Source organism: Streptomyces sp. NPDC001941, assembly GCF_040296945.1.
Taxonomy (GTDB): Bacteria; Actinomycetota; Actinomycetes; order Streptomycetales; family Streptomycetaceae; genus Streptomyces.
Genome location: NZ_JBEOYE010000012.1, coordinates 1 through 112317, shown reverse-complemented (window position 1 = coordinate 112317; position 112317 = coordinate 1). Strand labels below are relative to the sequence as shown.

Genomic DNA, 112317 nt, shown 5'->3' with positions numbered 1-112317 from the left:
TCGACCCCGCCGGACTGCCCCGGATCGACGTCTACCGGCAGGTGGCGGTGGCCTCGGGGACGAAACTCGTCTTCGTCGCCGGCCAGGTCGCCTGGGACGCCGAGGGCGTCACCGTCGGTCCGGACGACCTCGCCGCCCAGGTCGAACAGTGCTACCTCAACGTCGCCACGGCCCTTGCCGCCGCGGGCGCCGACTTCAGCGCCGTGGCGAAGCTGAACGTCCACGTCGTCGACTGGTCCCCCGACCGGATGCCCCAGCTCCTGGACGGCATCGCCCGGGCGCAGTCCCGGCTGGGCATCGCGGCCACCCCGCCCGCCACGCTCCTCGGCGTCGCCGCGCTCGACGTGCCCGAGCACCTGGTGGAGGTGGAAGCGGTCGCGATGCTCGACTGACCCCGTCCAGGCGTCGGGATCAAGCCTCGTCCGGCTCCTCCACGAGCCGGAGGTCGATCCACGGAACCGTCTCCCCGGGCAGCACATAGCGCTCAAGCTCCGTGAACCCGTGCTTCAGCGCGAACCGCAGCCCGTCCTCGTTCGAGGACAGCACCACCGTCTCGACCACCTCCGCCCCCAGCTCCCGCGCCCGCTCCAGGCCGTGCGCGTACATCAGCGCCCCGTATCCGCGCCCCCGGTGCTCCGGGAGCGTACGGGCGATGACGGTCGCCGTCCGCGACCCGTCCTGAGGCGGTCGCACGGTGGTGCACCCGACGAGCTCGCCGCCCGCGTGGACGACCTCCAAGTGGTTGCGCCCCGCCCGCTCGCGCACCTCGTCCAGGGACAGGACGTGCGTCGGGATGACCGTGTTGTGGACGTGCCGCCATTCCGCCAGCGTGGCGTCGCTGTCGGGCTGCTGAAAACGAAGATCGTGCATCGCACCAGCTGACCCCCGACCGCCCCGCCCGTCAACCCCGTTTCCCCCTGCTTTCCGACCTTTCCCGGCCTCCTCCGGTCGACAGTTCCCGGCACCCGCCTCCCGTCATCGACACCTCACCGCACGTACTGCGCGTAACGCTCCATCAGCCGGGCCGAGTTGACGAAGGCCACCGTCTCCGCCGCCAGTGCCACCACGAAGAACACCGCCTCACCCCCGTACGGAAGCCGCGCGCCTCCGCTCAGCACCGCCGACATACCGGTCACCGCGAAGGCCAGCACCACCAGGTAGAGGGCCGACACCGTGGTGATCCGTGTGCTCACGTAGCGAAGGTAGTCGGCGGTCGGGTAGCCGGGGCGTATGCCCGGTATGAAGGCGCCCTCCCGCTTCAGCCGGTCTGCGAGGGACGCGACGTCGAAGTCGACGGCCCGTGTGAAGAACGTGAACAGGACGATCAGCAGGGCCAGCGCCGTCAGCCGCCAGACATCGGTCTGCGCGACCAGGTGCTCACGCACCCCTCTCAGCCAGCCGGCGTCCGGTGCCAGGCTCGTCAGGAGGGCCAGCAGGAAGAGGACGTTCGCGGCCTGTCCTGCCACCGAGCGTTCCGGGCCGACCCGCAGCGGGATCACCGCGGAGGTGGCCCCGCTGGTCCGCCGCCCGATCATGCGCCGGGCGAACTGCACCGGCACCTCGCGCCGGCCGCCCTCCACGAAGGCGGTGACCACCACGACCGCGACCACCAGGAGGCAGAGGAGCACGAAGGCGACGACGCCCTTGCCCTCCCGTACCGCCCAGAACTCACCCGGCAGGACGGCCAGGATCTGCGTGCCGATCAGCAGCGCGAAGCCGTTGCCCGTGCCGTGGTCGGATATCAGCTCGGCGAGCCGCATCGCGACGATGCTTCCGGCGGTCATCGCGGCCACCATGGCGGCCATCGACAGCGCCCCCTGGTCCCGGAGGACCTGGAGCCCGTCCCCGCTGGGGCCTGGCAACCGTGCGGCCGTCAGCAGCGCGATGGTGCTCAGGGCGGCGGCCGTGACGACCGTGAGGACACGGGTGTACTGACGTATCCGCCGCGCTCCGCCAGGCCCCGCCGCTGCCAGCGACGACAACCGCGGGACCACCGTGACCAGCAGGCCCATGACCGCGCCCGCGCTCAAGAAGGGGTACACGCCCAGGCCCAGCACGGCGAGCCGGGGCAGCGCACCGCCGGTCAGCAGGTCGACCGGCCCGGGGAACAGGTCGTACTCCCGGACCGCCCGTATGTCCACGCCGGGCAGCGGCAGTTGCTGCCCGAGGCGGAAGACCACCACGCACAGCAGGGTCAGCAGCAGCCGTTTCGTGAGGCCGCGGGGCAGGCCACGGGGCAGATGAGAGGAGTCGTTCATGGCCTTTCCACGGGTCGGGGCGGGGGCCGGGCTCTGATGGCCGCGGTTGCGGCGGATGGCCAGTATGGGCGGCGGCGCCGATGCCTGATCTCCGTTTTCCACAATCGCGATCAGCTTGTCGTACCGGCGTTGAGTCGACGTCGCCCCAACGTCGGCCTGGCTTCGTTCTGTCCTCGTACCTGCCTCATTCCAGCCTCGGGATTTCAGCCTCGGGATTTCAGCCTCGGGCCGGCCTCGCTCCCGGTGCCGGGAGTCGGCGTGACGACCCAGGTCGCGCATCCGGGCCGTACTTCCCGGCGCGAATGCTCCCGTGCGCTCTGGCGATCGCGGCATCGAGGCTGGACGCTGGAGGGGGCGTCGTGCGGTGCGAGCCGGCGCCGGGCAGCGAGGGGGCTCGCCATGAAGGTCCACAGCGCGGAGCAGCCGGTCACGGCTGACCAGGTCACCGCGGCGCTCGCGGCACTCGGACGTGCCGCCGTACCCCATCCGCGACGGCGTCCCGACAGCCGGGCCGACGGCGAGGTCCTGGACCTCCTCGGCGCGCTGCTCGCCGTCACCGAACTCGAAGCGGCCTGCCGCACGGAACCCGCGGCCCTGCCGCCCGTCGGTCTTCCCGCCCTTCAGCACGGCTGGCACGCCCAGACCGGTACGACCGACCTGCGCCGGGTCGTTCTCGTCAACCGGCTCCGTCGATCCGGCGCGGACCTCAGCCTGCTGCCCACCGCGCCCCTGCCCCATGGCGATCCCATGGACCCGGAGCCCAGCGTGGACGACCCGCCCGGTGTGTACGGTGCCCAGATGTGCGCCTTGGCCGCGGCGAACCTCGCCGTGGCCCAGCACCAGGCCGACCAGCACCACCGCAACGCCGCACACGCCACCCTGGACGCGACCCAGGGGATGCTCGCCCAGGCGCTGCTCGCGGTCAATGAGCTGCGCTGCCGACTCGACGGACGGGACGGAGGCGCCGCCTACTGAACCGGGCCGCTGCTCGGCCCGGCAATCAGCAATCCCCTCGGTCCCTCGATCCGTCAGCTCGGCAATGCCTCAGTCCGTCAGCTCGGCAATGCCTCAGTCCGTCAGCCGGCGTGCCTCCGCGGTCGTCACGGGCGCCCCCGCGTCCACGGAGTGCAGTACGTGGGCCAGTACCTCCGCGCCCCGCACCACGCGAGGACCGGGGCGGTTGAAGTAGGCCGGTCCGTCGAGCACCCACACCTCACCCCGTCGCACCGCGGGCAGATCGCCCCAGCCCGGCAGCCCGGTCAGCAACTCCGTCTCCCGCAGGGTGCGTTCCGGACTGAACCCGCAGGGCAGGACGAGGAGCGTGTCGGGCCGCGCCGCGACGACCTCGCCCCAGGTCATGGGCCGGGTGTGCTCGCCCGGGGCGGCGAGCAGCGGTTCTCCGCCCGCGTACGTGATCTGCTCGGGAACCCAGTGGCCCGCGGGCCACAGTGGATCCAGCCACTCCACGGCCACCACGCGCGGGCGCGGTCGCCCTTCGGTGCGCTGTCTCACCGTCGCGAGCCGCGCGGTGAGTTCGGCGTGCCGCTGTCTCGCCACGTCCTCCACGCCCAGCAGGGCGCCCACGCGGACCATGCAGGCCAGGACGTCGTCCAGCGTCTTCGGCTCCAGGCTGAGCACCCGGGTTCCGGCGTCCAGTACCCGTACGGCCGAGACAACCCCTTCGTACGACACCGCGCAGACGTCGCACAGGTCCTGCGTCAGGACCACGTCAGGCCGGAGCGCGGCGAGGGCCTCGGTGTCGAGGGTGTACAGCGAGGACCCGGAGTGCCGGGAGCCGCCCACGGCGTCGGAGATCTCACGGCTGCTCAGCGCTTCCTGTGAGAGCCCCGCCGCAGTGACCACGGGAATGTCTGCCACGACCGAAGGCGGCCAGTCGCACTCGTGGGTGCGGCCCACCAGGTCCTGCGCCAGACCGAGTTCGGCGACGATGTCGGTGGCGGCAGGGAGCAGGGAAGCGATACGCATGGGGCTGAGCCTAAGCCCCGCGTTCGAACGCCCTCGTGACTAGAGAATGGCCGGAGCGGGGTGGACTTACTAGGACGTCCAACTATATGGTCGTGAGGAAACCCGCGGTGCAGGGAAGCCGGTGAGAATCCGGCACGGTCCCGCCACTGTGACCGGGGAGCGAGCCCTCCAGAAAGACCGGGCCACTGACGGAGAGATCCGTCGGGAAGGCCGGAGGCGCGCGTTGATCCGGGAGTCAGGATACCGGCCGTGGGGTGTTCCGTGTTGTCCACGAGGATGGAGCAGACACGCATGGCACTGGTGCGTTCCCACGGCCCAGTTGAGAAGATCGCCGCCCTGTCGGTGGGCACAACCGGCAGGTTCGCCGGTGCGCACGCGCACGGCTCGTACACGTGCGGCACTTACGGGACCAGCGCGTACGAGAGCGACGCGTCACCACCCCACTGTCCGTTCTGAAGACTGCGACTGTCTGCTCTGACGCGTCCTGAACACACGGTTGGTGCCATCTCCTTCCCGTGCCGTGCGGTGACGCGAAGGCGATTTCCCCAATAGCACGGCGCGTGCCGTGAACGGACGTGCCGTAATGACGCACGCCCTCAAGGCCATTCCCGCCATCCATTCCCGCCATGCGGTGTACCGGGCATTCCTCACGCCAGTTTCCTTCACTTCCACTCGTGATCGGTGAATCCATGAACCGTGAGCCTCTGATCCGTGAACTCACCCATTTCATCGGGGGAAAGCACACCGTCGGCACCTCCGGCCTCCACTCCGACGTGTACGACCCCAACAGCGGCGCCGTGCAGGCCCGTGTCCCGCTCGCCGGACGCGACGACACGACGGCCGCCGTCGACGACGCTGCCGCCGCGCAGCCCGCGTGGGCCGACTGGAACCCCCAGCGGCGCGCCCGGGTCCTGCTGCGGTTCCTCCAACTGGTCGACGGACAGCGGGACGAGCTCGCGCGCCTGCTGTCCTCCGAACACGGCAAGACCGTCGCCGACGCGCACGGTGACCTCCAGCGCGGCCTGGAAGTAGTCGAGTTCGCCGCGGGGATCCCGCACCTCCTGAAGGGAGAGTTCACCGACAACGCCGGAAGCGGCATCGACGTGCACTCGCTGCGCGTCCCGCTCGGAGTCGTCGCCGGCATCACCCCGTTCAACTTCCCCGCGATGATCCCGCTGTGGAAGGCCGCGCCCGCGATCGCCTGCGGCAACGCCTTCGTCCTCAAGCCCTCCGAACGAGCCCCCTCCGTGCCGCTGAGGCTGGCGGAGCTCTTCCTGGAGGCGGGGCTGCCGCCGGGTGTGCTCAACGTCGTGAACGGCGGCAAGGAGGCTGTGGACGCGCTGCTGGACGACCCGCGCGTCCAGGCCGTCGGCTTCGTCGGCTCCACGCCGATCGCCGCGCGGATCTACGCGACCGCCGCCGCCAACGGCAAGCGCGCCCAGTGCTTCGGCGGTGCCAAGAACCACATGATCGTGATGCCGGACGCGGACCTCGACCAGGCCGTGGACGCATTGATCGGCGCCGGCTACGGGTCCGCGGGCGAGCGCTGCATGGCGATCTCCGTCGCCGTTCCCGTCGGCGAGGACACCGCGGACGCGCTGGTCGCCAGGCTCAAGGAGCGCATCGCCGAGCTGCGGATCGGCCGCTCCGACGACCCGGAGACCGACTTCGGGCCCCTGGTCAGCCGCGACGCGCTGGACCGCGTACAGCGGTACGTCGACATCGGCGTCAACGAGGGCGCCGAACTCGTCGTCGACGGAAGGGGCTTCGCCCTCCCCGGACACGAGAACGGCTTCTTCGCCGGAGCCACCCTCTTCGACCGCGTGTCGCCGTCCATGCGCGTCTACCGCGAGGAGATCTTCGGCCCCGTCCTGTGCGTCGTGCGCGCCGCCGACTACGAGGAGGCGCTGCGCCTGCCCAGCGAACACCCCTACGGCAACGGCGTCTCGCTCTTCACCCGGGACGGCGACACCGCCCGGGACTTCACCCGGCGTGTCGGCGCCGGGATGGTCGGCGTCAACGTGCCCATCCCCGTCCCCGTCGCGTACCACACCTTCGGCGGCTGGAAGCGATCCGGCTTCGGCGACCTCAATCAGCACGGGCCGGACGCTGTCCGCTTCTACACCCGCACCAAGACCGTGACGACGCGCTGGCCCTCCGGGGTCAAGGAAGGCGCGAACTTCACCATCCCGACGATGGGCTGAGCGCCATGACGACGACCACGCTCACCAAGGACCAGCTCGCACTCGCCGAGGTCACCCTCGACTTCGCCCAGCGGCACCTCGCCCCGCACGCCGTGGCCTGGGACCGGGACAAGCACTTCCCCGTCGACGTGCTCCGCAAGGCGGCCGGGCTCGGCCTCGCGGGCGTCTACGTGCGCGAAGACCACGGCGGCTCCGCCCTCGGCCGTGCCGACGGCGTACTCGTCTTCGAAGTCCTGGCCACCGGCTGTCCCTCCATCGCCGGGTACCTCTCCATCCACAACATGGTCGGCTGGATGATCGACCGGTACGGCGACGACGGCCAGCGGGCCCGCTGGCTCCCCGGGATCACCTCCGCCGACACACTGGCGAGCTACTGCCTCACCGAACCGGGAGCCGGCTCCGACGCGGCGGCCCTGCGGACCACGGCACGGAGGGAGGGTGACGCCTACGTCCTCACCGGAGTGAAGCAGTTCATCTCCGGAGCGGGAGCCTCCGACGTGTACGTCGTCATGGCACGCACCGGCGGAGACGGCCCCTCCGGCATCTCCGCCTTCGTGGTGCGCTCCGACGACCCCGGCGTCTCCTTCGGCCCGGACGAACACAAGATGGGCTGGAACGCGCAACCCACGCGCCAGGTCGTCCTCGACGGTGTGCGCGTCCCCGCCGACCGCAGGATCGGCGCCGAGGGCGACGGGTTCCGCATCGCCATGAACGGCCTCAACGGCGGACGCCTCGGCATCGCCGCGTGCTCCCTGGGCGGCGCCCAGAGCGCCCTGGACCGCAGCCTCGCCCACCTGGCCGACCGCGAGGCCTTCGGGGCGCCCCTGCTCCAGGCCCAGGCCCTGCAGTTCCGGCTCGCCGACATGGCCACCGAACTCGCCGCCGCACGGGCCCTCGTACGACAGGCCGCCGAGGCGCTGGACCGGGGCGACCGCACGGCTCCCCAGCTGTGCGCCATGGCCAAGCGCTTCGCCACCGACACCGGCTACACGGTCGCCGACCGCGCCCTGCAACTGCACGGCGGCTACGGCTACCTGAGCGAGTACGGCATCGAGAAGATCGTCCGGGACCTCCGGGTCCACCAGATCCTGGAAGGAACCAACGAGATCATGCGCGTCATCGTCGCCCGGGGGCTCACGGAGGCCGCCCGATGACCCCGGAACCCGTCCCGCCGAACACGCCCGACGACCCGGTCCTCCTGCGCACCGAAGGGCGCGCCGCCTACCTCACGCTCAACCGCCCCCGGGCCCTCAACGCACTGACCCACACCATGGTGCGCACCATCGCGGACGCCCTGGACGCGTGGGAGGACGATCCGTCGGTCGATACGGTGGTCATCAGCGGTGCGGGCGAACGCGGACTGTGCGCGGGCGGCGACATCCGCGCCATCCACGCGGACGCGCGCGCGGGGACGATGGGATCGGCGGACTTCTGGCGGGACGAGTACCGGCTCAACGCCCGTATCGCGCGCTACCGCACACCGTACGTGGCCGTGATGGACGGCATCGTCATGGGCGGAGGGGTCGGTGTTTCGGCCCATGGCACCGTACGGGTCGTGACCGAGCGCTCGCGCGTCGCGATGCCGGAGACGGGGATCGGCTTCGTCCCGGACGTCGGAGGCACCTATCTGCTCGGCCTCGCCCCCGGAGAGCTGGGCACCCACCTCGCCCTCACCGGCGCCGCCGTCGGCGCGGCCGACGCACAGCTGTGCGGCCTCGCCGACCACTTCGTGCCCTCGTCCGCCCTGCCCGCGTTCCTCGCGGACCTGGCCCTGATGCCCGTACGGGAAGCACTCTCCCGGTCCGTGGGAGAGGCACCGTCCGGCGAACTCGCCGCACACCGGCAGTGGATCGACGAGTGCTACGGCGCGGACACGGTCGAGGAGATCGTCGAACGGCTGGCGGCCCGCGACGAACCCGCCGCCCGCGCGAGCGTGACGTCGCTGATGGAGAAGTCACCGACCGCACTGAAGGTCACCCTGGCGGCCCTGCGCCGCGCCCGGGGACTCGGGCCGCTGGAGAACGTCCTGGAACAGGAGTACCGGGTCTCCTGCGCCGCACTGGGCCACCCCGACCTGGCCGAGGGCATCCGCGCCCAGGTCGTCGACAAGGACCGTGCGCCGCGCTGGACGCCCGCCACCTTCGTCGAGGTGACCGCCACGGACGTCGAGCGCTTCTTCGCGCCGCTCGGCGACCGTGAACTGCGCCTGGCCACCGCGCCCCTGACCCAGGAGGTCCCCTGGTGAGCACCGCGTCGACCATCGCCTTCATCGGACTCGGCCACATGGGCGGGCCCATGGCCGCCAGCCTCGTCAGGGCGGGCCACCGCGTCCTCGGGTACGACCTCGTGCCGCGCGCGTGTGCGGCGGCCGCGGCCGACGGGGTGGAGGTGGCGCCCTCCGCCTCCAGCGCGGCGGCCGGCGCCGAGGTCGTGATCACCATGCTGCCCGAAGGCCGTCACGTGCTCGCCCTCTACCGGGACGAGGGACTGCTGTCCGCGGCGTCGCCCGGCACCCTGTTCATCGACTGCTCCACGATCGACGTCGCCACCGCGCGCGTGGCCCACGCTGCCGCGGTGGAGGCTGGACACCGCGCCCTGGACGCCCCGGTGTCCGGCGGAGTGGTGGGGGCACAGGGCGCCACCCTGACCTTCATGGCGGGCGGCAGTGCGCCCGACTTCGCACGCGCGCGGCCGTTCCTCGCCGCGATGGGCAGGAAGGCCGTGCACTGCGGTGACGCGGGCGCGGGCCAGGCGGCCAAGATCTGCAACAACATGATCCTCGGCATCTCGATGATCGCCGTGAGCGAGGCGTTCGTCCTCGCCGAGAGCCTCGGGCTCGCCCACCAGGCGCTGTACGACGTGGCGTCCACGGCCTCCGGCCAGTGCTGGGCGCTGACCGTCAACTGCCCCGTACCCGGACCCGTGCCGGACAGCCCGGCCAACCGCGACTACCGCCCGGGGTTCGCCGCCCCGCTCATGGCCAAGGACCTCGGGCTGGCCGCGGACGCCATCCGCGAGGGCGAGGTGGCCGCGGAGCTCGGCCTGCGCGCGGCGGAGCTGTACGCGCGGTACGCCGAGGGAGCGGGCGCGGGGCAGGACTTCTCGGGGATCGTAGGGACGATCAGAGCGGGCACGCCCCGCGGAACGGACGGAGTGCCGCGATGACCGGCGACAACAGAGTGACCGGCGACAACAGCGTGACCGACGGGGACAACGGGCACGACAGCGGATGGGAGACCACGCACGCGCACGCGTACGAGACCATCCTGGTCGAGCGCAGGGGCCGCACCGCCCTGATCACCCTCAACCGGCCCAGGGCCCTGAACGCGCTGAACCTGCAGCTGATGACGGAGGTCGTCGCGGCGGCCGAAGCGCTCGACCGCGACCCCGGCATCGGCTGTCTGGTCCTCACCGGCTCCGCGAAGGCCTTCGCGGCCGGGGCCGACATCAAGGAGATGCGCCCGCAGGTGTACCCGGACACGTACCTGAGCGACTGGTTCGCCGTCTGGGACCGCTTCGCACAGGTGCGCAAGCCCACGGTCGCCGCCGTCGCCGGACACGCGCTCGGCGGGGGCTGCGAGCTGGCGATGATGTGCGACGTCCTGATCGCCGCCGACACGGCCTCCTTCGGCCAGCCGGAGATCAAGCTCGGTGTGATCCCCGGCATCGGGGGCTCGCAGCGGCTGACCCGCGCCATCGGCAAGGCCAAGGCCATGGACCTCTGTCTGACCGGCCGCACCATGGGGGCGCAGGAGGCCGAGCGCGCCGGCCTGGTCTCACGGACGGTCGCCGCCGGGGCACTGCTCGACGAGGCACTCACCGTCGCCGACACCATCGCGGGAATGTCCGCGCCGGTCACGATGATGGCCAAGGAGGCGGTGAACCGGGCCTTCGAGACCACGCTCGCGGAGGGTGTCCGTTTCGAGCGGCGGCTCTTCCACGCACTGTTCGCGACGGCCGACCAGAAGGAGGGCATGACGGCCTTCATGGAGAAGCGCCCGCCCGAGTTCACCCACCGCTGACCGGAGGGGGAGGGGCCGTCAGCGCGCCAGCGCCTTCTGGAACCACGCCACGTCCCAGAACCGCCCGAACTTGCGGCCCACCTCGCGGTGCACACCCGCGGGCTCGAAACCGAGCCGCAGGTGGAGCCGCTCCGAGGCGGCGTTCGGCACGGTGACGGCCGCCAGGGCCTGGCGTACGTCCTCCCCGGCCAGCGCATCGAAGAGCGCCTCGTACAGCAGCCCGCCGACGCCTCGCCCGACCTGCTCGGGCGCCAGGTAGACACTGGTCTCCACCGAGGTCTCGTACGCCTTCTTGGGGCGGAACGGACTGCTGGTCGCGTAGCCGATCACCGTGCCGTTCCGCTCGGCCACGATCAGCCGGTACGGGCCGTGGTCCGGGTGGCTCTCCAGCCACGGGCGGCGCTGCTCGACGGTGAACCGGTCGATGTCGAAGGTGATCGGCGTCTCGGCGACGTAGTGGTTGTAGATGCGGGTCAGTTCGGAGAGATCGCCCTCGTGGCCCGGACGGAGGCGGGGGCCCGCGTCCGCCGTCCCGTCCGCGCTGTTGTCCGTACTCGTTCGGCTGACCTCGGTGTTCATGCGGCCGACAGTAGCCCACGCGCGTTTCACACCTGTTTCGCGCTTCCGGGCCGACCGGCCGGGAAGCGCGCCTACGGCAGGATCGAGTCGACGTACCCGCCGTCCACGCGCAGCGCGCCCCCCGTGGTCGCGGAAGCCTGGTCCGAGGCCAGGTAGACGACCATGTTGGCGATCTCCTCGGGCTCGATCAGACGCTGCAGGAGCGACTGCGGACGGTGCAGCCGCATGAACTCGCGCTGCGCCTCGTCCCAGGGCAGCTCCCGGTCGACCAGTTCGTACACGAAGTCCTCCACACCGCCCGTGTGCGTCGGCCCCGCGATCACCGAGTTCACGGTCACACCCGTCCCCGCTGCCTGCTTCGCGAACCCGCGCGTGACCGACAGCAGGGCCGTCTTGGACACCCCGTAGTGGATCATCTCGGCGGGGATCGCCACCGCCGAGTCACTGGCGATGTTCTGCACGCGCCCCCAGCCCCGCTCGGCCATCCCGGGCAGGAACTGGCGGATGAGCCGGACCGCCGCCAGGACGTTCACCTCGAAGTACCGGCGCCACTCGGCGTCCGTGATCTCCAGTGGATCGGCCGAACCGAAGATCCCCAGGTTGTTCACCAGGACGTCCACGCGCGGGAGCGCGTCGGCCGCCGCGCGGGCGCCCTCCTCGGTGGTGACGTCGGCGGCCACGGCGACCAGGTCGCAGCCCGGCACCCGTGCGCCGATCTTGGCGATCGCCGCGTCGACGCGTTCCTTCGTGCGGCCGTTGATGCCGACACGCGCCCCGGCGCGCGCCAGGCCGGTGGCGATGGCGGCGCCGATGCCCTGGGTGGAACCGGTGACCAGGGCGGTGCGTCCCGTCAGATCGATGTGCATGAGCGCGCGGACTCCTTCGTTGCTGGGGGCAGGGGTGTGCCCGTCACCGTTCCCCGGCACGCGGCCGCCCTAACGGGGTGCGTGTCCTCGGGCGGATCCGCGCCGTTGGGTACGGCACCGGGGAGATCACGCAGATCGAAGCCGTCCCACGACGACGGACGACGGGGGATCCAGATGACGCACACCGAGCACACGCACGCGGGCGAGTACGCCGGGCACGGGGGACGGCCCCCGTTCACGGACGCCATGGCGCCCTCCGCGCCGTTCCCGTCCGGGCTACGGGACAGGCTCGTCGAACTGATCTGCGCCGGACACAGCGCCGGCACGGCGGCGCTGGAGACCGGAATCCCGTACGAGGACGTGCTGCGGGCCGCCGCCCAGGACCTGCGGCTCGCCGCCGCCATCGCCGGACGCGACCCCGACGGCCGCCAGGAGGAGCGCATCCGGCAGCGGGCCACCCTCCTGGTGTGCATGGCCATGGGGATGAACCGCGTCGACGCGGCACGGGCGGCCGGTCTCTCCGACCACCTGGTGTCCACCTGGTCGGCCACGGACAGCGTGTTCCGCGGCGCCTACCGGGAAGTGGGCCGCATGGCGGCCGAGTACGGGGTGCAGATGAGCACGCGCGTGACCGCCAAGCGCGCGGAACTCGTCATCGGACACGTACGCACGGGAGCGACGACCGCGGAGGCCTGCGCGGCGGCAGGCGTCGCCCAGGAGGCCGTACGGGCCCGGCTCGAACGCGACGGAGAGTTCGCACGACGGATGCGCGAGGCGGAGGAGTCGGGACGGCAACTGGCGCGCGGAGCGTAGCGGGCCCCGCCCGCGCTGCCCGTCCGCTCAGTGCGGGATGCTGTCGATCAGGTCCCGCGCGCCCTGGCGCAGCAGCGCCACCCCCACGGACATGCCGAGCGTCGCGGGATCGAGCGGCCCCGCCCACTCGTGGGCGTCCAGGACCTGCTTGCCGTCCGGGCTGAACACCCGCCCCCACAGCGACAGCCGGCCGTCCGCCGCGCACTGCGCGTACCCGGCGATCGGACTGTTGCAGTGGCCCTGCAGCACGTGCAGGAGCATGCGCTCGGCGGTCGTCTCCCGCCACGCCGCCGGGTCCCCCAGGCCCCGCACGGTCTCCTCGGTCGACTCGTCGTCCTCACGGCACTGCAGCGCCAGCACCCCGGCACCGATGGGCGGGCACATGCGGTCCACCCCGAGCACCTCGCTGATCACGTCCGCGCGCCCGATGCGCTCCAGGCCCGACACGGCGAGCAGCAGGGCGTCGGCCTGCCCCTCGGCCAGCTTGGCCAGCCGCCGGTTGGCGTTGCCGCGCATGGGCACGCACTCCAGGTGCGGGTACGCGGCGGCCAGCTGCGCCTTCCGGCGGACCGACGACGTCCCGATGCGCGTGCCCGGCGGCAGCTCGTCCAGCGTCAGGCCCGCGGGGTGCACGAGCGCGTCACGGATGTCGTCGCGCTTGAGGAAGGCCGCGAACCGGGTGCCCGCAGGCAGCGGACGGTCGGCGGGAATGTCCTTCACGCAGTGCACCGCGAGGTCGGCCTCGCCCGCGAGCAGCGCCGCGTCGACCTCCTTGGTGAACGCGCCTTTCCCGTCGACCTGCGAGAGGTCGCCCATCCACTTGTCACCCGTGGTCTTCACGGGAACGACCTCCGTACGGATCCCCGGGTGCAGTGCCCCGAGCTCGGCGCGCACGCGGGCCACCTGGGCGAGCGCCATGGGGGAGTCACGGGAGACGATGCGGATCAGTTCTGCGGGCATGGAGCCACGATAGGGGTAACCCACTCGTGCGACAGGGCGGGATCCACTCCTGAACTACTGGAGACCACACGGAAGTTGGGCCACTCGCGCGCGTGAGCGGATTTCTCGCGGCGCGCCGCCGGGCAGGCCGCCGTGGCTGGGGGAGGGCTCGGGCACGGACCGCGCCGCTCGTCCGGAGCGCAGCCGTCCGGGTCCCGATTGGGCAGAACCGATCGGACAGCGATATCCATGGAGGGCTCCCACCGGGCGGGAACGACCGGCCCTCCGGGAGGGCCGCCCGCCGCCGACCCCGAGGACCCCGCATGCGCACCCCGTCGCCCCGAGACCTGGCCGCACTCCCGTACGCGCCGTACCTGACCCCGTTCGAGGGCGGCCCGCTCGAACGGGAGAGCCTGTACGAGTGCGTCCACTTCGACGGATGCTCCTTCGAGGACTCCGACTGCGGCAACACCCGGTTCACCGAGGCCGCGTTCTCCTCGGTCACCTTCGCCCAGGGGCGCTACCGGCGGTCGCGCTTCGGCGAGGTGTGGTTCCACAACGCGCGCGTGATCGGCGCCGACTTCGCCGAGACCAGCTGGCAGGAGGGGGAGTGGCGGGACAGCCTCTTCGCCGGTACGGAGATCCACGCCGCCGACCTGCAGCGCACCGTCTTCCACCACTGCAAGTTCGACTCGGTGAACTTCCGCATGGCCAAGCTGACGAACGTGACCTTCGTCGACTGCCTGCTGCGCGACGTCGGCTTCGACGGGGCGACACTGACCTCCGTGGCCTTCCCCGGCTCCACGCTGGACGGCATCACGCTGGACAAGGCCGTCCTGAAGAAGGTGGACCTGCGCGAAGCCTCCGCGCTGTCCATCGCCTCGGGCGTCGCGGCACTCAGGGGCACCACGATCAGCACCCACCAGATGCTCGACCTGGCCCCCGAGCTCGCCCGCATCGCCGGCATCACCGTGAAGGACCGCTGACACAGCCCCGTGGGTCAGGCCCGTGGGACAGGGCAGTGACACGGGCCCGTGGGACAGGCCCGTACGAATGGCCGGGGCCAGCGGCGCGCAATCAACCGTTCGGCCGGTGCGGACGGCCCGTCCGCCTCCCTACTGTCACACAGTGAGCACGTACCTCCCCGGCCGTCCCCGCCCCCGGCCGGACGCACCGCACGCCGAGCAGCCGTGGATCAGGCAGCCGTGGACCACCCAGCGATGCGCGGCGGTGCTCGCCGCCGCCGTCGGAGCGGTCCTGCTGGTCGCCGTGGATGTACTCAGCGTCCGGCCCGGCCGCCTCTGGCCCGTGCTGGTCTGTGAAGCCCTGGTCACCGCCGTCGCGTTCGCGCCCCTGCCGCGGCTGAGGCTGCCGTGGCGGGCGGCAGCGGCCATCGGCCTGTCCCTGGGCGGCACCGCCCTCCTCACCACCTGGGACGGCGGGGTCACCGGCAGCTGGGGCCTGCTGGAGACCGCCGCGCTGCTGGTGCTGCTGGGCAGGACCGCCCGTCGCGCACCGGCGGGCATCGCGGTCGGCCTCAGCCTGCTGCTCGCCGTCTCCGTCATGGCCCTGCCCCTGCGGATGCGCAGCACCGACGGGGACACGTTCGCCTTCCTGCTCACCCTGGCCGCCGCGGGCGCCGGCGGGCTCGGGGCCTACCTGCGCGTCCTCGACGACCGCCGCGACCGTGCCGTACTGGCCGTGCGCGACGCCGAGCGCCGCGAGCTCGCCCGCGACCTGCACGACTTCGTCGCCCACCACGTCACCGGCATCGTGGTCCAGGCCCAAGCCGCCCAGGCGGTCCGGGAGAGCGCCCCCGACCAGCTGGAACCGATCCTGCGCTCCATCGAACGGGCCGGCACCGAGACCCTCGACTCGATGCGCCGACTGGTCCGTGTCCTGAGGGAGGAGTCCACCCAGGCCGTACGCCAGGGAGAGCTGACCGCCGAACTCGCCGAGCTGGTCGCCGCGCACGGCCGCGACGGGCGCGGCGCGGACGCCCGGCTGCGCGTCTCGTCCGCCGCCCGGGCGGCCCGGCTCGCCCCCGAAGTGGGCACCTCGGTGCAGCGCGTCGTCCAGGAAGGACTGACGAACATCGCCCGCCACGCGGCAGGGGCGGAGCAGGCCGACGTCGTACTGGACACGGACCACGGCGCGCTCGTCGTGGACGTCGTCAACAGCGCGCCGCCCCGGAGGACCACCCCGCCCGGCGGACGCGGCGGCCTCGGCCTGATCGGTCTGCGCGAACGCACCGAGGCCGTGAACGGCAGCTTCGCCGCAGGGCCCGAACCGGGCGGCGGCTGGCGCGTCACCGCCCGCTTCCCCACCCTCGCCGCACCGCCGCCGGCGGCCGACGGCGAGCTGGCAGGATCGGGGCCATGAGCGCCACCACACGGGTCCTGATCGCCGACGACCAGGAGATGGTCCGCACCGGCTTCCGGCTGATCCTGGACACCCAGCCGGACCTGGAAGTCGTCGCCGAGGCCGCCGACGGCGCCCAGTGCGTGGAACTCGCCCGCCGCCTGCGCCCCGACGTGTGCCTCGTCGACATCCGGATGCCCAGGCTCGACGGCCTCGAAGTGACCCGCCTGCTGGCCGGACCCCAGGCCGCCGAACCCCTCCCGGTGGTCGTCGTCACCACCTTCGACCAGGACGACTACCTCTACGGCGCCCTCCGCGCGGGCGCCCTGGGCTTCCTGCTCAAGGACGGCGGCTCGGCCCTGCTCGTCGAAGCGGTGCGCGCCGCGGCCCGCGGCGACGCGCTGGTCTCCCCGGCCGTCACCCTGCGGCTCCTCGAACGGCTCGGCCCGGCCGACCCACCACCCGCACCCGAGGCCGAGGCCCACCTCTCGGAGCGGGAACTGGACGTCGTACGCCTCGTCGCCCGCGGCCGCACCAACCAGGAGATCGCCGACGGTCTCTTCATCTCCATGTCGACGGTCAAGTCGCACCTGGTCTCCATCCAGAACAAGCTGACCGCCCGCAACCGCGTGGAGATCGCGGCCTGGGCCTGGGAGACGGGGCTGATGCGGCGTTGACGCGGCGGGAGTGAGGAGCGGACGGGGCGGCGGTACGGGCGCTCAGCGCTTGAGCGACACGGGCTCCCACCACGTCACGCACCGCCAGGCCCACTCCAGCGGGCCGTACCGGAACCGCCCGAGCCAGGCCCGGCTCACGACCGACTGGACGACGAGGATCGCGACCGCCAGGGCCACCGCGACGCCGAAACGGTTCGAGCCGCGCAGCCCCAGCAGCGGGACCGGCCCCAGGACCAGCAGGGTCGCCATCACGTAGTTGGTGAGGGCCGTACGGCCGAGCGGTGCCAGGGCCGCCGACAGGCCACGGCCGAGCGGACCGCGCAACAGCAGCAGGAAGCCCGAGACGTAGGCGACGGCGCCCACCAGACCGGCGATCGCCGCGGCCCGCGTTGCCACCGCGTCGTACGTGCTCCGGTGCTGCCACACGGCGGCGGCGACCGCGAGCGGGGCGGAGACGCCGAAGGCCACGGCCAGCTGACGGCCGCGCCGCTCCAGGGTGTCGGCTATGCCGTAGCGGGCCGTGGCGGCCCCGAGCAGGAACAGCCCCGGGATCACGGCCACACCGCCGCCCGCGAGGGTCACCCCCGCCACCGTGCCCACCAGACCGCCCGCCAGCACCGCCCAGCGCGGCAGCCAGGTCGCCGGGAGGAGCACGAGCAGTCCGCACATCGCGTAGGGCAGCAGCGCCTCGCCCGGATAGATCCACTGGTGCAGTGCGCCGATGACCGCCAGGGCCAGGAGACGGCGCAGCAACAGCACCCTCGGCCTGGCCGCGCGGGCCGCCGCGCTCTCGAAGAAGAGCACGAAGCTCAGCCCGAACAGGAACGAGAACAGCGGGAAGAACCGGTGCTGCACCGTGAGGTCCAGGGCCTCGCGGGCGGGCAGGAGCCGCCCGGCCGTCTCGAAGCCCGGCATCTCCGCTATCTGCGGGATGTTCACCAGGAGGATCCCGCACAGCGCGAACCCGCGCAGGGCGTCGAGTGCGTCGATGCGGCTGCGCCGCGCACCGCGAGCGGGGGCACTGGAAAGAGTGGTCACGGCTGCTCCAGGTCGGGGACGATTCCCCTCCACCTTCGCGAGCCGGACCGGGTTCCCGCCCCCACCGCAGGGACGAATCGCCCGACTCCGTACCGTCCGAAAGTACGAGTCAGCGGCACTCGGGTGCGAGTCAGCGGTACTCGGGGTTCTCGAAGTCGAAGCGGCAGCCCGCGTCCCACTCGGATCGCTGGTTGCCGTGGGCGGGGATGCCGCCCGCGTCCTTGAGCAGGCGCGCCATGTGCAGGAGGTTCCAGGTCATGAAGGTGGTGTTGCGGTTGGTGAAGTCGTTCTCGGGGCCGCCGGAGCCCGGGTCGAGGTAGTTGGGCCCCGGGCCCGCCTCGCCGATCCAGCCCGCGTCGGCCTGGGGCGGGATGGTGTAGCCGATGTGCTGGAGGCTGTAGAGGACGTTCATCGCGCAGTGCTTGATGCCGTCCTCGTTGCCGGTGATCAGACAGCCGCCGACGCGGCCGTAGTACGCGTACTGGCCCTGCTCGTTGAGGACGCCGGACAGGCCGTACAGGCGCTCGATGACCAGCTTCATCACGGAGCTGTTGTCGCCCAGCCAGATCGGGCCGCCCAGGACCAGGACGTCGGCCGCGGCGACCCGCTCGTAGAGCGCGGGCCACGCGTCGCTCGCGGCGCCGTACTCGGTCATGTCGGGGCGCACGCCGAACGCGATGTCGTGGTCCACGGCCCGGAACTCGTCGACGGTCACCCCCTGCTTCTCCATGATCGCCTTGCTGATGTCGATCAGGCCCTGGGTGTTGCTGACCTCGGGGGAGTGCTTCAGGGTGCAGTTGACGAACAGGGCGCGCAGGTCGTCGTAGCGCGCCGGAGGGGGCGGGGACTGGGGAGCGGGCACGGGGACCTCCGGAAGGGGGCGGGGTACCGAGTACTCGGCACCGGGCGTCGTGCGTCGTGGCGGGCGGGCCCGGTCTCAGGCGTCGCGGAGGGGCTGGGTGAAGCGCAGGAGGTTGCCGGACGGGTCGCGGAAGGCGCAGTCGCGCATCCCGTACGGCTGGTCCATCGGCTCCTGGAGGACGTCGCCGCCCGCCTCGCTGATCCGCTTGAAGGTGGCGTCGCAGTCCGCCGTGGAGAAGATCACGCCGCGCAGCAGGCCCTTGGCCAGCAGCTCGGCCATGGCCCGGCGGTCGTCCGGGGCGGCGGCGGGGTCGGCCAGCGGCGGCTCCAGGACGATGTTCACGTCCGGCTGGGACGGCGAGCCGACGGTCACCCAGCGCATCCCCTCGAAGCCCACGTCGTTGCGGACGTCGAGGCCGAGGACGTCACGGTAGAAGGCGATCGCCTTGTCGTGGTCGTCGACGGCGATGAAGCACGTCGAGAGGGATATGTCCATGACGCCCACGTTAAGGGCGCGCGGGGGCTTGTGCCGCCCCGGGACGGGGCTTCTTCGCCGGACGCGTGTGGATCTTGGCGATGCAGGCCGGGATGGCCGCGCCGGCCTCGTGCCCGCGGGCCCGGTAGGAGCTGGGGGTCTCTCCGACCAACTGGGTGAAGCGGGAGCTGAAGGACCCCAGGGACGTACACCCCACGGCGAAGCACACCTCGGTGACCGTCAGGTCGCCGCGCCGGAGCAGCGCCTTGGCCCGCTCCACGCGGCGGGTCATCAGATAGCTGTACGGCGTCTCGCCGTAGGCCGTGCGGAAGCTGCGGGAGAAGTGGCCCGGGGACATGAGGGCCTCCCGCGCGAGGGCGGGGACGTCGAGAGGTTCTGCGTAGTCGCGGTCCATGCGGTCGCGGGCTCGGCGGAGGCGGACGAGGTCTTCCAGTGGCTGCCTGGGCACGGTCCGAGTGTGGCACGGGGGTGTGACAACCGGGTTCCCGCTCCCTGTCCGGGCTCTCCTGAGCCGGGCTTTCGCCGTTGACCTCGTGCGCACCGGCGCGGGCCGTGCGCGGAAGCGGACGGCGCGCGAAAGCAGGCTGTGCGCGGAAGCGTCGCGGACCGCGCGTGAGACGGGCGTGGGCCGTGCGTCAAAGCGGCGCGGGCCGTGCGTGAAAGCGGTCAGGAATGGAGAAGCCGGATCGGGCGGCGCGTTCCTAGGGTCGAAGGCATGGACCTCACCATTCACTGGACCTTCCTCCCGCACACCGACCCGGAGGCCTCGCTCGGCTTCTACCGCGACACCCTCGGCTTCGAGGTGCGCAACGACGTCGGGTACGAGGACATGCGCTGGATCACCGTCGGGCCCGTGGGCCGCCTCGACACCTCCGTCGTCCTGGAGCCGCCCGCCGCTGACCCCGGGCTCACCGACGAGGAGCGGCGCACCATCGCCGTACTGATGGACAAGGGCACGTACGCGCGCCTCACCCTGGCGACCCCCGACCTCGACGCCGTCTTCGACCGGGTGCAGGCGGCCGGGGCCGAGGTCGTGCAGGAGCCCATCCAGCAGCCGTACGGCGTGAGGGACTGTGCTTTCCGTGATCCGTCGGGCAACCTGATCCGGATCAACGAGCTGCCGCCCGGGACGCCGTCGTGATCCCTCGGGACCGGTTCGCCGAGCGGGCCGGTTCGGGCCCGCGTACGCTGACCAGCCCATAACGAAGAACACGCGCAACCCGTAACCCACAACCCGTAATCCGTAATCCGTAATCCGTAAGAAGATCACGCGTCACCCGTCAGAAGATCAGAAGAGCGCGGGTGACAAGAACAAGACCCCCTCCACAGGAACCACACCGCACGGGAGAGACGAGCCGCATGGCCAAGAGCACGCCGCACGCCGCCGACAGCCACGACATGATCCGGGTGCACGGCGCGCGCGAGAACAACCTCAAGGACGTCAGCATCGAGCTCCCGAAGCGGCGCCTGACGGTGTTCACCGGCGTCTCGGGTTCCGGCAAGAGCTCGCTGGTCTTCGAGACCATCGCCGCCGAGTCGCAGCGGATGATCAACGAGACGTACAGCGCGTTCGTACAGGGCTTCATGCCGACCATCGGGCGCCCCGACGTCGACGTGCTGGACGGCCTGACCACGGCGATCACGGTCGACCAGCAGCGGATGGGCGGCGACCCGCGCTCCACCGTCGGCACCGCGACCGACGTCAACGCGATGCTGCGGATCCTCTTCAGCCGGCTGGGCAAGCCCCACATCGGCTCGCCCAAGGCGTTCTCCTTCAACGTCGCCTCGATCAGCGGGGCCGGCGCGGTCACCGTGCGCAAGGGCGGCATGGAGGTCAAGGAGCGGCGCAGCTTCAGCGTCACCGGCGGCATGTGCCCGCGCTGCGAGGGGCGGGGCAACGTCACCGACTTCGACCTGACCCAGCTGTACGACGACGGCAAGTCGCTCAACGAGGGCGCGCTGACCATCCCCGGTTACACGATGGACGGCTGGTACGGGCGGATCTACCGGGGCTGCGGCTTCTTCGACCCGGACAAGCCGATCCGCAAGTACACCAAGCGGGAGCTGGCGGACCTGCTGTACAAGGAGCCGGTCCGGATCAAGGTCGAGGGGATCAACGTCACCTTCGAGGGCCTGATCCCGAAGATCCAGAAGTCGATGCTCTCCAAGGACGTGGAGTCGCTGCAGCCGCACGTGCGCGCGTTCGTGGAGCGGGCGATGACCTTCACGGTCTGTCCCGACTGCGACGGCACGCGGCTCAGCGAGGGCGCCCGCTCCTCGAAGATCAAGCGCAAGAGCATCGCGGACGTCTGCGCGATGGAGATCAGGGACGTCGCCGAGTGGGTGCGCGGGCTGGACGAGCCGTCCGTCGCGCCGCTGCTGGAGGCGCTGCGCGAGACCCTCGACTCGTTCGTGGAGATCGGCCTCGGCTACCTCTCCCTGGACCGGCCCTCGGGCACCCTGTCCGGCGGTGAGGCCCAGCGCGTCAAGATGATCCGCCACCTGGGCTCCTCGCTCACCGACGTCACGTACGTCTTCGACGAGCCGACCTCCGGGCTGCACCCGCACGACATCCAGCGGATGAACGACCTGCTGCTGCGCCTGCGCGACAAGGGCAACACGGTGCTGGTCGTCGAGCACAAGCCCGAGATGATCGCCATCGCCGACCACGTCGTCGACCTCGGCCCCGGGGCCGGTACGGCGGGCGGCGCGGTCTGCTTCGAGGGCACCGTCGAGGGACTGCGGGCCAGCGGCACCATCACCGGGCGGCACCTGGACGACCGCGCCTCGCTCAAGGAGTCGGTGCGCAAGGCGGAGGGCACCCTGGAGATCCGCGGGGCCGGGGCCAACAACCTGCGTGACGTTGACGTGGACGTCCCGCTCGGCGTGCTCACCGTGGTGACCGGTGTCGCGGGCTCCGGGAAGAGCTCGCTGGTACACGGCTCGATCCCGGCCGACGCGGGCGTGGTCTCCGTCGACCAGAGCCCGATCAAGGGCTCGCGGCGCAGCAACCCGGCGACGTACACGGGTCTGCTCGAACCCATCCGCAAGGCGTTCGCCAAGGAGAACGGCGTCAAGCCGGCGCTGTTCAGCGCCAATTCGGAGGGCGCCTGCCCCACCTGCAACGGCGCCGGCGTCATCTACACCGACCTCGGGGTGATGGCGAGCGTCTCCACCACCTGCGAGGACTGCGAGGGCAAGCGCTTCGACGCCTCGGTCCTCGAGTACCGCTTCGGCGGGCGCGACATCAGCGAGGTCCTGGCGATGCCGGTGGCCGAGGCGGAGGCGTTCTTCGGCTCCGGCGAGGCCCGCATCCCGGCGGCGCACCGCATCCTGGAGCGCCTGGTGGAGGTGGGCCTGGGCTACCTGACCATCGGCCAGCCGCTGACCACGCTGTCCGGGGGCGAGCGCCAGCGCCTGAAGCTGGCGACCCACCTGGGCGACAAGGGGGGCAGCGGGATCTACGTCCTGGACGAGCCCACCACCGGACTGCACCTCGCGGACGTGGAGCAACTCCTCGCCCTGCTCGACCGGTTGGTGGACTCGGGCAAGACGGTGATCGTGGTGGAGCACCACCAGGCGGTCATGGCGCACGCCGACTGGATCATCGACCTGGGCCCGGGGGCGGGCCACGACGGCGGCCGGATCGTCTTCGAGGGGACGCCCGCCGACCTGGTCGGTGCCCGTAAGAAGACGATCACGGGCGAGCACCTGGCGGAGTACGTGGGGGCGTGATCGCGCCCGGGGTGCGCGGCCGCGATACAAGGCCAGCGCACCCCGCACCCCGCACCCGCACCCCGCACCCGCATCCGCGCCCCGCGCGCCCACCGCCCCCTCGCTCAGTCCACCCTCGCCTCCACCACCGACAGCACCGTCCCCGTCGGGATCACCCGCAGCAGCCGTAGCCCGGCGGAGGTGAAGAGGGTCACGAAGTCGGCCGCCGTGCGCTCGCGGCCCGTCAGCGACGTCATCATCAGCAGGTCGAGGTCCTTGGACTGGTGCGGCTCGTTGCCCGCCGGGACCACCGCGTCCACCACCAGGACCCGGCCGCCCGGGGCCAGCGCGCGGCGGCAGTTGCGCAGCAGCGTCACGCACCGCCCGTCGTCCCAGTCGTGCAGGATCCGCTTCAGGACGAGGACGTCACCGGTCGGTACGGCGGAGAAGAAGTCGCCCTCGGCGGTGCTCCAGCGCCCGGCCAGCGCCCCGTCCTCGCCGAGTCGCTGGCCCGCCAGCACATGGGCGGCGTCGTACAACAGGCCGTCCATCGACGGGTGCTGGCGCAGGACCGCGGCGAGGAAGCCGCCGTGTCCGCCGCCGATGTCCACCACGGTCCCCTTGGGCGGCAGCGCGCAGGCCGCGGCGATCGCGTCGTTCTCGGCGTCCGACATGGCCGCCATGCCCCGGTGGAAGACGGCGCTGGTGTCGGGGTCCTGGGCGAAGTGCTCGAAGAACGGCGTGCCGAAGAGGGCCTCGAAGGCGGAGCCGTCCCCGGTGAGGCAGCGCTCCATGTCCCCGGCGGGCTGCCAGAACGTACGGTCGGTGAGCATCAGCACCGCCTCGCGCGCCGACCCCGGCGCACCGGACCGCAGCGCGTGGGCCGCGGACGTGAGCCGGAACCGCCCGTCGGCGTCCTCGGCGAACACCCCGCGGGTGGCGAGCAGCCGCAGCACCCGGTGCAGGTTGCGCGGGTCGCTGCCGGTGCGCCGGGCGAGCTCGGCGACCGTGCGCGGCCCGTCGGCCAGGTGGTCGGCCACGCCGGCCGAGGCGGCGGCGCGCAGGGCGGCCGGGTAGACGAAGCCGAGCGACTGGTCGATGAGGTACGCGGCGGCCGCGCGGTCCGGCGCGTGGGCGGGGGACGCGGTGGCGACGGGCTCGGGCATCAGCTGCTCCTGAGGTGTCGGATGGCGGGGCCCAGGGTGCCAGTCATATGCCAACGCGTACACGCGGCCCGGCGGGCGGCGCGGCGCCCGTGGCCGGTAATGGCGCCCGGCCCCTGCCGCCCCGCTCATCCCGGTGGCCCGGGCGGTGACTCCCGTACCGGCCGGGTGTGCCACAGGAAGCGGGCCCGCTGTACCAACTGCGGGTGCCCGTGCAGCACTTCGTCCAGTACGGCGGGCAGCTGCGACCCGGACGTGATGCGGGCCGAGGTCTGCACCCCGTCGCGCGAGCGGAACACCCGGTCGCCCCGCACCAGGGTGTGCCCGCCGTCCGGATGGGTGCGCCCGCACAGCAGGGAACGGCCGAACTCCGACCGCGCGTGATGGTCGGCCACCCGCTCGTGGTGCTCGCGGGTGGGGGAGGGCAGGACGAGGCGGAACAGCGGCCGGGGCGCGGTGTCCTGGGTGCCGCGCAGCAGGACGGGAACGCCGTCGTCGTCGCGCGAGCGGGTGAACAGCCAGTCGTCCTGCCAGTGCCGGGAGGCGTCCAGGGCGAACGGCGTGTGGCTGGTGACGCCGAAGTGGGCGACGTCCACGAAGTATGCGCGTCCGTCGAGGGACACGTGCAGCACGACGTGCTCCGCCAGTTCCGACCACGCCCGCAGGTCCGGCTGCCACACCTGCGCGCTCACGTACCGCACCCCGAACCCGACGCGGACGAGGAAGTGGCCGAGCAGCCGGTTGAGTTCGAGCGAGCAGCCGCCTCGGCCCCGCTCGACCACCTTCACGTACACGTCGTACAGGTCGAGGCCCGGGCGGGCGCCCCGGGTGAAGTCCAGCGTCTCGAACGGTACGGCGAGCACGTGGGCGCGGCAGACGGCCTTGAGGAAGGGGAGCGTGGGCGCGGGGCGCGCCGTGCAGCCCAGCCGTCGGAGGTAGCCGTCCAGGGCGAGGCCCGTCACGGCGGTCGGGCGGGGCCGGAGCGGGCGGGGGTGTCGAGGGGGCGCGGGGGTGCCTGGCGCATGGGGCGGTCCGTGACTGGAGCGGGGCGGGTGCTCCCGCGTGCCGACAGTGGGGAGCGGTCACCGCGTGCCGTGCGACGACGCCTGTGCGGGGGACACCCCTACGTCAACATCCGTACGGAAAGCGCGTTTTGTGAACGGTCCGGTTCCAGCGTAGGGACGTGCCGGTGGCAGGTGTCAATGGCGTACGACCCGACCCGGCGACCCCCTGGAACGTCTGTCGCGGCGCGAACGGACGAGCGCTGGGGGCGTTCCGGGCGCGGGTGACGGATCGCGCGCCGCCGTCCCGCCCGGGTGCGCGGGCGTACGCATCCCCGCAGGCCACCAGGGTCGGACCCGAAGTGCCTTACCGATGATGTGAGTTGACCGACCGGTGGTCACGCGTCGCCGGACGGTGGACGGCGCCGAGGGGGCTCACGCGCCGCGCGCTGCTCCGAAGGGGGGAATCGCGCCGCACGAGGGAGGGGTGAAGGGCGGGGGGATCTTCACGGGGCCGCGTCCGCCGGGATGCTGGGGGCTGTTCCACGGATCGCACGATCATGTGGAGTCCCACGGATCGCACGGATCACGTGGAGTCCCACGGGTCCGGACGGGCCGCGTGGCGCGCGGACTGCGGAGGTGCACCATGACGTCGGCTGACGGCTCCCGGACGGCAGGGTTCTACGGGGACGAACTCGGCCACGCCAACCCCATCGAGTCGGCCCGCCTCAAAGCGCTCACGGCCGCCTTCGACCAGGACACCGTGCGCCGCCTGAACGCCGTCATCGGCGTGCACGGCGAGTGGCACTGCCTGGAGGTGGGCGCGGGCACCGGCACCATCGCCCAGTGGCTGGCCCGGCGCTGCCCGCGCGGCGAGACCACCGCCACCGACGTCGACCTGAGCCTGCTGCCGGCCGACCAGCCGCCCCGGCTGAAGGCCCTGGTGCACGACGTCACCCGGGACGACTTTCCCGAGGGCTCCTTCAACGTCATCCACGCCCGCTTCGTGCTGATGCACCTGCCCGAGCGCGACGACGTAGTGCGCCGCATGCTGAGCTGGCTGGCCCCCGGCGGCACCCTGCTGATCGAGGAGCTCGTCGACTTCCCCTGCCACAGCCTGCCGCCGGGCGACCCGGTACGGCGCAGCGTCGTCGAGGCACTGAAGATGCTCCGCGCGTCCTACGGCCTCGACGACAACTGGGGCGCGCGGGCGCCGGAGGCCTTCCGGGCCGCCGGGTTCGCCGACGTCCAGGCCGAGGCGTCGCTGCCGACCTTCCACGCGGGCGCGCCCGTCCTGGACTTCTGGCGCCTGACCCTGGTCGCGCTCACCCCGCACCTGGTGGAGCGCGGGGTGCTCACGTCGGCGCAGATCGAGGAGGCGCTGGCCGCGCTGGCGCACCCGGACCACCTGTCGTTCCCGCTGGGGGTGATCGCCGTACGGGGCCGCAGGCCGTGAGCACGGCCGGGCGGCCCGGGCGGGGTCAGCGCGCGGACGCGGCGGCGCGCCACTCCGGGGCGAGCACCGCCCAGACCTGGGTGTCGTGGCGCTCGCCGCCGAACGGCCAGGACTCCCGCAGGGTGCCCTCGAGCGTCATGCCCAGGCGCGCCGCGACCGCCCCGCTGCGCACGTTGTCGCCCCGGCAGTGCCACTCGGCGCGGTGCAGCCCCCGCTCGGCGAAGGCCCACTCGATCAGGGTCGCGCAGGCGGGGGTCACCAGGCCGCGCCCCTCCGCCGCCGGCTCCACCCAGCAGCCGACCTCGCAGGTGCCGCCGACCGCGTCGAGGCTGACGAACATCACGCCGCCGACCAGCTTGCCGTCCAGCCGGATGCCGTACAGCCGGGCGCCGTCGGCGGCCTGGCGCTCGGCGTAGCGCAGCAGCGTGCCGCGCGCTCCGTCGAGGTCGTCGGTGACGAAGGCCTGGCCCACCCACGGCCGGATGTGCTCGCGCGCCCGGTCCATGTGGGCGGCGAACTCCTCGGCGTGGCGCACCTCCAGCGGGAACAGGACGGCGTCGTCGCGCAGCGGCAGGGAGAACAACAGGGACACCTCATTTACACAACAAGCGTTATGCGGATTACGGTAGCACTGTGCCACGAAGCAGGGGAGACCACGAAGCCCGCCGCCGCGACGTCTCGGAAGCGGTGTGGCGGGTCCTCGCCGCGCACGGGTTCGGCGGACTGACCATGCGGGCCGTCGCCGCCGAGCTAGGCGCCACCACCGGGCTGCTCACCCACTACTTCCCCGCCAAGCGCGACCTCGTGGTGCACGCCCTGGACCTGCTCGACGAACGCACCGCCGCCCGGCCCCGGGCGAGCGGCGGCGAGGGCCTGGCCGCCCTGCGCACCGCCCTGCTCGGCATCCTGCCGCTGACCGCCGAGGCGAGGGCCAGCAACCGGATCTGGGTGTCCTCCTGGGACGCCGCCCTCGCCGACCCCGAACTGAGCGCCGACTACGGCCGCAAGTACGGGCGCGCCCGGCACCGGCTGCGCGCCCTGGTGGCCGCCGCCCAGGAGCGGGGCGAACTCCCGCCCGGCGACCCGGACCGGACCGCGGCCGCCGCGCAGGCGTTCGTGCTCGGCCTGGTGGTCCAGTCGCTCTTCGACCCGGAGGCCTTCCCGCCCGAGCGTCAGGTCCGGCTCCTGGACGACCACTTGGCGGCCCTGGCCGGATCCTGACGGCCGGTAGACGGCCGGTGGGGCGCGTCAGGCCCCGGAGCCCCCGTCAGGCCCCGGCGCGCCCCGGCGGCTCCTCATGCTCCTCGCCCTCGTCCGCCCGGTACTCCTGCGGGTCCGCGTCGTAGGAGTACAGCTCCGCGTAGCGGCCCCAGTCGGTGGCCGTCTCCAGCTGGCGGTCGATCTGCTCGCTCGTGTAGTGGTGGGCCAGCAGGTCCCGGAAGAAGCCCGCGCGGACCGGGCCCTCGGAGCGGGTGCGCACGCTGGTGGCGATCAGCTTCACCAGCGGGACCTGGAGCGCGGCCCGGGCGAACACGGTCTTGGACTGCTGGACGTCCGCCTGGGCGTACGTGGTGCCCGTCTCGGTGAGCACCAGGTCGTCGTCGCTGACCGCCGCGAAGCCCAGCAGGTCCAGGGCGTCGACCTGGGGGAGGATGTCGTCGACCTCCAGGCCCAGGTCGTCGGCCAGGTCCGCCAGGTCGCAGCGGCCTCCCCGGTGCAGCACCATCTCGGCCAGGCCGGAGAATCCGTCGACGCTGGCGGTGGGCAGCGGGGTGTTGGCCACCGTGCGCTTGTCGACCGCCGTGGCGCGGCCCTGCGCCCGCGCCTCCTTCTGCCGGCCCGTCATCGCCCGGTACACCTGGTCGATCAGCGCCTCGAAACCCGGGTGCGTACGGTCGCGCGGACGCGCCAGGTCCACGTCGAAGACCTCGCGGATCATGCCGTACGGACGCGAGCCGAGGACCACGATCCGGTCCGCCATCAGCACCGCCTCCTCGATGTTGTGCGTGACCACCACGATCGCGCGGGTGGGGAACTGGCCCGACTCCCACAGCTCCATCAGCTCGCCGCGCAGGTTCTCCGCCGTCAGCACGTCCAGCGCCGAGAACGGCTCGTCCATCATCAGCACGTCCGGCTCCACCACCAGCGCCCGCGCGAAGCCCACGCGCTGGCGCATGCCGCCGGAGAGCTCCTTGGGGTAGGCCGACTCGAAGCCGTCCAGGCCGATCAGGTCGATGGCCTGCCGCGCCGACGCGGCCCGCTCGGCCGCGCCCACCCCCTTGGCCTCCAGGCCCAGTTCGACGTTCTGCTGCACCGTGAGCCAGGGCAGCAGCGCGAACGTCTGGAACACCATCGCCGTCCCCGGGTTCGCGCCCGTCAGCGGGGCGCCCCGGTAGGTGACGGACCCCGAGCTGGCCGGCACCAGGCCCGCGAGGCAGCGCAGCAGCGTGGACTTCCCCGAACCCGACTTGCCGAGCAGGGCGACCACCTCGCCCGCCCGGATCCGCAGGTCGATGCCGGAGAGCACCGGCAGCTCGCCGTCCGCGCCCGCGTACGACTTCGTCAGGCCGACCGTCTCCAGGAGGACCTCCCCGTCGGCCACGGGCGGCAGGCCGGCCGCGGGGGTACGGGGGGTGCGCAGGCGGCGCAGCGCGTCGAGGACCATGTCGGCTCCAGCCGGGTGGGGTGGTGCGGGCGGGGGGTCACAGCGAGTAGCGGGTCTCGGCCATGCGGTACAGGCGGCGCCAGAACAGCCGGTTGAGCGCGACGACGTACAGGCTCATCACCGCGACGCCCGCGATCAGCTGCGGGAAGTCGCCGTCCTGGGTCGCCTGGGAGATGTACGCGCCCAGGCCCACGGCGGTCAGCGTGGTCCCGCCGAAGGAGACCACCTCGGAGACGATCGAGGCGTTCCAGGCGCCGCCGGAGGCGGTGATGCCGCCGGTGACGTACGCCGGGAAGATCCCGGGCAGGATCAGCCGCTTCCAGCGCTGCCGGCCCGTCACGCCGAGGTCGTCCATGGCCTCGCGCAGGTCGCCCGGGATCGCCATCGCCCCGGCGATCGCGTTGAACAGGATGTACCACTGCGCGCCGAGCGCCATCAGCAGGATGCCGCCGATGTTGATGGACAGGCCGACCTTGAGGAAGAACCAGACGGCCAGCGGGAAGAGGAAGTTCGCCGGGAAGCTCGCGAGCACCTGCACCACCGGCTGGGCGATGCGCGTCAGCCGGGGCGAGAAGCCGATCCGCACCCCGATCGGCACCCACACCACGGTGGCCACCGCCACGAGCACCACCACGCGCGCCAGGGTGGCGAGCCCGAGGAGCAGCGGCTCGCCGAACACGCCCAGGCCCGCCCGGTCGTCGAGGTAGCCGAGCAGGTCGACCAGGCCCCACACCAGCAGCCCGCCCGCGAGCAGCCCGAACACCACGTCCCCGGCCCGCTGCCGGGCGGGCGCCACGGACAGCGGCTTGTCGTCGACGCCGAGGACCCGCCCCGCGCGGTTCACCGCCTCGCGCGCCGGGCGCAGCAGCCGGCCGAGCAGCTGGGGCCAGTGGGAGCGGCGCAGGAAGTCGAGCACGTACGAGCGCTGGGTCTCGTTCGCCTCCGACTGCTCGTTCTTGTACCTCTCCGCCCACGCGGTCAGCGGCCGCCAGAAGAGGAAGTTCACCCCGATCACCATGACGGCCATGGTGAGGATCGCCCAGCCGACCTTGCCCAGGTCGCCGTCGGCGATCGCGGCGCCCGCGTACGAGCCGACGCCCGGCAGCGCGTAGTCCTGGTTGTTGACGCTGATCGCCTCGGACGCGACGAGGAAGAACCAGCCGCCGCCGAAGCTCAGCATCCCGTTCCAGACCAGGCTGATCATCCCGGACGGGACCTCGACCTTCCAGAACCGCATCCACCGGGTGAACGCGAACGACCGCGACAGCTCGTCGAGCTCGCGCGGGAGCGAGGTCAGCGAGTAGTAGAAGCCGAACGTCATGTTCCACGCCTGCGAGGTGAAGATCGCGAAGATCGAGGCGCACTCAAGGCCCAGCATCGAACCGGGGAACAGGGCGATGAAACCGGTGACGGCCACGGTCAGGAAGGCGAGCACCGGCACCGACTGCAGGATGTCCAGGGCCGGGATCAGCACCCGCTCAAGGCGTCGGCTCTTGGCCGCCGCGTACGCGTACACGAAGGTGAACACGATCGAGGCGCCCAGCGCCACGAACATCCGCAGCAGCGAGCGCGCCGCGTCGTACGGCAGCCGGGCCGGGTCGGTGTCGACCCGTACGTGCTGCTCGGTGCTGAAGTTGACGGTGGTGCCCTGGCCGACGCGCAGGACCACGTAGATCAGCAGGAGCACGGCGAGGGCGACGGCGATGTCCACCCAGGTGAAGCGGACCGCTGTTCCGGAGCGCCCGCGACCGGTCGGGGACGTGCCGGGGCGGCGTTCGGTGGGCCGTTCGTCGGTACGGGGCGGCATGGGCGTGGACCTCCTGCTCCACCCTCCGCGATCGGGGGGCGGCGCGCGAGCGGGGGCGGGGCGGGGTCGGCCGTTCGGCGGAGGGGTGCGGTCGGAGGTGTGCTGGTGGGCGTCCTCGTGGGCGTTCGGTGTGCGGGTGCGTGCAGGTGCGTGAGGGCCGGTGTGTCGGTGCGGGCTGGGCCGCGCCGAGGGGCGAGTGGGCGCGTGGGCGCGTGGTCCGGTGTGTCAGTGCGGGCTGGGAGTGTGATCCCGGGGGTGTGCTGGGCAAGGTAAATAACATGACCCAGCAGAGGGCCTGGGGGTGGAGCACGGTACGTGGATCGTGCGCCCGGTGTTCGTGGGCCTCCTGGCCGGTGATGGAGGAGAAGGGCGGGACGGCGTGGAGCGGTTCGAGGTGGCTGCGGTGCGGGAGCTGGCGGCGGCCGTGGAGCGGGTGGCGCCCCGGGACGAGGGCACCTGGGAGCAGCGGCTGCCCGCGCTCGGCGCGGGCGGCATCCCGGCCAGGGTCTCGCGCGGCAGGGCCCGCCAGCTGTGGATGGTCGTGGGCATGTGGGAGCGGGCGCTGCGGCGCGACGGGGTGCCCGAGGAGGCTCGGGGGGCGGCGGCGCGGCTGTTCGAGGAGGCGTCGCTGCGGTGGTTCTGGGAGCTGGCGCGCGCCGGTGAACTGCGGGCGCTGGAGCCGGAGCGGGGCCGGGGGCGCGAGCTGCCGGTGGCCACGCTGCGGATCGTGCGCGACTGCCTGCGGATCCTGGCCTCCCTGGTGCTCGCGCCGGGGCGTGCGGTGTGGCTGCCCTCGGTGGCGCAGCAGGAGCCGAAGTCGACGGCAGGGCCCGGCGCGCTGGTGATGGTCTACCGGCGGATGGCCGACCTGGCGGCGTCGGGCCCGCTGGAGCGGGGCGGGCTCTCCCTGTCGTACGAGGACCGGACCCGGCTCCTCGCGATGCTGGCGATCGTGCTGGCCGCCGCGCCCCGGTCGGGGGAGCTGGCCGCACTGCGCCTCGGCGACCTGGCGCCCGGCGAGGCGGCGGTGGGCCTGCGGCGGCGCCAGCAGAAGGCGCCGCCGAACCGGGCCGAGGAACTGGCGGCGCTCGCCGAGGTCGGCGTGTCCTCGGTGTGCGCCGTGCTGTGGGGCGACCGGGGCCATGTGTCGGAGGCGACGTACCAGCGGATCGAGGCGGCGCGGCGCGAGCTGGAGCCGCTGCCCGAGGTGGAGTGGTACGCGCTGTCCCCGGGCGCGGGCGTGGCGGTGCGCCGTTGGCTGGAGGTGCGCGAGGGCCTGATCGAGGCGTTGCCGCTGGAGGGCGGGCGGTCGGCGCTGTGGGTGACGCTGGTCCCGACGAAGGCGGGGCCGCCGGGGATCACGCTGCGCCCGCAGGGCCTGACGCAGGCGTTCGCGCGCGGGATGACGGCGCTGAACTGGGTGATGGCGGGCGAGCGGGGGTGGGAGCCGATGCCGGTGCGGATGGAGCAGGTGCGCCGGGCGGTGGAGGCGGAACCACTGGCGGCGGCTCCGCGCGGGGCCGTCTGAGGGGGAGGGGCGCGCTATGCCCTGCGCGTGTGTCCGGGAGGGGCCGACGGTAGGGACGCGCGGGGGGCCGTCCGTCAGCGGCCCCTGACCGGGACGCCCGGCGAGGAGTCGTCCGGCAGCGGCTGGCCGGGGCAGTTCGTGAGGACGCGGTTCATCGCCTCGCCCTCCGCCTTGGTCACCCACAGGCGGTACTTCTTCTTCACCGCGATCTGCCGGGCGACGTACGCGCACCGGAACGACTTGCTGGCGGGCAGCCAGGTCGCCGCGTCGCCGTCGCTCTTCTGCTGGTTGGCGGGCCCGTCGGCGGCGAGGAGGTTGAGCGGGTCGTTGGCCAGGGCCTCGCGGTCGTCCTGCGGGATCTGCTGGGCGCCCTTCTGCCAGGCGTCGGAGAGGGCGACCAGGTGGTCGATCTGGACGGCCTGGGAGGTCTTGGGGCCCCGGACGAAGTCGATGCGGCGGCCGGTGTAGGGGTCCCGGGCGAGGGTGCCGGAGCCGACGACGCAGCGGGAGCCGTTCTTGCCGGTGACGTCGGTGAGGTCGCGGCGCAGGATGTCGTTGCGGGTGTCGCAGCCGTTGCGGGAGCCGGGTGCGGAGGTCTTGTCGGACCAGGCGGGGCCGAACTTGCCGGTGCGGTCGTACCCGGTCTTGGGCGCGCGTCCCTTCACCGGCAGCCCGCCGAGGGCCTCCAGGGCGCTGCCGTCCTGGGCGGCCGAGGGCCCTGCGGCGGGCCGTTGTCCGGTCGCGTCGTCGGGGTCGCAGGCGCTGAGCCCGGCGAGGGCGAGGACCAGGGTGGCGGCGGTGAGGGTGCGGCGGGTGGTGCGGGCGGGGTGCGGCAAGCTGCGTCCTGGGGCGTCAACGGGCGGCGGGCGGCGGTTTCTGACGCCCCGTGCGTGGTGACGGCCCGTACGGCATGCGGGATGACATAAGGGGCCAATCGGTCATCAGGAAGATGATCATACCGATCGGCCCCGCGGGGGCGGCGGCAGGGTGCCCCGGTGGTGTCGCCCGCCCCTGATGCCGTGTCAGCGGCGGTTCCTGCGGCGCGCCCTGCGCGCGCCGGTCCGCAGGGCTCCGCAGTCCGGGCGGCGGCCGGGCGTGCGCCGCGCGCAGACGGGGTGCTCCAGCGGCGCGTCGGCCAGGCGCCGCCAGAGCGGCGCGAGCCGGCGGCCGAGACGGACGGCGGGCTTGTGTGCGAAGACGAGATACGTCATCTCGCCACCTCCGGAAGTCTGGTGACGGTACGTCAGAAAGGTCGTGGGGAAAGGTCGTGGGGAAAGGTCGTGGGGAAAGGTCGTGGGGAAAGGTCGTCGAGAAGGGGTGTCGAGACAGCCGCGTCGCGACGGGGTGTCGAGACAGGAGTGTCGCGAAAGGGTGCGGAGAAGAGGGGTTCGGCTCAGTAGTGGTTGCCGAACGCGCGGTCCGCGAGCGGGCGCGGCGCGGGCGTCGGCCGGGCCAGCGCCACGATGCGGCGTGCCGCGCCGCGCGGCAGGTCGAGGTTGCTGGCGATCCAGGACGCGCGGTGGCCCTGCTGGGCGAGGACGTACGCCATGTGCACGCGCAGGTCGTAGACGAGCCCGTACGGTACGGGCCGCTCGACGCCGGAGCCGGAGTCGGGGGTCGCGAGCAGGTAGGTCGTGGGAATGCCGTCGATGTCGAGCCGGATCGTGGGCTCGGCGTAGGTGAACGCCATGGTGTGCCTCCCGGGGAACGGGGCGACGGCACACGGGCGCGCCGGGGTGCGCCCTCAGCGCACGTCGCGCGGAGACGGGTCGGGTGGGCGGAGGAGTCGCGTACGACTCGGACTCGGACTCGGACTGGTGTCCACGGTTCCCGCCTCCCTTCCTCGCTCGGCTCCCGGGCGGTGGCCCTGGTCGCAGCCTAGGCGGAGGTCCGGCCCGTACGGCAGGGACCAAAGTCCCTGGTGTGCGCCGCCGGGCCGGGTGCGCGGCGCGCGGGGCGCGCACGCGTGCCGCGCACGCCCTGCGGGTCCCCGAGTCGATTGCCGCTGGCCCATGACGAGTTGGGGGTGCCGGGCGTTGTCAGGGTGATCACCGGGAAGTCCGGGGTGGGTGGTCGAGGCGGGAGGGCGCCGTGCGGCGTCCGGTACGGAAGCGGAGAGCGGTCGGGTGACCAAGGGCAAGAAGCGCGCGGGCAGCAGGGTGGCGCGGGTGGTGCGGCAGCGGGCGGCGGCCGAGCGGCGGGCGGCGGCGCTGGAGGGGATGCCGGGGGACGTCGCGCGCGTGCTGGCGTCGCCGGACGCGCTGCCGGAGTGGAAGAGGTTCCTGCGGGCGTACCCGACCGTGCCGGAGGCCGTCGCGGCGGTGCGGGCGGGCGAGGTGGTCGAGGTGCACAGCGAGGAGTACGTGTCGCTGGTGCGGCGGGTGCTGGTGGCGGAGGCGGGGGCGTTCGTGGAGACGACGCTGCATCCGCCGTACGGGACGGTCGCGGCGATCGCGACGGGCCTGTTCAACAGTGACGACCGGGCGGCGGCGGTGCGGGGCGTGCTCGCGGCGATGCCGGAACTGCTGCCGGGGGACCTGCGGGTGGAGGGCCTCGAGTGCGTGGTGGAGGAGGACGGGGACTCGCCGCTGCCGGTGTTCGCGTACCGCTACCGCGTCGCGGCGGAGGGGCTGGGCTCGTGGGGTGAGCACGAGGTGGCGGCGAGCCGTTTCGCGGGCCTGGCCGACGCGCTGGGCTGGGCGGACCGGCGGATCGCGGTGGGCGCGCGGGCGGTGGAGGTGCTGCGCGGGCACGGGGTGGCGGCGGTGTCCTGCGCGGCGTGCGGGGAGCCGGTGACGGACCGCCACCCGGTCTGGCCGGGTGTGTGGGTGGACCTGCTGGAGGAGTCGGGGCCGGTGTGCCCGGAGCACGACGGGGCGGCCGGGCGGGACGGCGGCCACCCGGTGCTCGACCTGATCGACATCGGCGGCCCGCACCGGGTCGACGGCGCCGGGGGAGCGCGCTGAGGGGCGGGGGCGCCCGGACGCGTGCGGTGCGCCCGGGCGGCTCCCGGGGCTCTCACCGAGCCCCGGAGGGCCGTCGCGGGAGCGGTCCGCGCAGGGGCCTCGACGGCTTCTTCAGACTGCCTTCAGCGCGGGTCGTACAGGATGTCCCCATGGGTGACCAGCAGGCTCCGGCGGTGCGCCGCCGTCCCGTCCCGGCCGCGCCGCGCCGTCCCCTGGCCGCGCTGGCGTACCCGGTGCTGTCCGGTGCCGCCGCGTTCCTGGCGGGCCTGGTCCTGGACACGGTCCTGGTGCGGCTCGGTGACGGGGTGCTCGACGGGGTGTCCGGCGCGCGTGGGCCGGGCGTGGTGAGCAGCGCCTGCGCGCTCGCCGCGGCGGTCGTGGTCGCCCTGCTCGTCGCGCACCGCCGCCTGGGCGTCCTGGCGGCCGGGGCGGCGGTCACGGGCGTGGCCGTCCAACTCGCCCTCGGGCGCGTGCCGTTCGGTGCGCACCTGCTGGGCACGGCGCTGGGCGTGGCGGTCGCGGTGCTGTTCTGGGCGGTCGGGCAGGGCCCCCTCACACGCGTCGGCGCGCGCGGGCCAGTACGGTGGCGGTCGAGCACACTGCACTGAGGGAGAGGGGCGGCGGTACGGCATGGCGAGGAACGCGGGCAGGCGCCGGGAGGCGGTCACCCTCCTGCTGCCCGTGCGTCAGCGGCCCCCCGCCCGCCGTGAGGTGCCCGGGCGCGAGCGCGACTCCGGGTGCGCCTCGTGCGGTCGCGCGCACGGCGGTACGGGTCCGGTGCGGCTGACCCCGCGCGGCGAGCAGGTGCGGCTGCTCGGGCTGCTGTTGCTGCTCGTGGCGGTCCCGTTCGCCTCCGCCGGACTGCACATAGCGACGGGCTGGCGCGCGGCGGACCTGCCGGTCCAGTCCTGCGCGCTGGCCCTGGCCTGTCTGGCCACCTCGGCCCTGTGGCGGCGGCGCCACGTCCTGGACCCGGCGTCGGCCCGGCTGCGGCCGACCCGCCCGGGGATGGTGGCGGTCGCCGTGCCGCTGCACGCGTGCGTGACGGTGTGGGGCGCCTGCGACCCGTGGCGGGTGCCCTCCGGCGACCTGCTGCGCAGCCTGCTCCTCCCGGCGGCCGCCGTGGTGCTGAACGTCGCGGTCCTGGTGGCGCTGCGGCTGAGCCGCGGCCCCCGTCAGCACTGAGCGCCCAGGCTCCCACTCGTACACCAGTCCGCTTGGAACGCGGACGGGTGCGCCGCGCCGCCGTGGCGTCCGCCTCCGGTCGCGCGGGTGACATCGGCGTCCAATGCGCTGGACACCTGATTCCTTCTGGCACTATGCGCGTGCAATGTCCTAGTACGTCCTGGTGAGTTCACCGGGCTGAGGAGTGCGCGCATGATCCGGATGGCCCGCCCGGTACAGCTGCTGACCGCGTCCGCGCTCTGCGCGGCCGTCCTCGTCCCGCCCGCCGCCGCGGCCGGACCGCCCCCCGCGCCCCGCGACCCCTCCGCACCCCCTTCCGTGCGCCGCCTCGACGCGGTCGGCGACGCCTGGCTGGGCGCGGGCGTCACCCGGCGCGAGGGCGACCGCACCCGCGCCGTGCGGCCAACGGTCGCCCAGCCGCCGGGAGTCGGTGGCGTCGACGTCTCCAGCTGGCAGGGCGACGTGGACTGGCGCGGCCTGTGGAAGGCGGGCAAGCGGTTCGCGTACGTCAAGGCCACCGAGGCGACCTCGTACCGGAACCCCTGGTTCCAGCGGCAGTACGACGGCGCGCGGGCGGCCGGGATGGTGCGCGGCGCCTACCACTTCGCCCTGCCCGACAAGTCGGACGGGCGCCGCCAGGCCGACTACTTCGTCGCCCACGGCGGTGCGGCGGCGCGCGGCACCCACGCGCTGCCCGGCGTGCTCGACATCGAGTGGAACCCCTACCCGGACGGCGGACCCTGCTACGGCCTGGGCCCGGCCCGCACCGTCGCCTGGATCAGGGACTTCACCACCCGCTACCGCGAGCGCACCGGACGCGCCCCGGTGATCTACACCTCCACGGCCTGGTGGCAGCAGTGCACCGGCGCCAGCACCGCCTTCGGCGCCAAGCACCCGCTGTGGATCCCCAGTTACCGCACGGCCGTCGGCGACCTCCCGGCCGGCTGGCGGGCGCACACCTTCTGGCAGTACACCGAGGACGGCGAGATCGTCGGCGACCACGACGTGTTCGACGGCACCGAGCGCGAGCTGCGGGCCCTCGCCGACGGCCCCGCGCCGTCGGCCGGGCCCGTCGACCTGACCGGCAGGAGCCGCACGGCCGCCGGGGACTTCGACGGCGACGGCGCCGTGGACCTGACCGCCGTCGACGACGCGACCGGCGCCCTGCTGCGCTACCCCGGCACCGGGACCGGCGCGCTCGCCGCGCCCGGGGTGCTCGGCCCGCGCGGCTGGAACGCCATGGCCGACGTCACCACCGCGCCCCGCGCCGACGGGGACGGCGCCGACGTCCTGGCCGTGCGGGCCGACACCGGGGCGCTGCTGCGGTACGAGGGCGACGGCGCGGGCCGCCTGAAGGCCGGGCGGCAGCTCGGTCCGCGCGGCTGGCAGCACATGCGGGAGGTCTCCGCGGGCGACTTCACCGGCGACGGCGTCGGCGACGTGGTGGCCGTCCAGGGCGTCACGGGCGCGCTGCTGCTCTACCGGGGCACCGCAGGGGGCCGGCTGGCGGCGCCGGTCACGCTCGGCTCGCGCGGCTGGGACGGGCTGCGCTCGCTCGCCGTCGGCGACTTCGACGGCACGGGCACCGCCGACGTCGTCGCGATCCGGCCGGCCACCGGCGAGCTGCTGCTGTACCGGGGAGACGGCCGGGGCGGTCTGGCCGACGCGACGGTGCTGGGCCCGCGCGGCTGGGCGGGCATGAGCGGGCTGTGCGCCGGGGACTTCGACGGCGACGGCGTCGCGGACGTGCTGGCCGTCCGGACCGACACCGGGGCGCTGCTGCGGTACGCGGGGCGCGCGGGCGGCGGGAAGTTGCGGGCGCCGGTACGGCTGTGATCCGTACGGTTCCGGCCTGAGCGTGATCCGTACGGCTGCGATCCGTACGGTTCCGGTCTGCCTGTGATCCGTACGGTTCCGGCCGGAGCGTGAACCGTACGGAACGTGAACCGTACGGCTCAGGGACGGCTGCTGTCCGTACGCCTCCGGTGGGACCGCTGCCCGCCGCCGTACGGAACGCGCGAGGGGCGGTGCGTCGCGCACCGCCCCTCGCCCCTGCCCTACGGACGCTCAGGGGCTCGCCGCGAGCACCAGGTAGGCGCTGAACAGCGACAGGTGCACGCCCGCCTGCATCAGGGTGGCCCGGCCCGGGACGATGGTGAGGATGCCGGTCGCCACGGTCGCCGCGAGCAGCACCATGTGGCTGGCGTCCAGGCCGAGGACCAGCGGGCCCTCCAGCCAGATGGACGCCAGCGCGACGGCCGGGATGGTCATGCCGATGCTCGCCATGGCCGAGCCGTACGCCAGGTTGAGGCTGGTCTGCACCCGGTCGCGGCGGGCCGCGCGCACCGCGGCGATCGTCTCGGGCAGCAGCACCATCAGCGCGATGACCACGCCGACCACGGCGGCGGGCAGGCCGGCCGCGGCGACGCCGCTCTCGATGGCGGGGGAGACGCCCTTGGCCAGTCCCACCACCGCGACCAGCGCCACGCCGAGCAGGCCGACGCTGACCAGTGCGGTGCGGGTGGAGGGCGGGTTGGCGTGGTCGTCCTCCCGCACCACCTCGCCCTGCTGGGTCACCGGCAGGAAGTAGTCGCGGTGGCGCACGGTCTGCGTGGCGACGAACAGCAGGTAGAGGAAGACCGAGGCGAGCGCGGCGAACACCAGCTGGGCGGTGGAGAACTCCGGCCCGGGCGCGCTGGTGGTGAACGTCGGGAGCACCAGGCTGAGCCCGGCGAGCGTGATGACGGTGGCGAACGCGGCGCCGGTCCCCTCGGCGTTGAACACGGCGAGCTTGCGGCGCAGGGCGCCCACGAGGAGCGCGAGGCCGACGATCCCGTTGCAGGTGATCATCACGGCGGCGAACACGGTGTCACGGGCCAGTGAGGCGCTCTTGGCGCCGCCGTCCGACATCAGCGTGACGATCAGGGCGACTTCGATGACGGTGACGGCGACCGCGAGGACCAGCGAACCGAACGGCTCGCCCACCCGGTGCGCCACCACCTCCGCGTGGTGCACCGCGGCGAGAACCGCGCCGGCCAGCAACAGGCCGACGACGGCGACCAGTCCACCGGGCAGTGAGCGGCCCCAGGTCAGGACGAGCAGGACGACGGCCAGCACGGGGACCAGTGCCGTCCATCGTTGAAGGGCCACTCTCGCGTAACGCATCATATGGGCAGCTTTGCATATGACTTTCGCATGTCAGAAAAAAGCTCCCACGGGGACGGCCGGGGTACCGGGTCCGCCCCGGCCATCACACCAGACGCTTCCTGAAGCCCCCTTCAGGTTCTTCAGGCGGCGCTCAGCGACCGGTCCGCAGGCTCGAAGACCCATCCGTCCGCCCCGGCGAAGGAGGCCCCATGACCGGCGACCCGCTCCGTCCCCCGCACGCCCGCCCCCGGGGCGTCCGCGCGGTGGTGCGCCGCCGTGCCCTGGCGCTGGCCGGCGGCGGCGCGGCCCTGTTGGTCCTCGTCTACCTCCTCGCGGTGCGCACCGGTGCCGGGCAGCGCTGGGAGGAGTCCGTGCTGCGCGGCGCCGGGAGCAGCGGCCTGGTCTCCACCGGCCAGGCGCTCAGCGCCCTGGACCTGGTCAACACCGGGTCCCTCGCCGTGGCCGTCGTCGTCATCGCGGGCGTGGGCTTCCTGCGCGGCGGCCCCGCGCTGGCCGCGGCCGCGGCGGGCACCGTCGGCTGCTGCGCGATCGCCGCCGAACTCCTCAAGGACACCCTGCTGTCCCGGCCCGCCCTGCTGCCCGAGCTGGCCTACCGGCTGCACAACTCGCTGCCCAGCGGCCACTCCACCGTCGCCATGTCCGTGGTCGCCGGGCTGCTGCTCGTCCTGCCCCACCGGTGGCGCGCCCCGGTGGTGTGCGCCCCGCTGGTGTGGGCGGTCTCGGTCGGCGGCTACACGGTCAACGAGCGCTGGCACCGCCCCTCCGACGTGGTCGCCGCCAACCTGCTCGTCCTCGCGGTCACCGGTGTCGCGCTGCTGTTCCTGGCCGCGCGCGGAGCCGTGCGGCGGGCCCGGCCGACCCGGTCGCGGTGGTGGTCCTCGGCCGTCCTGCTGGTCGCGCCTCTGGTCCTGGCGGCGGGGGCCGCGCTGGTGGTGCTGCTGATCGGTGCGCCGTCGGACGGCCCGGGCGGGGACGCGGACAACGGCGTGCTCGGCATGGCGCTCGCCTTCGCCTCCAGCGCCCTGTCCGGCCTGGCGCTGCTCGCGGCGGTACGGGGAGTGGACCTCGGCCGCGCCCGGCCCCGCGCGGACGACGAGTGGAGCCTCGACGACCCGTCAGAACCCGCACGCGGAAACGGTGTTCACAAGGCGAGAGGTACGCAGCCGGTACGGTAGCCGTCCTCGTCCAGGAGCTGCCCGCCCAGCTTGTCCGGGCGCAGCGTGATCATCCGGTCGCACACCTCCAGGCCCGGCGCCCGCTCCGCGACCCGCACCTCGAAGCGGTGGGCGTCCTGCGGCGAGCGCACCCACCCCATCACCATCAGGTTCGCCCGGCCGGTCAGCGCCGCGCACATCCGCACCTCGCGCAGCCCCGCGACCGCCTGCGCCCGCGCCGTCAGGTCGCGGGCCGCCGCCCTGCCCCACAGGACCGTCGCCACCGGCCACTGCGACAGCGGCCTGGCCACCTCGCAACGGGCCTGCACCGCACCGGAGTCGAAGAGCCGGCGCACCCTGCGGCGCACCGACGTGGCACTCGTGCCCGACTCCTCGGCGAGCACCGCGTACGGGGCCCGGCCATCCCGGCAGAGCAGTTCCAGCAGCCGCCGGTCCAGGTCGGTGAGCGGACCCGCCGCCGGACGGGCCACCGGGGCGGGGCCCGCCGCCAGCGCCCGCACCTGCTCACCGGTCAGCGAGCGCAGCCGCCACCGGCTGCCCTCGGCGTGCACCGCGCTCACCGGGTGCGTCCGGCTCGCCGTGACGCCCTCCACCGCCCCCAGCTCCACCGTCGTCCACCGGGCGAACGCCGCCAGGTCCGGCGCGTACACCGTCAGCAGCAGATCGCGCCCGCCCGTGACGTGCTCCACCGAGATCACCGCCGGCTGGGCCGCCAGCCGCCGGGCTGCCCGCGGCGCCCCGCCGTGCACGCAGTCCACCTCGACGAACGCCAGACCGCCCGGGCCGCCGCCGACCGGGGCGGTCCCCGGCAGGCAGGAGATCCACGCCGCGCCCGCCTCCGTCAGCCGCTGCCAGCGCCGCGACAGGGTCGCGGGGTCCGCGCCGAGGACCGCGCCGAGCCGGGCCCAGCTGGCGCGCGGCGCGACCTGCAGCGCGTGCACCAATCCCTGGTCCAGCTCGCTCAGGACGACCGGATCCCGCATCACAGCCCCCTCCATGCCGCTTTCCCGCGATTATCGCCCGCCCGCGACCCGGCCCCCGCAGCGTGTGAAGCCCCGCCGACGCACCGGGCGGGCCCCGCTCCCACCGCACCGGAGGCACCGATGACGCGACCGTCGAGCACCGCCGAGAACGCCCGCGAGATCCAGGACGAACTGGTCCGGCTGCGTCGCGCGCTGCACCAGGAGCCGGAGATCGGCCTCGACCTGCCCCGTACCCAGGAACTCCTGCTCGCCGCCCTGGACGGACTGCCGCTGGAGGTCACCCTCGGCAAGGACCTCAGCTCGGTGACCGCCGTGCTGCGCGGCGGGCGGCCCGGCGGCGCGGTGCTGCTGCGCGCCGACATGGACGCGCTGCCCGTCGCCGAGGACAGCGGCGAGGACTTCGCCTCCCGCCACCCGGGCCGCATGCACGCCTGCGGCCACGACCTGCACGTCGCCGGACTGGTGGGCGCGGCACGGCTGCTCAGCGCCGACCGGGCCGGCCTGAGCGGCGACGTGGTGTTCATGTTCCAGCCCGGCGAGGAGAGCCACCACGGCGCCTCCGCGATGATCGCCGAAGGGGTCCTGGACGCGGCGGGCAAGCCGCTGGACGCCGCGTACGCCCTGCACGTCTTCTCCAACAGCGTGCCCACCGGCACGATCGCGGGCCGCCCCGGTCCCGTGCTCGCCGCCGCCGACCAGTTCATCGTCGCGGTCAACGGGCGCGGCGGGCACGGCTCCATGCCGCACTTCGCCAAGGACCCGGTGCCCGTCATCTGCGAGATCGTCACCGCGCTGCACGCCTACGTGACCCGCACCTTCGACATCTTCGACCCGGTCGTCGTCACCGTCGGCAGCCTGCACGCGGGCACCCAGGCCAACATCATCCCGCAGACCGCCGAGTTCCAGGCCACCGTGCGCAGTTACTCGCCCGCCAACCAGGACCGGCTGATGACCGAACTGCCGCGCCTCGCCCAGGGCATCGCCGCCGCCCACGGGGTGGACGTCGAGGCCCGCTACACGATCGGCTACCCGGTCACCGTCAACGACGAGGAGGAGACCCGGTTCGCGCTGCACACCGCCCGCGAACTGTACGGCGAGCCCCTGGAGTTGGCCCACCCGATCGCCGGGGCCGAGGACTTCTCACTGGTGCTGCGACGGGTGCCCGGCGCGATGCTCCTCGTCGGCGCCGTGCCCGAGGGCGTGGACCCGGCGAGCGCACCGATGAACCACGCCCCGCAGGCCCGCTTCGACGACGCGGTCCTGCACCGCCAGGCCGCCCTGCTGGCCCAGCTCGCGACGGACCGGCTGGCCCGCACCGGCGGCGGGGACACCGGGCGAAGCTGAAGGAACCTGAAGAAAACCGAAGGCGTAAAACTCAAATAAGGAAGGAATTAATTGCAAAAAGGGGCGGTTCTCCTTTAAGGTAGGGGCTCAAGCGACCGACCGGTCGAAGTGATGAAGCGCGAAAGGAGGCGGGACACCATGGACAACAGTCCGAGTCGAGAACGGCACGAGCACGAAGCCGAGCCGCCCCCGCTTCCTCGCGGTACGCGCTGACGGCGCGACTCCCGGTCCCCCTTCCGGCACCACACCGTCGCCCGCCGCCGCCACCCCCGGGGCCCCGTGCCCCGTGGAGGCGACAGGCGGGCGGCGCAGTGCCGTACCCCCGAAAACCCCGTCACGGCCCTGCTCGCACCCGCCGGGACACTTCCCGCACCGTGCCCGAGCACGTCCGCACGGACGCGCAATTCCGCGGAACCGTCATCGGCCGCGCCGCGCCGTCCCCTTTACCTGAACGACTGAATTACCTCGCGACACATGCGAGAGGAGAAGCATCATGAACGCACGACTGGTGAACATTCCCAGCATTCCCGCCCCCCGCAGGAACCGCCGCGCCGTCACGACGGCCCGCTGCGACCTGCGCCCGCGCACCACGGCCAGGACCGGCATCCGGCACACCGCCGCCGACCTGCCGCACGCCCCGGTGCACCGCGCCGGCGACCTCGTCGTCGACACCGACCGCCGCCGCGTCAGCGTCGACGGCCGTGAACTGCGCCTGACCGTCATGGAGTTCGAGCTGATCGCCCACCTCGCCGCACACCGCGGCCGGGCCTTCACCCGCGCCGAGCTGATGGAGCGGGTGTGGCAGCTCAGCGACACCGACGGCGGCCGCACGGTCGACACCCACGTCGACCGGCTGCGCCACAAGCTCGGCCGCCGCCACCGCGCGCTGCTGCGCACCGTCGGCGACGCCTTCGCGCTCGACGCGTGGACCTGGCGCCGACCGGCCGTCCTGACCATGCTGCGCACCGCCTGAGCCGTACGCCCCCGCGCACGGCCCGGGCCGTGCGCCACGCCCTGACCCGTCGGGAGGCCCGCCATGACCTGCTACGGACACCACACCCAGCCCCACATCCGCGTCCACGAGACCCGGTGGGCCCGCCAGGAGGTCCGCGCGGCCGCCCGGCGGCTCACCCGCGACAGCGGCGCCCTCGCCGTGGCCTCCGCCGGCGCCTGGCGCGCCGGGCTCGCCAGCCGCGTGTGCGGACTGCGCGACGCGGTGGTGCGGGCCCGCTGCGCCGGCGTCCCGGTCGACGTGATCGCCCGCGACGGCGGACTGCCCCGCGACGTCGTCCACCGCTGGACCGCGCCCGCGCGGGCGCGCCGCGCACGATAGCCGCAGCCCACGGGCCGGGCCGGTCCGGCAGCGGCGGCGCACGGACCGTACAGTACGTGGATGGCAAACAGGCAGCAGATTCTGGCCGAGCTCGGCGTCAAGCCGACCATCGTTCCCAAGGTCGAGATCCGGCAGCGGGTCGACTTCCTCAAGGACTACCTGCGCACCACCGGTGCCAAGGGCTTCGTCCTCGGCATCAGCGGCGGCCAGGACAGCAGCCTGGCGGGCAAGCTGTGCCAGATCGCGGTCGAGGAACTGCGCGAGGAGGGCCGCGAGGCGACCTTCGTGGCCGTGCGCCTGCCCTACGGCGTGCAGGCCGACGAGGCCGACGCCCAGACCGCGCTCGGCTTCATCCGGCCCGACGAGTCCGTCGCCGTGAACGTCAAGCCCGGCGCGGACGCGCTGGCCGGCGCGGTCGCCGAGGGCGTGCGCGAACTCCTCGGTGAGGAGCAGGGCCTGCGCGACTTCGTGCGCGGCAACGTCAAGGCCCGCGAGCGCATGGTCATCCAGTACGCGATCGGAGGCCAGCTCGGCCTGCTCGTCGTGGGCACCGACCACGCCGCCGAGGCGGTCACCGGCTTCTTCACCAAGTACGGCGACGGCGGCGTCGACCTGACCCCGCTCACCGGCCTCAGCAAGCGGCAGGGCGCCGCACTGCTGCAGGAGCTGGGCGCGCCCCCGAGCGTGTGGCAGAAGGTGCCCACCGCCGACCTGGAGGACGACCGGCCCGCGCTGCCGGACGAGGTCGCCCTGGGGCTGACCTACCAGGAGATCGACGACTACCTGGAGGGCGCCGAGGTCGCCCCCGAGGTCGCCGAGAAGCTGGAGGCCACCTTCCTGGCCACCCGCCACAAGCGCACCGTCCCGGTGACCCCCCTCGACACCTGGTGGCGCGCCTGACGCGGCCGAACGGGCGGCGGTCCCCCTGACCGGGGGGCTGCCGCCCGTCCTGTTGCCGTGCGCGGTGCCGTACGCGTCAGATGCTCAGGCCCGCCCCGTACGGGAACACCGGGTCGGCCGTGTCGTTGGGCACGTCCGGGCGCGACGCCGCCACCGCGGCCATCGAGCGCGGCAGCTCGAACGGCAGCCGCCCCTGCGCCTTCGCCCGGCCGAACGCCACGTCCAGCAGCGCCGCGTCGCTCGCCCCGAAGTCCGCGACCAGCGCCGCCGCCCGCTCGGCGATCTCCGGGATGACCGCGGCCCGCTCCAGGTTGATGCAGACCAGCGTCGGCACCGCGTCGAGCAGGGCCAGGACCTCCTTCAGCTCGTCCTCGGGGAAGGCGAGCGTGCCGGAGTGGAAGAACGCCTCGAACTTGTTGGCCCGCTCCTCGTACGGCGTACGCAGCCGCAGCACCGCCACGTCCGCCTCGGCCGGGTCGTCCACCACGTCCCCGTACTCCGCCGCCGCGGCGGCGGCCAGGCCCTTGGCGTACACCTTCGGGCGGCCCGCCAGCGGCAGCAGCCCGTCGCGGTTGGACAGCACGGTCAGCGAGCGGCGCTGCGCCTCGGCCCCGGCCGCGGTGAACCGGGCGGCGCCGACCACGGCGACGGCCTCGTCCGGGTCCACGTACGGGTCCTCGAACAGGCCGAGCACGAACTTCTCGCGCAGCAGGCGCCGCACCGACGCGTCGACGCGCTCCTCGGGCACCCGGCCCGAGCGCACGAGCTCCACGATCACCTCGGGGCACTCCTCGCCGCCGAACTGGTCCACGCCCGCCTGAAGGGACTTGGCGGCCCGCTCGGCGACGCTCAGCTCCTCCACGCCCCAGGCGCGCGCCGGGTGCGGCTCGCCGAAGATCACCGAATCGTTCAGCAGGCCCCAGTCGCAGCACACGATGCCGTCGAAGCCCAGCTCCTCGCGGAGCAGGCCGGTGATCACGCCCTTGTTGAAGCCGAAGCCGACCTCCTCCCAGTCGGTGCCGACCGGCTGGCCGTAGTACGGCATCATCTGCGAGCAGCCCGCCTCGATGGCCGCCTTGAACGGCGCCAGGTGGTAGTCGCGCATCCCGCCCGGGTACACCTGCTCCTTGCCGTGCGCGAAGTGCGGGTCCTCGCCGTCCTTCTGCGGGCCGCCGCCGGGGAAGTGCTTGACCATCGCGGCCACCGAGCGTCCGCCGAGCTCCGTGCCCTGCAGCCCGCGCACGTACGCGCGCACCAGTTCGCTCGTGGTGTCGGCGTCCGAGCCGAACGTGCCGGTCTGGCGCGACCAGCGGGGCTCGGTCGCCAGGTCGATCTGCGGGTGCAGCGCGACCCGGAAGCCGACCGCGAGGTACTCGCGGCGTACCGTGTCGCCGAACTTCTCCACCAGCTCCGCGTCACCGATCGCGGCCAGCCCCAGCGGCTCGGGCCAGGCCGAGAACGCGCCGGAGTTGAAGGAGGCGCCCGGGTTGTCGGTGAAGGAGTGGCGCGGGTCCGTGGACAGCGTGACCGGGATGCCGAGCCGGGTGTTCGCGGCCATCTCCTGCACGCGGTTGACCCACTGGGCCATCTCCCGCACGCCGTACTGGCCCAGCAGGTTGAAGTGCGTCAGATGGCGCTCCTCGATCAGCTCCGGGGTGGTGAGGGGGAGCATCGAGCCGTCGGTCTCGGTGACCAGCGTCCCGTCGGGGTTCATCATCAGCATCGAGTGGAAGAGCTGGCCGGCCTTCTCCTCCAGCGTCATGCGCGACAGCAGGTCCTCGACGCGTTCGGCGACCGGCAGGGCGGGGTCGCGGTAGGGGAGGGGGGCGGGGGCGTGTGGCGTGGACATGTGCGGATGCCTCTCTTCACAGGGCTTCACGGGTTTCAAGGGCTTCACGGGCGTGGCGGTCCGCACGGGCGGGGCGGGCGGAGCCGTACGGGGGCGCGCGTCACTTCACGGAGCGGATGAACTGCACGGCCAGCGCGCCGAGCACGCAGGCCACGCCGCCGAACAGGTAGAGCGCGCCGTAGTTGCCGCCCCCGCCGACCGCGAGGATCGAGGGCGCGACGATCGGGACGAGCGACTGCGGCAGGGCGTTGCCGATGTTGAGGACGCCCATGTCCTTGGCGGCCTCCTCCGGGTTCGGCAGGACCGCGGCGGCCAGCGCGACGTCCACGGAGAGGTACAGGCCCTCGCCGAAGCCGAAGACCACCAGGGCCAGCGCGAACATCCCGAAGGAGTGCGCGGTCGCGATCAGCACCAGGCCGACGGCGATGACGAGGGAGGAGCCCAGGACGTAGGGCTTGCGGCGCCCGGAGCGGTCCGAGAGCTGGCCGCCGAGCAGCGAGCCCGCGACGACGGCGACGACCATGGCCAGGGTGCCGGTGAAGAGCTTGCCGGACACCTCGCCCTCGCCGTAGCCGAGCCGGTCCATCAGGAAGTACACCTGGTAGCTGGTGACGCAGGCGATGCCGACGAAGACCAGGAAGCGGCCCAGGAAGTTCCAGGCGAAGTCGGGGTGCCGGCGGGGGCTGACCCAGAAGCTGCGCAGGAACTCGCGCACGGAGTACGGCTCGAACGCGCCGGGCTTCGCGGGCCGGTCCTTCATGACCGCGCACAGGAAGCCCGCGCCGGCCACCCCGATCAGGCCGGGGACCACGAAGGCCAGGGCCAGGTTGGTGTGGAAGGCGTTGGCCAGGAAGGTGCCGAGGACCATCGCGATCGACATCATCATGCCGACCACGCCGGAGACCCGGGCCCGCTGGTGCTCGGGCACCAGGTCGGGGATGCAGGCCACCAGGGCGGACAGCGCCGCGTTGCAGCCGAGCTGGGCGATGGCCCAGCCGAGCATCAGCGCCGGTACGGACCCGCCGAAGGCGACGACCGACAGGCCCGCGAGCCCGGCCAGCATGCCGCCGAGCACCCACGGGCGACGGCGGCCGAAGCGGCTGGTGGTGCGGTCGGACAGGGCGCCGAAGACCGGGTTGCCGATCATCGCGAGGACCGCGCCGAGGGAGAGGACCTGCCCGAGGGCGGAGCCGCGGTCGGCGGACGGGACGATCTGCGCGACGCGCAGCGCGAGGGTGACCATGACCGGGGTCAGCACCGCCACCATGACGCCGAGCTGGGCGAAGGCGAGGCCGAAGACGAGCTTGGCGGGGGCGTCGGGGACGCCGGGCGTACGGCCCGCTCCATCGGGGACGGCCGTCGCGCCGGGCGCCTGGGGGGCGCTCTCCGGTGGGGGGACGGCGACCGCGTGGTCGCGGTCCCTGGCGTCCTGGGTGACGGCCATGGTCAGCCTCCTGGGGGACGTGCGCGGCGCCCTTGCCACGCTCTGGTAACGCCACCGTAAACTCGAAAACCGAGTGGTTACTAGGTTTTCACGTGTGGCCTGGATCACGCGGTCCGAGGAGCCTCCGGGAAGGCGTGCGAACCTTGATCGACCGGGCGTCGTCCCAGGTCGGAGCCGGGGTTGTCAGGACCGTCGGCCCGGTTAAGGTGGGCCGCATGGAGGCGAACCAGGGGCGAAGGCCCCGTACGAGCAGGGCGAGGGGCGGCTACGCCGTCGGCGACGAGCGGCGCACCCGCATCCTGGACGCGGCCGTCGAGCACTACGCCCAGTGGGGTTTCCACGCCTCCTCGCTCGCCCGCATCGCCAAGGACGTCGGCGTCACCCAGGGCGGACTGCTGCACCACTTCCGCAGCAAGGAGGACCTGCTCGTCTCGGTCCTCGAACGCAGCGACGAGCAGGACGTCGAGCGGTTCTTCGCCGCCGAGCCCGCCAGTGCCGCCGACTGCTTCCGCACCCTGGTCGACCTGGCCGCCCACAACGCCGGGCGCCCGGGCCGGGTCAGGATGTTCAACGTCCTCGCAGCCGAGGCCGGCTCGCCCGGCCACCCGGCCCACGCCTACTTCGAGCGCCGCTACCGCGACGTCCTCGACCACGTCTCGGGCGCCCTGCGGCGCGGCGTGGACAGCGGGGAACTGCGCCCCGACACCGACGGCGAGCAGACCGCCCGCGAGATCGCGGCCGTCATGGACGGACTGCAGCTCCAATGGGCCCTGGATACCACGGGGTTCGACATGGCGGAGCGCCTGCGCGCCTACCTGGACCGGCTGTTGCGCGTACTGGCGGCGTGACGCACGCCGCGCACGCGGGCTTCACCACGCGCGTCGGTTGCCGCGCCACCGGACCCGATCAGGTCTGACCCTTCGTCAGAACCGTTCCCAGGAGCGCCTCCAGGCTGTCGTCGGTCCGCTCCAGGCCCGGCGGCACGACCACCCCCGTGTGCCGTACGAACTCACCCACCGCCTCGGCGGAGAGCTGGAGTTCGGCGTACCCCTCCGGGCTGCTCAGGGCCAGGCGCAGCCACCCGTCCCCGCACGGGGCGACCCGCACGTCGCCCACGCCCGCGGGTTGCCGCAGGCCCTCGGCGAGCAGATCGCGGGCGAAGGTCCAGCGGATCGGTTCCTCGCCGTGAACCTGGGGGAAGACGACCTGTACGGCCAGGGGGTCGTGGGCGCTGTAGACGAGCAGCAGACGCGGCTCCAGCGGGCGGTCCGCTCCCCGTACGTGCACGCGGGCCGGGACGATGTGGATGATTCCTGCGGGCATTGCGGTCTCCTGCCCGGCAAGCGGTTGTCCACGCCCGTGGATCCCCGTCGAAGCGGAGCAGTCGGGGCCCCGCCGCGCACGCAGGCGTGGTGCGCGGCGCGACGCGCGCCCCCGCCTGGCGCGGGGCGCGCGCGGGTTCCCCGCCGCGATCGCGGGCAGGTGGTCCTGCGATGTGCCCCGACCGGCCCGCAACCCCCGATGGAGGCCCGAATGGCGTTCTTCGCACTGTCCAAGACCCAGCCCCTGCGCCTGCTGTCGGCGACCGACGCCGCCCTGGAGCAGGACCGGCTCCGCGGCCTCAACGGCGAACTGGAGCGCGCCAACGCCCAGTTGCTGCGTGCGGTCGAGTCGCACGCGGTGATCGACCAGGCGATCGGCGTGGTCGTGACCCTGGCCCGGATCCCGCCCGCACACGCCTGGGACGCGCTGCGCGAGGTGTCGATGCGGACCAACGTGAAGGTGCGCGACGTGGCCGGGCACGTGGTGGCGTTCGCCCAGGGGGAGGAGCTCCCCGAACCGGTGCGCGGCGCCCTCGGCCGCGTACTGGACCACCGGGGGCGCGACGCCGGCGCGTGTGGGGCGGGGAGCGTCGGGTAGGCGGCGCTTGATCAAGTCCCGAACGTGCCCCGGGACCCGGGATCCGCGCCCGGGACCGGGGCGTTGAGGAGTGCGTACGGATGCGAGTGCTGTGGCTCTGCGCCCACCCGGAGGAACGGTCCCTGAACGGGGCCCTGCGCGACGAGGGGGTCCGTCACCTGACGGCCGCCGGGCACGACGTGCGGGTGTCCGACCTGTACGCGATGAAGTGGAACCCGGTCGTCGACGTCGAGGACTTCGGCCACGACCGCGCGGACCGGCTGCTCGTCGGCGAGGCCGCCCACGGCGCCCACGACGCGGGCGCGCTGGCCCCGGACATCGTGGCCGAACAGCACAAGCTCGCCTGGGCCGACACGCTCGTCGTGCAGTTCCCGCTGTGGTGGTACGGGATGCCCGCGATCCTCAAGGGCTGGTTCGACCGCGTCTTCGTCAAGGGCTTCGCCTTCGGCCTGCACGACGCGCACGGCAACCAGCTCCGCTACGGCGAGGGCCGGCTCGCCGGCAAGCGCGCCATGGTCCTGGTCACGGCCGGCGCCCGCGCCTCGGGCCTGGAACCGCGCGGCGTCAACGGAGGACTCCTCGACCTGCTCTTCCCGCTGCACCACGGAACGCTCTGGTACGTGGGCATGGACGTCCTCCCGCCGTTCCTCGTCCACGGGGCCGACCGGCTGGACGCGCAGGGGTACGAGCGGGTCGCCACCGCCCTGCGCGAGCGCCTGGACGGCCTCCCGCACGCCGCCCCGCTGCCCTTCCGCCACCAGAACCACGGCGACTACGACGAGGACCTGGTACTGCTCCCCGAGCTGAGCCCCGGCGTGGAGGGGCCGGGTGCGCACTACCGGCAGGCGGGGGAGTAGGGGCACGGACAGGGGTGGCCGCGGCCCGGAGGGGCGCGGACCGCGGTGGTGCCCGGTCCGTCAGGTGCGGCCGGCCGCGGCCGCGCGCGAGCGGCGCCTGCGGGCCCGGCCGCGTTCGTCCTCGTTGGTGCCGCCCCACACCCCCGCCAGCTGTCCCGCGTCCAGGGCGTAGGCCAGGCACTGCCGTCGGACCGGACATCGGTCGCAGACGGCTTTCGCCTCCGCCTCCTGGCGAAGCGCCGGACCCTTCGACCCCACGGGGAAGAAGAGCTCCGGATCGACTTCAAGGCAGGCGGCCCGCTGTGACCAGTCCTCGTTCCATGAATTCGATGTCACGGTGTGCATGAGGCGCGCGTGCCCGAGGTGTCCGCCGGTCAAACAACGTCGAACGCGAAGGAGTTGTGCCCGTCCAGGGGTCTGTCCGGGGGTCCGTCCACAGGCCCGTCCGGGTGCCCGCCCGGGTGCCCGTCCAGGTACGCGTCCAGCAGGCCCGACGCCCGCAGCATCGCGCGGCCGCGGTCGGTCAGCCGGGACTGCCAGGTGCCCAGCGACTCCGCCAGGGCCTGCGTGCCGCCCGCGGTGCGGATCCGGTCGAGCACCGCCGCCACCTGCTCCAGCGGATGGCCGCCCCGGCGCAGCAGATGGGCGAGGTCCGCGTCCCGCACGTCCGGCGCCGCGTACGTGCGGTAGTGCGTCGCCGGGTCCCGGGCCGGGACGAGGACCCCCGCCTCCTCCCACTTCCGCAGCGTCGCCGGGGTGAGCGAGAGCCGGTGCGCCAGGTCGCCGATCGTCAGGGTGCCGGGCGCGGCGGGCGGCTCCCCGGCGAGGTCGCCGAGCGCCTCCCGTACCGCCGCCAGCGTCGCCCGGTCACGGCGCAGCACCGCGTGGCCCTCGTCGATCGCCGCGAGCGCCTCGTCGAGACGGCCGCCGTGCACCGCCCGCATGACCCGGCCCGCCGTCGCGTACCCGTACGCCGCCACCAGCGCCAGGTACGCCCGCAGCGCCGCCGCGTGCGCCTCCGTGTACGCCCGGTAGCCCGAGGGGGTGCGCCCGGCGGGCGGCAGGAAGCCGTCGCGCTCGTAGTTGCGCACCGCCTGCGTCGAGATCCCGTGCTCTCGGGCCAGGTCGAAAGGTCTCATCCTGCTCACCGGGTGGAGGTGGAATCGGGTGCACCAGCAGGTCGAGACCCTATCCGACGGCGCCGGGACACCGGGTCCTCAGGGCACGTCGAGCGTCCGCGTCAGGCGCGCGTCCCGGCTGGAGCGGCCCACCCGGAGCAGGTAGCGGCCCGGTGGCAACCGCCAGCACCCGGCCCCGGTGTCCCAGACCTCCGCCGCGCGGCGCGGGACCGCGACGGTCGCGGTGACCGTCTCGCCCGCCCGCGCCCGCACCATCGCGAAGCCCGCGAGGAGACGCACCGGCCGCTCCAGGGACGGGTCCTGAGGGGGCGTCAGGTACACCTGCACCACCTCGTGGCCCGTCCGGGGGCCCGTGTTCGTCAGCCGTACCGTCAGCGTGCACCACGCCTCGCCGGGCCCCCGCTCCAGCGCCGCCTCCTCGTAGTGCCACCGCGTCCACCCCAGCCCGTGGCCGAACGCGAACGCCGGCTCGCGCCCCGCCCGGTCCCAGGCCCGGTACCCCACGTGCGGGCCCTCGCGGTAGTCCACCACCCCGGCCACCGGCCGGGCGTGCGGCACCGGGACGTCCTCCTCCCGCGCGGGCAGCGTCCACGGCAGCCGCCCCGAGGGCTCCGTGCGCCCGAACAGCACGTCGGCCAGCGCGTGACCCGCCTCCTGGCCCGGCAGCCACGCCCACAGCACCGCGGGCACCTCGTCCGCCCACGGCAGCAGTACGGGCGCGCCCGCGTTCACGACCACGACCGTACGGGGGTTGGCCGCGGCCACCGCCCGCACCAGCGCGTCCTGGTGGCCCGGCAGCGACAGGTCCGTACGGTCCCAGCCCTCCGACTCCACCTCCTCGTTGGTGCCCACCACCACGACCGCCACGTCCGCCTCCGCCGCGGCCCGGACCGCCCGCGCGATCTCGTCCTGAACCGTCGGACCGGGCGGGCGGTGGCGCAGGTGGGCGCTCACGAACCGCCCGTAGCCCTCGGCGTCGACGACCTCCAGGTCCGCCTCCACCTCCGCGTGCACCGGGGCGTCGCCCACCACGAGGTCCCGGTGGCGCACCGGCGGCCGGTTGTGGGTGGAGCCGAGCACCACCTCGACCCCGCCGCGCTCCTCCTCGTACGACACCACCTCCCCGTCCACCGTCAGCCGGTGGCGGCCCGCGCAGCCGAACTGGAGCCGGTGCGTGCCCTGTTCGGCGAGCGTGACCCGGGTGCGCAGCACGACGCGGTGCGTGCCGGGCGGGAAGTCCCCGAAGGTGCCCCAGTCGCCGGTGGGCCGCACCGCCGTGCCGAGCTCGCCGCCGTCGGCCGCCAGGTAGCGCGCCTCGACGCCCGGTGTCCCGTCCGGCGCGGTCGCCGAGGCGGCGGTCAGGAACGGGACCCGCACGCGCGCGTCACCGCCCCGGTGCACGCTCAGCCGCGCCCCCTCGCCCAGCGCCGCCCGCAGGCCCTCCTCGAAGCCGACCACGCGCCGCGCGGGCACGAACGCGCTGCCCCCGCCCTGCAGGTAGGGGCGCACCGCGTTCGGCCCGATCAGCGCCACCGACTCCGGCGCGGCCAGCGGCAGCAGCCCGCCCTCGTCGCGCAGCACCACCATGGAGCGCGCCGCGATCGTGCGCAGCAGCCCCGGGTCCGCCGCCACCGGCTCCGGGCGCTCCCCGCGGCCGTCGAGGCGGCCCACCCGGGCGGCGAGGCGCAGCAGGCGCACCACCTTGTCGTCCACCACGTCCATCGGGACCCTCCCGTCCCGCACCGCCGCGACCAGCGCGTCCCCCCACGGCCCTTCGGGCCCGGGCATCACCACGTCGAGTCCGGCGACGGCGGAGGCGACCGTGGAACGGGTGGCGGCCCAGTCGCTGACCACCAGGCCGTCGAACCCCCACTCCTCCTTCAGGACCCGGCGCAGCAGACCCCGGTGCTCGGCCATGGGAGCGCTCTCGGAACCGTCGTCGACCCCCGAGTACGCGGCCATCACGCTCCACGGACCCGCCTCGGCGAGCACCTGCTCGAACGGCGCGAGGTACACCTCCCGCAGCGCCCGCTCGTCGATCCGCGACACGTAGCGCGTGCGGTCCGTCTCGGAGTCGTTGGCGACGAAGTGCTTCACGCAGGCGGCCACCCCGGCCCCCTGCAGCCCCCGGACCACCCCGGCGGCCAGCCGCGCGGTGAGCAGCGGGTCCTCCGCGTAGTACTCGAAGTGGCGCCCCGCCACCGGGGTGCGCTGGAGGTTGGCGAGCGGCGCCAGGACCAGGTCCACGCCCTTGCGGCGCGCCTCGGCCGCGAACAACGCGCCCAGCCGGTCGGCCAGTTCGACGTCCCAGGTCGCGCCGAGCGCGCTCGGCGCCGGGGCGAGCAGCCCCGTCGGGTCGTCCTCGCGGCCGGTGCCGCGCACCCCCTGCGGGCCGTCGGACATCGTCACGGCGCCCAGCCCCACGGCGGGCTCCGGCGGCAGCGACCAGAGGTCGGCGCCGGTCAGCAGGCGGACTTTCGCCGCCAGGTCCAACCGGCCCACCAGGTCAGCCAGTTCGCCCTCCGAGGGCATGCCGGAGGGGGGTGGTGGCGAAGGCGCGGTTCCGGGCGTACGGGCGGTTTCGGGCGCCGTGGCCGGTGCGTCGGAGGCGGGCGCGGCCGGAGAAGTCATGCGTGTCCTCGAAGTCCGGGCAGGGCGAACGAGCAGCATGGAAGCACACTTACCGAGCGGTTAGTAAGTAGGCGTCCGGAAGTTCTTTCCGGCCGATCAACCTCCGCCTACACTCCGCACGGTGAGTACGCACCAGGCGGCCCCGACCGCACACCACAGCGCCTCCGGCGACGCCGACGCACCCGCGCGGGGCGCCCGGCGCGGCCGCAGCAGGGCCGCCCAGGACCGCCACGACGAGATCCTGCGGATCGCGATGGACACCTTCGCGGCACGCGGCTACGGCAAGGCCTCGCTCGCCGAGATAGCCGAGCGCGCGGGCCTCACCCAGGCCGGAGTGCTCCACTACTTCCGCTCCAAGGCCAACCTGCTGACCCAGGTGCTCGACCTGCGCGACGCCACCGACATCGCCCGCCAGGGACCCGAACGCCCCCGGGGCACCGCCTTCCTGGAACACCTGGTCGACACGGTCCGGCACAACGCCGAGCGCGCCGGGATCGTCCGCCTCTACACGGTCCTCTCCGGGGAGAGCGTCACCGACGACCACCCCGCCCAGCCGTACTTCCGCGAGCGCTACGCGGGCCTGCGCTCCCTCGTCGTCCAGGCCCTGACCGAGGCGCGCGCCCTGGGCGAGACCCGGCAGGACCTGGACGTGGAGCACACCGCGAACGCGCTCATCGCGGTGATGGACGGCCTCCAGGTGCAGTGGCTGCTCGACCCGGACGCGGTCGACATGGCGCACTCCACGCGGCTGGCGCTGGACGCGCTGGTGGGCGGGGGCGGGACCGGGCGGGGCGCGCCGGGTGCCGGGGAGGACCCCGGCGCGCGCTGACCCGGGCGGCTCACTTCTCCCAGGGCAGCTTCGGCTTCTGCGGCTGGAAGAGCTTGCCCAGGTCGAACGGGTTCGCCGCGGCTGGGGGCTGGCCCTGGGGCTGGCCCGGGGCCTGGAAGAGCTTGCCCAGGTCGAAGGGGTTCGCCGGGGGCTGTCCCTGGGGCTGGAACAGCTTGGCCAGGTCGGCCGCCGGGTTCTTCGGCTGGAGGAGCTTCGCCAGGTCGAACGGGTTCCCCTGGGCCTGCGGCTGGGGCTGTGCCTGGGGCTGCGGCTGGAACAGCTTGCCGAGGTCGGCCACCGGGTTCTGCGGCTGGAACAGCTTGCCCAGGTCCAGCGGATTGCTGAACGGGTTGTTCTGGGCCTGCGGCTGCGCGAAGGGGTTGCCGGCCGAGGGGACCCCGTTCTTGCACGTCGACACGATCACGGAGTCCGGCCCCAGGCGGGTGACGTCCACGCACCCGGGCGCTGCCTTCACCGACCGGCCCGCGGCCCCGTCCAGGGCCTGCGCGGAGGCGGCGGACGCGAGCACGACAGCGCCCCCGGTCAGGGCCAGGGAGACGGCTGCGGTGACGAGGCGAGCAGGAACGCGCATCTCGGCGGTCCTTTCCGTACGGAGGGCTGTGACCAGTCCAGCGTGTCCACGACCCCTGCGTGTGGCCCGCCGACGACCGCCGAACGGGTCACGCGGGGTGCGTCGGCCGACGATTCCGGCCGTACGGTCCTGCGATTCCGGCCGTACGGTCCTGCGATGCCGGCCGTACGGTCCTGCGATGCCGGCCGTACGGTCCTGCGATGCCGGCCGCACGGGCCCACGATTCCGTTCGTACGGACCCGTGAACGCGGGCGCGCGGACCCGCGAACCCGGTTGTACGCACCCCGTGCCCGGCCCTAGCGTGCCGACGTGGACCTCTTCTCACGCTCATGGCAGGCACTGCTCGCGGCGGTGGCCGAGACCCCCGACGAGGACTTCGAGCTCCCCTCCGGCTGCGCCGGCTGGCTGGTGCGGGACCTGGTGTGCCACCTGGTGATCGACGCGCAGGACGTCCTGATCACCCTGGTCACCCCCGCCGACACCGCCCCCACCGCCGACGCCACCAGCTACTGGGAGCTGCGGGACCGGCCGCCGGCCGGGGACGATCCGCTGGACGCCCTCGTCCCCCGGCTCGCCTCCGCCTACGGCGAGCCGCGCTGGCTGAAGTTCCACCTGGACGACGTGGGTTCGGCGGCCGGGCGCGCCGCAGTACTGGCCGACCCGGCGGGCCGGGTCGGCACCCAGGACAAGGTGCTGACCGCGGGGGACTACCTCCAGGCGTACGTACTGGAGTGGACCCTGCACCACCTCGACCTGATCGCCCACCGGCCGGGCGCCGCGCCGCCGCCCGCCGAGGCCCTCGCCGGGGCGCGCGCGGCGCTTGAGCGGATCGCGGGGGAGCCCTTCCCGTCCGCGCTGGCGGACGCGGACGCGCTGCGCGTGGGTACGGGACGCCGCGCCCCGACCGCCGACGAGCGGGCCGCGCTGGGTGGCGGCGGCCTCGCCGCGCGACTGCCGCTGATCCTGGGGTGAGCCCGGGCGCGACGGCCCTGGTGCGTCCGGGTGACATCGGGCTGTCGCCCCCCGGGGCGCCCCCTCCCCGTTGACACACTGCTGGCAGCGTGCGGCCGCTCCGGCCCACCGGCTCCACGAGAGGTGTCGACGTGAACCACATGGCGAAGGCGGCGGCAGCGGCCGCGATCGCGGCCCTCCTCGGCCCGCTCCCGGCGGCCGCGGCCACGGCGGCACCCCGCACGGACGCCCCGTACACGGCGACCGGGCGCGCGGCGGCCCCGCACCCGGGTGGGAAGGCCGTGACGCCCCCGGCGTACTACCCGGACGTCGACGCGATCGTGTGCGAGATCAACGAGGAGCGCGAACGCCTCGCCCTCGCCCCGCTGCTCGTCTCCGACGAGGCCTCCGAGGTCGGCCGCGCGCACGCCCAGGACATGGCCATCGCGGGCCGGCTCGGCGGGACCGGCAGCGACGGCCGCGACCAGCGGGCGCGGCTCGCGGACGCCGGGATCTTCTCCGCGTACATCCGCGAGTTCCTCTTCCAGGGCTTCCACCACGACGGCTACTTCGCCGACCGCGCGACCGACCCGGTCGAGGGCGGCGCCTTCTACAAGGCGCTGACCAGCAAGGACGCGTTCGCCATGGGACTGGGCTACGACCAGGAGTACTGGGACGTCAACGTCCTCGGCCCCCACCGCAAGCTGGTGGCCCGCCCCGCCGACTGCGGCACGGGCACCGCCGCCTCCTGACGCGAGGACGGGGCGGGGGCGGGGGCCGGGCATCACGACGGCAGGTCCGAGCCAGGATCGGTCAGGGCCGAGCCGGGATCGGCCAGGACCGGCCAGGACCGGGCCGGGACCTAGGTCCTGCGGACCGGCTCCGCTCCGACCGATCGACGAGGCGCGCGGGGCCGTGCGTCGCGTAGGTTCTCAGGGCGCGGTGTGCGCGTACGCCATGCGTACCGCACGCGCACACCGCGCGGGGAACCGTACGAGAGGCGAGGGCAGGGCATGGGCGAGAACCGGACGGCATCGGTGTGGCAGGGCGAGGAGCTGGACCTCGACGCCTACCTGGAGCGGATCGGCTTCAGCGGTCCGCGCGACGCCACCCTGGAGACCCTGGGCCGCCTCCAGCGCGCCCACACCACCTCGATCCCCTTCGAGAACGTCCACGCGGCCCTCGGCACACCCCTCCCCACTGACCTCGCCTCCGTCCAGGAGCGCCTGGTGCACCGGCGCCGGGGCGGCTACTGCTACGAGCACGTCGTCCTCTTCGCCGCCGCCCTCGAACGCCTCGGATTCGACGTCACCGGGATCACCGGACGCATCACGCTCGGCGCCCCCAAGGTCACTCCGGCCACCCACGCCATGGTCGTCGTGCGCTTCCCGGACGACCCGCGCGCCTGGCTCTGCGACGTCGGCTTCGGCAGCGGCCCGACGGCCCCGATCGAGCTCGCGGACGGCGCCACCCTGGAGGCCGACGGCTGGCGCTACCGCCTGGAGCGGCGGCCCGGCGCCCTGGTCGACGACTGGTGGCTGCACCAGTACGGCGCCGACGGCTGGATCGACCGCAACCGCTTCGTCCTGGTGCAGCAGTACCCCGTCGACTACCGCGTCGGCAGCCACTACGTCGGCACGCACCCCCGCTCGCCGTTCGTGACCCGCCTGTTCGCCCAGCGGTTCACCGGCGCCGAGCACCACCAGCTCGACGGCACCACCTGGAAGGTGTCCACGCCCGGCGGCGTGTGCGTCGAGAAGGAGGTCGAACCCGGGCAGGTCGGCGCGCTGCTCGCCGACACCTTCGACATCCACCTCGACGAGGACGAACTCGCGGCGCTGCTGCGGGAGTACGAGGAGCGGGACGCCAGGCCCGCCGAATGACCGACCGCTCTTCCAAGGCAGCTGGCCACCGTGGGAGTCCGGGGCCTTCAGGGTGAATTGAGGCGCGCGGCGCGGCGGTTGAGGTGGTCGCGCTCGGCGAGGTTGGTCGCCCGGCGCGCCGCGTCCGCGTACAGCCGCGCGGCCGTCTCCCCGTCGCCGTCGCGCTCGTGCAGATGGGCGGCCACGGCCGCGTACCGGGGCAGCGACGGGTCCAGTTCCGCCAGCGCGGCCAGCCCCGCCCGGGGCCCGTCCGCCTCGCCGACCGCGACCGCGCGGTTCAGCCGCACCACCGGACTGTCCGTCAGGCGCACCAGCTCGTCGTACCACTCCACGATCTGCACCCAGTCGGTGTCCTGGGCCCGCAGCGCGTCGGCGTGCAGCGCCGCGACGGCCGCCTGTGCCTGGAACTCGCCCAACTGGTCCCGAACCAGCGCCTTCTGGAGGATGCCGATGCCCTCGGCGATCGCGACGGTGTCCCAGCGCGAGCGGTCCTGCTCGGCGAGCGGCACCAGCGAGCCGTCCGGGGCGGTACGGCTGGCGCGCCGCGCGTGGTGCAGCAGCATCAGCGCCAACAGCCCTGCCACCTCCGGGTGGTCGACGGCCGCGGCGAGCTGGCGGGTGAGCCGGACGGCCTCGGCCGCCAGGTCGACGTCCCCGGAGTAGCCCTCGTTGAAGACCAGGTAGAGCACCCGCAGCACGGTCGCCACGTCACCGGGCTGCTCGAACCGCACCCCGGACACCGTGCGCTTGGCCCGGCTGATGCGCTGCGCCATGGTCGCCTCGGGCACCAGGTAGGCGTCGGCGATCTGACGGGTGGTGAGCCCGCCGACGGCCCGCAGGGTCAGCGCCACCGCCGACGATGCCGTCAACGAGGGGTGGGCGCACAGGAAGTACAGCTGGAGCGTGTCGTCCCTGCCCGCGACGGGGCCCGGCGTGGGCTCCTCGTCCACGCGGTCCTCGCGCCGGCGCCGGGCCGCGTCGGCACGGGTCGCGTCGAGGAACCGCCGCCAGGCCACCGTGACCAGCCAGCCCTTCGGATCCCGCGGCCGCTCCGCGGGCCACGCCCGCACTGCCTCGACCAGGGCGTCCTGCACGGCGTCCTCGGCCGCCGCGAAATCGGCTCCGCGGCGGACGAGGATCGCGAGCACGCCCGGCGTGAGGCTGCGCAGCAGGGTCTCGTCGATGGGGGTGGTGCCGTCCATCGCCACGACTGCTCCGATGCTCGTGCGGGTGCGGGTGCGGGTGCGGGTGCGGGTGCGGGGAGGTTCCTGGCCCGGGTCGGGCCGGGGTCACTCGGTGATGGTGGGGGGCTCGGTCAGGAACGGGCGCAGCTCCAGCCACTCGTGGATCGGCTCGCCGTTCGCGCCGGGCGCGGCCGACAGCTCGCCGGCCAGCTCGACGGCGCGCTCGTAACTGTCGACGTCGATCACCATCCACCCCGCGATCAGGTCCTTCGTCTCGGCGAACGGGCCGTCGGTGACCGGCGGTCGCCCCTCGCCGTCGTAACGGACCCACGTCCCCTCCGGCGCGAGCGCCTGGGCGTCGACGAACTCCCCGGTCTTCTCCAGGCGCGCCGCGAAGTCCTGCATGTACTGCACGTGGGCCGTGATCTGGTCCGGCTTCCACTGGTCCATGGGGATGTTGTTCAGCGGGTCGGGGGCGCCGCGGTAGTGCTTGAGGAGCAGGTACTTGGCCATGGTCTTCTCCTTGGTGCCGGCGCGGCCCGTCGTGGTCGCGCTCACCCCTGGGACGGAGCCGGTCTGCGGTCCTCGACATCATCGCGGAGATTTCTTCGAACTTCTTCGGCAGGGCTTCGCCGGTCGGTCACGCCCTTGACGGAGTGAGTACTCACTCCATACCGTGGAGGCCATGACGGACACCGCAGCAAGCAAGCGAAGGGCCGCCCCCATGGCCCCCGACCAGCGCCGCGCCATGATCGTCGCCGCGGCCCTCCCGCTCGTCGTCGAGTTCGGCGCAGGCGTCTCCACGGCCAAGATCGCCCGCGCCGCGGGCATCGGCGAAGGCACCCTCTTCCGGGCCTTCGAGGACAAGGACTCCCTGCTCGCCGCCTGCATGGCGGAGGCCGTACGCCCCGACGTCGCCGTCGCCCACCTCCAGGCCGTCCCCCTCGACCAGCCCCTCGCCGACCGGCTCGCCGAAGCGGTCGACGTGCTCCGTGGCTTCATGGCCCGCCTCGGCGCGGTCGCCGGAGCCCTCGCCACGGCCGGCGGCGCCCGCACCCCGCCGCCCGGAGCACGCGAGCCGGGGCGCGCCCCGGACCGGGAAGCCGCCCTCGCCGCGCCCCGCGCCGCCCTCGCCAGGCTCTTCGAGCCGGAGAGGGAGAGGCTGCGCCTGTCGCCGGAACGGCTGGCGGACGCGTTCCAGTTCATGCTCATGGGCGCGGGCCGCTCCGGTGCGCCGGAGCCGCTGAGCACGGAGGAGATCGTGGAGCTGTTCCTGCACGGGGCGTTGGCCGGGGGAGGGGAAGGCGCGGGCGCGGGGGGAGTGGCGTGAGCGTCGGAAACGAGATCGCGGTGGGGGCTGGGGCAGGGGCAGAGGCCCACGCCACGGAGCCGGGTAGGCGCTAGCGGCCCGGCTCCGCCCGCATCACCCCCGCCAGCTCAGCCCGTACGGCCGCGAACTCGGCCGACCCGCGCAACTCCGCCGGGTCCGCGTCCCGCCCCCACGGCACCGGCACCTCGGCCACGATCCGTCCCGGACCGGCCGCCATCACCAGGACACGAGTCCCCAGCAGGGCCGCCTCCTCGGCGGAGTGCGTCACGAACAGCACCGTCGCCCCGGAAGAAGCGGCCAACACCCGCACCTCCTCCTGCAGGCGCTCCCGCGTGATCGCGTCCAGCGCCGCGAACGGCTCGTCCATCAGCAGAATCTGAGGGTCCGTCGCCAGCGCGCGGGCGATGGCCACCCGCTGCTGCTGACCACCGGACAGCTCCCAGGTCCGCCGCCGCGCCGTCCCCCCGAGCCCGACCCGCTCCAGCAACTCCTCGACACGGGGCGCTCGTTCAGCGCGCGGCACACCGTGCCGGGCGAGTGCGAAGGCGATGTTGCCGCCCACGGTGCGCCACGGGAACAGACGCGGCTGCTGGAACACGATGCCGGTCGCCCTGCCCACCCGTACCGTCCCCTCGGCCGCCCGCTCGAAGCCCGCGACCACCCGCAGCAACGTCGTCTTGCCGCAACCCGACGGCCCCATCAACACCGCGAACTCACCCGGCTCCACGGTCAGGGACACGTCCTCGACCGCGGTCACCGCCGCCTTCGCCCGTCCGTACCGGACACTCACCGACTCCAGCTCGATGTCGGCCCCGGCCCGGACGCCCGTACGGTCCTCGGTCCCGGCCCCGACGTCACCGCGCGGCACGGGCCAGCTCCTCCACCGCGAGCGCCTTCTCGAAGGCCCCCGCGTCCGGCACCGCGTCCACGGCCTGCTGCCCCTTCAGGAACACCGCCGCGTCCCGCAGGTTGGCCGCCAGCTTCCCCGGCGCCCCCGGCTTGCCCAGGTACTCCGGCCCCTGCTGCTCCTTGGCGCTCAGCAGCACCAGCTCGGCCAGCTGCGCCTTGGCCTCGGCGGGGGAGAGGTTCAGCTCGGCGCCGATCGAGGTCGCCGCCTTCGCCGGGTCGGCCTTGGTCTGCGCGACGGCCTGGTCCTGGGCCTTCAGCCAGGCGGTGACCACGTCCGGGTGCTTGGCGGCGAAGTCGTTCGTCACCACGCCCAGGTCGGCGGTCGGCTTGCCCTTGGCCGCGACCTCGCGGCTGGTGACCAGCACCTTGCCGGTCTTCTTCAGCTCGGTCAGCGTGGGCGTCCACACGTACGCGGCGTCGATGTCCCCGCGCGTCCAGGACGCCAGGATGTCCTGCGGCTGGAGGTCGACGAGCTTCACGTCGGACGCCTTGACCCCGGCCGCGTCGAGCGCGGCGAGCAACGAGTAGTGCGACGTCGACCCGAAGGGCGTGGCCACCTTCTTGCCGACGAGCTGCTTCACGTCACTGATCTGCTTCTTCGCGACGAGCGCCTCGTTGTCACCGATCAGGTCGTGGATCCACAGGACCTTGTACGGGATGTTCAGCGGCGCCGAAAGCCCCTTCGTGGCAGGGCTGGACCCGACGAGACCGATGTCCACCGCGCCCGCGATGACGGCGGTGTTGACGTCGCCGCCCGAGTCGAACTTCACCCACTTCACGTCCGCGTCGGGCAGCGCCTTCTCCAGCAGCTTCTGGTTCTTCACCACCAGGTCGGCGTTGGGGATGGCCTGGTAGGCGATGCGTACGGTGGTGTGCCCGGGCTTGTCGCTGTCAGCTGAGCTGTCACCGCCGCACGCGGTGGCGGTGATGCTGGTCAGTGCGATGACAGCGGTGAGGAGTGCGGTGCGGCGGGAGGGGCCGTGGGACATGGGGAATCTCCTTGTTGGAAGAGCAGAAGTGAGATGACAGCGGCTGACTTCTGTCGTCTGTCGTCTGTCGTCTGTCAGGTGTCAGCGGTCGTCTGTCAGGTGTGCGGGTGAAAGCTGCTACCTGTCATCTGTCAGTCATCAGCTGATATCTGTCGGCTGACGTCTGATAGCCGTCAGCCGTCAGTTGTCTGTCGCTAGTCACCAAGTCAGCAGGTCGCCGGCCGTCCGACGCCGGTCGCCAGCCGTCAGGCATCAAGTGCGTCCCCGCCACGGCACCAACCCCCGTTCGGCCAGGCGGAGGGCGGCGTCGAGCAGGATGCCGGAGAGACCGATGGCGAGAATCCCCACCACGACCACCGCCGTCTGGTTGTAGCGCTGGGCGTCGCGGATCATTCCGCCGATGCCCGGCACCCCGTTGACCGTCTCGGCGGCGACGACCGAGGTGTACGCGACACCCACCGCGATCCGCACGCCCGTCAGGATCTCCGGGAGGGCTGCGGGCAGTCGCACCGAGAGCAGCAAGGACACCGGCCGTGCTCCCAGGGCCCTGGCCGCTTCGACCAGGTCGCCGGGGACCGCGCGTACCGCGGCGGCCGTGGCGGCGGCGATCGGGGGCAGTGCGGCGATCACCAGGAGCCAGATCTTCGGTGACTCGTCGATGCCGAACCAGATGACCAGCAGTGACAGGTACGCCAGCGGAGGCAGGGTGCGCAGGAAGGTCACGGCCGGTTCCAGTACCACCGCGATCGGCCGTACCGCTCCGATGAGCAGGCCGAGCGGGATGCCGGCCAGCGCGGCGTACCCCGTGCCGATTCCGATGCGCCGCAGGCTGACCCCCAGGTGCTCGATCAGCAGGTGGCCGCTGTAGCCGCGCACCCCGTCGTGCACGGTGGACGCGAGGACGAACTGGTGCCAGACCTCCGCCGGCGACGGTACGAGCACCCGCGGCCAGACCTCGGCCGCGACCACCGCCTGCCACGCGCCGAGCAGCACCGCCAGCGCGAGCGCGCGCAGCGCGATCCAGCGCAGAGCGGCGCCACGGCGGGGCGGCGCGGCGGCGGCCGGCACCTTCGCGGGCGGGGCGGGTGCGGGAGGCGTGTCGAGCGCGGCGGGCTCCGGCTCGCTCTTGCGCGTGCTCACTCCGCCGCTCACGCCGTGGCCCGCTTTCCCCGGCCGTCCGTCACGAGCGCGCGCAGCCGGGGCGCGACCTCCTCGCCGACGCGGTAGGCCTCCTCCAGGTGCGGATAGCCGGACAGGATGAACTCGTCGATGCCCAGGGCGTGGTACTCGTGGAGCCGGGCGGCCACCTCGTCGTGCGAGCCCACGAGCGCGGTGCCCGCTCCTTCCCGTACGAGGCCGATACCGGCCCACAGGTTGGGTGCCACGACCAGTCGCTCCGGGTCCGTGGAGCCGCCGTGCAGGGCGGTCATCCGGGCCTGCCCGGTCGACTCCATGGCGGCGAACCGCTCCTGGCTGGCCCGCACGGCCTCGGGGTCGAGGCCGGCCAGGATGCGGTCGGCCTCCGCCCAGGCCTCGTCGGCGGTGTCGCGGGCGATGACGTGCAGCCGCAGGCCGAACCGCAGGCCGGGGGCGCGCCCGCGGAGCCGGGCGATGCGTTCGGCGAGGGCCGCCGGGGGTTCGCCCCACATCAGCTGTACGTCGGCCCGGCGCGCGGCCACCGCCTCGGCCGCGGGCGAGGCGCCACCGAAGTACAGGGGTACGGGGAACTCGACGCTCGGGTCGCTCAGTTGGGCCCCCTCGACGTGCACGTGCTCCCCGGCGAGGTCGACGCGCTTGCCCTGGAGGAGGTCGCGCAGCACGGACATGACCTCGTCCGTGCGGGCGTAGCGCTCCTCGCGCCCCAGGTGGTCGCCGTAGGCGCGCTGTTCGGCCGCGTCGCCGCCGGTGACCACGTTCAGGCGCAACCTGCCTCCCGCGAACCGCCGGAAGGCGTCCGCCTGTTGGGCCAGCAGGACCGGGCTGGCGAGTCCGGCGCGGAAGGCGACCAGGAAGCCGATGCGCTCGGTGTGCTGGGCGAGTGCCGAGGTGAGGATCCAGGGGTCCACGCAGCCCAGGCCCACCGGCGTCAGGAGCGAGTGGAAACCGGCCTGTTCGGCCGCGCGCGCGACCTGGGCCAGGTAGCCGACGTCGGCAGGGCGCCGGGTGGCCGACGCGCTGCGCCCCTGCACGGCGGTGACGCCTCCGGGGTCGCGTCCGTCCCCGCCGGTGGGGAGGAACCAGTGCAGGAGCGGTATGTCGGACATGGGGAAACCTCGTTGTGCCTCGATGGGCCGGACCGTGCGCGGACTGTGCGCGGTGCGCGGTCCGGGCCGCAGTGCGGGATGCGGAAAAGAAAAGATGGGGGTGCTGCGGGCCGGGACGCGAGGTTCGCGCGCGAGGTGCGTGTGACGGCCTACGACTCGACGGCGGCCCGGAGGGAGTCGCGCGGCCGCCCGAGCGGCGGGCAGCGTGTCCGCGGGAAGCCGCCGGTGACGCGGGGTCAGCGCCGTGGAGGCGGCTGGGTGGGCGTCAGCAGCGGTGCGTCAGTGGCAGTACGTCGACGGTGGTGCGTCAACAGCCGTGCGCACGGCGGGAAATGGCCCGACAGAGCATCGTCGAGACACGCAGGAGGTCCACGTGGCGACGGGATACCAGGGCGGGTGACATGGCCGTATCTTTTCCGCCCGGGCGGCTGCGGACAACCTTGGTCCGTCATGTGGACCGGTCCATCTCGTATGACGGGACGCGGACTCGGGATCCGTGCCCCCGCGCGCCGCCGACCGGCTCCCGGCTGCCTCCGCCTGCTTCCGCCCGCGTGTGCGAGGCTGACCAGGCACGAGTTCCCCCGAACGCGAGCACGGCGAGCAGCAAGCATCAGGCAGGCAGTACGAGAGGAGCCCCGGGGTGCCGGAGAAGTTGACGCTGTCGGTGTGGCCCACGCCGCTGGAGCCCGTGCCCCGCCTCGCCGTGGCCCTGGGCCTCGGCGCCGGCGACCTGTACCTCAAGCGCGACGACCTGACCGGCCTCGGTGGCGGCGGCAACAAGGTGCGCAAGCTGGAGTGGCTCGTCGCCGACGCGCTGTCCCGGGGCGCCGACACCCTCGTCACCACCGGTGGCCCGCAGAGCAACCACGCCCGCCTCACCGCCGCCGCCGGAGCGCGCGCCGGACTCGACGTCGTCCTGGTGCTCCCGGGCCCCGCCGACGCCCACCCCGTCGCCGGGAACCTGGTCCTCGACGCCCTCCTGGGCGCCCGCGTCACCTGGGTCGACGGCGCGGCGGGCGCGGCTGACCTGACCGCGGCGGCCGAGGAGACCTGCGCCGCGCTGGCCGGAAGCGGCGCCCGCCCCTACCTCGTGCCGTTCGGCGGGTCCAGCGCCCTCGGCGCACGTGGCTACCAGGAGGCCGGCCGCGAGGTGCTGGCCCAACTCCCGGACGTACGGCACATGGTGACCGCCCTGGGCTCCGGCGGCACCATGGCGGGGCTCGTCACCGCCCTCGGCCCCGAGCGCGTCCTGGGCGTCGACGTCGGCGCGCTCCCCGACCCCGCCGCCACCGCCGCGGGCTTCGTGGGCGAGCTGACCGGTCACGAACTGCCCGCCGGGGCCCTGCGCGTGCGGCGCGACCAGGTGGGCCGGGGTTACGCGACGCTGCACCCGCCCGTCCTGGACGCGGTCCGCCTGGTGGCGGCCTCCGAGGGCGTGGTCCTGGACCCGGTGTACACCGGGCGCGCCGCGGCGGGCCTGTTCGCGGCCGTGCGCGAGGGCGACATCCGCCCGGGGGAGCCGACCGTGCTGCTGCACTCAGGGGGCCTGCCCGGACTGCTCGGCCACGCCGAGACGGTACGGCGGGCGGGCGAAGCCCTCGCCTGACCGCCCTCGCCCGACCGCCCGCCGACCCGACCACCGACACCAACCACCGGAACCGCCCCCGCCCGCCCCCACGTCAGTGCGCCACCACTGGCGCCGCGTCCACCGGGTGCGGGGTCGGCGGGCCCTTGCGGTAGAGGATCACCGTGAAGAGCAGGCCCACCAGGAAGAAGCCGGCCGACCACCAGTACGCCGTCGAGTAGCTCTGCAGCTGGGAGTTGACCACCACGTCCGGCGTCGGCTGCTTGCCCCGCAGGTAGTTGGCGGCGGCACTGGTCGCCAGGGTGTTCAGCAGTGCCGTGCCGATGGAACCGCCCACCTGCTGACTGGTGTTGACCATCGCCGAGGCCACGCCCGCGTCGTGCGCCGCCACGCCCGCGGTGGCCAGGCTCATCGCCGGGGCGAAGATCAGGGCCATGCCCGCGCCGGTGATGAGCAGCGGCGGCAGCACGTGCGCGGCGTAGGAGCTGGTGGCGTCCAGCGCGGTCATCCAGGCCATGCCCGCCGCGCCCAGGCCCATGCCGAGGGGCACGATCGGCTTGGCGCCGACCCGGTGCACCACGCTGTTCTGCACGATCACCGACACCACGATCATCACCGCGACCATGGGCATGAAGGCGAGACCGGTCTTCACCGGCGTGTAGCGCAGCATCTGCTGGAGGTAGTACGTCAGGAACAGGAACACGCCGAACATGCCCGCGCCGGAGATGAACATGGCGAGGTAGGACGCGCCCCGGTCCCGGTCGAGGACCACGCGCAGCGGGAGCAGCGGGTGCGTGGCGCGCGTCTGCCACCAGGCGAACGCGACGAGCAGGACCGCGCCACCGGCGAGGAAGCCCCAGGTCAGGGGCGAACGCCAGCCGTGCGTCTCGGCGTTGGAGAAGCCGTACACCACGCAGAACAGTCCGCCGGAGACCAGCACGGTACCGGGGATGTCGAGCTTGGGCCGGTCCGCCGGGGCGCCCGGGTGCAGCAGCCGCAGTCCGCCGAGGAACGCCACGAGCGCGAACGCCAGGTTCACGTACAGGCACCAGCGCCAGTCCAGGTACTCGGTGAGCAGACCGCCGAGCAGCAGGCCGACCGCGCCGCCCGCGCCGGCCACGGCACCGTAGATGCCGAACGCCTTGGCGCGCTCGCGGGGGTCGGTGAACGTCGTGGTCAGCAGCGACAGCGCGGCGGGCGCCAGCAGGGCGCCGAACAGGCCCTGCAGGGCGCGTGCGATCACCAGCACGCTGAAGTTGGGTGCCGCGCCGCCCAGCGCCGAGGCGACGGCGAAGCCGACGAGTCCGACGAGGAACACCGTCTTGCGCCCCACCAGGTCCGCGATCCGGCCGCCGAGCAGCAGCAGGGAGCCGAAGGCGAGGGCGTAGGCGGTGACGATCCACTGCCGGTTGCCGTCGGAGAAGCCGAGCTCCTGCTGGGCCGAGGGCAGCGCGATGTTCACGATCGTGGCGTCCAGGACGACCATCAGCTGGGCGAGCGCGATGACGCCGAGGACCAGCCAGCGGTGCTCGTGCGCGGCGCCCGAGTGCGCCGCGGGGGCCGGGGAGGACGGCGGCGGCGCCTTCACGTCCCGGCCCGCCTCCCGGTCCGCCCGGTCTCCCTCGTCGCCGCTCCCCGCCTCGTCCCGTTCCGCTTCGAGCGTGGCGAGCCGGGAGGCCGCGAGCGTCGAGCCGGGGTCCGGGGAGGCCTGGGCGGCCGGGGGTACGGCTCCGGAGCCGTACCCGGAGTGCGCGGCCGACGCGGCTCCGGGTGCCGCGGCCCGTACCGCCGCGACCCGGTCGGCGAGTTCCGCCGCCCCGGACGCGGCCGTGGAACGCCTGTCCCCCGACGCCGCGGACGACGTCGTGAACAGGGCGTCCGACGGTTCCCGTGACGGCAGCGGGCCGGGGGAGGGCGGGAGCCCTCCGCGCGCCGCGCGCCGTCGTGGCGAGGACCGCAGGCCGAGCAGTGCGGCGATCCCGGTGACCAGTGCCGCCGCCGCTGCCCAGCCCGCCACCCTCAGGGAACGGCTGTCGCCTGCGGCTTCGCGTGTACGTCGGTCCATGTCGACGGACTCCTCCGCTTCCGAGCCCCCGGATCACGCTAGGCCGCCTCGGTGATCCCCGCCACGCGAGCGACGCCCCGCCGATCCTGCCCCGGCACACCCACCCCTCCCGCCGCCACAGCGCACCCCCGCCCACCTCTCCAGCGCACCCCTGCCTCCCCGTCACCGCCCGCATGGCGGGCCACGCCCCGGCGCCCGATGATCGTCCAATGAGCGACAGCACCGGGCCGGAGGGCTACGGGCCGGAGGGCACCACGCCCGAGCACACCGGGCGTGACAGCACCGGGCCTGAGCACACCGGGCCCGAGCACACCGTGCCCGACAGCCCCGCTTCCGACAGCCCCGCTCCCGACAGTCATCGCGCGCGATGGCTCCCGCCCGTCGCCTGTGCCGTGCTCGCGCTGTCCGTACTGTTCCTGGTGCTCGCCGGGACGGCCCGCGCCACGCTCCTGAGCCGGCCGTTCTACCAGGCGGTCCTGGACGAGCAGGACGCCTACGAGCGGCTGTACGACGAGGTGCTGGTCGACCCCGCCACCGCGCGCGTGACGCGCGACCTGCTGGGCCGGCTGCCCGTGCCGCAGGCACAGGTGACGGCGAACCTGAAGAACGTCCTGCCGCCCTCCACCCTGCGCACCCTGGTGGACGAGCAGATCGGGCACGCGGTCGGCTACCTGCGCGGCGACGAGCAGCCGCTGCGCCTCACCGTGGACCTGCGGCCGGTGCTCACGAACATCGGCGGCCTCGCCGAGATCTACCTGGGCGACCTGGTCGCCTCCGTGCAGGGCCGCGACGCACCCGACTTCCCCGGCTTCGTACGCGAACTGGGCGCCGCGCTCGACGACCTGGCGGCGGGGCGCCGCCCGGACGTGCTGCCGGAGCTGGCGCTGGAGGGCGAGCAGGCCGCGCGGGCGGCGGACTGGCTGGTGAGGGCCGTGCCGGAGAAGGAGCGGGAGGGGCTGCGCCCGCAGGTCGAGGCCGCGCTGGCGACCGGGGACGTGGCGTCGGCGCTCGCGGCCGTCGGCCCCTACGCGCTGGGCGACCGCGCGGAGGGCGCCGCCGCGGACCTCGGCGGGCTCACCGACGGAGGGCACTGGAACGTGGTGCCTGACCTGGCGGCGGCCGGGTACGACCTGTCGACGGTGAACCGGATCAGGGCGTTCACCCGGCTCGCGCTGGGCACGGTGCAGACGGGGGCCGTGCTCCTCGGGCTCGCCGCGGTGGCCGTCCTGGTCCTGACCGGGTCGCGGACCTGGCCGGTGCGGCTGCGCCGGGTGGGCGCGGGCCTGCTCGCCGGCGGGCTGCTCGCGGCGGCCGTGGTGGCGCTGCTGTGGTGGCAGTTGCGCGACCTGGCGGCCGATCCGCCCGCGGCCTGGCCGTCCTCGCTGCGCACCCTCGTCGAGGACCTGCGGGGCGCCGCGGGTGACGGGCTCGGCGCGGTGGGGCTGCTGACGGCGGCGCTGCCGGTGGTGGCGGGGCTGCTGCTGTGGGGCGGCACGGTGCTGTACGAGCGGGTGCTCGCCCGGCGCGCCGGGGGCTGGCCCGCCCGTCGCCGTACGGCCGCCGTCGCGGTCGGCGCGGGGGCCGTGACCGTACTGGCGCTGGCGGGCGCGGTGCTGGTGCCGGCGGTCGCGGGCAAGGACGCGCGGGACCTGTGCCTGGGCTCGGCGGCGCTGTGCGGCAAGCGCTACGACGAGGTCGCGGTGGTGGCGACGCACAACGCGATGTCGACGACGCAGGACCGGTTCATCGGGCCGCTGCAGGACCCCGGCATCGTCGCCCAGCTGGACGCGGGAGCGCGCGCCCTGCTGATCGACACGTACACCTGGGAGAAGCCCGAGGAGGTCGCCGGGCGCCTGGCGGAGGCGGACATCCCGGCGGACCTCAAGGAGCGGATCACCTCCCTCGTCGCGCGCGCCAACCCGCCGCGCCCCGGCCTGTGGCTGTGCCACGGGGTGTGCCGGGCCGGGGCGGTCCCGCTGGTGGAGACGCTGCGGCGGATCGGGACCTGGCTGGACGCCCACCCCGGCGAGGTCCTCACGCTCGTCGTCGAGGACTCGGTGACCGGCGAGCAGACCCGCGACGCCTTCCGGCGGGCGGGCCTGGAGCGGCTGCTGTTCACGCCCGCCGCCGACCCGGCCCGGCCCTGGCCGACGCTGGGGGAGATGGTGCGCTCGGGCCGCCGCCTGGTGGTGTTCGCGGAGAACGCCGACGGGCCCGCTCCCTGGTACCGCAACTTCTACCGCTACGGCATGGAGACCCCGTACGCCTTCGGGGCGCCGGGCGAGATGTCGTGCGTCCCGCACCGGGGCGGCGAGGGCAAGCGCCTGTTCCTGCTCAACCACTTCATCACCGACCAGGGCGGCAGCCGCCTGGACGCGGCGGTCGTCAACACCCGCGCGTTCATCCTGGAGCGGGCCCGGCGCTGCGCGCGCGAGCGGGGCAGGCCGGTGAACCTGGTGGCGGTCGACTTCGCGACGATCGGCGACGCGAAGGGCGCGGTGGACGCCCTCAACCGGGAGCGTTGAGCGCGGCCCGTGCCCCCGCGCGGTGCTCCCCGGTGGCGCACGTCTCCTCCCCGGCCGGGCCCGCCGCCTAGCTGAGCGGCGGCCGGGGTGTGACCATGACGGCATGGCAGTCGAGGACGAACGCGCGGAGCTCGCCGCAGGCGTGCTCACCGAGCAGCAGGCGCGCGCCGTCCTGGCCTGGATCGAGGCCCTGCCCGCCGACGCGCGCCCCGACGGCCTCGAACCGCTGGTGCGCGACTACCGGACGGTGCGCCAGGTCCTGGACCGGGCCGACATCGGCATGGCCGTCCTCGACGCCGGCTACCGCTTCCGGTACGTCAACGACGCCCTGGCCGCGCTGAACGGCCGCACCGTCGCCGAGCACCTGGGCCGCCGGGTCGGCGAGGTCGTGCCCGACATCAACGTCGAGGACATCGAACAGGTCCTGTCCGCCGTCCTGCGCGACGGCCGCCCGCGCGCCCTCACCGTCTCCGGCACCACCCACTCCGACCACCCCGGCGGCCCGCGCTGGTGGCACAACGCCTACCACCGCCTGACCAGCCCCGACGGCGAGCCCGTCGGCGTCGCCGCGCTGATCCTGGAGATCACCAGCGACCGGGTCATCCGCAAGACCCTCGACCGCGCCCGCAGGCGCCTGGCCCTGCTCGACAAGGCCGCCACCCGGATCGGCACCACGCTGGACGTGCAGCGCACCTGCGAGGAGCTGACCCAGGTCCTGGTGCCCCAGCTGGCGGACGTGGCGGTGGTGGACGTCGTCGAGTTCGAGCGGCTGCCCCCGCCGCCGGGCCCGCTGCGGATGCGCCGCCTGGCGCTGAGCGCCACCCGGGGGCTGCAGCGCATCGGGCACTACGTCGGCACCCCGGGCGCCCTCATCGAGGTGCAGGCCGAGTCGGCCGCGGCCCGCTGCCTGGACGAGCAGCGCGCCGTCGTCCTCAACCGGCCCGAGGAGCCCGCCCAGCAGCGGCTGTACGTGAACGACGTGCGCGCCGGGATCTACCGCCGCCTCGGCCTGCACTCCGGCTGCTACGTGCCGCTCTCGGCCGGGCACGACATCGTCGGCGTGGTGGGCCTGGCCCGGGCGGACGACGACGCCCCGTTCTCCGAGGAGGACGTGGCCCTGGTCAGCGAGGTGGTGCGGCGGGCCGCAAGCAGCATCGACGCCGCCCAGCGCTACACCCGCCAGCGCGACACCGCCGTCGTCCTGCAGCGCGCCCTGCTCAGCTCCCGCACCGTGCCGCACGCCGACGTGGAGTGCGCCAGCCGCTACCTGCCGTCCGGTTCGGGCGCGGAGGTCGGCGGCGACTGGTACGACACCATCGGACTGCCCGGCGGCACGACGGTCCTGGTCGTCGGCGACGTGATGGGCCACGGCCTGGACGCCGCCGCCACGATGGCCGAGTACCGGGCGACGCTGCGCACCCTGGTCTTCGAGGGGCTGGCCCCGGACCAGGTCCTCACCCGCGCCGACGCGGTCGCGCAGACCCTGGACCTGGAGCGCCTGGCGACCTGCCTGGTGGCCGCCGTCGACCCGGTGGCCGGCACCGCGACGATGGCGAGCGCGGGCCACCTGCCGCCGCTCCTGGTCGAACAGGGCGCGCGGGGGCGGCTGGTGGCCGAGGTGAGCGTGGGCCCGCCGCTGGGCGCCGGCTTCGAACCGTACGAACCGGTGACCGTCGCCCTGCCGCCCGGGGCCGCGCTGCTGCTGTACACCGACGGCCTGGTGGAGCGCCGCGACGAGGACATCGACCAGGCCCTCGCCGAGCTCGGCGCGCTCCCGCTGGACCCGGCGGAGCCGCTGGACCGGCTCCTGGACGCGGTGCTCTCCCGGCTCGCGGCGGCCCCGGCGGAGGACGACGTGGCGCTCCTCGCGGCACGCATCCGCAAGGGCTGACGCGGCCGGACCCTCCCCCGGGGTCCTTGTCGGTCCTGCCCGCCGGGCGCTCCCCCGGAGACCGTTCGGTCCCGCCCCCGCTTCCCGTCCGTTCAGTCCTGTCCGACCGGTACGCCGTGCGACCCGAAGCCCTCCGCGACCAGCGCGTCCTCGACGGCCTCGCGGCGGTCCGCTGCGTGCGGGAGGGCGCGGGGAACGGGCTTGCGGCCGAACACGTAGAGCCGGTCGCCGACGCCGAGCAGCCGGAAGAGCCGGGCGGCGTCCTTCACGTACAGGTTGACGCACCCGCCGGAGCCGGACACGAACAGGTCCTTGTAGGTGCCGTGCAGCGCCTGCCCGCCGTTGAAGAACTGCGCGTACGGCATGGGGGCGTTGGCGTAGAGGGTGGAGAAGAACGTCCGGTTCTTCTGGTAGACGCGCTGCCAGCCAGTGCGGGTCTCCAGGCCGGGGCGTCCCGAGCGCACCGGCACCGGTGCGAAGACGACCTTGGAGCCCTTCTGCACCCACAGGATCTGCCGCGACAGGTCGACGCAGGTGACGCGGTACGCGCGGACGGGGCACCGCTTCCTGGCGTTGGGGTTCCGCTTCACGTCGTCGACCAGCAGCATCCGGTAGGTGCGCAGGTCCGGGTAGCCGTTGGCGGGCGTGATGCCCAGGCGCCGCTGGAGCTTCTGGACGGCCAGGCAGTCGGCGGGGGACATCCGCCCGTCCTGGCGCAGTCCCAGGCGCTTCTCCAGCTGCCACTGGTAGGGGCCGGTGTCGGCGGAGCACCGGGCGGCCGACCCGTTGACACCGCTCACCGCCCCGGCCGGGACGGCGGTCCCGGCCAGGACACCGGCGAGGACGAGGGAGCCGAGGCCCCGGGTCAGGTTCGCGCGCCGCATGGGAGCCCCTTTCCGCGTCGAGGCGCGGGTGCGCGCCTGCCCTCCACAGGTACGCGCCCCGGGGCCCCGGGGCGACCGGACCTGGGCCGAACGGACCGCCGGGCGCCCCGGTGAGGACACTCCCTAGCTCCAGGGGTCGAGGGCGAGCTTCCCCTCCGTACGCCCCTCCTCCAGCGCGGCGAGGACGCGGGGCCCGTCCGCCAGGGGGTGCACCTCGGGCGTGCCCGGCGGGTAGACGCCGAGGTCGATGAGCCGGCGCAGTTCGTCGAGCAGTTCGCCGAAGACACCGGGGGCCGCGGCGGCGAGCGTCCCGATGTGCAGGCCCTTGAGCTGCACCTGGTGGGTGAAGACCAGGTCGTACGTGCTGACGCTGGCCTCCCCGGAGGCCGCGCCGTACACCACCACCCGCCCGCTGAAGGGCCGGGCCGCCGCCAGGCTCGCGGCGAACGTGGCCCGGCCCACCGACTCCAGGACCAGGTCCACGCCACCGGTCAGGCGCGCCAGTTCACCCGCCAGGTCCGGGTGGCGGCCGTCCACCACGAGGTCGGCGCCCAGGGCGCGTACGGTGACGTGCTTGGCCGGGGAGGCGGTGGCGACCACGCGCGCCCCGTAGTGCTTGGCCAGCCGCACCGCGGCCTGGCCGACGCCTCCCGCGGCGGCGTGCACCAGGACGGTCTCGCCCTCGCGCACCCGGCCCAGCGGCCGCAGCGCGGCGAGGGCGGTGGCCCAGTTCAGGACGAGCCCGAGGGCCTGGGCGTCGCTCCAGCCCGCGGGCACCGGGACGGCTCCCGCCGCGGGCATGGCCATGTACCCGGCGAAGGCCCCCGGCCCGACGCCGACCACGTGGGTGCCGACGGGGAGCGGGTCGGCGACGCCGGGGCCCGCGGCCACGATCTCCCCGGCGGCCTCGAAGCCCGCGGTGTAGGGGGCTCGGGGGCCGTTCGCGTAGGTGCCGCGGGTCTGCATCACGTCGGCGAAGTTCACCCCGGCCGCGCCGACGCGGACCAGGTAGTCGCCGGGGCCGGGGTCGGGCCGGTGGTGAGGGTCAGGTCCCGGGGGCCGTCAACGGACCGCTGGACCAGGGACCGTACCGTCTCGTCGTTCTCCATGCCGCAGACCGTAGAAGGCTCACACTGGTGGCAAGGTCAAATCAGGCCGGGGGAGTTGGGGATGATATCGCCCGAGTGGGGGACCTGCACGGCCGGATGTGCGAAAGCCGACTCCAACTCACGCCCTTCTGAGGTGCGTTGACTCAGGTCGTGCTCGCGGCGCCCTGGAGGTCGGCGGCCCTGCGCAGCAGGCCGCGCCCGATGACGAGCAGCAGCGCGAGCCCCGCGCCCGCGCCGACGCCCGCGAGGGCCAGGCCGAGCGCCCCCAGCACCTCCATGCCGTCGCCGGGGGACGGGACGGAGGCGAGCGCCAGGTGCCCGGCGACCCCGAGCGTGAGGAGCGTGGCGGCGACCGAGGCGCCGATGATGAGGTCGACCCAGCGCAGGGCCCGCGAACTGAACACGGTCCCGCGCTCCACGAGCGACAGCAGCATCCACAGCGCGCCCAGGGCGACTTGGACGCACGCGACCCCGAGGATCGCCACGGTCACGTACGGCACCGCGAGCGGTGCGTACGGCGGGAAGCGGTCTACCTCGTCCGCCGCCGTCGTGGGGATGACGACGATCTGGCCGAAGAGGCCGAGCAGGACCGCGGCGACGATGCCGGCGCGCAGGACGAGGAGGGAGAGGCGCTGCATGGGCAGATTCTGGGGGGTGCGGGGGCGGAGATCAATCGCTGATCGAGCCCGGTCGCGCGGACCTGTGGCGCGGACGGCTGGCTCAACTTCGAGGCGGCCTCTTCCGATCACCGTATGATCTATGCCCAAGTCGCATATTCTTCTGCCCAGTTGAAGGACCCGTCGGCGCTGCCCCACCATCGCCGAGTGCGTGGTCCATGCGTCAACTTCGAGTGAACGCCGCCCCTTTGCGGGCGCGTGTACCAATCGAGGACCGTGATCCCGTCGCTTTGCAGTCAGGTGCGCCCCCGTGGGTCAAGCCACGCATGGGCGGAGTCGTGCTCCCGGCCGGGCGTCGGCCGGGGCGGGTGCCGCTGTGGCCGCGTGGCACGCAGATGGCTGGTCGTGTTCGCGTGTGCGTACGGTCACTCTCTGCTATATGCTCCGCTCAAAGCGAATGGTAAGGGGATCATGGACACGATCAATTCGCCCGCCCCGCTGGTCTCGATCCTGGCTGATGTCGGCGATCTGAGTGATGCTGAGCTGGCCGAGCTGCCCGACACGGTATTCGGTGCGATGGTGGCCCGACTGCGGGACGACGCCCTGCATCCCTCGTGCGAGCCGGTATCGGCGTTCGGTTCGGCACTGGCAGAAGCGGTTCGGCAGGGGTCGTGATCCTCCGTCAGTTTCTGCTGAAGCTGCACGGCCGGTGCAACCTTTCGTGTTCGTACTGTTACGTGTACGAAGCAGCGGATCAGAGCTGGCGGGCGAAACCGCGGCGCATGGAGTCCTCGACGGTCCGGCGCACGGCCGAAAGGATCGCCGAGTACCAGCGTGGCGGGGATGCGTTTTCGGTCATTCTGCACGGGGGGGAGCCGCTCCTCGTGGGTTCCCGTCACCTCGACGAGACCCTGCGCGTCCTGCGCGGGGCCCTGGGTGACCGGGCCTCGTTGTGGCTTCAGACGAACGGGATCCTGCTCCGTGACCCGGAGATCCTCCGGGTCCTGCGCGACCACGGGGTGCGCGTCGGGGTCAGCGTCGACGGCAGCGCCCGCGACCACGACCGCAACCGCCGCTTCGGCGACGGCCGCGGCAGCCACCGCAGCGTCGTCGAGGGGATCGCGGCGCTGCGCGCGGAGCCCAACAAGCCCTTGTACGCGGGGGTCTTGTGCACCGTCGACCTGGCCAGCGAGCCCGTGGAGACCTACGAGGCGCTGCTCGATCTGGAGCCCCCGCGGATGGACCTGCTGCTGCCGCACGGCAACTGGAGCGCTCCGCCGCCCGGGCTGCCGGGCGGCACGCCGCCCGCGGCCCCGCCGGTGCCGGGCGGAACCCCCACGCCGTACGCCGACTGGCTCTGCGCGGTCTTCGACCGCTGGTACCGGGCGCCCCGGCGGGAGACCGGCATCCGGCTCTTCGAGGAGCTGATCATGCTGATCCTCGGCGGGCGGGCCGCCAGCGAGCTGGTCGGGACCGGTGCGGCCGACCTGGTCGTGGTGGAGACGGACGGCACGCTGGAACTCGCCGACAGCCTCAAGATCGCTTACGACGGTGCGGCCGCCACCGGCCTCGACGTCGTCCGGAACTCCTTCGACGAGGTCACCCGCCATCCTGCCTTCGTCCCGCCGCCGCGCGCGAAGGTGTGCGGTGACTGCGCGCTGGAGCGGATCTGCGGCGGGGGCCTGCACGCCCACCGGTACCGGGCCGGGGCGGCCGAGCCGTTCGTCCAGCCCACCGTGTACTGCCAGGACATGGCGGTTCTCATCGCCCACATCCGGGACGCCCTCGGCCGGGACGTCGCGGCGCTGCGGGAACGCAAGATGCAGGGAGCGGGAGCGCGATGACCCAGCCGCACCTCATTCCGAGGGACCGGTTCCTCGCGATCGCCCGCGGGCGCGGGGGCGCGGAGGCCGTCTCCGTCCTGCGGGCCGGTCAGCTGAGCAAGCGCCGCCTGATGCTGGGGGCCGTGCGCAGGGCCGCCGAGGAGCGGCACCCCGAGGCGGTGCGCGAGGCGCGGCTGGCGGAGACGTTCGAGGAGCTGGAGCAGGTGCGCCGGCTCTCCCGCAGGCAGTGGGAGGAACTGCTGCTCGCGCCGTACGTGGACCTGTGGGCGGCCGAGTGCCTGCAAGCGCTGCACGGGGGCGACGGGGCGCCGCCCTGGCTCGACGGCCTCGGTCAAGTCCTGCGCGGGCAGGGACACTTGGTGAGGGTGGAGGCCGAGGGCCGGGTCCTGACGCTGCGGATCGACGACCGCGGCCCCTACCGGGGCGCGCACGGCGACCCGGTGCCCGGGCCGCTCGCCGCCGACGTGGTGCGCCGCTGGGAGGCGATGCTGGCCGGGGCCTGGCGGGTGCTGGTGACGCGGCACCGCTGGTACGCCGACGCGGTGGGCGCGGGGCTGACGACGCTGGTCCCGCTCAGCCCCCGGCCCGACGGGACGAGCGTCTCGTCGGCGGTGCGCCGCGGCTACGGTGCCGTCGGGGTGTCGCTCCCGGAGAGCCCGGAGCGGCTGGCGCTGGCGCTGGTCCACGAGTTCCTGCACGTCCAGCTGGGGGCGCTGCTCGATCTCGTACCGCTGCACGGGCCCGACTCGGGAAAGCGCTTCCACGCGCCCTGGCGGGCCGACCTCCGGCCGACCGGGGCCCTGTTGCAGGGGACCTATGCCCATCTGGGCGTTTCCGACTTCTGGCGGACGGAGCGCGGGACGTACGCCCGGGAGCAGTACGCGCACTGGCGCGGGCCTACCCTCGAAGCGGCCGAGACGCTGCTCGAATGTGGTGAACTCACTACTGAGGGGCGGGAGTTCGTGTCAGAGTTGCGGCGGACGATCCTGTCGTGGAGCGAGGCGTAGCCGGGTTCTGGCCAGAACGTGACTGCGCGTCGGGCTGGTTCGGCTTCGGGGAGGTAGCCGGACACCGGCCGGGGTATGCCCCTCATCCAGGAGCGCGGTGAGTCCTGACATCGGATTGCTGCAGCCGTGGAGGGGACGCGGGTGGGGCCGTACTTCTTCCTGAGTTACGCCAGGGTGGACGACAAAGACGCGTACGTGCGCCAGTTCTACGAGGACCTGTGCGCCGTGATCATCGAGAAGACCAGCGGGAACGCGCAGGTGCCGGTCGGGTTCAGGGACAACAGCTCGATCCGGATCGGCGAGTACTGGAGCGAGAGCCTGGCCCGCGCGCTGGGCACCTGCCGCTCCATGGTGTCGCTGTACTCGCCGGCCTACTTCCGCAGTTCGTGGTGCTCCCGCGAGGCGGGCGTGATGATGCGCCGCGCCGGGCGGCACCCCGGCCGCGAGGCCTCGCCGCTGATACCCGTGCTGTGGCAGCCCGTCGAAGTGCCGCAGGAAGTCGGTCACATCCAGTACCTGACGGAGGGCTTCGGCGGCTGGTACGCCGACGCGGGACTCCAGCGCATCGTCCAGCAGGGCCGCACCGGCGAGGAGTACAGGACGGCCGTCGAGCTGATCGCCCAGCGGGTCATCGACGTGGTCCGCGAGGACTTCCCGCTGCCCGCCCACCCCATCCAGCTGGCTCATGAGCCGCTGTCGTTCCAGCCGCGCGCCGAGCCCACCCGCCCCGGGAGCAGCGTGCGCTTCTTCGTCGCGGCGGGCACCCGGACGAGCGCCCCGGAACACCGGCGCGAAACCCCGTACTACGGGACCAGCGGGCTCGACTGGAACCCCTACCACCCGCAGGAGGAGTACCCCCTGTACCAGCAGGCGCAGCGGATCGTCACCGCGCAGGGCTACGGCACCGGCTACCAGGAACTGGGCACCGGGCTCGTCCGCCAGCTCCAGCGCGCCTGGCGGGACGACCAGGTGACCATCCTGCTGGTCGACGCGTGGAGCGCGACGGCGCAGGCGCACCGGGGGCAGCTGCAGGAGTTCGACCGCACCGAGCACCCGGCCACCGGCGTCCTCGTGCCCTGCCACCCGCCGTCCGAGCGCGACGAGCACGCCCTGTGGAAGGAGGTCACCGAGGTCTTCGAGCGCAAGGCCTCGCGCGGCGCCCTCGACGCCCAGTTCAAGCTCCGCGTCGAGGCGGACGGCTTCAAGCACGCGCTGGGCGCCATGGTCTCCGCCGCGCAGAACAACCTCATCCGCAAGCGCCAGGCCGCGTCGGGGCCGCCGGCCGGCGGCGACGGCGCCCCGCCCGCCACGCGGCCCATCCTGACCGGGCCCACCGGCGGCGCGGCCCCGGCCCGCCCGCGTGCGCAGGACCCCCGCTCCCAGCCGGGGGCGTCGCTGCCGCGCTGGTCCGGGCTGCGCATCTCGTACGACCCCTACGCGGCCGGCGACCCGCCCGGGACCGGCGTCGGGGACGACACCGGCGGAGCGGGCGACGGCACCCGCCACCTGGAAGGGCCGAGCGCATGAACAGCCCCGCCACGAGCGGCGACGGCACGGTCGTCACCTTCTACTCCTTCAAGGGCGGCGTCGGCCGCACGATGGCCCTGGTCAACACGGCGTGGATCCTCGCGAGCAACGGACTGCGCGTGCTGATGGTCGACTGGGACCTGGAGGCGCCGGGCCTGCACCGGTACTTCCACCCGCTGCTCGTCGACCCCGAGCTCGGCTCCACCGAGGGCATCATCGACCTCATCCGCGGCTACGCGCTGGGCGCCGACGTGCCGGGCGCGCAGGAGTACGAGGATCGGGCCGAGTGGTTCCGCGAGCGCGGCGACGTCGACCGCTGCATCGTCGGGGTCGGCCTCGACCTCGACGGCGAGGGCCGCCTGGACTTCCTGCCCGCCGGGCTCCAGGACGAGGGCTACTCCGCCGCCGTCTCCACCTTCGACTGGGACCACTTCTACACCCGGCTGCGCGGCGCCGACTTCCTGGCCGCGCTCCGCGACGAGCTGCGCGGGCGCTACGACTACGTGCTCATCGACAGCCGCACCGGCCTGTCGGACTCGGCCGGGATCTGCACCGTCCTGCTGCCCGACGTGGTGGTGGACTGCTTCACGCTCAGCGCCCAGTCCATCCTGGGCGCCGTCGCCGTCGCCGAGTCCATCCGCGCCCAGGTGCCGCCCCGCCCGGTGCGCATCCTGCCCGCCCCGATGCGGGTGGAGTACGCGGAGCAGAAGAAGCTGGAGGCCGGGCGGGACCTGGCCCGCAGCTGCTTCCTGCCGTTCCTGGACGGGATGACCCGCGACGAGCGCGAACGCTACTGGGGCGACGTGGAGATCCCCTACCGCCCGTTCTTCGCGTACGAGGAGATCCCCGCCCCGGTGGGCGACCGGCCGCACCAGGGCGCCAGCCTGCTGGCCGCCTCCGAGCGGCTGACCGGCCGGATCACCGAGGGCCGCGTCAGCCAGCAGCAGCCGATGCCGGAGACCATGCGGCGCGCCCTGCTGTCCTCGTACGAGCGCACCAAGCCGCCCGTCCCCGCGGACGTGTTCCTCAGCTACGCGCCGGCCGACCGGATGTGGGCCGAGTGGATCGCCGCGCGGCTCACCGGGGTCGGCTACCAGGTGGCGCTCGGCGGGGCGGCCGAGCACGCGGGCGCCGGGGCCCTCACCGAGGTGCGGCGGGCCCTGGAGGGCTCGGGGCGCATCGTCGCGCTGCTCTCCCGCGACTACGTGCGCCTGCCGCACGCGCACAAGCTGTGGGAGGCGGTCGCGGCCCGTGACCCGGAGGCGTCGCAGCGGATGCTCATCCCGATCCGCATCCACGAGGCGCCGCTGCCCGTGCCCTTCTCGGACCTGGTGGCCGTCGACCTGGTGGAGTGGGACGGGGCCGAGGAGGCCGAGGCGGCCCTGCTGACCGCGGTCGGGCTGCCCGGCCCCGGCACGGGGGAGGCCCCGGCGCAGCCCGCGCCCACCGACGACGACCGCGGCCCGCGCTACCCGGGTACCCCGCCCCCGGTGTGGCAGGTGCCGCCCCGCAACGCCGCGTTCACCGGGCGCGGTCCGATCCTGGAGGAGATCCGCGACGGGTTCGCGGCGGGCGGGCCGCCGCAGACCGTCTACGGCATGGGCGGGGTCGGCAAGACCCAGGTGGCCACCGAGTACGCCCACCGGTTCGCCGCCGAGTACGACGTGGTGTGGTGGATCAACGCCGGACAGCCGGGCCTCGTGCGCCAGGGCCTCGCCGCGCTCGCGCCCCGGCTGGGGCTGCCGGCGGGCGACGACGTGACCGTCACCTCCAACGCCGTGCTCGAATCGCTGCGCCAGGGCCGGCCCCACCGGCGGTGGCTGCTGGTGTACGACAACGCCGAACAGCCGGACGTACTGGCCCCGTTGCTGCCCAGCGGGCCGGGCCACGTGCTGATCACCTCGCGCAACCGTGCCTGGGCCGAACAGGCGACCCAGGTGGAGGTGGAGGTGTTCGCCCGGGAGGAGTCCGTACGGCTGCTCCAGGCGCAGAATCCGGAACTGCCCGACCACGCGGCCAGCCTGGTCGCCGAGAAGCTCGGCGACCTGCCGCTCGCGGTAGCCCAGGCGGCCGCCTGGCTGGAACAGTCGGCGATGCCCGTGGACACCTACCTCCAGCTGCTCAACAGCCAGTTGGCGACCATGCTGGAACAGGAGTCGGTCACCGCCTACCCGCGCTCGGCCGCCGCCACCTGGCTGCTGTCGCTGCGCGGCATCCGCGAGTCCACTCCGGCCGCCGCCGAACTCCTTGAGCTCTGCGCGTTCTTCGGACCCGACCCGATCCCCATGTGGGCGCTGTACGGCAACCGCGCGGTGGAGTACATCTCCCGCCACGACCGGCGCTTCGAGGACCCGATGCGCATGGGCACCCTGTTCGCCGAGATCAACCGCTACGGCCTGGCCCGCACCAACCAGAGCGACCAGACGATCACCCTGCACCGGCTGGTGCAGGAGGTGCTGCGCGGCCAGGTGGCACAGGAGGAGTGGGCGGCCATGCGGGCGCACGTCCACGCCATCCTCGCCGAGGCCAACCCCGGCAACGCCGAGGACCCGGCCTTCTGGGACCGGCACGCCTCCCTGATGCCCCACCTGCGGCCGTCGAAGGCCTTCACCAGCCACGACAGCCGGGTGCGGCGGTGGATCGTGGAGACCGTGCGCTACCTGTGGCGCCGCTCCGACTACTCCTCCGCGCAGGAGACCGCCGAGCTCGCGCTGGAGAGCTGGATCCCCGACTTCGGCGAGGACGACCCGCTGGTGATCTACCTGGAGACCCAGTACGCCAACGTGCTGCGCTCCAGCGGACGCATCGAGGAGGCGTACGCGCTGGACGAGGCGGCCCTGAACCGGGCCCGCGCGGTGCTGGGCCCCGAGGACCACTACACCCTGCTGGCCGCCGCCAACCTCGGCGCCGACCTGCGCAGCAAGGGGGCCTACACCCAGGCCCGCGACATCGACCGCGAGACGCACACGCTGTGCCTGCGGGTGTACGAGCGCGACCACCCCCGGGTGCTGTTCGCGGCCAACAACCTGGCCGTGTCGCTGTTCCTGGTGGGCGACCGGCTCGGCGCCCGCGACATCGACCGCGAGGTGTGGCTGGCCCGGGTCAGGGTCTCCGGGCGCACCCACCCCGACACCCTCAACACGGCCAACAACTACGGGCGCGACCTCAGGGAGACGGGCGCGCTCAGCGAGGCCCTCAAGCTGCTGCAGGAGACCACCCAGGCGTTCCGCGAGACCACCGGGGAACGCCACCCGGCGACCCTGCGCGCGGCCCGCAACCTCGCCGCCACGCTGCGCCGGATGGGGCGCTACGACGAGGCGGCGGTGCTCAGCACGGACATCCACGCCACCTCGATGTCGGTGCTCGGCCCCGACCACCCCGACACCCTGGCGGCGGCCGTGAACCTGGCGTGCGCGCTGGTGGCCTGCGGGCGGGCGGAGGGCGCCCGGGCGCTGGCCCAGGACACCCTGGACCGGCACCGCGTCCAGCTCGGCGAGCGCCACCCCTTCGCCCTGGCCTGCGCCAACAACCTGGCGATCTACCAGCGGCTGACCGGCGAGCGGGAGGCGGCGCTCGCGCTGTCGCGCAGGACGATGCACCAGTACCGCGAGGTGCTGGGCCCGGACCACCCGTACACGCTCACCAGCGCGATGAACCACGCCACCGACGTGCTGGCGGGCGGGGACCCGGAAGGGGCGATCGAGCTGGAGCGCGCGGCGTACGGGGCGTTCGTGCGGGTCCAGGGGGCCGACCACTACGACGCCATCGGCTGCGCCTCCAACCTCGCGATCGACCTGCGCGAGGCCGGGCTCGACGACGAGGCGCGGCAGGTGCACCAGGAGGCGCTGCGGCAGGCCCGGGCGACCATGGGCTATGAGCATCCGACGACGCTCGCGGTACGGGACTGGGTGCGGCTCGACTCCGACATCGAGCCCCCGGCGACCTGACGGTCCCGTCAGGTCGCACGGCCCGGTGCACGCCCCCCGTGCCGCGGGCCGCACGCGGCCCGGAGCCCGCCCCGGTGCGGGCCCCCGTGGCACATGGCCGCGGCGCGTCTGCTCGGTACGTGGTCGGTCGTGTTCAGTACGTGTCCGATGCGTTCTGTATGGCCGTAAAAATACCCCCCGGGGTACAGGGTGATACCCTCGGGGGTATTGGCCCCCACGCCACACCCCCCACTCACCTCCCACGTCAGGAGAACCCGGTGAAAGTCGTCGTGATCGGAGGCGTCGCCGGCGGCATGTCCGCCGCCACCCGGCTGCGCAGGCTGGACGAGCAGGCCGAGATCGTGGTCCTGGAGCGCGGCGCGCACGTCAGCTACGCCAACTGCGGGCTGCCCTACTACCTCGGCGGCGTCATCCCCGAGCGTGACGCGCTGCTCCTGCAGACCCCGGAGTCGCTGCGCTCCCGTTTCGCCCTCGACGTACGCGTGCGCCACGAGGCCCTCGACGTCGACACCGCCGCCCGGACCGTGCGCGTGCGCGACCTGGAGAGCGGGCGCGCCTACACGGAGACGTACGACGCGCTCGTCCTCAGCCCCGGCGCCGCGCCCTTCGTGCCGGACCTGCCCGGTGTCGAGCGCGCCCGCACCCTGCGCGACGTCACCGACGCCGACCGGATCGCCGCCGACCTCGACGGGGACGTCCGCACCGCCGTCGTCGTCGGCGGCGGGTTCATCGGCGTCGAGGCCGCGGAGAACCTGCGCGGGCGCGGTCTCGACGTCACCCTCGTGGAGCTCGCCGACCAGGTCCTCGCGCCCCTCGACCCCGAGATGGCCGCGCCCGTCGCCGCCCGGCTGCGCGCCCACGGCGTCCGCGTCGAGCTGGAGGCCCGGCTCGCCGAGGTGCTGCCCGCCGGAGTCGTCCTCGCCGACGGCCGGGAGCTCGACGCCGACCTGGTGCTGCTCGCCATCGGCGTGCGCCCCGAGACCGCGCTCGCCCGCGCCGCCGGGCTGGAGGCCGGTGCCCGCGGCGGCATCGCCGTGGACGCCTCGCAGCGCACCAGCGACCCGCACGTGTACGCCGTCGGGGACGCCGCCGAGAAGCGCGACGCCCTCACCGGCGACGCCACCCTGGTGCCCCTGGCCAACCTCGCCAACCGGCACGGACGCCTGGTCGCCGACGCGATCGCCGGGCGGCCCGTCGCCGCCCGGCCCGCCGTCGCCACCGCCGTCGTCCGCGTCTTCGACCTCACCGTCGCCGCCACCGGCTGGAACGAGAAGCGCCTGCGCGCCGCCGGTCACCCCTACCAGGCCGTCCACCTGCACCCCGGCTCGCACGCCGGCTACTACCCGGGCGCCTCGCCGATCGCCCTGAAGGTGCTCTTCGACCCCCGGGACGGCCGCCTCCTGGGCGCCCAGGCCACCGGGCGGGACGGTGTCGACAAGCGCGTCGACGTCATCGCCACCGCCATCGCGGGCGGCCTGACCGCCCCCGACCTCGCCGACCTGGAACTCTCCTACGCCCCGCCCTACGGCTCCGCCAAGGACCCCGTGAACATGGCCGGGATGATCGCCGAGAACCTGCTCACCGGCACCGCCCGCACCGTCCAGTGGCACGAGCTCGACGCGGCCCGCGCGGCCGGTGCCACCCTCGTCGACGTGCGCACCGCCGAGGAGCACGCCCGCGGCGCCGTCCCCGGCGCGCTCAGCGTGCCCCTGGACAGCCTGCGCGAGCGCGCCGCCGAACTCCCCGGCGGCGAGCTGATCGTCCACTGCCAGGTCGGCCTGCGCGGCCACAACGCCCAGCGGCTCCTCACCCACCTCGGCCGCAGCGTGCGCAACCTCGACGGCGGGTACGCGACCTGGGCCGCCGCGACCGCCGCCTGAACCGCCCGCCCCGCCCGACCACCCGTACTGCCCCAGCGAAGCGAGAGACCCCATGCACCTCAGCCCCGCCGACCTCCGCGCCCGCGACCGCGCGGACACCCTGGTCATCGACGTCCGCACCCCCGGCGAGCACGCCGCCGGACACGTCCCCGGCGCCGTCAACGTCCCCCTGGACAGCCTCCACGAGCTGCTGCCCGAGCTCGGGCGCGCCGTGGTGCGCCGCGAGCTGGTCGCCGTCTGCGCCTCCGGGCAGCGCTCCGCCACCGCCGTCGCCCGGCTCGCCGAGGCCGGGATCGCCGCCCGCAGCCTGGACGGCGGCACCCAGGCCTGGGAGCGGGCCGGACTGCCGCTGCGCACGCCCGGGGACGCCCCGGCCTCCGCCGTCTGGGCCATGGACCGCCAGGTACGGCTCACCGCGGGCGCGCTGGTGCTCGCGGGGCTCGCGATCGGCGGCCGTGCGCCGCGCGGGCGCCTGCTGTCCGCTGCCGTCGCCTCGGGACTCGTCTATTCGGCGCTCAGCAACACCTGTGCCATGGCCACGGCCCTGGGCAAACTACCCTTCAACCGTCCCCGTCCCGGGGCCCTCGACACCGCACGCCGCGCCCTGCGCGGCTGAGGCGGTGGACCGGGGAAGCGCAGTGGAAGCACGAGCAGTGGAAGCACGACAGGAAGGGCCGCGCGCATGAGTGCCAGCAGCCAGGAAGCGATGACCCCCGTACTCAACCGGCTGCGCCGTGCCCAGGGACAGCTGGCCGGTGTGATCGCGATGATCGAGGCGGGCCGCGACTGCAAGGACGTCGTCACCCAACTCGCCGCCGTGTCACGGGCGTTGGACCGGGCCGGCTTCAAGATCATCGCGTCCGGCATGCGGGACTGCCTCAACACCGCGGACGGCGAGCAGCCCCCGCTGAGCGAGGCCGAGCTGGAGAAGCTGTTCCTCGCGCTGGCGTGAGCCGGTCCGGCGGGTGCGGCGTGAGCTGCCGCGCCGGGGCGTAGTGGGCTTCGGCCGTACGCAGTCGTGGGCCGGTCCGACGGGTGCGTACGCCTCCTTCGGCCGTACGCACCCGTCCTTCGGCCGCACGCATCCGCCGGACCGGCCGGTCTCACTTCACCGGGCAGATCCGGCGCGCCTTCTCCTCGCCCTTCAGCTTCGCGTCCGCGCAGCCCGCGGGCAGCCCCTGGTACGCCTTCGTGCCGAAGTTCGCCGTCACCGTCAGAACGCCGTCGCCGAACACGCTGCGCTGCACCGTGCGGTCCGCCGTCAGCTGCCGGAAGGCGCTCATCGGCTCCGTGCCCGCCGCCAGGTGCAGCGGTCCGAAGTCCTTCTGCAGCCCGGCCATCTCCTTGCCCGCCGACTCCAGGTTGGCGCCGGACAGCGTGAAGTTCAGCGGCGTGTTGTACAGCAGCGACATCAGGGCCCGGTCGCGCTTCTGGTCGGGCAGCTTGTCGTACGGGATCTCCCAGCGGTCCGTGCTCACCAGCACGTCGTGCAGCGCGGTCTGGTAGATCGGCACCCGGTAGCGGGGGTCGTACATCGACGTGGCCAGGTCCTTGGGCAGGGTGGTCGGCTTGAAGAAGAACGCCGGGGCCTCGGCCGGCCAGTAGGCGCCCCACTTCTCCTTGTCCTTCTGGAACGCCCACAGCCCGTCGTTGACCGGGGTCAGCGCGCCGTGCGTGAACGCCGGGGCGCCCGCGGACCAGCCGACCGCCGACTCCGAGCCGAGCACCGGGCGGCCCGCGGCGGCCAGGGCCTCCATGCGGGCCAGCCGGTTGGCGCGGTCCCGCTTCTTGTTCTGCGGGTGCACCGGGCTGTGGTCGGTGAACAGCTCGCCCGCCGCGTCCACGTCGAGGAAGTAGCTGTTGACGCCGTTGGCGGTCATCTCCCGCTGCCGGTCGGCCAGGTAGTGCTTCTCGGGCTCGGCCTTGCGGAACGCCTCGGTGCTCAGGTAGCAGCCGCGCCCGCCGAAGCCGGTCTTGTCGCTGCCGTCGGCCTCCTTCACGCAGAAGTCCGGGTAGACCTTGTCCGGCCACTTCGCGACCGGGGTGTCGGCGCCGTCCGCGGGCTGCCCGTTGTCGTACGAGTCGTACGGGCCCGCCAGGTAGCCCGCCTCCCGCGCGGCCCTGACGGCCTCGCGGTCCATCGGGTTGTCGTTGGCGTCGTAGCCGAGCCACAGCCGCCCGTTGCCCTGGGCGCGCAGCGTGCGCACCGACTCGGCCTTGAGGGCGTCCCCCCACAGGTAGGCGTGCTCGGCGCCGAGCAGCCGGGCCGTGTCCGGGTTGCGGGCGATCTTCTCGCGCAGGGTGCGCACCCCGCCCTTCTGGTCCAGGTAGCGCCGGTAGTCCGCGCCGGTGGCGACCGGCGAGGCCTGCGCCACCGAGAACAGCACCTGGTACTCGCGGGTGTCCTCGGACGCGGAGAACGCGTGCCGGGCCGTCGCGTTCAGCCGCCCGCCGCGCGACGCGAAGGCCAGCGAGGTGCCGACGGACTCGGGCACCAGGTAGCTGACCGAGCGGCCCTGGGTCGTCCACCCCCACACCGGCAGCGTCAGGCCGCCGGTCTCCAGGTCCGCGGCCGTGCCCGCCAGGCCCGCGCCCGGGCTGTTCCAGAACGGGTCGTCCGCCGGGACCGACAGGCCCTCGCCGCGCGGCACCTCCAGGGACGCGGGGCCCCGGCCCGGGCCGGTGGCGGGCCAGTCCAGCGAGGTGTCGCGGGAGGCGCGGACCGTCACAGAGACCCGCCCGGAGGCGCTGGAGGCCGTCACGGTCAGGCCGGCCGCCGGGTACGACCACACGGCCTCGCGCCCGCGCACCTCGACCCGCCCGGGCGTGCCGAGCTCGCTGCCCGCCGCCCCGGACACCGGCACCTGGGCGGCGCCGCTGCGCGCGGTGACGCCGAGGGTCCGGGTGTCCACGGTGAACCGGGTGCCGCCTGCGGAGAGCTCCACCGCCGCGCCCCTGACCGTGGGCGCGGTGTCGCCACCGGGCGCGGCGGCCTGGGCGGGGGCGGTGCCCGCGGTGGTGGCGAGGGCCGCGGCCAGCGCGGCCGACGAGGCGAGGGCGCGCCGGCCGAGGGGGCGTCCGGACGCGCGCGGGGAGGGGGAGGGGCCGGTGGTCGCGTGCCGCCGCTCGGCGGGCGTGGGGTCTGCCATGGAGCCCAGGGTGTCCTTGGCACGTAAGAGAGTTCTAAGAAGGGGCGGGGAAGTGGCGTGCGAGGTCAGCGCAGTTCAGGCGGGACAACGCGGCGAGAAGCCCGTGGAGAGGGGTTCACACCGAGAGGCCCGTGGCGAAAAGTCAAGCAACGCGCGGCCGCACGGCGTGTCGTGCCCGTGGCTGCCGCCAGAAGGGGGAACTCCCCACCCACACGCACCAATCGCGATCGCATCATCATCTGATGTGACGTCGGCTGAGGGGGCACAGCCCATCCGGAAGGGAAGTTCCCCGCATGTCCTCCTCCATCCGCTTCGCCTCGCGCCGCTCCCGCGTGCTCGTCACCGCGGCCACCGCGCTCGCCCTGGCCGCCGTCCCCGCCGTCGCGGTGGCCGCCCCGGCCGGTGACGCCGTCGCGCACCGCGCCGTGACCGCGCCCATGATGACGGACGTCCCCGTCGACGGCGGCATCACCACCTTCAGCCTGTCCGCCAAGGCCCAGGCCGCGCTCAAGGCCAAGGGCGTCGTCCTGGCCGACGTCGACACCGAGGGCAACGTCCAGGCGCACGTCTACGGCGGCGCGAAGCTCAGCCTCGGCGTCAAGGCCGGTGCGGTCGCCAACGTCAAGGGCAAGCTCGGCGGGCGCATCCAGTACTCGGGCGCGGGCGTCGCCTTCGTCAACGTCAAGACGAAGAAGTTCGTCAAGGTCACCGACTTCGAGGCCGACCTGACCACCGGCACCCTGTCGGCCCGCGTGGACGGTGACGCGACCGTCCGCCTGGGCACCTTCGTCCGCCCGAACGTCAGCGCCGTCGTCGACGCGCACGCCGGTCTGCTCAACCTGAACACCAACATCTCGGTCTCCGCCGACGCCGCGGCCCGCCTCAACGCGGCCCTGGGCGCGGACTGCTTCGTCGGCGGCTCGGCGCTGCTGGACGTGCGCGGCGACATCTCCCTGGACGCCAAGGTCGACCTCAACGTCGCGCTCGGCCTGAAGCTCAAGGTCGACCTCGACCTGGGCGCGATCCTGGGCATCCGCCTCGGCGGCCGGGCCCACATCGGCTGACCCGAGCCGCCGCCCCCGCGCGACAGGCGCATGCGCGGGGGCGGCGCCCGGCCCTCACAGGGCGATCAGCACCACCATCAGCAGCACCAGCAGCACCGCGGCGATCAGCAGCGCCCGCTGCGTGTCGCCCATCCGCGCGCCGCGCGCCTCCGGTGCGCCCGGCACGGGCGCCGTACGCAGGTTGAACACGTCGTGGCCGGTCTCCTCCACGCGCGCGCACCACGGGCAGCCGGGCAGGTGCGAGCCGTACGTGTGACGGGGGCGCCGATCACACACCCGTACGCCCGCCCGCTCGCGGTCCAGGGCCCGCAGCCACTCCTGCGCCGACGGCCTGGCCGCCGGGTCCAGGGCGCCGGGCCCGAAGGCGCGCCGGGCCAGGGCGAGCAGCCCGGGCGGCAGCACCGAAGGGTCGACGGTGCCGCGCGGGATGACGACCCGCTCGGGACGCACCACGTACGAGATGCTCGCCGCGATGTTGTCCTTGACCGTGGACTCCGAGCGGCTGTCGTGCGGGACCCCGCCGTAGGGGTGGTTGCCCGCGGTCAGCAGCTGGTAGAGGAGCACGGCCAGCGCGAAGTCGTCGCTGGCGCGGGTCGCCGGGCCGCCCGCCTGGCGCTCCGGCGCCGAGTACTCGGTGGTGTGCATCAGGCAGGGGAACACCTCGCCGCTGACGGCGTCGGTGAAGGCGATGGAGTCGCAGTCCAGGAACGTGACGAACCCGTTGGTGTCCACCACGACGTTGCTGCTGGAGAAGTCCCCGACGACCAGGTCCTCGTCGTGCATCCGGGCGGTCATGAACGCCAGGTTCCAGGCGACCCCGAGCAGGAAGCGCCAGTCGGCGCGCTCGTGGAACAGCCGCACCCGCTGGGCGCGGGTGAACAGGGCGACCAGCTGCACGTGTTCGGGCTCCCCGAAGCGCTGCATCGCGTACCCGAGGAACGCGCCGCCGGGACTGCGGGCCAGCGAGGTCGGCCAGGCCAGCTCCGGGCGCTGGGCGCTGTCGGTGGGCCGGTCGCCCAGCGGCGCCATGGTCAGCATCCGGGCCAGCCGCCGCTCCTGGTCGGCGCCGGGCCGGTCGCGGTACAGCTTGACGACGATGCCCGGGTCGCCCTCGACGGGGTGCACCGCCGCCTGCCCGCCGTCCTTGAGCGAGGTGGGGGAGAGCAGCACGGGGCGGCCGTCCAGGTGGACGGTGATGCCCCCGGGCCCGCCGGGGGCGCTCACCGCCCGCTCCCCGGACGAACGGCCCGCAGCAGCGTCTTGTCGTCGCCGTTGAGCGCGGTGAGCCGGTCCGAGCGCAGCAGCGCGGCCAGCTGGGGGTCCTCGTCGAGGATCTCGCCCCGGTCCAGGGAGCGCAGCACCGCCGTGGCGAAGGAGTCGTTGGGGGTGGCGCCCGGCCGGGTCAGCGCGGCCTGCGCCAGCCCGTCGGTGGACAGGAACGCCCCGTCCACCTCCGGGTCGCGCACGCACTGCACGCTGAGCCGGTGCTCGGCGCCGTAGGAGGTGAGGAACGTCGTCTCGTTGCCGTACTCGCCGACCGCGTCGGGCTGCGGCAGCAGGTGGAACTGCGGCCTGCCGCCGTCGGACCCGGCGCGCAGCACCACGAAGCCGTCCCCGACGCTCAGGTGCCCCAGCCAGTCCGGCGCCAGGACCAGTACGGTCAGCGTGGTCGCGAAGTCGTCGGCCACGTCCCCGGTGCGGTGGCGGAACTCCCGCGCCACGTCCGCGAACGCCTCCCGCAGCGTCAGCTGGACCGCGGTGCCGTCCGGATCGGCCCGCGCGGCGCGCGCCGCCCGCTGGGCGAAGCGCTCGGCCGCCAGGTCCGCGGCCAGCCGGGAGCCCTCGTCGGAGCGCGGCCGGCTGCCCGCGCCGTCGGCGACGGCGAGCGCGGTGACCGGGCCGCTGACGGCGCACTGCCACGCGTCCTGGCAGGGCGTGCCGGTGCGCCGGTGCCGGTAGCCCTCGACGCTCAGCCCGTGCACCCGCCAACTCCCCTTCCCCTCCTGGTCCATGGCGGCCTCAGGCCTCCCACGCCGGGCGCTGGGTCTTGAACTGGCTGAAGATCTTCTCGAAGACCTCGTCGCCCGCGCCGCGCTGCTCGGCGTTGGCGCTCGCGGACATCATCTGGAGCAGCTGGCGGAACGGGAAGCCGTGCAGCCGGGCGTGGAACATCGGCGCGAACGCCTGGAGCACCTGCTCGCCGGTGTCCGTGATGCCGCCCACCCCGATCGCGTAGAGCCGGAAGCGCCGGGCCTCCTGCTCGGCGGCGAGCACGGGCACGATCCGGTGCCAGGAGGTGGTGAAGTGGCCCGTGCCGTCGGTCGGGATGCCGTCGGTGACCAGACAGATCTGCGGCCGGTAGTACTGCAGGCCCTGGGCCCGCAGCTCCTGCTTGCGGGCGGCGACGACCTGCATGGCCAGCTCCAGGGCCTCGGTCATCAGCGTCACCCCGGACGCGGTCAGCCGCGGCGGGCGGAAGGCGTGCGCGGGCAGGAACGGGCTGACCCGCTCGCCCGGTTGCAGCGCCTCGGGACCCCGGTAGGCGGTCACGCCGCGCCCGCCGAAGGTGATGACCGCGACCTCCACGCTGTAGCTGAGGCTGACGTCGTCGTGCAGCTCGCGGGTCCAGTCGTCCAGCGCCGCGTTCAGGGTGTCCATCGGCGCGCCGGTCATGGAGCTTGAGGTGTCGAGGCAGAGCACCAGCGGCAGCCGTTGCGCGTTGTTCTCGAACTCGATGTCGGCGTACTCGGCCGGCATGGTGGGCGTCTGGTGGCGTCCGCGGATGCTCACGGGGTCTCCTGGCGGGTCTGGGGATGGGCCTGCAGGACGGCGGGGTCCCGGTCGTGTGTGCCGCTCACCTCGACCGGTTCGCCGGGGTCAGGGGGCGGGGCGCCGGGCGCGGTCCACACGGCCCGGTACAGGCTGTGGTCGAGCTCCACGTAGCCCTGGGGGCGCAGGGCGGTGCGCACCACGGCGGTCCGGGTGGGGCCGCGCGGGGCGGCGCCGGACGGGGGCCGGGCGGCCGGCGGCGCGGGTGCCGGTGCGCGGCGGGCGGCGGGGACGGGGCCGCCCGGGTGCGCGGCCGCGGCGAGTGCCGGGCGAGGGGCGCGCGAGCGCCGTACCACCGCGAAGAGCAGGACCAGCAGTACCAGCAGGACGGCCACGAGCAGCGCGGTCGCCCACGGGAACGGCTGCTCGTCGGTGCCGAACGCGTCGGTGCCCGGGCCGATGTCGTCGGCGGCCTTCGCCGCGATCATGTCGCTGCCGCGCAGCGGCTTCCTGGCGGCCGCGCCCTGCTGCGGCGCGGCCAGCAGCGTGCACAGGGCGGCGGAGCAGCCGCCCGCCGCCCGCAGCGCGGCGAGGGCGTCCGGGCGCAGCCGGGTCACCTCGGCGCCCGGGTCCACCAGGCGCTCCCCGGCCAGCGCGAGGAGCAGGGTGCCGCCCTCCCCGGTCGGCCCCCGGCCGGGGGCCAGGACCACCAGCGGGCCGCGGGCGAACGCGGCCTTGCGCTCGGCCAGTTGCCAGTCGGAGGGCTTCCCGCCGGTCGCCAGCGGGTCGCGCAGGGTGACCACCAGGGGCGCGCCGTCCCCGGTGCGGTCCCCCCAGCAGGACAGGCGCGCCGCGAAGTCGCCCGAGCAGTCGGCGCCGTGGGCGGCGGTGGCCGTCAGGGGCAGCAGCGCGAGGGCCAGAAACCCGATCCAGATATGCCTCATCCGGGGATGCACACCGCAAATATGGGGGCTTGGTCGGCCGGTTCGGAAGGGGTGGGAGGCCCGCGCCGCCGCCACTTCTACAACGCGAACACCTCGTGGCACCGGGTGAACATCTGCCTCGCCTGAGCCGCCCAATCACTGGCCAGGGCGTCGAACTCCGCCCGCTCCATGCGGCAGCCGAGGGGCAGGGTGCACACCCCCGCGATGCACGGGTTCGGGCCGCGCACGTCCCACACCGACAGCATGGGGACCAGCTGTTCGGTGTTCCAGGCGTTCGCCGCGGCGGCGGCCACGGCGAGCTGGTCGGCCCGCAGGTTCCGGCCGTCGGTCATGAACGCGACCAGGAGCTTCTTGGTCGTCATGAAACGCACCGTCACCGTCCGCCCGCTGTCCGGCAGTTCGAAGCCGCAGGACACCGACACCGGATCGGCCACCGGGTGCAGCCCGTGCCCCCGTGCCCACCGGACGACCCACTCCCGCCAGTGCGCGGCGATCCCGGTCTCCTGCTGCTCCAAGGACGGCGTCCTCTCCGTGCCGTGGGGGTCGTACGGGTCCTGGGGCAGCGTGTCCCCGTCGCGCGCGCTCACGAGGCCGCGCGCCCGGACGCCTCGTACACCATCCGGTCGGTGAGCCCCGCGTCCAGCAGCGCCCGCGCGTGCAGCAGCAGGCACGACGGCACCGACTCGCTCACCCCGCGCGAGCGCCGGGCGCGCAGCTCGTCGGTGCGCACCTCGATGGTGCGCGACACCGAGGGGGGCCACTGCGCGGGGCGCTCCGCCCCCTCGCCGTCGAGCAGCGCGGAGCGCAGCTCGGCCAGGGCGGGCCGCTCGGCGGGCGCCTTGGCCAGGCAGCGGCGCAGGACCGCCTCCAACGGCCCCGGTACGTCGGCCAGATCGGGCTCGCCGTGCACGACCCGGTAGTGCACGGCGGCGTCGCTGCCGAACGGCGGGTGCCCGGCGGAGGCGTACACCAGCACGCCCGCCAGCGAGAACACGTCCCCGGGCGGACCGGACCGGCCGCCGGTGACCTGCTCGGGCGACATGTACGGCGGGGTGCCCATCAGCGCGCCGGTCCGGGTGAGGCCGGGCGCCCCGGCCATCCAGGAGATCCCGAAGTCGATGACCCGGGGCCCGTCCGAGGCGAGCAGCACGTTGGACGGCTTCAGGTCGCGGTGCACCACGCCCGCCGCGTGGATCGCGCCCAGCGCGTCGACCAGGCCGGTGCCCAGCCGCCGCGTCTGCTCCTCGGTGAAGGCGCCGTCGGTGGCGACGGCCTCCGACAGGGCGGGCCCCGGCACGTACGCGGTGGCCAGCCACGGCAGTTCGGCCTCCGGGTCCGCGTCCAGGACGGCCGCCGTGTGGGCGCCGCCGACCAGCCGGGCGGCGGCCACCTCGCGGGCGAAGCGGCGGCGGAACTCCGGGTCGGCGGCCAGCTCGGCGCGCACCACCTTCACCGCGACGACCTGTCCGGCGCGCGAGCGCCCCAGGTACACCCAGCCCATCCCGCCGGAGCCCAGGCGCCCCACCACGCGGTACGGCCCCACGCTCATCGGATCACTGACCGGACTGCGCACCCCGCCACCCCACTCGGCTCGCACGGCCGAAACCGGCTGTGCCCCGAGTGTCCCGCGCGCGGCGCGCGGGGGCAGCAGGGTTGCGCAAAGAGGCGCGGGCGGGACCGGGGCGGGCGGTCAGCGGGGGCGCGGCTCGCGCAGCATGTGCACGTCCACCGGGTCCTCGTCGACCGTGACGAAGCCGTGGCGTTCGTACAGCCGCCGCGCCGCGCTGCCCCGCAGGACGATCAGGCGCACCCGCGTCCCGTCCCGGTCGCAGCGCTCGAGGAGTTCGGCCAGGACGGCCGTGCCGACGCCGTCGCCCTGGGTGCGCGGGTCCAGGAAGAAGTGCTCCAGCCAGTGGGCGTCCTCGGCGGGGCGCAGGGCCACCGAGCCGGCGAACGCCCCGGCCACCTCGATGATCCAGGCGTGGGCCGGCTCCCAGGAGTCGCGCAGCCGCTGGCGCACCCGGTGCTCGTCGTAGCGGCCGAGCCGCACCAGGTCGGCCCGCATCGCCTCGGCCCGTACCTCCACGAGCAGTTCGAGGTCGCCCGCGCGGGGCCTTCGCATCTCCCAGTCCGCCATGATCGCCACAGTAGCGGGGGCGGTGCGCGGCCCGGCGCCCGGGGTGACCGCTCAGGCGGCGGCGTTCTGGCTGGTCACATGGGTGACGGGGCGGGTCGCGCCGCGCGGGCGGCGGCGGGCGGGCACCCGCGAGGGGAGCCGGGACTCGCGCTGGCCCTCCAGGACCTGGTCGCGCACCCGGGTGCAGGTGCGGGTGATCAGCCGGGAGACGTGCATCTGCGAGATCCCGAACTCCTCGGCGATCCGCGCCTGGGTCATGTCCGCGAAGAAGCGCAGGTACAGGATCCGCTTCTCGCGCTCGGGCAGCTCGTTCAGGACCCGCTTGACCGACTCGCGCTCCACGACGGTCTCGAAGCCCGCCTCCTCCTCGCCGATCAGGCCGCCGAGCGCGAGCGAGTCGTCGTCGCCCTCGGGGCCCTGGGCCCGCTCCAGGGAGAGCGTGCGGAAGGCGTCCATCGCGGCCTGGCCGGTGCGCACCTGCTCCACGGTGAGCCGGGTGCGCTCGGCGATCTGCTCCGGCTGCGGGTTCTTCAGCCCCTCGGCCTGGAGCTGGCGGCTGGCCCGGCGCACGTTGTTGCGCAGGTCCTGCACCGAGCGCGGCACGTGCAGCGACCAGGCGTGGTCGCGGAAGTGCCGCTTGATCTCGCCGGTGATGGTGGGGATCGCGTACGCCTCGAAGGCGCCGACGTCGTCGCGGTACCGGTCGATCGCCTTCACCAGCCCCATCGCGGCCACCTGGCGCAGGTCCTCGCGCTGCTCGCCCCGGTCGCGGTACTTGTCCGCGAGCCGGTACGCCATCGGCAGCCAGGCCCGCGCCAGCTCGTCGCGCACGGCGTCGCGCTCCGCCCCCTCGGGCAGGTCGGCCAGGTGCTGGAACAGGGCGCCGGTGTCCGGGTCGGCCGGGCGGCGCTGGGGGCGGGGACGGGGACGGGTGCCGGAGGGTGCGGTGTTCATCGGGAACTCCTGGAGGGCGACGTCAGGGGGGCGCCGGTGGACCCGTCCGCCGCGTCGTCGCGCTCCGGCAGGACCGGAGGACGCCGCGGGACGGGGTCCCGGCGCTCGCGCCTCTGGTCCGAAGCACGTGGGGCGCTTGTCCGGGAGGCCGGAGGGCAAACGTCGTCACCACCCCATTTTTTGGCCGCCCCGCGACGGGCGCCGTACCCGCACGTCACAGGCGTCCCGGGAGCCGCCGAGGGTGCGGGGCGCGGGGGCCGGGACGCGGGGGAACGGGGAGCCGTACGGGTGCGGTGCGCGGGGCGGTACGGGGGTGGGCGCCGGGGCCTGTGCGGGGCGGGCGCGGACCCGTACCGTTGTCCAGGTCACGTCAAAGCTGAGCCTTGCTCACGTTCGTGAGGAGAGCCCCATGGAGCACCGCGCCGAGCCCGACGCAGGAGGAGCGCCGTGAGACGACTGCTGGCCCCGGCCCTCACCGGCCTGCTGCTGCTCGCGGCGGCCGCCCCGCCCGCCACCGCCGCGCCCCGCGCCGACGCCCCGGAGGCCGCGGCCGCGGCCCCGCTCGCCGAGGCCTGGCGCCCGCCGCTGAGCACGCGCGGGCGGTACGTCGTCGACGCCGACGGCAACCGCTTCAAGCTCAGGTCCGCCAACTGGCAGGGGGCGCAGGGCTCCTGGAACGGCTCCGGCGACGTCGACGACCCGGCCAGCCACCACGACGGCGAGAAGTCCGACCAGATGCCGCTGGGCCTGGACCGCGCGTCCGTGCCCGACCTCCTCGCGGGCTTCCGCGCGCTCGGCGTGAACAGCGTCCGGCTGCCCTTCTCCAACGAGATGCTGCACGACACCCGGCCCGTCCCGGACGCCGCCGTCGCCGCCAACCCCCAGCTGCGCGGCCGCACAGCGCTCCAGGTCCTGGACGCGGTGGTGGCCGCGACCACCGCCGAGGGCTTCGCCGTCGTCCTCAACAACCACACCAACACCTCCCGCTGGTGCTGCGGCGTGGACGGCAACGAGCGCTGGAACACCAGTCAGACCACCGCGCGCTGGGAGGAGGACTGGCTCTTCCTCGCCCGCCGCTACCGGGAGGACAAGCGCGTCGTCGGCGCCGACCTCTACAACGAGGTCCGCCGCAACGTGCTGGACGACCCCAACTGGGGCCTGGGCGACGACCACGACTGGTGGCAGGCCTCCCAGCACCTCGCCGACCGGCTGCTGACCGAGGCGAACCCGGACCTCCTGATCATGGTGGAGGGCATCAACTGGACGGGCCTGCCCGTCGACGGCCTCCCGCACGGCCGGCCCACCCTGGAGCCCGTCCGCACCCTCTCGCACACCCTGGTGCGCTCGAACAAGCTGGTCTACGCGGCCCACTTCTACGGCTACACCGGGCCCCGACACTCCGGCGCCACCGGCATCGGCGAGACCAGCGACCCGCGCTACCAGGACCTGACGCGTGAGGAGCTGTTCGCCACGCTCGACCGGCAGGCCGGCTTCGTGGCCGCCGACCCCGGCACCGGGCAGCACTTCACCGCGCCCGTGTGGATCAGCGAGTTCGGCATCGGGGCCGACGAGGGCGCCGAGAAGCCGCGCGCCTGGTTCCGCGCCTTCGTCGACTACCTGCTCGCCCGGGACCTGGACTTCGCGTACTGGCCGCTGCTCGGCTGGACCGGGCACGGCACCTGGTCGCTGGTCAACTACGACGCGCGGGGCCGCCGTTCGGGCGTGCTGGACGGCGGGGACTGGCGCGCGGCCGACTGGCGCCGCCTGGTGGAGGGGCCGGGCAAGGCGGGTCCGGTCGCCGCCGCCGACACCTGGGACATGCTGGACCTCGACCACGCCGACGCGGTGCAGTCGCTGCGCGTGCGGGCCTCGGGCGACTGGGACGCGGGTGCCCGCAAGGGCGTCTGCCCCGACGGCCAGCGCCTGGCCGGTCTGGCCCACCGGGACGGCCGGGGGCTGTGCACCGACGCGGGCGCTTCCCAACTGGCCGCGCCCGGAGGTGTATTGACGGTCGTACGCGACGAAGGCCAGGTCCAGCAGGGTGACTGGGCCTCCGGGTACACCAAGTACCAGTGCCCGAAGGGCCAGTTCATGATCGGCTACAGCGTGCGCGGGCAGGCCGTCTCCGGCGCGCTGTGCGCCGCCGCGTCCCGCGCCCTGCCGACCGACGGGCGCACCGTCTGGTTCGACCGTGGCGACAACCGGCCCGCCGGGAACCCCGGTGGCGAATTCGCTTCCGGGAACTACAAGGGCCAGTGCACCACCGGGGAGTACGCGGCCGGGGTCGCCTTCAGTCACGCCTGGGCCAGGGGCGGAGTGCCCGCGGCCCTGCTCTGCCGCCGCCTCTGAGCACCCGCGGGCTCCGGTCCCCACCCGCCGGGTCCCCGGGAGGTTTGAAGTCCTCCCGGGGACCCGCAGGAGTGAAGAACGACGGGCTTCGGCCAAAGACGGGTCCACACAGCCGCTGAATTCCGGTCAACACCCGTGTGGTCCGTACCTGCCCGCGTACGTTCGCGTCATGACCGAGACGACCATGCCGGAGCCCATCGGGGTGTGCTGCCCACTGGCGTACGTCTTCCGCAGCTCCTACGAACGCGCCCGCCGCCGGGTCGAGGCCGCGTCCGGCCCGGCGGCGGCCCGCTACTGGACCGGGCGCGCCGCCGAAACCCTGGGCCACTGGGCCGAGCACCAGATCGAGGCCCACCGGGCGCAGGCCGTGCCGGATCGATCCTGCACCGCCTGCCTGGAGTTCGAGCTGCCCGGCCACCCCGGAGGCACGACCGCCGAGGGCTGGGACCACGAGCGCCGGGTGCACCACGTGGCCCACCGCCTGGTGGCCCGCACCATCGTCCAGGCGGGCTGACCCTCACCCGGCCAGGGCCTTCCGCAGCGACGCGAGGACCGCGCGCAGCCCGTCGGCGTCCGCGAACGTCCCGTACACGTAGTGGTCCGGCCGCACCACCGCGCCCGCCAGGCCGAGACCGGCCAGGTGCGCCAGGTGCAGTCCGTCCACGTCCACCGCGTCGTGCGGGCCGTCCCCGGGCGCGTCCGCGGGCGTGAACCGGACCGTGCGCGCCCCGATGCCCGCCAGGAACTCCCGCTCCCCGTCGCCGAGTCCGGCCAGCACGTCACCGCTCGCCCAGAGCGCGAAGCCGTGCCCCACCGCCTGGTCGAGCAGGTCCGTCACGCCCCGCCGGCGCACCCGCCCCTGCGGACTCAGCGCACCCGCCGCCCCGTCCGGCCGCCCGTCGGCGCCGCGCAGCACCAGCCCCTCGCCGAGCGCGGCGGGCGGCACCGGCGGCAGCTCGCCCCCGGTCGCCACCAGCGCCGCGTCCCGGGCGTCCGCCGCCGCCGGATCGGTCACGCAGATGACCTTCCCCAGCTCCACGGACATCCCGATGGCGTGCCGCACGTGCGCCGCGCGCTCGGAGGCGTACGTGTCGAGGACCGCCGGGGCCGCTGCGCCCCGCACGACCAGCGCCAGCTTCCAGGCCAGGTTCGCCGCGTCCCGGATCCCCGAGCACATGCCCTGCCCGGCGAACGGCGGCATCTGGTGCGCCGCGTCCCCGGCGAGCAGCAGCCGCCCGTCGCGCCAGCGGTCGCACCAGCGGGCCTGGAAGGTGTACAGCGCGTGCCGCTCCAGGACCGCGTTGCCCGCGTCCACGCCCCACGGCGCGAGCAGCTTCCACGCCGCCGCCTCGGTGTCCAGCTCCTCCCGGCTCTCCCCGGGCATCCGCATGAACTCCCAGCGCCGCCGCCCGGGACCGCCGGAGACGGCGGTGGTGGGCCGGACCGGGTCGCACACCTGGACGTTCATCGGCGACCACACCGGCTCCTCGTGCGGCAGCACGTCCACGATCAGCCAGTCGTAGAAGAACCCCAGGTCGGTGACGGTGGTGTCCATCGCGGTGCGCACCAGGCTGTTGGCGCCGTCGCAGCCCACCAGCCAGGGCGCCCGCAGCTCCGCCTCCGTACCGTCCGCGCGCCGCGCGGTCAGGCGCGCCCCGTCCGCGTCCTGGGCCACCGACAGCGCCTCGGTGCCGCGCTCCACGGTGATCAGCGGCTGCGCCGCGGCCGCATCGGCGAGCGCCGCCTCCAGGTCCGGCTGGTGGAACATCGACGCGGTGGGCCAGCCCGAGGGCCCGGTGCCCGACCAGTCGAAGCGCAGCAGCGTCGTACCGGCGGCGTTGCGCCACTCGTAGGTGTCGGCCCGGGCGGTCCGCCCCGCGGCGTACGCGCCGACGCCCGCGCCGGCCAGCAGCCGGGCCACCTCGTCGTCGAAGTGCACGGCGCGCGGCAGCGGGTAGGGCCGCGGCCACCGCTCGACCACGGTGACCCGCACCCCGTCGCGGGCCAGGAACAGGGCCAGGGCCAGGCCGACCGGCCCCGCCCCGACGACCAGGACGTCGGCGTCCGGCGGCTCCGTGGACATCCGCGGCCCCCTACGCGCCGGGGGCGTCGTGCGCCCCCGCCATCAGGGCGGCCAGGTCGTCCGGCGCGAGGAACGACGGCGGCGGCGGAGGACCCCAGGACCACAGCGCGCGCGTCCCCTCCCACACCCCGGGCTTCCACAGCGCGTCCTCGACGATGCAGTCCAGGTCGGAGTAGTACTCGGAGAAATTGCCCGCCGGGTCCTTGAGGTACCAGAAGAAGTTGGAGCCGATGAAGTGCCGGCCCAGGCCCCAGGTGTGCCGCCCGGGGTCGGCCTCCAGCATGGCGCTCGCGCCCCGGCCGATCTCGTCGACGTCGTCCACCTGCCAGGACGTGTGGTGCAGGAAGGGAACCGGGGCCTGCTGCACCAGCACGTTGTGGTGGTCGGTGGAGCAGCGCATGAAGGCGGCCAGCTCCGGGACGGTGTCGCTGACCTTGAAGCCGATGCCGTCCTCGAAGAAGCGCTGCGAGGAAGCCTGGTCGGTCGAGCCGAGCACCACGTGCCCCAGCTTGCGCGGGCGCACCGGCCCCTGGCGCAGCACGCCGGGCGCCCGCTCGTTCAGCCGGGGCGCGTCGCCGGGCACGTTGTACGGGGCGGGCGCGGGCGGCTCCTGGGCGAGGCGGGCGGCGATCTCCACCCGCACCAGCACGCCGGTGCCGGGGTCCAGGGCGCTCACCGAGGCGGCCTCGCGCCGGGGGGCCAGGCCGAGGGCGGTGAGCGAGGCGGCCACCCGGTCCAGGTCGTCGGGGTCGTCGGCGCCGACGCCCAGTTCGAGCAGCCGGCGGCGGGGGGCCCCGGTGATGCGCAGCTGCTCGCCGCCGTCCGTGGTGGACAGCACGTGCGCGGGGCCCCGGGCGGCGGAGGCGGTGAGCCCGAACTCCTCGTAGTACGCGGCGGTGCGCGCGGGGTCGGGGACGCCCATGACGATGTCGGTCAGTCGGTGCAGTGGCATGTGCGGCTCTCTTCGTCGAGAAACGGCTCGTACTGCGGTGTCTCGTATCTCTCGTACTGTGGTTGTCTCTCGTGCTGCGGTGTTCTCCGGGGCGTGTACTGCGTGGTGACGGGTCGTCAGCCGGTGAGCGGGGTACGCGTGTTCAGCCGGTGAGCGGGGTGCGCAGGGTGCCGACGCCCTCGATCGTGGTGAGCAGGACCTCGCCCGGGGACAGGAAGCGCTGCGGGTCGCGGGCCATGCCGACCCCGGACGGCGTGCCGGTGAAGACCAGGTCGCCCGGCAGCAGCGGGCACACGGCGGAGAGCTGGACGATCAGCTCCGGGACGTCGAAGATCATGCAGGAGGTGCGGCTCTTCTGCAGGACCTCGCCGCCCTCCAGGGCGCAGGAGATCGCCAGGTCCCCGGGGTCGGCGAACTCGTCGGTCGTCACCAGCTCGGGGCCCACGGGCGCGAAGCCCGGGTAGGACTTGCCGAGCGAGAACTGCGGCACGGGGCCGCTGAGCTGGAGGTCCCGCTCGGAGAGGTCCTGGCCCACCGAGAGGCCCGCCACGTACGACCAGGCGTCCTCGCGGGCGGCCCGGTGGCAGCGGCGGCCGATCACCACGACGAGCTCGGCCTCCCAGTCGACCTTGCCCCCGGGCAGCTCGACCGGGGCGTCGTGGCCGGCGACCGAGGTGGGGAACTTGGTGAACACGGTGGCGGAGGCGGGCTCGTCGAGGCCCGCCTCGGCTGCGTGCTCGCGGTAGTTGAGGCCGATCGCGAAGACCTGCGCGGGCCGGGGGACCGGCGGGCCGTAGGAGCCGCCGTCGGGTGCGGGGCCCTCGGCGGGGCCGGCCAGCCCCGCCCCGCGGGCCCAGGCGGTGAAGGCGTCCCAGTCGCGGTACGCGTCCTGCGGGTCGGGGCCGAACCGGCCCCCGCTGGCCTCGGCCACGTCCACGCGGCCACCGGGGCCGCGCAGGACCAGTCGTCCGTCGATGTTCGCCAGGCGCATGGGTTCTCCCGTCGAGAAGGGGATGGGTGCGTGTGCGGCCCAGTCTCGGACGCAAGTATCGCCAGAGCAAGAGAATAACGATATTTTCTGAGACTGGCGTGATCCTGGTACTCTCCGTGACCATGGCGGAGGCGAAGCGGACGCGGGCGGCCACGGTGTACGAGGCCGTGCGCGAGGAGATCTTCCAGGGCGCCCTGGGCCCCGGGCGGAAGCTGCGCCTGGTGGAGCTGGCGGGCCGGTTCGGCGTCAGCCAGTCCGTGGTGCGCGAGGCCCTCACCCGGCTCTCCGAACAGGACCTCGTCGTCGCCGCCCCCCAGCAGGGCTTCCGGGTCGTCACCCTCTCCCGCGCCCACCTCGACGAACTCACCGACGCCCGCGTCGAGGTGGAGTCCCTGGTGCTGCGCCGCTCGGTGCTGCGCGGCGACATCCGCTGGGAGGCCGCCGTGGTCGCCGCCCACCACCAGCTGGCCGGAACCCCGGTCGTGGACGCCGAGGGCAAGCCGAACGACGCCTGGTTCGCCGTCCACGAGCGCTTCCACCAGGCCCTGCTCGAAGGGTGCGGGAACGAGCGGCTGCTGTCCGTCGCCATGGCCCTGCGCGACGCCGCGACGCTCTACCGGCGCTGGTCCATCCCGATCGCCCGCGACGTGGCCCGCGACGTCACGGCCGAGCACCGCGCGCTGATGGACGCCGCCCTGGCCCGCGACCCGGACCGCGCCGCCGAACTCCTGGCCGCGCACCTGGACCGTACGGCGCAGGCGCTGCGCGCGGTGGTGGACGAGACGGCGGGGACGGTCGCGTAACCCGGGGGAGCGTACGGTCGCGCAACGCCCGGGACCCGCGCGGCCGCACGGCCCCGGAAGGTCAGAGGACGCGCTCGCCGAGGAGGCGGCGCGCGTTGCGGCCGGTCAGCTCGCGCCAGGTCGTCCCCCCGGGCTGCGGCGCCGCGTCCAGCGAGGCGGCCTGCGCCAGGACCGCGGCGTCGGGGGTCCAGCAGGCGTCGCTGCCGTAGAGCATCCGCTCGGTGCCGAACACCCGCTCAAGCGTGGGCACTTGATCGGGGAACGGGGTGCCGGCCACGTCGTACCAGAGCCGCCCGAGCTCCTCGCGCACCGCGACCGGCGGCGCCCCGGGCGCGGGGGGCAGGATCCGCGCGAACAGCTCCAGGCGCGCGGCCAGCAGCGGCAGCACCCCCGCGCCGTGCGTGAACACCCAGCGGATCCCCGGGTACCGCGCCGTCACCCCGCCCAGGACCAGGTCCGAGGCGGCCCGCGCGGTGTCGAAGAGGAACTCCAGCATCGGCCGGGGCCGCCCCAGCGACACCGCCTCCCCGTTCGGCGGGGACGTCGGGTGCACGAACACCACCGCGCCCCGCCGGTCGAGCTCGGCCCACAGCGGCGCGTACCGCACGTCACCGGGGTAGACCCCGTGCGCGTTCGTCTCCACCGCGAGCCCGTCCGCGCCCAGCACGTCCAGCGCGTACGCCGCCTCGGCCAGCGAGCCCTCCACGTCCGGCAGCGGCAGCGACGCGAAGTGCCCGAAGCGGTCGGGGCGTTCGCGGTGCAGGTCCGCCGCGAACTCGTTCACCTCGCGCGTCAGCGCCCGGGCGGCCGCGTCGTCACCGAAGTGCGTACCGGGCGAGGACACCGAGAGCACCGAGAGCCCGATGCCCGCCGCGTCCATCAGGGCCAGCGCGCCCTTCGCGCTCCAGGACGGCCAGCCCGGCATGCCGTCCGGGTGCGCGATGCCGGCCCGCCGGGCGGCGTCGACGTACCCCTCGGTCACGAAGTGCGTATGGACGTCGACGAACGGGACGGGCTCCGGGACTGACGACGGGACGGGCTGCAGTACGGGCGACGGCTCGGGCTGCAGTACGGGCGACGGCTCGGGCTGCGGTACGGGCGAGGGCACGGGCTCCGGTACGGACGACTGCTCGGGCTGCGGTACGGACGGCACGGACTCACCTCACGGGCACGGGGAACGCCCCGGACACGGCACGGGGCCCGACCCCCTTACGGTAGGAAGCGCGACCGGTGGGCGGCACGTGCTGTTCCACTGAGTGGCACACCGATCGGGTGGCCCCGCCCGGAGCACCGCACACGCACGACAGGGAGCGGCCATGGGCCAGGACGGCGGACGCCCGCCCGGCGAGGCGGTCGTGGACCGCGCCTTCGCGGTGCTGCGCGCCTTCGACGCCGACCACCGCGCCCTCGGCCTGGCCGACCTGGCCCGCCGCGCCGCGCTGCCGCGCAGCACCGCCCTGCGCATGGCCCGCCACCTGGTCGCGGCCGGTGCGCTGGAACGGCTCGGCGACGGGCGGTACGTCATCGGGCTCGGCCTGCTGGAGATCGCCACGCTCGCCCCGCGCGGCCACGGCCTGCGCGCGGTGGCGATGCCCCACCTGGAGGACCTCTTCCACGTGATGCGCCGCCACGTCCTGCTCGCGGTGCGCGACGGCGGCGAGGCGCTGCTCGTCGAGCGGCTCTCCGCCCCGGAGGCCGGGCCCGTGCGCTACCGGGTCGGCGGCCGGATGCCCCTGCACGCCAGCGGCGCCGGACTCGTCCTGCTCGCCTTCGCCCCGCCCGCCGAGCAGGACCGCGCGCTGGCCGGCTTCACGCCCGCCGAGGGCCTGGACGCCGTGCGCGACGCCGACGACCTGCGCCGGGTCCTCGCCGAGGTCAGGCGCGCCGACCACGCGGTCGGCAGCCGGCTGCTGCCCCATCCCCGCGCCACGGCGGCGGCCCCGGTGCGCGGCCCCACCGGCGCGGTCGTCGCCGCCCTCTCGGTGGTCGGCCCGAGCGACGGCTTCGACGCCGCCTCCTGGATCCCCGCCGTCCGCGCGACGGCCCGCGCGGTCTCCCGACGGCTGCGCGAGGACGCCCCGGGGCCGCGGTGACCGGCCCCCACGGGCCCTGACCTCACAGCCACCCCTGCCGCTGCGCCTGCAGTGCCATCTGGAAGCGGTTCGCCGCCCCGAGGCGCGCCATCAGCACCTGCAGGCGGCGGAAGAGCGTGCGCCGGCTCACGCCCAGCTCCCGGGCGATCACCTCGTCCGTCGCGCCGCCCGCCAGCAGCCACAGCAGCCTGCGGTCGGCGGGGGCCAGGCCCCCGGGGCGGGTGGTGCGGCCGTGGAACGGCAGGGCGTTGTGCCAGCACTGCTCGAACAGGGCCGTCAACGCCGAGAGCAGCCCGCACGGCTGCACGATCAGCGTCGTGTGGTGCACGTCGGTCTCGCTGATGGCCAGTGACACCAGCGCGTACGCGTCGTCGATGATCATCAGCTTGACCGGTACCGACGGCAGCACCCGGGCCTGCTCCCCGGCCTTGACGCACGGCTCGATCGACTCGGCCAGCCGCCCGGGGTACTCCAGGGACGCCCGCGAGTACACCACCCGCTGCGTCACCCCCCGCGCCAGCGTCGCCAGCGCGTCCTGGGTCGCCGTCGCGGAGGGCAGCGGGTAGTACGGCGGCGACTCCAGCTGCCGGATCTCCCGCCGGGCGCTCGCCCACGCCTGGCGCGCCCGCGGCCCCACCGCGTCGCCCGTCACCACTTCCACCAGGCCGTCCCTGAACGACTCCAGGTGCTGGCGGCGGAACGCGTCGAAGGCTCCCGCCACCGCGATCCGCGACTCCTCCAGCTCCGCCGCCCGGTGCCGGGCCAGCACCTCCAGGCCGGCCGCGGGCGGCACCGGCGCCACCACGCCCGCGCCCTCGTCCACGGCGCCCGCGAGACCGGCCCGCACCAGCGCCGCGTACGCCTCCGCCAGCTCCGCCCCGTCCAGGTCCGCCGCCGCGGCGACCTCCTGGAGCGGCGCGGGCGCCAGGTCGAGCAGCGTCAGGTACAGCCGGGCCGCCACCGCGTCGATCCCCAGGAGTCGCAGGGCCTCGCCCAGTCGCGCACGCGTCGTCATGGCCCGATTATCCGCCGCCCGCACGCACCGCGTGTCCGTTCCGTGCCACTGGCACCAGCGGGCGCCCCGCCACACCCGCGCGCCCCGCCGTGTCCGATCAGTGCCACTGGCACGACCACGCCCCGCGCGCCCACCGGCGGGGATACGGTCCCCCCGCCGCCGAAGACCGGCGACGGCGAGGGGCCACCGCACCGGCCCCCGCCGCTGAGGACCCACCCGGAAGCAGGTGCCCCGTGGCCAAGCGCCGCAAGAACGGTCTCTACGCCGAGATCTCCCCGGAGCTGTCCGCCCTGATGCGCACCGGCTGGGCCGACACCGAGCGGCACGACCTGGACCCGGCCGAGCAGGCCCCGCACGCCGCCCGCCGCCGCGCCGCCCTCTCCGCGCGCTTCCCCGGCGAGCGCCTCGTCGTCCCCTCCGGCAACCTCAAGGTGCGCTCCAACGACGACACCTACCCCTTCCGCCCGCACACCGCCTACGTCCACCTCACCGGCGACCAGGCCCGCGACGGGGCCCTGGTCCTGGAGCCCCGCGCGGACGGCGGCCACGACGCGTACTGCTTCCAGCTGCCGCGCGACGGCCGCGACGACGACGAGTTCTGGACCGGCCCGCACGCCGAGCTCTGGACCGGCCGCCGCCGCTCCCTCGCCGAGTCCGAGCGGGTCCTCGGCCTGCCCTGTCGCGACGTGCGCCGGGCCGCCGAGGACCTGGCCGCCGCCGACGGCGTGCCCACCCGGATCGTCCGGGGCGTGGACCCCGCCCTCCAGGCCGCCGTCAGCACCGACGCCGAGCGCGACGACGAGCTGGAGGAGGCGCTGGGCGACCTGCGGCTGGTCAAGGACGACTGGGAGATCGGCGAACTGCGCAAGGCCGTCGACTCCACCGTGCGCGGCTTCACCGACGTCGTCGGCGAGCTGACCCGGGCGGTCGCCACCTCCGAGCGCTGGATCGAGGGCACCTTCTTCCGCCGCGCCCGCCTGGAGGGCAACTCCGTCGGCTACGGCTCCATCTGCGCCGCCGGCGAGCACGCCACGATCATGCACTGGACCGACAACGACGGCCCGGTCCGCCCGGGCGAACTGCTGCTGCTCGACGCGGGCGTGGAGACCCACACCCTCTACACCGCCGACGTCACCCGCACCCTGCCCGTCGACGGCACCTTCACCGCCGTGCAGCGCACGGTCTACGACGCCGTGTACGAGGCGCAGGAGGCGGGCATCGCGGCGGTCAAGCCCGGCGCCGCCTACCGCGACTTCCACGAGGCGTCCCAGCGCCACCTGGCCGCCCGGCTCGTGGAGTGGGGCTTCATCGAGGGCCCGGCCGGGCGCGCGTACGACCTCGGCCTCCAGCGCCGCTTCACCATGGCGGGCACCGGGCACATGCTCGGCCTGGACGTCCACGACTGCGCCCACGCCCGCAACGAGGAGTACGTCGACGGCGTCCTCGAACCCGGCATGTGCCTGACCGTCGAGCCCGGCCTGTACTTCCAGGCCGACGACCTGACCGTGCCCGAGGAGTGGCGCGGCATCGGCGTGCGCATCGAGGACGACATCCTGGTGACGGCCGACGGCAACGAGAACCTGTCGGCCGGTCTGCCGCGCTCGGCCGACGAGGTCGAGGCCTGGATGGCGAAGCACGCGGGCTGAGCCACCCGCGAGGTGTGAACACGGGGGCGCCCACCGGCAGTTGGCCGATGGGCGCCCCCGAGCCTGTCGGCGTCCTGTCGGTGCGCGGTCGGTGCCCGTCGGCACACGGTCGGTGGTCTGTCGGCGCCGCCCGGGAGTGTGGTGGCACACAGACCAGCGCGACCACACGGCCGAAACGGGAGAACACCGCCATGGCGAACAGCATCCGCCCGCACCACGCCCGCCCCCAGTCCGTCCTCGTCTCCGGCGCGGGCATCGCGGGAACCGCGCTCGCCTACTGGCTCCAGCGGTACGGCTTCCGCGTCACCGTCGTCGAGCGCTTCCCCGACCTGCGCGGCGGCGGCCAGGCCATCGACGTGCGCGGCACCGCCGTCGACCTGGCCGAGAGGATGGGCATCCTGCCCGAACTGCGGGCCCGCAGGACCCGCCTCCGCGGCATGTCCGAGGTCGACGAGCAGGGCCGCGAACTGCGCCGTTCCACCGAGCGCACCGTCACCGGCGGCGCCGTCGACGGCCCCGACGTGGAGATCCTCCGCGACGAACTGGCCGGCCTGCTGATCGGCGCGGCCGGACCGGGCGTGGAGTACCTGTGGGGCGATTCCGTCGAGACCCTCGTCCAGCACGACGACGGCGTCCGGGTCCGCTTCGAGAGCGGCGACGAGCGCGACTTCAGCCTCGTCGTCGGCGCCGACGGCCTGCACTCCAGGACCCGCCGCCTGGTCTTCGGCCCCGAGGCCGACTACCTGCACCCCCTCAACACGTACATCGCCTCCTGGAGCGTGCCCAACCACCTCGGCATCGAGGACTGGGAGGTCATGCTGGCGACCGAGGCCCCCGGCATCTGGGGCTGCATGGCCATGACCGCGCGCCACAACACCGAACTGCGCGTCTTCGTCGGCTTCCTCTCCGACGAGCCGGTCGAGCGCGTCCTGCCCCGCGACGTCGAGGCCCAGAAGCGCATGGTCGCGGAGCGCCACGCCGGGCTCGGCTGGGAGGTGCCCCGCTTCCTCAAGGGCATGTGGGAGTCGGAGATCTTCCACTGCGACGTGGTCGCCCAGATCAAGATGGACCACTGGTCGCGCGGCCGGGTCGCCCTCCTCGGCGACGCGGGCTACTGCTGCTCGCCCATGACCGGGCAGGGCACCAGCGTGGCCCTGATCGGCGCCTACGTCCTGGCCGGTGAGCTGCACGCGGCCGACGGCGACCACGTGGCCGCCTTCGCCGCGTACGAGGACCGGCTGCGCGACCACGTGGCCCGCAACCAGGCCCTCATCGCCCTGCACGACACCCAGGACCCGGACGGCGCGCCGCACGACGAGTTCGAGGGCCCCGGCATGGAGGCCGACGAGACCTTCCGGGCGGCCACGGTCATCGAACTGCCCGAGTACTGACCGGAGTCGGCGTAGGGGCGGCCGGGGCGTCCCGGCCCGGGGTCCGGGCGGTGCCGCGCGGCGCGGCACCGAGCAGCACCGGCGCGGCGGGCAGCGCACGGGCCAGCGCGTAGCGTCCGCCGGGCACCGGCCGCACCAGGCCCTGCTGGACGAGCAGGGCCAGTGCTGCCGCCTCCGCACGCCCGAACCTCCCTAGAGCGGCGCCCAGTTGCTCGCGGGACAGGGCCCCGGACGGGGCCCGCGAGACCAGGTCGAGGATGCGCGGGGCGCCCTCGGAGGGCGATGCCGTGCGCGCGCCCGCCGGTCCGGGCAGGGCGGCCGTACCCCGCGCGAGGCCGGCAGCTGCGTGGCGCCGGTTCAGCACCAGGTCCATGCCGGTGAACTCGGTCAGGACCGCGGCCGTACGCTCCGGAGGCCACGGGAAGCCGTCGGCGCCCCGGTCCGTGGGGACGGACCCTCCTTGCGGAAAGCCGAGTTCGGCGACCGTGACGGTCCGTCCCAGGCGCTCGGTGAACAGTGCGGCCAGCGCCCGGGGCACCGGATCCCGCGGCCGCTCGCCCAGCTCAAGCCAGCGCCGCACCCGGGACGTGTCGGTCGCCAGGTGGGGGTGGCCGAGCGCGGCGGCCTGCCGGTTCACCAGCCGGGCCAGCTCGCCCCGGGACCAGCCGGCGAGCCCGAACAGGTCCGCGAGCCGGGTGTTGGGCCGCCCCGGCACTCTGGGGGGCGGCGCGGGCGCGGGCGGCGGGGGTGGCGCGTCCGGGGCGGAGCGCGCCGGGCCCCGCAGCCGGCCCGCCAGGCCCGCCGCGAACGCCCGCACCCGGGCGGCGGCCCGGCGCC

104 protein-coding genes, 1 pseudogene and 1 riboswitch (1 of these 106 only partly in view) are annotated in these 112317 nt (G+C 74.1%); of the genes and pseudogenes, 52 read left to right on the top strand and 53 right to left on the bottom strand.

Going from position 1 to position 112317, the window contains the following annotated elements; all coding sequences use genetic code 11:
- On the top strand, positions 1–392 hold the 3' portion of the coding sequence (locus ABT160_RS12275) for a RidA family protein (protein WP_351646672.1). 16 nt of this gene lie to the left of the window's left edge; only the last 392 of its 408 coding nucleotides appear in the window; its start codon lies beyond the left edge, outside the window; the stop codon is at positions 390–392.
- Positions 393–411: 19 nt separating this feature from the next.
- On the opposite strand, the gene ABT160_RS12270 is transcribed toward ABT160_RS12275, so the two are convergent.
- Entirely contained in the window at positions 412–870 is a 459-nt protein-coding gene (locus tag ABT160_RS12270) for a GNAT family N-acetyltransferase (protein ID WP_351646671.1), read from the bottom strand.
- 116 nt (positions 871–986) lie between these two features.
- Positions 987–2258, bottom strand: coding sequence for a preprotein translocase subunit SecY (locus ABT160_RS12265; RefSeq protein ID WP_351646670.1), 1272 nt, complete (start codon positions 2256–2258; stop codon positions 987–989).
- A gap of 399 nt (positions 2259–2657) precedes the next feature.
- On the opposite strand from ABT160_RS12265, the gene ABT160_RS12260 reads away from it, so the two are divergent.
- Positions 2658–3233, top strand: coding sequence for a hypothetical protein (locus tag ABT160_RS12260; RefSeq protein ID WP_351646669.1), 576 nt, complete (start codon positions 2658–2660; stop codon positions 3231–3233).
- 93 nt (positions 3234–3326) lie between these two features.
- On the opposite strand, the gene ABT160_RS12255 is transcribed toward ABT160_RS12260, so the two are convergent.
- Positions 3327–4244, bottom strand: coding sequence for a cobalamin-binding protein (locus ABT160_RS12255; protein WP_351646668.1), 918 nt, complete (start codon positions 4242–4244; stop codon positions 3327–3329).
- Positions 4245–4314: 70 nt separating this feature from the next.
- A riboswitch (cobalamin riboswitch) is annotated at positions 4315–4510 on the top strand.
- Between the two features lie 25 nt (positions 4511–4535).
- Between ABT160_RS12255 and ABT160_RS12250 the strand changes: the two genes are divergently transcribed.
- The 6 genes from ABT160_RS12250 (at position 4536) to ABT160_RS12225 (ending at position 10470) form a co-directional block, all read left to right on the top strand.
- A complete protein-coding gene (locus ABT160_RS12250) occupies positions 4536–4700 on the top strand; it encodes a hypothetical protein (RefSeq protein WP_351646666.1) in 165 nt (54 codons plus the stop codon).
- A gap of 233 nt (positions 4701–4933) precedes the next feature.
- Complete coding sequence (locus tag ABT160_RS12245; protein WP_351646665.1) at positions 4934–6448, top strand: CoA-acylating methylmalonate-semialdehyde dehydrogenase; 1515 nt, start codon at positions 4934–4936, stop codon at positions 6446–6448.
- A gap of 5 nt (positions 6449–6453) precedes the next feature.
- Entirely contained in the window at positions 6454–7602 is a 1149-nt protein-coding gene (locus ABT160_RS12240) for an acyl-CoA dehydrogenase family protein (RefSeq protein ID WP_351646664.1), read from the top strand.
- Entirely contained in the window at positions 7599–8693 is a 1095-nt protein-coding gene (locus ABT160_RS12235; protein ID WP_351646662.1) for an enoyl-CoA hydratase/isomerase family protein, read from the top strand. Before ABT160_RS12240 ends, ABT160_RS12235 begins: the two co-directional genes overlap by 4 nt.
- Entirely contained in the window at positions 8690–9613 is a 924-nt protein-coding gene (gene mmsB, locus ABT160_RS12230; protein ID WP_351646661.1) for a 3-hydroxyisobutyrate dehydrogenase, read from the top strand. Before ABT160_RS12235 ends, mmsB begins: the two co-directional genes overlap by 4 nt.
- Entirely contained in the window at positions 9610–10470 is an 861-nt protein-coding gene (locus tag ABT160_RS12225) for an enoyl-CoA hydratase (protein WP_351646660.1), read from the top strand. Before mmsB ends, ABT160_RS12225 begins: the two co-directional genes overlap by 4 nt.
- Before the next feature lie 18 nt (positions 10471–10488).
- On the opposite strand, the gene ABT160_RS12220 is transcribed toward ABT160_RS12225, so the two are convergent.
- Positions 10489–11049 (bottom strand): GNAT family N-acetyltransferase, encoded by a 561-nt coding sequence (locus ABT160_RS12220; protein WP_351646658.1) that lies wholly within the window; start codon positions 11047–11049, stop codon positions 10489–10491.
- 71 nt (positions 11050–11120) lie between these two features.
- A complete protein-coding gene (locus ABT160_RS12215) occupies positions 11121–11915 on the bottom strand; it encodes an SDR family NAD(P)-dependent oxidoreductase (RefSeq protein WP_351646657.1) in 795 nt (264 codons plus the stop codon).
- A gap of 174 nt (positions 11916–12089) precedes the next feature.
- On the opposite strand from ABT160_RS12215, the gene ABT160_RS12210 reads away from it, so the two are divergent.
- Positions 12090–12728: a hypothetical protein gene (locus ABT160_RS12210; RefSeq protein ID WP_351646656.1), complete on the top strand. Its 639-nt coding sequence runs from the start codon at positions 12090–12092 to the stop codon at positions 12726–12728.
- Positions 12729–12755: 27 nt separating this feature from the next.
- Here ABT160_RS12210 and hemC read toward each other — a convergent pair whose 3' ends face one another.
- Complete coding sequence (gene hemC, locus ABT160_RS12205; RefSeq protein ID WP_351646654.1) at positions 12756–13688, bottom strand: hydroxymethylbilane synthase; 933 nt, start codon at positions 13686–13688, stop codon at positions 12756–12758.
- A 302-nt stretch (positions 13689–13990) separates the two neighbouring features.
- Here hemC and ABT160_RS12200 point away from each other — a divergent pair, with 302 nt between their 5' ends.
- From ABT160_RS12200 to ABT160_RS12190, 3 genes are all read left to right on the top strand, one after another.
- Complete coding sequence (locus tag ABT160_RS12200; RefSeq protein WP_351646653.1) at positions 13991–14653, top strand: pentapeptide repeat-containing protein; 663 nt, start codon at positions 13991–13993, stop codon at positions 14651–14653.
- Between the two features lie 142 nt (positions 14654–14795).
- The gene (locus ABT160_RS12195; RefSeq protein ID WP_351646651.1) at positions 14796–16049 is read left to right on the top strand and encodes a sensor histidine kinase; all 1254 of its coding nucleotides are present in this window, start codon (positions 14796–14798) and stop codon (positions 16047–16049) included.
- A complete protein-coding gene (locus ABT160_RS12190; protein WP_351646649.1) occupies positions 16046–16705 on the top strand; it encodes a response regulator in 660 nt (219 codons plus the stop codon). The genes ABT160_RS12195 and ABT160_RS12190 overlap by 4 nt, the downstream gene beginning before the upstream one ends.
- A gap of 42 nt (positions 16706–16747) precedes the next feature.
- On the opposite strand, the gene ABT160_RS12185 is transcribed toward ABT160_RS12190, so the two are convergent.
- The 4 genes from ABT160_RS12185 to ABT160_RS12170 form a co-directional block, all read right to left on the bottom strand.
- On the bottom strand, positions 16748–17743 hold the full coding sequence (locus ABT160_RS12185) for a DUF418 domain-containing protein (RefSeq protein ID WP_351646648.1): 996 nt from the start codon (positions 17741–17743) through the stop codon (positions 16748–16750).
- Between the two features lie 130 nt (positions 17744–17873).
- Positions 17874–18605, bottom strand: coding sequence for a flavodoxin family protein (locus ABT160_RS12180; RefSeq protein WP_351646646.1), 732 nt, complete (start codon positions 18603–18605; stop codon positions 17874–17876).
- 75 nt (positions 18606–18680) lie between these two features.
- Positions 18681–19100 (bottom strand): VOC family protein, encoded by a 420-nt coding sequence (locus ABT160_RS12175; RefSeq protein WP_351646644.1) that lies wholly within the window; start codon positions 19098–19100, stop codon positions 18681–18683.
- A gap of 10 nt (positions 19101–19110) precedes the next feature.
- Entirely contained in the window at positions 19111–19494 is a 384-nt protein-coding gene (locus ABT160_RS12170; protein WP_502984210.1) for a helix-turn-helix transcriptional regulator, read from the bottom strand.
- Between the two features lie 321 nt (positions 19495–19815).
- Between ABT160_RS12170 and ABT160_RS12165 the strand changes: the two genes are divergently transcribed.
- Together ABT160_RS12165 and ABT160_RS12160 are read left to right on the top strand one after the other, a co-directional pair.
- Positions 19816–20241: a VOC family protein gene (locus ABT160_RS12165; RefSeq protein WP_351646641.1), complete on the top strand. Its 426-nt coding sequence runs from the start codon at positions 19816–19818 to the stop codon at positions 20239–20241.
- Positions 20242–20459: 218 nt separating this feature from the next.
- A complete protein-coding gene (locus ABT160_RS12160) occupies positions 20460–22835 on the top strand; it encodes an ATP-binding cassette domain-containing protein (RefSeq protein ID WP_351646639.1) in 2376 nt (791 codons plus the stop codon).
- A gap of 104 nt (positions 22836–22939) precedes the next feature.
- Here the strand turns inward: ABT160_RS12160 and ABT160_RS12155 are convergent, their stop codons facing one another.
- Positions 22940–23980, bottom strand: a complete 1041-nt coding sequence (locus tag ABT160_RS12155) for a methyltransferase (RefSeq protein ID WP_351646637.1) — start codon at positions 23978–23980, stop codon at positions 22940–22942.
- Between the two features lie 125 nt (positions 23981–24105).
- Complete coding sequence (locus ABT160_RS12150) at positions 24106–24939, bottom strand: arylamine N-acetyltransferase family protein (protein ID WP_351646636.1); 834 nt, start codon at positions 24937–24939, stop codon at positions 24106–24108.
- A gap of 685 nt (positions 24940–25624) precedes the next feature.
- On the opposite strand from ABT160_RS12150, the gene ABT160_RS12145 reads away from it, so the two are divergent.
- Complete coding sequence (locus ABT160_RS12145; RefSeq protein ID WP_351646634.1) at positions 25625–26434, top strand: methyltransferase; 810 nt, start codon at positions 25625–25627, stop codon at positions 26432–26434.
- Positions 26435–26459: 25 nt separating this feature from the next.
- Here ABT160_RS12145 and ABT160_RS12140 read toward each other — a convergent pair whose 3' ends face one another.
- Complete coding sequence (locus tag ABT160_RS12140; RefSeq protein WP_351646707.1) at positions 26460–27017, bottom strand: GNAT family N-acetyltransferase; 558 nt, start codon at positions 27015–27017, stop codon at positions 26460–26462.
- Between the two features lie 50 nt (positions 27018–27067).
- Between ABT160_RS12140 and ABT160_RS12135 the strand changes: the two genes are divergently transcribed.
- Positions 27068–27655, top strand: a complete 588-nt coding sequence (locus ABT160_RS12135; protein ID WP_351646632.1) for a TetR/AcrR family transcriptional regulator — start codon at positions 27068–27070, stop codon at positions 27653–27655.
- Positions 27656–27701: 46 nt separating this feature from the next.
- Here ABT160_RS12135 and ABT160_RS12130 read toward each other — a convergent pair whose 3' ends face one another.
- Together ABT160_RS12130 and ABT160_RS12125 are read right to left on the bottom strand one after the other, a co-directional pair.
- Positions 27702–29099: an ABC transporter ATP-binding protein gene (locus ABT160_RS12130; RefSeq protein WP_351646630.1), complete on the bottom strand. Its 1398-nt coding sequence runs from the start codon at positions 29097–29099 to the stop codon at positions 27702–27704.
- Between the two features lie 37 nt (positions 29100–29136).
- Entirely contained in the window at positions 29137–30906 is a 1770-nt protein-coding gene (locus ABT160_RS12125; protein ID WP_351646628.1) for an ABC transporter permease, read from the bottom strand.
- Between the two features lie 301 nt (positions 30907–31207).
- Between ABT160_RS12125 and ABT160_RS12120 the strand changes: the two genes are divergently transcribed.
- Positions 31208–32434 (top strand): helix-turn-helix domain-containing protein, encoded by a 1227-nt coding sequence (locus tag ABT160_RS12120; RefSeq protein WP_351646626.1) that lies wholly within the window; start codon positions 31208–31210, stop codon positions 32432–32434.
- 74 nt (positions 32435–32508) lie between these two features.
- Here the strand turns inward: ABT160_RS12120 and ABT160_RS12115 are convergent, their stop codons facing one another.
- The 3 genes from ABT160_RS12115 to ABT160_RS12105 all read right to left on the bottom strand — a co-directional run bounded on the left by ABT160_RS12115 (position 32509) and on the right by ABT160_RS12105 (position 34124).
- On the bottom strand, positions 32509–33270 hold the full coding sequence (locus ABT160_RS12115) for an HNH endonuclease family protein (protein WP_351646624.1): 762 nt from the start codon (positions 33268–33270) through the stop codon (positions 32509–32511).
- A 186-nt stretch (positions 33271–33456) separates the two neighbouring features.
- On the bottom strand, positions 33457–33645 hold the full coding sequence (locus ABT160_RS12110) for a hypothetical protein (protein WP_351646622.1): 189 nt from the start codon (positions 33643–33645) through the stop codon (positions 33457–33459).
- 182 nt (positions 33646–33827) lie between these two features.
- Complete coding sequence (locus tag ABT160_RS12105; RefSeq protein ID WP_351646621.1) at positions 33828–34124, bottom strand: hypothetical protein; 297 nt, start codon at positions 34122–34124, stop codon at positions 33828–33830.
- A 436-nt stretch (positions 34125–34560) separates the two neighbouring features.
- Here ABT160_RS12105 and ABT160_RS12100 point away from each other — a divergent pair, with 436 nt between their 5' ends.
- From ABT160_RS12100 to ABT160_RS12085, 4 genes are all read left to right on the top strand, one after another.
- The gene (locus ABT160_RS12100; RefSeq protein ID WP_351646619.1) at positions 34561–35400 is read left to right on the top strand and encodes a hypothetical protein; all 840 of its coding nucleotides are present in this window, start codon (positions 34561–34563) and stop codon (positions 35398–35400) included.
- A 149-nt stretch (positions 35401–35549) separates the two neighbouring features.
- Entirely contained in the window at positions 35550–36008 is a 459-nt protein-coding gene (locus ABT160_RS12095; RefSeq protein ID WP_351646617.1) for a hypothetical protein, read from the top strand.
- 22 nt (positions 36009–36030) lie between these two features.
- Complete coding sequence (locus ABT160_RS12090) at positions 36031–36585, top strand: hypothetical protein (RefSeq protein ID WP_351646615.1); 555 nt, start codon at positions 36031–36033, stop codon at positions 36583–36585.
- 192 nt (positions 36586–36777) lie between these two features.
- Complete coding sequence (locus ABT160_RS12085; protein ID WP_351646613.1) at positions 36778–38421, top strand: GH25 family lysozyme; 1644 nt, start codon at positions 36778–36780, stop codon at positions 38419–38421.
- Positions 38422–38652: 231 nt separating this feature from the next.
- Here ABT160_RS12085 and ABT160_RS12080 read toward each other — a convergent pair whose 3' ends face one another.
- Positions 38653–39735 carry a calcium:cation antiporter gene (locus tag ABT160_RS12080; protein ID WP_351646611.1) on the bottom strand — a complete coding sequence of 361 codons (1083 nt, stop codon included), beginning with the start codon at positions 39733–39735 and terminating at the stop codon, positions 38653–38655.
- A 206-nt stretch (positions 39736–39941) separates the two neighbouring features.
- Here ABT160_RS12080 and ABT160_RS12075 point away from each other — a divergent pair, with 206 nt between their 5' ends.
- Positions 39942–40928 carry a phosphatase PAP2 family protein gene (locus ABT160_RS12075; RefSeq protein ID WP_351646609.1) on the top strand — a complete coding sequence of 329 codons (987 nt, stop codon included), beginning with the start codon at positions 39942–39944 and terminating at the stop codon, positions 40926–40928.
- On the opposite strand, the gene ABT160_RS12070 is transcribed toward ABT160_RS12075, so the two are convergent.
- A complete protein-coding gene (locus tag ABT160_RS12070) occupies positions 40895–41911 on the bottom strand; it encodes an Lrp/AsnC family transcriptional regulator (RefSeq protein ID WP_351646608.1) in 1017 nt (338 codons plus the stop codon). The genes ABT160_RS12075 and ABT160_RS12070 overlap by 34 nt on opposite strands.
- Positions 41912–42031: 120 nt before the next feature.
- Here ABT160_RS12070 and ABT160_RS12065 point away from each other — a divergent pair, with 120 nt between their 5' ends.
- The 4 genes from ABT160_RS12065 (at position 42032) to nadE (ending at position 45488) form a co-directional block, all read left to right on the top strand.
- On the top strand, positions 42032–43255 hold the full coding sequence (locus ABT160_RS12065) for a M20 metallopeptidase family protein (RefSeq protein WP_351646606.1): 1224 nt from the start codon (positions 42032–42034) through the stop codon (positions 43253–43255).
- 493 nt (positions 43256–43748) lie between these two features.
- On the top strand, positions 43749–44228 hold the full coding sequence (locus tag ABT160_RS12060; protein ID WP_351646604.1) for a winged helix-turn-helix domain-containing protein: 480 nt from the start codon (positions 43749–43751) through the stop codon (positions 44226–44228).
- A 63-nt stretch (positions 44229–44291) separates the two neighbouring features.
- Positions 44292–44588, top strand: a complete 297-nt coding sequence (locus ABT160_RS12055) for a hypothetical protein (protein WP_351646603.1) — start codon at positions 44292–44294, stop codon at positions 44586–44588.
- Positions 44589–44648: 60 nt separating this feature from the next.
- Positions 44649–45488, top strand: a complete 840-nt coding sequence (gene nadE / locus ABT160_RS12050) for an NAD(+) synthase (protein ID WP_351646601.1) — start codon at positions 44649–44651, stop codon at positions 45486–45488.
- Positions 45489–45564: 76 nt separating this feature from the next.
- Here the strand turns inward: nadE and ABT160_RS12045 are convergent, their stop codons facing one another.
- Complete coding sequence (locus tag ABT160_RS12045; protein WP_351646599.1) at positions 45565–47337, bottom strand: glycoside hydrolase family 3 protein; 1773 nt, start codon at positions 47335–47337, stop codon at positions 45565–45567.
- Between the two features lie 100 nt (positions 47338–47437).
- Entirely contained in the window at positions 47438–48781 is a 1344-nt protein-coding gene (locus ABT160_RS12040; protein WP_351646597.1) for an MFS transporter, read from the bottom strand.
- A gap of 215 nt (positions 48782–48996) precedes the next feature.
- Here ABT160_RS12040 and ABT160_RS12035 point away from each other — a divergent pair, with 215 nt between their 5' ends.
- A complete protein-coding gene (locus ABT160_RS12035) occupies positions 48997–49629 on the top strand; it encodes a TetR family transcriptional regulator (protein ID WP_351646596.1) in 633 nt (210 codons plus the stop codon).
- Positions 49630–49687: 58 nt separating this feature from the next.
- Here the strand turns inward: ABT160_RS12035 and ABT160_RS12030 are convergent, their stop codons facing one another.
- Entirely contained in the window at positions 49688–50104 is a 417-nt protein-coding gene (locus tag ABT160_RS12030; RefSeq protein WP_351646594.1) for an SsgA family sporulation/cell division regulator, read from the bottom strand.
- A 210-nt stretch (positions 50105–50314) separates the two neighbouring features.
- Between ABT160_RS12030 and ABT160_RS12025 the strand changes: the two genes are divergently transcribed.
- Positions 50315–50701, top strand: coding sequence for an ANTAR domain-containing protein (locus ABT160_RS12025; RefSeq protein ID WP_351646592.1), 387 nt, complete (start codon positions 50315–50317; stop codon positions 50699–50701).
- 80 nt (positions 50702–50781) lie between these two features.
- Entirely contained in the window at positions 50782–51558 is a 777-nt protein-coding gene (locus ABT160_RS12020) for an NAD(P)H-dependent oxidoreductase (protein WP_351646590.1), read from the top strand.
- 60 nt (positions 51559–51618) lie between these two features.
- On the opposite strand, the gene ABT160_RS12015 is transcribed toward ABT160_RS12020, so the two are convergent.
- The 3 genes from ABT160_RS12015 to ABT160_RS12005 form a co-directional block, all read right to left on the bottom strand.
- Positions 51619–51903, bottom strand: coding sequence for a WhiB family transcriptional regulator (locus ABT160_RS12015; protein WP_351646588.1), 285 nt, complete (start codon positions 51901–51903; stop codon positions 51619–51621).
- Between the two features lie 29 nt (positions 51904–51932).
- On the bottom strand, positions 51933–52697 hold the full coding sequence (locus ABT160_RS12010; RefSeq protein WP_351646586.1) for a TioE family transcriptional regulator: 765 nt from the start codon (positions 52695–52697) through the stop codon (positions 51933–51935).
- Between the two features lie 78 nt (positions 52698–52775).
- Positions 52776–55229, bottom strand: a complete 2454-nt coding sequence (locus ABT160_RS12005; RefSeq protein WP_351646584.1) for a beta-glucosidase — start codon at positions 55227–55229, stop codon at positions 52776–52778.
- A gap of 352 nt (positions 55230–55581) precedes the next feature.
- On the opposite strand from ABT160_RS12005, the gene ABT160_RS12000 reads away from it, so the two are divergent.
- Positions 55582–56157, top strand: a complete 576-nt coding sequence (locus ABT160_RS12000; protein ID WP_502984209.1) for a TetR family transcriptional regulator C-terminal domain-containing protein — start codon at positions 55582–55584, stop codon at positions 56155–56157.
- 10 nt (positions 56158–56167) lie between these two features.
- On the opposite strand, the gene ABT160_RS11995 is transcribed toward ABT160_RS12000, so the two are convergent.
- Complete coding sequence (locus ABT160_RS11995; RefSeq protein ID WP_351646582.1) at positions 56168–56749, bottom strand: hypothetical protein; 582 nt, start codon at positions 56747–56749, stop codon at positions 56168–56170.
- 309 nt (positions 56750–57058) lie between these two features.
- Here ABT160_RS11995 and ABT160_RS11990 point away from each other — a divergent pair, with 309 nt between their 5' ends.
- From ABT160_RS11990 to ABT160_RS11980, 3 genes are all read left to right on the top strand, one after another.
- The gene (locus tag ABT160_RS11990) at positions 57059–57721 is read left to right on the top strand and encodes a maleylpyruvate isomerase N-terminal domain-containing protein (RefSeq protein WP_351646580.1); all 663 of its coding nucleotides are present in this window, start codon (positions 57059–57061) and stop codon (positions 57719–57721) included.
- Between the two features lie 131 nt (positions 57722–57852).
- Positions 57853–58452 carry a CAP domain-containing protein gene (locus tag ABT160_RS11985; RefSeq protein WP_351646578.1) on the top strand — a complete coding sequence of 200 codons (600 nt, stop codon included), beginning with the start codon at positions 57853–57855 and terminating at the stop codon, positions 58450–58452.
- Positions 58453–58713: 261 nt separating this feature from the next.
- Positions 58714–59583 carry an arylamine N-acetyltransferase family protein gene (locus tag ABT160_RS11980; RefSeq protein WP_351646576.1) on the top strand — a complete coding sequence of 290 codons (870 nt, stop codon included), beginning with the start codon at positions 58714–58716 and terminating at the stop codon, positions 59581–59583.
- 47 nt (positions 59584–59630) lie between these two features.
- Here the strand turns inward: ABT160_RS11980 and ABT160_RS11975 are convergent, their stop codons facing one another.
- On the bottom strand, positions 59631–60785 hold the full coding sequence (locus ABT160_RS11975; protein ID WP_351646575.1) for an RNA polymerase sigma factor: 1155 nt from the start codon (positions 60783–60785) through the stop codon (positions 59631–59633).
- Positions 60786–60872: 87 nt separating this feature from the next.
- On the bottom strand, positions 60873–61280 hold the full coding sequence (locus tag ABT160_RS11970) for a YciI family protein (protein WP_351646704.1): 408 nt from the start codon (positions 61278–61280) through the stop codon (positions 60873–60875).
- A 172-nt stretch (positions 61281–61452) separates the two neighbouring features.
- On the opposite strand from ABT160_RS11970, the gene ABT160_RS11965 reads away from it, so the two are divergent.
- Positions 61453–62097 (top strand): TetR/AcrR family transcriptional regulator, encoded by a 645-nt coding sequence (locus ABT160_RS11965; RefSeq protein WP_351646573.1) that lies wholly within the window; start codon positions 61453–61455, stop codon positions 62095–62097.
- A 70-nt stretch (positions 62098–62167) separates the two neighbouring features.
- Here the strand turns inward: ABT160_RS11965 and ABT160_RS11960 are convergent, their stop codons facing one another.
- From ABT160_RS11960 to ABT160_RS11945, 4 genes are all read right to left on the bottom strand, one after another.
- On the bottom strand, positions 62168–62965 hold the full coding sequence (locus ABT160_RS11960) for an ABC transporter ATP-binding protein (protein WP_502984207.1): 798 nt from the start codon (positions 62963–62965) through the stop codon (positions 62168–62170).
- Positions 62952–63995, bottom strand: a complete 1044-nt coding sequence (locus ABT160_RS11955; RefSeq protein WP_351646572.1) for a taurine ABC transporter substrate-binding protein — start codon at positions 63993–63995, stop codon at positions 62952–62954. Before ABT160_RS11955 ends, ABT160_RS11960 begins: the two co-directional genes overlap by 14 nt.
- A 252-nt stretch (positions 63996–64247) precedes the next feature.
- Positions 64248–65135, bottom strand: coding sequence for an ABC transporter permease (locus ABT160_RS11950; RefSeq protein WP_502984206.1), 888 nt, complete (start codon positions 65133–65135; stop codon positions 64248–64250).
- Between the two features lie 8 nt (positions 65136–65143).
- Positions 65144–66259, bottom strand: a complete 1116-nt coding sequence (locus tag ABT160_RS11945) for an LLM class flavin-dependent oxidoreductase (RefSeq protein ID WP_351646570.1) — start codon at positions 66257–66259, stop codon at positions 65144–65146.
- Positions 66260–66899: 640 nt separating this feature from the next.
- Between ABT160_RS11945 and ABT160_RS11940 the strand changes: the two genes are divergently transcribed.
- Positions 66900–67865, top strand: coding sequence for a pyridoxal-phosphate dependent enzyme (locus ABT160_RS11940; protein ID WP_351646569.1), 966 nt, complete (start codon positions 66900–66902; stop codon positions 67863–67865).
- Between the two features lie 73 nt (positions 67866–67938).
- On the opposite strand, the gene ABT160_RS11935 is transcribed toward ABT160_RS11940, so the two are convergent.
- Positions 67939–69330, bottom strand: coding sequence for an MFS transporter (locus ABT160_RS11935; protein ID WP_502984208.1), 1392 nt, complete (start codon positions 69328–69330; stop codon positions 67939–67941).
- A gap of 788 nt (positions 69331–70118) precedes the next feature.
- Between ABT160_RS11935 and ABT160_RS11930 the strand changes: the two genes are divergently transcribed.
- Positions 70119–72434, top strand: coding sequence for a phosphoinositide-specific phospholipase C-related protein (locus ABT160_RS11930; RefSeq protein WP_351646567.1), 2316 nt, complete (start codon positions 70119–70121; stop codon positions 72432–72434).
- Between the two features lie 103 nt (positions 72435–72537).
- Complete coding sequence (locus ABT160_RS11925; protein ID WP_351646566.1) at positions 72538–74325, top strand: SpoIIE family protein phosphatase; 1788 nt, start codon at positions 72538–72540, stop codon at positions 74323–74325.
- A gap of 92 nt (positions 74326–74417) precedes the next feature.
- Here the strand turns inward: ABT160_RS11925 and ABT160_RS11920 are convergent, their stop codons facing one another.
- The 4 genes from ABT160_RS11920 to ABT160_RS11905 form a co-directional block, all read right to left on the bottom strand.
- A complete protein-coding gene (locus ABT160_RS11920) occupies positions 74418–75209 on the bottom strand; it encodes a L,D-transpeptidase (RefSeq protein ID WP_351646565.1) in 792 nt (263 codons plus the stop codon).
- 123 nt (positions 75210–75332) lie between these two features.
- Complete coding sequence (locus ABT160_RS11915) at positions 75333–76175, bottom strand: zinc-binding dehydrogenase (protein WP_351646700.1); 843 nt, start codon at positions 76173–76175, stop codon at positions 75333–75335.
- Between the two features lie 14 nt (positions 76176–76189).
- Positions 76190–76318 (bottom strand): hypothetical protein, encoded by a 129-nt coding sequence (locus ABT160_RS11910; protein ID WP_351646563.1) that lies wholly within the window; start codon positions 76316–76318, stop codon positions 76190–76192.
- A 143-nt stretch (positions 76319–76461) separates the two neighbouring features.
- The gene (locus ABT160_RS11905; RefSeq protein WP_351646562.1) at positions 76462–76956 is read right to left on the bottom strand and encodes a DUF2975 domain-containing protein; all 495 of its coding nucleotides are present in this window, start codon (positions 76954–76956) and stop codon (positions 76462–76464) included.
- Between the two features lie 450 nt (positions 76957–77406).
- On the opposite strand from ABT160_RS11905, the gene fxsA reads away from it, so the two are divergent.
- The 8 genes from fxsA to ABT160_RS11865 all read left to right on the top strand — a co-directional run bounded on the left by fxsA (position 77407) and on the right by ABT160_RS11865 (position 88092).
- Complete coding sequence (fxsA, locus tag ABT160_RS11900; RefSeq protein ID WP_351646561.1) at positions 77407–77610, top strand: FxSxx-COOH cyclophane-containing RiPP peptide; 204 nt, start codon at positions 77407–77409, stop codon at positions 77608–77610.
- On the top strand, positions 77550–78779 hold the full coding sequence (locus tag ABT160_RS11895; protein ID WP_351646559.1) for an FxsB family cyclophane-forming radical SAM/SPASM peptide maturase: 1230 nt from the start codon (positions 77550–77552) through the stop codon (positions 78777–78779). Before fxsA ends, ABT160_RS11895 begins: the two co-directional genes overlap by 61 nt.
- Entirely contained in the window at positions 78776–79786 is a 1011-nt protein-coding gene (locus tag ABT160_RS11890; RefSeq protein ID WP_351646558.1) for an aKG-HExxH-type peptide beta-hydroxylase, read from the top strand. The genes ABT160_RS11895 and ABT160_RS11890 overlap by 4 nt, the downstream gene beginning before the upstream one ends.
- A 141-nt stretch (positions 79787–79927) precedes the next feature.
- The gene (locus ABT160_RS11885) at positions 79928–81313 is read left to right on the top strand and encodes a TIR-like protein FxsC (protein WP_351646556.1); all 1386 of its coding nucleotides are present in this window, start codon (positions 79928–79930) and stop codon (positions 81311–81313) included.
- On the top strand, positions 81310–85260 hold the full coding sequence (gene fxsT / locus ABT160_RS11880) for an FxSxx-COOH system tetratricopeptide repeat protein (protein ID WP_351646554.1): 3951 nt from the start codon (positions 81310–81312) through the stop codon (positions 85258–85260). The genes ABT160_RS11885 and fxsT overlap by 4 nt, the downstream gene beginning before the upstream one ends.
- 257 nt (positions 85261–85517) lie before the next feature.
- Positions 85518–87140 carry an FAD-dependent oxidoreductase gene (locus tag ABT160_RS11875; RefSeq protein WP_351646552.1) on the top strand — a complete coding sequence of 541 codons (1623 nt, stop codon included), beginning with the start codon at positions 85518–85520 and terminating at the stop codon, positions 87138–87140.
- 52 nt (positions 87141–87192) lie between these two features.
- Complete coding sequence (locus ABT160_RS11870) at positions 87193–87756, top strand: rhodanese-like domain-containing protein (RefSeq protein ID WP_351646550.1); 564 nt, start codon at positions 87193–87195, stop codon at positions 87754–87756.
- A 66-nt stretch (positions 87757–87822) separates the two neighbouring features.
- Positions 87823–88092, top strand: a complete 270-nt coding sequence (locus ABT160_RS11865; protein WP_351646548.1) for a metal-sensitive transcriptional regulator — start codon at positions 87823–87825, stop codon at positions 88090–88092.
- Positions 88093–88243: 151 nt separating this feature from the next.
- On the opposite strand, the gene ABT160_RS11860 is transcribed toward ABT160_RS11865, so the two are convergent.
- A complete protein-coding gene (locus ABT160_RS11860) occupies positions 88244–90289 on the bottom strand; it encodes a glycoside hydrolase (RefSeq protein ID WP_351646546.1) in 2046 nt (681 codons plus the stop codon).
- Between the two features lie 293 nt (positions 90290–90582).
- Between ABT160_RS11860 and ABT160_RS11855 the strand changes: the two genes are divergently transcribed.
- On the top strand, positions 90583–91353 hold the full coding sequence (locus ABT160_RS11855) for a hypothetical protein (protein WP_351646544.1): 771 nt from the start codon (positions 90583–90585) through the stop codon (positions 91351–91353).
- 54 nt (positions 91354–91407) lie between these two features.
- Here ABT160_RS11855 and ABT160_RS11850 read toward each other — a convergent pair whose 3' ends face one another.
- From ABT160_RS11850 to ABT160_RS11815, 8 genes are all read right to left on the bottom strand, one after another.
- Positions 91408–92577, bottom strand: coding sequence for a hypothetical protein (locus ABT160_RS11850; protein WP_351646543.1), 1170 nt, complete (start codon positions 92575–92577; stop codon positions 91408–91410).
- Positions 92574–93365 (bottom strand): PP2C family serine/threonine-protein phosphatase, encoded by a 792-nt coding sequence (locus ABT160_RS11845; RefSeq protein ID WP_351646542.1) that lies wholly within the window; start codon positions 93363–93365, stop codon positions 92574–92576. The genes ABT160_RS11850 and ABT160_RS11845 overlap by 4 nt, the downstream gene beginning before the upstream one ends.
- A 7-nt stretch (positions 93366–93372) precedes the next feature.
- Entirely contained in the window at positions 93373–94110 is a 738-nt protein-coding gene (locus ABT160_RS11840) for a vWA domain-containing protein (RefSeq protein WP_351646699.1), read from the bottom strand.
- 29 nt (positions 94111–94139) lie between these two features.
- Complete coding sequence (locus ABT160_RS11835; RefSeq protein ID WP_351646541.1) at positions 94140–95066, bottom strand: hypothetical protein; 927 nt, start codon at positions 95064–95066, stop codon at positions 94140–94142.
- 77 nt (positions 95067–95143) lie between these two features.
- A complete protein-coding gene (locus tag ABT160_RS11830) occupies positions 95144–95653 on the bottom strand; it encodes a hypothetical protein (RefSeq protein WP_351646539.1) in 510 nt (169 codons plus the stop codon).
- Positions 95650–96615 carry a serine/threonine-protein kinase gene (locus ABT160_RS11825; protein ID WP_351646538.1) on the bottom strand — a complete coding sequence of 322 codons (966 nt, stop codon included), beginning with the start codon at positions 96613–96615 and terminating at the stop codon, positions 95650–95652. The genes ABT160_RS11830 and ABT160_RS11825 overlap by 4 nt, the downstream gene beginning before the upstream one ends.
- A 141-nt stretch (positions 96616–96756) precedes the next feature.
- Positions 96757–97203, bottom strand: a complete 447-nt coding sequence (locus ABT160_RS11820) for a GNAT family N-acetyltransferase (protein WP_351646537.1) — start codon at positions 97201–97203, stop codon at positions 96757–96759.
- Between the two features lie 51 nt (positions 97204–97254).
- A complete protein-coding gene (locus tag ABT160_RS11815) occupies positions 97255–98157 on the bottom strand; it encodes a SigB/SigF/SigG family RNA polymerase sigma factor (protein ID WP_351646535.1) in 903 nt (300 codons plus the stop codon).
- 447 nt (positions 98158–98604) lie between these two features.
- Here ABT160_RS11815 and ABT160_RS11810 point away from each other — a divergent pair, with 447 nt between their 5' ends.
- Together ABT160_RS11810 and ABT160_RS11805 are read left to right on the top strand one after the other, a co-directional pair.
- A complete protein-coding gene (locus ABT160_RS11810) occupies positions 98605–100506 on the top strand; it encodes a glycoside hydrolase family 5 protein (protein WP_351646534.1) in 1902 nt (633 codons plus the stop codon).
- Between the two features lie 169 nt (positions 100507–100675).
- Positions 100676–101020: a hypothetical protein gene (locus ABT160_RS11805; protein ID WP_351646533.1), complete on the top strand. Its 345-nt coding sequence runs from the start codon at positions 100676–100678 to the stop codon at positions 101018–101020.
- Between the two features lie 3 nt (positions 101021–101023).
- Here the strand turns inward: ABT160_RS11805 and mhpA are convergent, their stop codons facing one another.
- The 3 genes from mhpA to ABT160_RS11790 all read right to left on the bottom strand — a co-directional run bounded on the left by mhpA (position 101024) and on the right by ABT160_RS11790 (position 104532).
- The gene (mhpA, locus tag ABT160_RS11800; protein WP_351646531.1) at positions 101024–102589 is read right to left on the bottom strand and encodes a bifunctional 3-(3-hydroxy-phenyl)propionate/3-hydroxycinnamic acid hydroxylase MhpA; all 1566 of its coding nucleotides are present in this window, start codon (positions 102587–102589) and stop codon (positions 101024–101026) included.
- Between the two features lie 10 nt (positions 102590–102599).
- A complete protein-coding gene (locus tag ABT160_RS11795; RefSeq protein ID WP_351646530.1) occupies positions 102600–103541 on the bottom strand; it encodes a VOC family protein in 942 nt (313 codons plus the stop codon).
- A gap of 142 nt (positions 103542–103683) precedes the next feature.
- Positions 103684–104532, bottom strand: a complete 849-nt coding sequence (locus tag ABT160_RS11790; RefSeq protein WP_351646528.1) for a fumarylacetoacetate hydrolase family protein — start codon at positions 104530–104532, stop codon at positions 103684–103686.
- 122 nt (positions 104533–104654) lie between these two features.
- Here ABT160_RS11790 and ABT160_RS11785 point away from each other — a divergent pair, with 122 nt between their 5' ends.
- Positions 104655–105335 (top strand): GntR family transcriptional regulator, encoded by a 681-nt coding sequence (locus ABT160_RS11785; protein WP_351646527.1) that lies wholly within the window; start codon positions 104655–104657, stop codon positions 105333–105335.
- Between the two features lie 61 nt (positions 105336–105396).
- On the opposite strand, the gene ABT160_RS11780 is transcribed toward ABT160_RS11785, so the two are convergent.
- A complete protein-coding gene (locus tag ABT160_RS11780; protein WP_351646698.1) occupies positions 105397–106380 on the bottom strand; it encodes an amidohydrolase family protein in 984 nt (327 codons plus the stop codon).
- 271 nt (positions 106381–106651) lie between these two features.
- Between ABT160_RS11780 and ABT160_RS11775 the strand changes: the two genes are divergently transcribed.
- Complete coding sequence (locus tag ABT160_RS11775; protein ID WP_351646525.1) at positions 106652–107428, top strand: IclR family transcriptional regulator; 777 nt, start codon at positions 106652–106654, stop codon at positions 107426–107428.
- 22 nt (positions 107429–107450) lie between these two features.
- Here ABT160_RS11775 and ABT160_RS11770 read toward each other — a convergent pair whose 3' ends face one another.
- Positions 107451–108443 carry a LuxR family transcriptional regulator gene (locus ABT160_RS11770; protein ID WP_351646523.1) on the bottom strand — a complete coding sequence of 331 codons (993 nt, stop codon included), beginning with the start codon at positions 108441–108443 and terminating at the stop codon, positions 107451–107453.
- 233 nt (positions 108444–108676) lie between these two features.
- On the opposite strand from ABT160_RS11770, the gene ABT160_RS11765 reads away from it, so the two are divergent.
- Positions 108677–110089: an aminopeptidase P family protein gene (locus ABT160_RS11765; RefSeq protein ID WP_351646521.1), complete on the top strand. Its 1413-nt coding sequence runs from the start codon at positions 108677–108679 to the stop codon at positions 110087–110089.
- A 191-nt stretch (positions 110090–110280) separates the two neighbouring features.
- Positions 110281–111480: an FAD-dependent monooxygenase gene (locus tag ABT160_RS11760; protein WP_351646519.1), complete on the top strand. Its 1200-nt coding sequence runs from the start codon at positions 110281–110283 to the stop codon at positions 111478–111480.
- Between the two features lie 166 nt (positions 111481–111646).
- Here ABT160_RS11760 and ABT160_RS11755 read toward each other — a convergent pair.
- Positions 111647–112195, bottom strand: a pseudogene (locus ABT160_RS11755) (NsdA family TPR-like regulatory protein); the annotation flags it as partial.
- Between the last annotated feature and the right edge of the window lie 122 nt (positions 112196–112317).

Excerpts from the sequence above, each read along its gene's own strand:
- ABT160_RS12020 (WP_351646590.1), top strand. The coding sequence starts at position 50,782 with ATGCGAGTGCTGTGGCTCTGCGCCCACCCGGAGGAACGGTCCCTGAAC.
- ABT160_RS12270 (WP_351646671.1), bottom strand. The coding sequence starts at position 870 with ATGCACGATCTTCGTTTTCAGCAGCCCGACAGCGACGCCACGCTGGCG.
- ABT160_RS12210 (WP_351646656.1), top strand. The coding sequence starts at position 12,090 with ATGACGCACACCGAGCACACGCACGCGGGCGAGTACGCCGGGCACGGG.
- ABT160_RS12025 (WP_351646592.1), top strand. The coding sequence starts at position 50,315 with ATGGCGTTCTTCGCACTGTCCAAGACCCAGCCCCTGCGCCTGCTGTCG.
- ABT160_RS11790 (WP_351646528.1), bottom strand. The coding sequence starts at position 104,532 with ATGCGCCTGGCGAACATCGACGGACGACTGGTCCTGCGCGGCCCCGGT.
- ABT160_RS11860 (WP_351646546.1), bottom strand. The coding sequence starts at position 90,289 with ATGGCAGACCCCACGCCCGCCGAGCGGCGGCACGCGACCACCGGCCCC.
- ABT160_RS12145 (WP_351646634.1), top strand. The coding sequence starts at position 25,625 with ATGACGTCGGCTGACGGCTCCCGGACGGCAGGGTTCTACGGGGACGAA.
- ABT160_RS11840 (WP_351646699.1), bottom strand. The coding sequence starts at position 94,110 with ATGCCGGCCGAGTACGCCGACATCGAGTTCGAGAACAACGCGCAACGG.
- ABT160_RS12010 (WP_351646586.1), bottom strand. The coding sequence starts at position 52,697 with ATGAGACCTTTCGACCTGGCCCGAGAGCACGGGATCTCGACGCAGGCG.
- ABT160_RS12070 (WP_351646608.1), bottom strand. The coding sequence starts at position 41,911 with ATGCGGGATCCGGTCGTCCTGAGCGAGCTGGACCAGGGATTGGTGCAC.
- ABT160_RS12265 (WP_351646670.1), bottom strand. The coding sequence starts at position 2,258 with ATGAACGACTCCTCTCATCTGCCCCGTGGCCTGCCCCGCGGCCTCACG.
- ABT160_RS12250 (WP_351646666.1), top strand. The coding sequence starts at position 4,536 with ATGGCACTGGTGCGTTCCCACGGCCCAGTTGAGAAGATCGCCGCCCTG.
- ABT160_RS12000 (WP_502984209.1), top strand. The coding sequence starts at position 55,582 with ATGGACACCTTCGCGGCACGCGGCTACGGCAAGGCCTCGCTCGCCGAG.
- ABT160_RS11855 (WP_351646544.1), top strand. The coding sequence starts at position 90,583 with ATGTCCTCCTCCATCCGCTTCGCCTCGCGCCGCTCCCGCGTGCTCGTC.
- ABT160_RS11870 (WP_351646550.1), top strand. The coding sequence starts at position 87,193 with ATGCACCTCAGCCCCGCCGACCTCCGCGCCCGCGACCGCGCGGACACC.
- ABT160_RS11925 (WP_351646566.1), top strand. The coding sequence starts at position 72,538 with ATGGCAGTCGAGGACGAACGCGCGGAGCTCGCCGCAGGCGTGCTCACC.
- ABT160_RS12035 (WP_351646596.1), top strand. The coding sequence starts at position 48,997 with ATGGAGGCGAACCAGGGGCGAAGGCCCCGTACGAGCAGGGCGAGGGGC.
- ABT160_RS12225 (WP_351646660.1), top strand. The coding sequence starts at position 9,610 with ATGACCGGCGACAACAGAGTGACCGGCGACAACAGCGTGACCGACGGG.
- fxsT (WP_351646554.1), top strand. The coding sequence starts at position 81,310 with ATGAACAGCCCCGCCACGAGCGGCGACGGCACGGTCGTCACCTTCTAC.
- ABT160_RS11975 (WP_351646575.1), bottom strand. The coding sequence starts at position 60,785 with ATGGACGGCACCACCCCCATCGACGAGACCCTGCTGCGCAGCCTCACG.
- ABT160_RS11770 (WP_351646523.1), bottom strand. The coding sequence starts at position 108,443 with ATGACGACGCGTGCGCGACTGGGCGAGGCCCTGCGACTCCTGGGGATC.
- ABT160_RS12220 (WP_351646658.1), bottom strand. The coding sequence starts at position 11,049 with ATGAACACCGAGGTCAGCCGAACGAGTACGGACAACAGCGCGGACGGG.
- ABT160_RS12065 (WP_351646606.1), top strand. The coding sequence starts at position 42,032 with ATGACGCGACCGTCGAGCACCGCCGAGAACGCCCGCGAGATCCAGGAC.
- ABT160_RS12060 (WP_351646604.1), top strand. The coding sequence starts at position 43,749 with ATGAACGCACGACTGGTGAACATTCCCAGCATTCCCGCCCCCCGCAGG.
- ABT160_RS11825 (WP_351646538.1), bottom strand. The coding sequence starts at position 96,615 with ATGAGCGTGGGGCCGTACCGCGTGGTGGGGCGCCTGGGCTCCGGCGGG.
- ABT160_RS11995 (WP_351646582.1), bottom strand. The coding sequence starts at position 56,749 with ATGCGCGTTCCTGCTCGCCTCGTCACCGCAGCCGTCTCCCTGGCCCTG.
- ABT160_RS11805 (WP_351646533.1), top strand. The coding sequence starts at position 100,676 with ATGACCGAGACGACCATGCCGGAGCCCATCGGGGTGTGCTGCCCACTG.
- ABT160_RS11970 (WP_351646704.1), bottom strand. The coding sequence starts at position 61,280 with ATGGCCAAGTACCTGCTCCTCAAGCACTACCGCGGCGCCCCCGACCCG.
- ABT160_RS11945 (WP_351646570.1), bottom strand. The coding sequence starts at position 66,259 with ATGTCCGACATACCGCTCCTGCACTGGTTCCTCCCCACCGGCGGGGAC.
- ABT160_RS11845 (WP_351646542.1), bottom strand. The coding sequence starts at position 93,365 with ATGGACCAGGAGGGGAAGGGGAGTTGGCGGGTGCACGGGCTGAGCGTC.
- ABT160_RS12125 (WP_351646628.1), bottom strand. The coding sequence starts at position 30,906 with ATGCCGCCCCGTACCGACGAACGGCCCACCGAACGCCGCCCCGGCACG.
- ABT160_RS11930 (WP_351646567.1), top strand. The coding sequence starts at position 70,119 with ATGAGCGACAGCACCGGGCCGGAGGGCTACGGGCCGGAGGGCACCACG.
- ABT160_RS12170 (WP_502984210.1), bottom strand. The coding sequence starts at position 19,494 with ATGGACCGCGACTACGCAGAACCTCTCGACGTCCCCGCCCTCGCGCGG.
- ABT160_RS12105 (WP_351646621.1), bottom strand. The coding sequence starts at position 34,124 with ATGGCGTTCACCTACGCCGAGCCCACGATCCGGCTCGACATCGACGGC.
- ABT160_RS12075 (WP_351646609.1), top strand. The coding sequence starts at position 39,942 with ATGACCGGCGACCCGCTCCGTCCCCCGCACGCCCGCCCCCGGGGCGTC.
- ABT160_RS11955 (WP_351646572.1), bottom strand. The coding sequence starts at position 63,995 with ATGTCCCACGGCCCCTCCCGCCGCACCGCACTCCTCACCGCTGTCATC.
- ABT160_RS11795 (WP_351646530.1), bottom strand. The coding sequence starts at position 103,541 with ATGCCACTGCACCGACTGACCGACATCGTCATGGGCGTCCCCGACCCC.
- ABT160_RS11980 (WP_351646576.1), top strand. The coding sequence starts at position 58,714 with ATGGGCGAGAACCGGACGGCATCGGTGTGGCAGGGCGAGGAGCTGGAC.
- ABT160_RS11820 (WP_351646537.1), bottom strand. The coding sequence starts at position 97,203 with ATGGCGGACTGGGAGATGCGAAGGCCCCGCGCGGGCGACCTCGAACTG.
- ABT160_RS11965 (WP_351646573.1), top strand. The coding sequence starts at position 61,453 with ATGACGGACACCGCAGCAAGCAAGCGAAGGGCCGCCCCCATGGCCCCC.
- ABT160_RS11760 (WP_351646519.1), top strand. The coding sequence starts at position 110,281 with ATGGCGAACAGCATCCGCCCGCACCACGCCCGCCCCCAGTCCGTCCTC.
- ABT160_RS12260 (WP_351646669.1), top strand. The coding sequence starts at position 2,658 with ATGAAGGTCCACAGCGCGGAGCAGCCGGTCACGGCTGACCAGGTCACC.
- ABT160_RS12245 (WP_351646665.1), top strand. The coding sequence starts at position 4,934 with ATGAACCGTGAGCCTCTGATCCGTGAACTCACCCATTTCATCGGGGGA.
- ABT160_RS12160 (WP_351646639.1), top strand. The coding sequence starts at position 20,460 with ATGGCCAAGAGCACGCCGCACGCCGCCGACAGCCACGACATGATCCGG.
- ABT160_RS12110 (WP_351646622.1), bottom strand. The coding sequence starts at position 33,645 with ATGACGTATCTCGTCTTCGCACACAAGCCCGCCGTCCGTCTCGGCCGC.
- ABT160_RS12155 (WP_351646637.1), bottom strand. The coding sequence starts at position 23,980 with ATGCCCGAGCCCGTCGCCACCGCGTCCCCCGCCCACGCGCCGGACCGC.
- ABT160_RS11915 (WP_351646700.1), bottom strand. The coding sequence starts at position 76,175 with ATGCAGACCCGCGGCACCTACGCGAACGGCCCCCGAGCCCCCTACACC.
- ABT160_RS12165 (WP_351646641.1), top strand. The coding sequence starts at position 19,816 with ATGGACCTCACCATTCACTGGACCTTCCTCCCGCACACCGACCCGGAG.
- ABT160_RS12085 (WP_351646613.1), top strand. The coding sequence starts at position 36,778 with ATGATCCGGATGGCCCGCCCGGTACAGCTGCTGACCGCGTCCGCGCTC.
- nadE (WP_351646601.1), top strand. The coding sequence starts at position 44,649 with ATGGCAAACAGGCAGCAGATTCTGGCCGAGCTCGGCGTCAAGCCGACC.
- ABT160_RS11905 (WP_351646562.1), bottom strand. The coding sequence starts at position 76,956 with ATGCAGCGCCTCTCCCTCCTCGTCCTGCGCGCCGGCATCGTCGCCGCG.
- ABT160_RS12090 (WP_351646615.1), top strand. The coding sequence starts at position 36,031 with ATGGCGAGGAACGCGGGCAGGCGCCGGGAGGCGGTCACCCTCCTGCTG.
- ABT160_RS11865 (WP_351646548.1), top strand. The coding sequence starts at position 87,823 with ATGAGTGCCAGCAGCCAGGAAGCGATGACCCCCGTACTCAACCGGCTG.
- fxsA (WP_351646561.1), top strand. The coding sequence starts at position 77,407 with ATGGACACGATCAATTCGCCCGCCCCGCTGGTCTCGATCCTGGCTGAT.
- ABT160_RS11835 (WP_351646541.1), bottom strand. The coding sequence starts at position 95,066 with ATGAGGCATATCTGGATCGGGTTTCTGGCCCTCGCGCTGCTGCCCCTG.
- mhpA (WP_351646531.1), bottom strand. The coding sequence starts at position 102,589 with ATGTCCACGGAGCCGCCGGACGCCGACGTCCTGGTCGTCGGGGCGGGG.
- ABT160_RS12045 (WP_351646599.1), bottom strand. The coding sequence starts at position 47,337 with ATGTCCACGCCACACGCCCCCGCCCCCCTCCCCTACCGCGACCCCGCC.
- ABT160_RS12200 (WP_351646653.1), top strand. The coding sequence starts at position 13,991 with ATGCGCACCCCGTCGCCCCGAGACCTGGCCGCACTCCCGTACGCGCCG.
- ABT160_RS12040 (WP_351646597.1), bottom strand. The coding sequence starts at position 48,781 with ATGGCCGTCACCCAGGACGCCAGGGACCGCGACCACGCGGTCGCCGTC.
- ABT160_RS12175 (WP_351646644.1), bottom strand. The coding sequence starts at position 19,100 with ATGGACATATCCCTCTCGACGTGCTTCATCGCCGTCGACGACCACGAC.
- ABT160_RS11910 (WP_351646563.1), bottom strand. The coding sequence starts at position 76,318 with ATGGAGAACGACGAGACGGTACGGTCCCTGGTCCAGCGGTCCGTTGAC.
- ABT160_RS12095 (WP_351646617.1), top strand. The coding sequence starts at position 35,550 with ATGGGTGACCAGCAGGCTCCGGCGGTGCGCCGCCGTCCCGTCCCGGCC.
- ABT160_RS12215 (WP_351646657.1), bottom strand. The coding sequence starts at position 11,915 with ATGCACATCGATCTGACGGGACGCACCGCCCTGGTCACCGGTTCCACC.
- ABT160_RS11815 (WP_351646535.1), bottom strand. The coding sequence starts at position 98,157 with ATGAACACCGCACCCTCCGGCACCCGTCCCCGTCCCCGCCCCCAGCGC.
- ABT160_RS11935 (WP_502984208.1), bottom strand. The coding sequence starts at position 69,330 with ATGGTCGTCCTGGACGCCACGATCGTGAACATCGCGCTGCCCTCGGCC.
- ABT160_RS12255 (WP_351646668.1), bottom strand. The coding sequence starts at position 4,244 with ATGCGTATCGCTTCCCTGCTCCCTGCCGCCACCGACATCGTCGCCGAA.
- ABT160_RS12055 (WP_351646603.1), top strand. The coding sequence starts at position 44,292 with ATGACCTGCTACGGACACCACACCCAGCCCCACATCCGCGTCCACGAG.
- ABT160_RS12130 (WP_351646630.1), bottom strand. The coding sequence starts at position 29,099 with ATGGTCCTCGACGCGCTGCGCCGCCTGCGCACCCCCCGTACCCCCGCG.
- ABT160_RS12235 (WP_351646662.1), top strand. The coding sequence starts at position 7,599 with ATGACCCCGGAACCCGTCCCGCCGAACACGCCCGACGACCCGGTCCTC.
- ABT160_RS12240 (WP_351646664.1), top strand. The coding sequence starts at position 6,454 with ATGACGACGACCACGCTCACCAAGGACCAGCTCGCACTCGCCGAGGTC.
- ABT160_RS11785 (WP_351646527.1), top strand. The coding sequence starts at position 104,655 with ATGGCGGAGGCGAAGCGGACGCGGGCGGCCACGGTGTACGAGGCCGTG.
- ABT160_RS11775 (WP_351646525.1), top strand. The coding sequence starts at position 106,652 with ATGGGCCAGGACGGCGGACGCCCGCCCGGCGAGGCGGTCGTGGACCGC.
- ABT160_RS11890 (WP_351646558.1), top strand. The coding sequence starts at position 78,776 with ATGACCCAGCCGCACCTCATTCCGAGGGACCGGTTCCTCGCGATCGCC.
- hemC (WP_351646654.1), bottom strand. The coding sequence starts at position 13,688 with ATGCCCGCAGAACTGATCCGCATCGTCTCCCGTGACTCCCCCATGGCG.
- ABT160_RS11920 (WP_351646565.1), bottom strand. The coding sequence starts at position 75,209 with ATGCGGCGCGCGAACCTGACCCGGGGCCTCGGCTCCCTCGTCCTCGCC.
- ABT160_RS12190 (WP_351646649.1), top strand. The coding sequence starts at position 16,046 with ATGAGCGCCACCACACGGGTCCTGATCGCCGACGACCAGGAGATGGTC.
- ABT160_RS12030 (WP_351646594.1), bottom strand. The coding sequence starts at position 50,104 with ATGCCCGCAGGAATCATCCACATCGTCCCGGCCCGCGTGCACGTACGG.
- ABT160_RS12005 (WP_351646584.1), bottom strand. The coding sequence starts at position 55,229 with ATGCCCTCGGAGGGCGAACTGGCTGACCTGGTGGGCCGGTTGGACCTG.
- ABT160_RS12015 (WP_351646588.1), bottom strand. The coding sequence starts at position 51,903 with ATGCACACCGTGACATCGAATTCATGGAACGAGGACTGGTCACAGCGG.